The following is a 114,410-nucleotide window of genomic DNA, read 5'->3' as shown; positions in this document are numbered from 1 at the left end:
CCTATCCGCGTGGCATGTCGCCCGAGACACTGCGCGATGAGCCAGCGAAACTGAAAATGGCGCAGGAGCAGGTGAAAAAAGTGCCTCTGCCGACCCAGGATCCCTTCACCGGTAAAGAGGGCGCACTGACAGAAATCTGGCAGCCGATTGCCGCCATGCAGCCGCAGCCATAAGGGAAGGTGCATCAGACACGCTGCAGAATAACGATGCGCGAGCCCGTCTCGCGCTTTTCCCCCCTCTTCCCGGAATCCCGCTCTGCGCCTTAGGCGCGCGCGCTCGCCCCGATCGCGACACCATTGAACATTTGCTCACCGCTGCCGATAACTCCCCTGTTAAGATTAGTTATTCTTCTTAATACACTTGTCTTCACAGCCCATTTCCGCTGTAGTCTCCGCAGATGTATTAAGAACATTCCTAAGCCATGACCAGGCTACCGAGCAGCAGGCAAATAACAATGGATAATAACTCTGATGTCATCTATCGCATGCTGGTACAAAGCGTGATCGACTACGCGATCGCCATGCTCAAACCGGACGGAACCGTCGCCAGCTGGAATGAAGGCGGGCTGAACGTTCTGGGTTACAGGCCAGAAGAAATTATGGGTCAGCATGCCGCCGTGTTTTACAACGAAGAGGATCGTCGTCGCGGTCTGCCGCAGCGGGAACTCGATATTGCCGCCACCGTGGGACGTTATGATTACGAAGGCTGGCGCTGCCGTAAAGATGGCAGCACCTTCTGGGCGCATGTGGTGATCTATCCCATCCGCAATGATGTGGCGCAGCTGGTGGGCTTCGCTGTGGTCTGCCGCGACTGTACCCGGCAGCAGGAGCAGCAGCGCAAAGAGCGGGAACAGGAGGCGCGCTTCCGTCTGCTGGTGGAGGGCGTCACCGATTACGCCATCTATATGCTGGATATCGACGGCAACGTCGTGAACTGGAACGCCGGCGCCCAGCGCGCCAAAGGCTATGTAGCCGAAGAGATTGTCGGCCAGCATTTTTCCCGCTTCTACAGCGCGCAGGATCGTCTGAATCACGTTCCCAGCCAGAACCTGCAGATCGCCTATCGCACCGGCCGGTTTGAAGATGAGGGCTGGCGCTACCGCAAAGATGGCAGCGCCTTCTGGGCGCACGTGGTGATCGACACGATCCGTGACGATCAGGGTAAGCTGCTGGGTTACGCCAAGATCACCCGCGACTGTACCGAACAGCAGCGCGTACGCAATGAGCAGCGTGAGCAGGAGCGACGTTTCCGGCTGCTGGTGGAGGGCGTCACCGATTACGCCATCTATATGCTGGATATCGACGGCGTGGTGGTGAACTGGAACGCCGGTGCCGAGCGCGCCAAAGGTTACCGGGCGGAAGAGGTCGTGGGTCAGCACTTCTCGCTGTTTTACAGCGCTCAGGAGCGGCTGAACAGAACGCCGGAAGCCAACCTCGGCATTGCGCTGAAAACCGGCCGCTTCGAAGATGAGGGGTGGCGCTACCGCAAAGATGGCAGCGCCTTCTGGGCGCATGTGGTGATCGACGCGATCCACGACGATGACGGCAAGCTGATCGGCTTCGCCAAGATTACCCGCGACCGGACGGAACGTCGTGAGCAGGAGCAGCAGGTGCTGCGCGCCCGCGATCTGGCGGAAGCTCAGAGTACCCAGAAAACGGCGCTCTCCCGCTTTCTGGATAACATCATCGCCAACATCCCCTCCTGCGTGATTGTCGAAGATGCCATTACCCGCGAGATTCTGCTGGTCAACGACCGTACCCAGCAGCTGTTTGGCCTGTCGAAATCGCTGATCGTCAACAAACGGCCGCATGAATGCATGTCGCCTGAGTTAAGCGACTATTTCAACAATCTGGCGGATGTGGCGCTGCGCAGCGAGGGGATGCATGAGCGTGAACAGCTGATGATGACCGCCAGCGGTGAGCGCATCCTGCACACCCGCGCCACCGCGATTAATGGTCAGGATGCACGGCGAAACTATCTGATGCTGCTGGTGGAAGATGTGACCGACCAGCGCGCCGCAGATGCCCGCATTCACCACATGGCGCACCATGACAACCTCACCAGCCTGCCGAACCGTATCCTGTTCCGCCAGCGCCTGAGTGAAGCGCTGCGCAACGCCGGTCAGACGCCGCGTCAGACCGCCGCGCTCTGCCTCGATCTGGACAATTTCAAGAATGTGAACGATGCGCTGGGCCACCAGATAGGCGATGAGCTGCTGCGCAGTGTGGCGAAGCGTCTGCGCAACGTGCTGCGCGATCAGGATACCCTGGCGCGTATCGGCGGCGACGAGTTCGCCATCGTGCTGCCGTCGGTTGCCAGCGGTGACGAGGCGAGCGTGGTCGCACAGCGGCTGATCGAGGCCATTCGTCCGCCGGTCAACATCGAAGGTCATAACCTCTCGGTCGGGCTCAGCGTCGGTATTGCGCTCAGCACCACCATCACCAACACGCCGGAACAGCTGCTGCGCTGTGCCGACATGGCGCTGTATGAGGCCAAACGCAACGGCCGTAACCGCTTTGAGCACTTCACGCTGGAGATGGACGACGTGGCACGCAGCCGCCGCCTGATTGAAAATGACCTGCGCGATGCGATCAGCGGCGGGCATCTGCGGCTCTACTACCAGCCCATCACCAATGGCGACCACCACACCATCATTGGCTATGAAGCGCTGATGCGCTGGCATCATCCCATCCGTGGCCTGATCATGCCCAACGACTTCATTCCGATTGCGGAAGAGACCGGCCTGATTCATATGCTGGGCGCGTTTGCGCTCTATGAAGCCTGTCGTGAAGCGGCGAGCTGGGAAGGCAACCAGTCGGTGTCGGTTAACCTCTCACCGCTGCAGTTTAAAAACAGCTCGCTGGTGCCAGTGGTGGAGGGCGCACTGCAGGAGTCCGGGCTGGATCCGGCGCGGCTGGAGGTGGAGATCACCGAATCGGTGCTGCTGGATGATTCGCTGGGGAATATCCGTACCCTGCAGAATCTCAAGGCGCTGGGCGTGCAGATTGCGCTGGATGATTTTGGTACCGGCTATTCGTCGCTGAGCTATCTGCGATCCTTCCCGTTCGACAAAATCAAAATCGACAAATCCTTTATTAACGACATGGGGGACAGCCGTGAGGCGCTGGCGATTATCCGGGCCATTACCGGCATGAGTCGCAGTCTGGATATCCAGATCACCGCTGAGGGGGTGGAGAGCGATGAGCAGTTTATGAAGCTGCGCGATGAGGGCTGTACGCTGTTCCAGGGCTTCCTGTTCGGACGTCCTCAGCCGTCGGAACTGCGGCTGAAAACGCTGGGTCAGTCGTAAAGGCCATGCTGCTGAACCGGCGCATGGCTGAGGTTGTCGCGGATGCGGCGCACCGATTCGCGCACCACCAGCCGGCCATTCAGCAGCAGGGTGCCGGCCGGGGTGGCAGGATTAAGTCGCATCTCCTGCAGCACTTTCACGGCGGCGGCCCCCAGCTCATCACGCGGCACCTGCACTGAGGTCAGGGGAATATCGTGGATGGCGGCCAGGTTAAAGCCATCCATGCTCATGACCGAAATATCCTGCGGCACCCGCAGGCCCGCCTGCTCCAGCGCGCTGACCGCTCCTGCGGCAATGTAATCACCGCTGGCCAGAATGGCGGTCGGGCGCAGCACGTCCGGGCAGTGGCGCAGATATTCACCGAGCCGTTCCGCCGCTTCATTGCTGCTGAAGCTGTTCAGCGTCAGCAGATGCTGACGGCTGTCGAAGCGCAGATTCATCGCATGCCAGGCGTCACGCACGCCCTGCAGCCGCTGCTCCATGGTGTAGCGGCGCAGGCAGTGCAGCGACAGGATCTGCCGGTGCCCCTGCTCAAACAGGTAGCGGGCTGAAAACTCCCCAATCAGCTGATGATCCGGCGACACCGAAGGCAGCCGCATACGGCGATCGCGGGCGTTAATCAGCACGCAGGGTTTGTTCATCTCCGCCGCCAGCTGATGAATGTGCTCATCATCAATGCCGATCAGGATTGCCGCTTCGGTCTGCTGCATTTTGTCGATAAACAGCGCCGCGTCACTCTCCACCTCTTCCAGCGGAGAGTAGCGCAGCCGCACCTCGTGCGGCTCCACCGCCTGGCTGATCCCCTGAATCACTTTGTAGTAGAAGATGTCACTGCGCACGTCGAAGGCACGCGGTGGCGCGAAGACCATCAGATTATTCAGCAGCAGGCGACCGCTGTGCAGGTTATCCAGCACACCCTGCTGCTGCGCCACGGCCAGCACCTTGTCGCGGGTGGCGGGGCGGGTATTGGCTTTGCCCGCCAGTACCCGTGACACCGTGCTGATCGAAACGCCGCTCAGCGCCGCAATTTCGCTTACTTTCAGCCTTTGTTTCATTCTGTGATCGCCTTCAAATCTGCCAGTGAAAAATTTTTCATAACCTGCTGAATCGCGTCAGATGGGCGTTTCAGTGTCATTTCCTGCCGGTAATCAGCCTGCCATGAAAAGAGTTGCAAAAAAGAGGCTGTACCCACGTTTCGCACTTTTCTAAGTTCGCTAAAAGGACACGCGGTACGCCAGCAGGCGGTGTGATTTATCAATGGAAATCAGGAGTGGCACTATGAGCCTCGGATCGACAACCAAACCCGTCAGTGCTTCACGCACGGTGCGCGTGATTAAAAATTTACGCTGGTGGATGCTGGGGATGTTCCTGCTGGGTGTGACCGTTAACTACATCACCCGCAACTCACTCGGCATTCTGGCACCGGAACTCAAAACCAGCCTCAACATGAGTACCGAACAGTACTCCTGGGTGGTGGCGGCGTTCCAGCTGGCCTACACCCTGTTTCAGCCGGTCTGCGGCTGGCTGATCGATGTGATCGGCCTGAAAATGGGCTTCCTGATCTGTGCGCTGGTCTGGTCGGTCACCTGTCTGCTGCACGCCGGGGCCGGAAGCTGGCTGCATCTGGCGCTGCTGCGCTTTGTCATGGGGGCGTCTGAAGCGGCCGCCACGCCAGCCAACGCCAAAGCGATTGGTGACTGGTTCCCGAAAAAAGAGCGGCCGGTGGCAGCAGGCTGGGCGGGCGTCGGCTTCTCCATCGGGGCGATGCTGGCACCGCCCATCATCTACGTTTCCCACATCAACTTTGGCTGGCAGGGCGCCTTCCTGCTGACAGGCGGCCTGGGGCTGCTGTGGGTGCTCTTCTGGTGGTGGGGCTATCACGCTCCGCAGAGCCATCCGCGCCTTTCTGCTGAGGAGCGCGACTTTATCAATCAGGACAACGAAGCCATCGGCGAGAAGCTGCCGTTCTTCAAAGCGCTGAAAGTGATTGGTAAAGAGAAGAAGTTTTACGGTATTGCGATTCCGGCCTTTCTGGCTGAACCCGCCTGGGCGGTGCTGAGCTTCTGGGTGCCGCTCTACCTCGCCAATGAGCGCGGCATGGATCTGAAGCAGATCGTGATGTTTGCCTGGCTGCCGTTCCTCGCAGCTGACCTTGGCAGCGTCGCCAGCGGTTATCTCACCCGCATTTATGTGCGCTGGTTCGGTTTTACCCGCGTTAACTCGATTGTCGCCAGTTCGGTGACGGGCGCGCTGTTAATGGTTTCGCTGGCGCTGATGACGCTGGTGAAAGATCCCCTGCTGGCTATCGCGCTCATCTCCATCGGTGGCTTCGGGCATCAGGTCATCTCCTGCATGCTCAGTGCGCTGGTGGTGGAGCGTTTCGATCGCCGTCAGATGGCGACGGTCAACGGCATGCGCGGCTCCTGCGCCTGGATTGCCAGCTTTATCTTCTCGCTGATTATCGGCGTCACCGCCGACACCATCGGCTTTAATCCGCTGTTTGTGGCGATGGGCTTTTTTGACCTGATTGGTGCCGTTTTCCTGGTGATGCTGATCGCCGAACGCCGCCAGCGCCCGGCTAACCCATAAGGATATCGTGATGAAAACCCTGAAGAACTGGACGCTGCATCAGCAGGCCGACCACTTTGTTGAACTCAAGGTCGAAGAGCGGCATCACCTGCGGCTTTACGTGCTGGAGGAGAAGCTGATACGCGTTCTGCTGAAGCGCGATGGCGAGCTGGCGCTGGACCGCACCTGGAGCATTGCACCGGTCACGGATGTGCCCTGGCAGGGACGGGATCGTGAGGCGCTGGACGGCTTTACGCTGCCGCCCTTTCAGGTTGAGCACGATGCCCAGCAGCTGCGCCTCAGCACGTCACGGCTGCGGGTTACGGTGCATCAGCCGCTCTGCCTGAGCTGGGAGCAGTTTGATGGTGAGAGCTGGCAGCCGCTCACCGCCGACCGTCACACCGGCGCCTATCTGCTCAACGCGCACGGGGATGGGGTGGAGCACTATCAGCGTCGTCAGCCCCAGGATCGGGTTTACGGTCTGGGCGAGAAGAGCGGCGACCTGAACCGCGTCAACCGGCGCTTTGAGATGCGCAACCTCGACGCGATGGGCTACAACGCTGCCAGCACCGACCCGCTCTATAAACATATTCCCTTTACCCTGACGCAACGCGATGGCGTCAGCTTCGGTTTGTTTTATGACAACCTCAGCAGCAGCTGGCTGGATCTCGGTAACGAACTGGATAACTACCATCTGCCTTACCGCCGCTACCGCGCTGAGGCGGGCGACCTTGATTACTATATGATGCTGGGCCCGACGCTGCTCGACGTCACCAAAGCCTTTGTCCGCCTGACCGGACGGACACTGTTTCAGCCGAAATGGAGCCTGGGCTACAGCGGCTCGACCATGCACTACACCGACGCGCCGGATGCGCAGCAGCAGCTGCAATCCTTTATCCGCCTGTGTCACGAGCATGAGATCCCCTGCGACTCGTTCCAGCTCTCTTCCGGCTATACCTCGATCAATAACAAGCGCTACGTGTTCCACTGGAACTATGACAAAGTCCCGAATCCCGACGGCCTGAGCGCGGCGTTTCACGATGCCGGGATGAAGCTGGCGGCTAACATCAAGCCCTGTCTGTTGCAGGATCACCCGCGCTATCAGGAAGTGGCGGCCCGGGGGCTGTTTATTCGGGACTCTGAGCAGGATCGCCCTGAGCGCTCGGTGTTCTGGGATGATGAGGGCTCGCACCTCGATTTTACCCATCCGGAAGCGGTGCGCTGGTGGCAGGAGAACGTCACCCGGCAGCTGCTGGAAAAGGGTATCGACGCCACCTGGAACGACAATAACGAATATGAGGTGTGGGATGGCGAAGCACGCTGTCACGGCTTTGGTCAGCCGATCGCTATCAAGCATATCCGGCCGGTGATGCCGCTGCTGATGATGCGCGCCTCCATGGAAGCGCAGCAGCAGTTCGCCCCGAACAAGCGTCCCTATCTCATCTCGCGTTCCGGCTGCGCCGGGATGCAGCGTTACGTGCAGACCTGGAGCGGGGATAACCGCACCAGCTGGCAAACCCTGCGCTACAACATCCGCATGGGGCTGGGCATGAGCCTGTCGGGGCTGTTTAACGTCGGACACGATGTCGGCGGATTCTCGGGCGATAAACCCGATGCCGAGCTGTTTGTGCGCTGGGTTCAGAATGGCGTGATGCATCCGCGCTTTACCATTCACTCATGGAATGACGACCACACCGTGAACGAACCCTGGATGTACCCGGAGGTGACGCCGATGATCCGCGAGGCGATCCGGCTGCGCTATCGTCTGATGCCTTATCTCTACACGCTGGCCTGGCTGGCCAGTTCAGAAGATGAGCCGATGCTGCGTCCGACCTTCCTCGACCACGAGCAGGACCCGCGAACCTATGAGGAGTGTGATGATTTTATGCTGGGTCGCGATCTGCTGGTCGCCAGCGTGGTGGAGCAGGGCGCGCGCAGCCGTCAGGTCTATCTGCCCCGTCATGCCGGTGGCTGGTATGACTGGCACAGCGGCAGGGCGTTTGCGGGCGGCGAGACGATCACACTGGATGCGCCGCTCGATCGGCTGCCTTTGCTGGTGCGGGCCGGTGCGGTCATTCCGCTGGGTGAGTGTGAAAGCACGACCGATGCGCGGCGCGACACGGTGCGGCAGTGGCAGATATGGCCTGCACCTGAAGGGGTAACGACGCAGGGACAAACCTTTGACGATGATGGTGAGAGTCACGGCTGGCAGCAGGGGAACGCCCTGTGGCTCAGCTGGACGTTGTGCAGCAGCGCCACGCGCATCGATCTGACGGTGGAAAAACGCGGGGATTATCAGCCTGCCTGGCGGGAGATCGCGCTGTTACTGCCTGCGGGTGAAGATCGTGAGCTGTGGGTGAATGGCGAGAAAGCGGCGAGTTACCGGCTGCAGTAGCTGTGTTGAGGTGGCAAAGCCGAATCAATCAGTTTCCGGACAGCAACGCTTAAGTTCAGCTGGCAGGGAACAGGGTCAGAGGAGGAAAGCGTCCCGCGCCAGGGATGGCGCGGGCCGAGCGTGCCAGGGATGGCGGCTTTTGCGTCTTTCCGATCTGACCCTGTTCCCTGTGAAAGCACGATCTCACAGCGACCCGGTCTTCTGACTTCGTGGTCCCGACAGAGATTACTCTGCGTGGTTCTCGGTGCTCATGCGGCCCAGATCTTTGTCGACCAGGAAGAGACCGTTGCCGCTGTTGCTGACCAGCGCCAGTTTATCCAGCACGGTTTTAAACAGCTTCTCTTCTTCGTGCTGCTCGGCAACATACCACTGCAGAAAGTTGAAGGTGGAGTAATCCTGTGAGGTCATGGCGGCATGTGCCAGCTCATTGATTTTACGGGTGATAAGCTGCTCGTGCTCCAGCGCCTGCTCCAGAATCTCATTGAGTGAGTTAAAGGAAACCGGCGGTGCCGCGATGGTTCCCAGTACCGGCATTGCGCCGGTGTCGCTCAGGTAGTCAAACAGACGCTGCATGTGCTGCATCTCTTCACGTGAGTGCATTTTCAGGAAGGACGCGGCGCCTTCAAAGCCTTTGTCACAGCACCAGGCACTCATTTGCAGATAAAGATTGGCAGAGAAAAATTCCAGGTTCAGCTGGTCGTTTAAACGTCCAGTCATTTCAGCAGTCAGCATGGCCGAGTCCTTTTTACGAAGATGTTAATTAAACAGGCAGATGCGGCGAATTATGCATCAGACATGTTAGTAATGTGAAGCCTTTTTCGCAAAACAGGGCAATTCATCTGTTTGATTTAAATAGAATTATTCAGCAATTTGAATGCGACCAATTCTCATTTTGTATTACAGGTTATCGGCCTGAAAACAGAGGGGATGGCACCACGCTAGTGCACCTGTAGAGCATCCTGCTGGTGCAATCGCCCTGATGGCGGCATACGAGCGCGGCTACCGGATATGGCCAGCAGGCACGCATCCGCAGCGGACACAAAATAAATTTCCGTGCAGTCGCGCATATCGCGGGGATGGAGGAGCCGGAGAGGCGAAACAGGGCAGGAATAAAGGCTGACTGCGTCAGCACTGGCATAAATCCTGCTTAGAACTAAGTTCCATATATTGAAACTTGCCCCGACAGGGAACAGGGGCAGGTCAGGTGATCAGGAGAAAATCATGTCAGATGAAACCCGCGTTACACCGATGAAAATGACGGCGACCAGAGGCAGTTATGTCGCGTTAATTTTTGCCATTCTGTTTTTTTCCGGGCTCTTTTATAACGTCGACGGCCTGAAATGGCTTGGCGCGTTTGATTTCACCACGCTGGGCGGCAGTTTTGGCACCATGAAAGATCCCGCCAGTAACACCTTTCTCGGCGCAGGCGGGCTGAGTGCCAAAGCCGGCTTCCTGTTCGCCCTGTCGCTGACGCCTACCGTCATGCTGGCGCTGGGCGTGCTGGAGATCTTTACCCACTACGGTGCGATTCGGGCGGCGCATCGGCTGCTGACGCCCTTACTCAGACCTCTGATGGGTCTGCCGGGGCATTGCGGGCTGGCACTCATCACCGACCTGCAAAGCACCGACGCAGGTGCTGCGCTAACGAAAGAGATGGCCGATCAGAAGCAGATTGGTAAGAAAGAGGTGGTGGTCATGAGCGCCTGGCAATATTCCGGGGCCGGGTTAATCAATAACTACTTCGCCATCGGTTCCGCACTCTTTGCCTCAATGACGCTGCCGATCATCATTCCGCTGTTAGTCATGTTCGCGCTGAAATTTGTCGGTGCGGCCATCACGCGCGCTGTGCTAAACAGTGTTTATAAGAAGGATTTTATCGATGGAAAATAAAAGCGTTACTGCCAGCAGCAATCCGTTTGACGTATTTGTTACCGGCGCACGGAAAGGTTTTCATATCGCCATCCACAACCTGATGCCGAATGTGGTGATGGCCTATGTGCTGGCGGAGGTGCTGAATCTGCTGGGTATCATGCAGTTCCTTGGCCATGTTTTTGCGCCTGTGATGGGGCTGTTCGGCTTGCCGGGTGAAGCGATCACGGTGCTGCTGACGGCCTGGCTCTCGTCATCGGCGGGAACCGGCGTGGCGGTCAGCCTGCTGACCAAAGGGCTGCTGACCGGAGCAGATATCACCATCCTGGCGCCGGCGATTTTTCTGATGGGATCGCAACTGCAATATATGGGACGGCTGCTGGGTGTGGCCGATGTACCCAAAAAATACTGGCCGCTGCTGATGCTGGTCAGCATCATCAACGCGCTGATCGCCATGTCTGTTATGCGTCTGTTTATTCAGGAGTAACGTTTTGACTAAGGTACTGGAGCATTATCACACGCTGCATGAAATCCCGGAGCTCGGTTTTCAGGAGTTCAAAACCTCGGCCTATATCGCTGACCAGCTGGAGAAAGCGGGCCTGAAGGTGACGCGCAACATTAACAACACCACCGGTATCGTGGCGGAGATTGACAGCGGTGTCCCGGGGCCGGTGCTGGCGCTACGGGCGGATATGGATGCACTGGGACACGTGATCGACGGTGTCCCCTGTGCGCGGCACACCTGCGGTCACGATGGTCACTCGTCGGTGGTGCTGACGGCGGCCGCGGCTCTGCTGCAGGAGGGCACAGTGAAACGTGGCCGGCTGAAGATCCTGTTTCAGCCCGCCGAGGAGCTGGGCGCCGGTGCGCTGTCGATGATCGAGGGGGGCGCGCTGGATGATGTAGAGATGATTCTGGGCTTCCATCTGCGTCCGCTGGAGGAGTGTGTCGTGGGGCAGGCGGTGCCTGCGGTGCTTTACTCCGCCTGCAGCACGCTGGAAGCGACGATTAAAGGCCAGCCTGCCCACGCGGCGCGTCCGCATCTGGGCGTGAATGCGCTCGATGCCGCCGTTCAGGCGGTGCAGGCGGTCAACGCCCTGCATCTCTCTCCCGGCCTGACCTGGAGCGTTAAAGCGACCCGTTTCCTGTGTGACGCCGGGGTAACGAACTCGGTGCCGGATGAAGCCCGTGTGGTGTGGGATCTGCGCTCTCAGGAGAATGGACCGATGACCCAGCTGAAAGAGCAGGTGACGCGCGCCATTACCCACAGCGTGGCGGCGCTGGGGGCCAGCGCCGAGGTCCGCGTGCTGAAAGAGATGCCTGCGGCCGAGATCGATGATGAAGCCACGGCGGTGATCCGCGCCGCTATCGTTGAGGTACTGGGCGAAGCGGGTGCACTGCCAGCCCGCACAACGCCAGGCAGCGAGGACTTTTTCTACTATCCGGTGAAGCGTCCGGGAGTGAAAGCGGGGTTCTGGGGGCTGGGTACTAACCTGACGCCAGGACTGCACCATCCCGATATGCGATTTGACCTCAGCTCGCTGGAGATCGGCGTGCAGATCTTCAAAGCCTGCGTCAGAAAGGTGCTGGGATAACGAAAACAGGGCGGGCGCGGGTCAGCCCCGCCCTGAGCCACTCTTCACCGCGCTATCTCCGCTAAATCCCGCCGCTTCCCCTGTAGGCCGCGCGCGCAAAATATTGTATGCTATGCCGCCTTAAAGCTGACCAGGTAACCGGAATTCACGCCAATGTAACTTCGCGCTGACCCGCCAACGATAAAAGATCGTTCTGGCACCGTTTACCCGCCGGTAAGGTTCTGCCGGCCACCGTGATTTATCAGCAGCGCCTGTGACCCGCGCTGCTCCATTGAGAAGAATTCATGTCTAATCCCTTTTTAGAAGAGGTGGCACGCCGCCGCACCTTCGCGATTATTTCGCATCCGGATGCCGGTAAAACCACGATTACCGAAAAAGTGCTGCTGTTCGGACAGGCTATCCAGACCGCCGGTACGGTTAAAGGCCGCGGCTCTAACCAGCACGCTAAGTCGGACTGGATGGAGATGGAGAAACAGCGTGGTATCTCCATTACGACCTCGGTGATGCAGTTCCCTTACCGTGACAGCCTGGTGAACCTGCTGGATACCCCAGGTCACGAAGATTTCTCGGAAGACACCTACCGCACCCTGACCGCCGTGGACTGCTGTCTGATGGTGATCGATGCCGCGAAAGGCGTCGAGGATCGTACCCGTAAGCTGATGGAAGTCACCCGTCTGCGCGATACGCCGATCCTGACCTTTATGAACAAACTTGACCGTGACATCCGCGATCCGATGGAGCTGCTGGATGAGGTGGAAAGCGAGCTGAAAATCGCCTGCGCACCGATCACCTGGCCGATTGGCTGCGGCAAGCTGTTCAAAGGGGTTTATCACCTCTACAAAGATGAGACCTACCTCTACCAGTCCGGTAAAGGGCACACCATTCAGGACGTGCGCATCGTGAAGGGGCTGAATAACCCGGAACTTGACAGCGCCGTCGGTGAAGATCTGGCGACGCAGCTGCGTGAAGAGCTGGAGCTGGTGCAGGGTGCCTCGCACGAGTTTGAGCAGGAAGCGTTCCTGAGCGGCGAACTCTCGCCGGTCTTCTTCGGGACCGCGCTGGGTAACTTTGGCGTGGATCATATGCTGGATGGCCTGGTCTCCTGGGCGCCGCGTCCAATGCCACGTCAGACCGACACCCGCACTGTAGAAGCGCAGGAAGAGAAGTTCACCGGCTTTGTCTTTAAGATCCAGGCAAACATGGACCCGAAACACCGTGACCGCGTCGCCTTTATGCGCGTGGTTTCCGGGAAGTATGAAAAGGGGATGAAGCTGCGTCAGGTGCGCACCGGCAAAGATGTGATGATCTCCGATGCGCTGACCTTCATGGCGGGCGACCGTTCCCATGTGGAAGAAGCCTATCCTGGCGACATCATCGGCCTGCATAACCACGGCACCATTCAGATCGGCGACACCTTTACTCAGGGTGAAAATATGAAGTTCACCGGGATTCCGAACTTCGCGCCAGAACTGTTCCGCCGTATCCGTCTGCGCGATCCGCTGAAGCAGAAACAGCTGCTGAAAGGGCTGGTTCAGCTGTCGGAAGAGGGCGCCGTGCAGGTGTTCCGCCCGGTGCACAACAACGATCTGATCGTGGGTGCGGTCGGGGTGCTGCAGTTCGACGTGGTCGTCGCGCGCCTGAAGAGCGAATATAACGTCGAAGCGATCTACGAAGCGATCAACGTCTCTACGGCGCGCTGGGTTGAGTGCGACGACGTGAAAAAGTTTGATGACTTCCAGCGTAAAAACGAAGTTAACCTGGCGCTCGATGGCGGCGATAATCTGACCTATATCGCGCCTACCATGGTCAACCTCAATATTACCCAGGAACGTTATCCGGACGTTCGTTTCCGCAAAACGCGCGAGCACTGATCGCGCTGTTTCCGGGCCATTCCAGCAGGGAATGGCCCTGTTTTCCCCGCTACAGACTCCTCCTAAAAACCCTGTTTTTCTGCTGTTTTAACGTGCGATCAACCAGTTAGCCAGGCAAATCGCAAAATGCCGACTATGATTATTCTATCGGACGGCGAAAGAGACTTCTCTTGTCCTTACGTCCTGTAACGCAGCGGCACCTGTGCTGCTGTTTCGCCCACAGTTTTGGGTGAGTTAACTGATAGAAGGAAGATATCGATGAACAAGACTAAGATTGCTAAAACCCTGATGGCCGCCATGATTGGCTCAGCACTGATCAGCGGCAGCGCCCTGGCTGACGAATCACTTTCTCAGAAAGCGTCTCAGACTGCCGACAGCGCGGGTTCGAAAATCGATAGTTCTATGAAAAAAGTCGATGGTTATATGGATGACAGCGGCATCACCGCCAAAGCCAAAGCGGCACTGGTGGATGACGACGCCATTAAAAGCACGGATATCTCGGTAAAAACGCATCAGGGCGTCGTGACCTTAAGCGGTTTCGTCACCTCACAGGATCAGGCTGAAAAGGCTGTGGCTGTGGTGCAGAAAATCGAAGGTGTTAAATCCGTCAGCGACAAACTACACGTCAGAGACAGCAAAACCACTTCTGTGAAAGGTTATGCGGGCGATGCCGCAACGACCAGCGAAATTAAAGCTAAGCTATTAGCGGATGACATTGTTCCGTCGCGCAACGTTAAAGTTGAAACCACCGACGGCGTTGTTCAGCTTTCAGGGCACGTGGCGAGTAAGGCACAGTCAGACCGTGCTGAAAGCATCGCTAAAGCCATTGAAGGCGTGAAAAGCGTTAAGAATGACCTGACGGTTAAATCTTAATGGCTGCAGTGCGGTCACGGTTGTGGCCGCACGAATAAAAGAGACCCATCCGGGGATGAAATAAGCAGTTCGAATTTAAATAGGGTAAGGAGAGGCTTATGTTTCGTTGGGGCATTATTTTTCTGGTGATCGCACTGATTGCTGCAGCGTTAGGTTTTGGCGGTTTAGCGGGTACAGCAGCATGGGCAGCTAAAGTTGTCTTCGTTGTTGGTATTATCCTGTTCCTCATCAGCCTGTTTACCGGCCGTAAAAAGCTTTAGCCGATGAGTCCTGCAGTGTAATGCAACGCAAAGCATAGAGCGGAGACCAGTCATCGTCAGCGACAGACGTGAAGAGAGGGACACCTTCATATCGCGACGGTGGTAAGCCTGCCTGACAGGTTTACCGGTTAAAGGAGTAGAGGACTGGTTCTCCGGAATGCTGCCGCTGCAAGCGGATTGCTCCCCCAGCCTGCCCGGAGCCCTTCTGAGGTTCGCACAGTGGGTATACGCATTCCTGTCACGCTTGGTGCCATTGAACCTCTGGCACTGATCCCCTTTAAATCGCAGAAGATTGCCCTGGTGTGTGAAGGCGGCGGTCAGCGCGGTATTTTTACCGCCGGTGTCCTGGATGAGTTTCAGCGCGCCCGATTTAACCCGTTTCAGCTGATGCTTGGCACCTCTGCCGGTGCACAAAATCTCTCTGCCTATGTCTGTGGTCAGCCCGGCTATGCCCGGCGCGTCATTACCCGATATACCACCAGCAAACTCTTCTTCGATCCGCTGCGCTTTGTGCGCGGGGGAAACCTTATCGATCTCGACTGGCTGATTGAGATTACCCGCAGTGAATTTCCGCTGGCGATGAGCAGTGCAGAGCAGATGTTCTCCAGCGGCCGCGAATTTTATATGTGCGCCTGCCGCAGTGACGATTACACCCCTGGCTACTTCACGCCCACTGCCGACAACTGGCTGGATCTGATCAAAGCCTCCAGCGCCATCCCCGGCTTTTACCGGCTGGGGGTCAATCTGGAGGGGATCAGCTATCTCGACGGCGGCATCAGCGATGCCATTCCGGTGCGGGAGGCGGCCCGTCGCGGGGCTGACACCATCGTGGTGATCCGCACCGTGCCGTCGCAGATGTTCTACACGCCGAAATGGTTCAGGCGGATGGAGCGCTGGCTCAGCAACGGCGCGTTGCAGCCAATGGTGAATGTGGTCAACCGGCACGAGCAGAGCTATCGGGAAATTCAGCAGTTCATTGAGAATCCCCCCGATGATTTGCGTATCATCGAAATCTTTCCGCCGCATGCGCTGGCCAGCAGTGCGCTTGGCAGCCGCATCAGCTCACTGAATCAGGATTATCATCTGGGACGGCGCTGCGGCCGCTATTTTCTCGCGACGCTGGGGCAGTGGCTGAGCGATGCGGAACCGCTGACCTCGCCGCGCATCGTCACGCCCGCTGCCCCGGTGGCGAACGCGCCCGATACCCGCCAGATTATCACACCACCGCTGGCGGATAACGATGAGCATTACGACAAAGGATCGCTGGCATGAAGTTTATCGACACGCACTGCCACTTCGACTTTCCGCCGTTTGAGGGGGACATTCCCGCCAGCCTGGCGCGCGCCGCTGAGGCGGGCGTGGAGAAGATCATCGTTCCGGCGATTGATGCCAGCCGCTTTGAGCGGGTCTCTGCGCTGGCCGCGGCGCATCCGGCCTTATATGCCGCGCTGGGGCTGCATCCGATCGTGATTGAAGCGCATCAGGCCTCCCATCTCGACCAGCTTGAAACGCTGCTGCAACAGCGACCGCGTAAGCTGGTGGCGATCGGCGAGATCGGGCTGGATCTCTATCGCGACGATCCGCAGTTTGATAAGCAGCAGCGCTTTCTTGAGGCGCAGCTTAAGCTGGCGAAAACCTATCAGTTGCCGGTGATCCTGCATTCACGGCGCACGCATGACAAACTCGCGCAGATCCTGCGTCGTCACGATCTGCCGCGCCGTGGCGTGGTGCATGGCTTTGCTGGCAGCCTGCAGCAGGCGCAGGCTTTTATCCGGCTGGGCTATGCGATTGGCGTTGGCGGCACCATTACCTATGAGCGCGCCAGCAAAACCCGTCAGACCGTGGCGCAGCTGCCACTCTCTTCGCTGCTGCTGGAAACCGATGCCCCTGATATGCCGCTGCAGGGCTTTCAGGGCCAGCCCAATCGTCCTGAACGGGCGCGTCGGGTGTGGGAGGTGCTCTGCAGCCTGCGTGACGAGTCACCTGAAGAAATTGCCGATGCCTTGTGGCACAACAGCCAGCAGCTGTTCCGGCTCGATCCCGCCTTTCCGGCGCTGCGCCCTTAAATGTGATAATAGTAACATCGCATCGCGTGACGTATAATGGCCATTAATCCGCGTTATCTGCGATTTTTGTCACAGCCTGCGTGGTAATTTTGCACCAATTTCTTATTTCTATGTGACTGCTGGCACATATCAGGCCGCTTCAGAGTGTTATTATTATAACATTCCGCCGGCGAGCCGGTGGGTTGCACCCCGATTCTTTGGAGAGCCTCATGACCGATATCAAACACCTCGCCCTGCGCGCCCTGAAACTGATGGATTTGACTACCCTGAATGAGGACGACACCGATGCAAAAGTGATCGCCCTGTGCCATCAGGCCAAATCCCCGGCAGGCAACACCGCCGCAATCTGCATCTATCCGCGTTTTATTCCGATTGCGCGTAAAACGCTGCGCGAGCAGGGCACGCCGGAGATTCGTATCGCCACGGTGACGAACTTCCCGCACGGCAATGATGACATCGACATTGCGCTGGCCGAGACCCGTGCCGCAATCGCCTACGGTGCCGATGAAGTGGATGTGGTGTTCCCCTATCGCGCGCTGATCGCCGGGAACAGTCAGGTCGGCTTCGATCTGGTCAAAGCCTGTAAAACGGCCTGTGCGGAAGCGAATGTGCTGCTGAAAGTGATCATCGAAACCGGTGAGCTGAAGCAGGAAGCGCTGATTCGTCAGGCGTCAGAAATCGCCATCGACGCCGGTGCCGACTTTATCAAAACCTCTACCGGCAAAGTGCCGGTCAACGCGACGCCCGAAGTGGCGCAGATCATGATGAATGTGATCCGGGATAAAGGCGTCAGTGAGCAGGTTGGCTTCAAACCTGCGGGCGGCGTGCGCACCGCGGAAGATGCCGCACTCTATCTGCAAATGGCGGAAGAGACGCTGGGCGCCGACTGGGCCGATGCGCGCCATTTCCGCTTTGGTGCCTCCAGCCTGCTGGCGAGCCTGCTGAATACCCTGGGTCACGACAGCGACACCAGCAAAGCTGGTTACTGATCCTTCTGGCGGTCGCGGACCGCCTTTTCCCCACCGCATCTTTTCTGAACCAGGGGGCTTTCGTGTTCCTGCCACAAGAAATTATTCGTAAAAAACGTGACGGCCATGCGCTGACTGAAGAGGAGATTCGCTTCTTCATCAACGGCGTGCGCGATAACAGCGTTTCGGAAGGCCAGATTGCTGCGCTGGCGATGACCATCTATTTTCATGATATGACCCTGCCTGAGCGGGTGGCGCTGACGATGGCGATGCGCGACTCCGGTACGGTGCTCAACTGGCAATCACTCCATCTCAACGGCCCGGTGGTGGACAAGCACTCTACCGGCGGCGTTGGCGATGTGACGTCACTGATGTTAGGACCGATGGTGGCGGCGTGCGGCGGCTATGTGCCGATGATCTCCGGGCGCGGATTGGGCCACACCGGGGGCACGCTGGATAAGCTGGAGGCGATTCCGGGCTTCGACATCTTCCCCAGCGATGACCGTTTTCGCGAGATCATTAAGCAGGTGGGTGTGGCGATTATCGGCCAGACCAGCTCGCTGGCCCCGGCGGACAAGCGTTTCTACGCCACGCGTGACATCACCGCCACCGTTGATTCCATTCCACTGATTACCGCCTCGATTCTGGCGAAGAAGCTGGCCGAGGGACTGGATGCACTGGTGATGGATGTGAAAGTCGGCTCTGGCGCGTTTATGCCAACCTATGACGCCTCTGAGCAGCTGGCGCAGTCGATCGTGGGCGTCGCCAATGGCGCAGGCTGTCAGACCACAGCCCTGCTGACCGACATGAATCAGGTGCTTGCCTCCTCCGCAGGTAATGCGCTGGAAGTGCGTGAAGCGGTGCGTTTCCTTACCGGAGAGCAGCGCAATCCGCGCCTGCTGGAGGTGACGCTGGCGCTCTGCAGTGAAATGCTGATCTCCGGTAAACTGGCTGCCAGCGACGCCGAAGCGCGTCAGAAGCTGATGGCGGTGCTGGACAACGGCAGCGCGGCCGACTGCTTCGGGCGTATGGTTGCGGCTCAGCAGGGGCCGGCCGATTTTGTCGAACGCTACGACACCTATCTGCCACAGGCGATGCTGAGCAGACCGGTATATGCCGACCAGCCAGGCATCGTCAGCCGTATGGATACCCGTGCGCTGGGGCTGGCTGTGGTCGCGCTGGGCGGCGGACGTCAGCGTGCCAGCGACAGCATTGATTACAGCGTCGGCCTGAGCGACATGATCACCCTGGGCGAACGGGCCGACGCACAGCGTCCTCTGGCGATGATTCACGCCAGCAGCGAAGAGCAGTGGCTGCAGGCCGCCGCCGCGGTGAAAGCCGCGCTGGTGCTGGGTGACAGCGCCCCGGCTGAGACGCCGGTTGTCTATCGCCGTGTGAGCGATATCCGCTAACTGGCCCGTAACCCGTGCCAGCCGCGATGCATTCAGGTATACTGATCTGATCGCTTTTTTTTGACTTGTCACGCGCCAATGCGCAGGAGACTTGCATGAAACGTGCTTTTATTATGGTTCTCGATTCCTTTGGAATTGGCTCCAGTAAAGATGCCGATAAGTTCGGTGACGCAGGTTCAGATACCCTGGGTCACATCGCTGAAGCCTGTTTTAAAGGTGAAGCAGACAAGGGACGTAAAGGCCCTCTGCATCTGCCTAATCTTACCGCGCTGGGTCTGGGTAAAGCCGCGGAGCTGTCGACCGGTCGCTTCCCGGCCGGTCTGGACCCTGAGGCGACGATCACCGGCGCCTACGCCTACGCCAGTGAGCTGTCTTCGGGCAAAGATACGCCGTCAGGCCACTGGGAAATCGCCGGTGTGCCGGTACTGTTTGACTGGGGCTACTTCAGCGACAAAGAGAACAGCTTCCCGCAGGATTTGCTGGACAAGCTGGTGGAGCGCGCTGACCTGCCGGGCTACCTCGGAAACTGCCACTCATCAGGCACCGTGATCCTCGATCAGCTGGGCGAAGAGCATATGAAAACCGGCAAGCCGATTTTCTATACCTCGGCAGACTCGGTGTTCCAGATCGCCTGTCATGAAGAGACCTTTGGCCTCGACCGCCTCTATGCGCTGTGCGAAATCGCCCGTGAAGAGCTGACGGAAGGGGGCTATAACATCGGCCGCGTGATTGCCCGTCCGTTTGTGGGTGACAAAGCGGGGCAGTTTGAGCGCACCGGTAACCGTCACGACCTGGCGGTTGAGCCACCTTCAGCCACCATGCTGAAAAAGCTGGTGGATGAGAAAGGCGGGCATGTGATTTCAGTGGGCAAAATCGCCGATATCTATGCGGAGCAGGGCATTACCAAAAAGGTCAAAGCGACTGGTCTGGATGCGCTGTTTGACGCGACGATCCAGGAGATGAAAACGGCGCCGGATCAGGCGATTGTTTTCACCAACTTCGTGGATTTTGACTCCACCTGGGGGCATCGCCGCGATGTCGCCGGTTATGCTGGCGGCCTGGAGCTGTTTGACCGTCGCCTGCCTGAGCTGATGGAACTGGTCGGCGAAGATGACATTCTTATCCTCACCGCGGACCACGGCTGTGACCCGACCTGGCAAGGCACCGAGCATACGCGTGAGCACATTCCGATTCTGATCTACGGACCGAAGGTGGAGCCGGGCTCACTGGGCTACCGCGAGACGTTCGCCGATATTGGTCAGACAATTGCACACTACTTTGGCCTGTCCGACATGGACTATGGCAAGAACATGCTGTAAATCAGCACTTTAATAAGGATTTAAACCATGGCTACTCCTCACATCAATGCTGAAATGGGCGATTTTGCCGATGTTGTTCTGATGCCCGGCGATCCGCTGCGTGCAAAGCACATCGCAGAAACCTTCCTGGAAAACCCGGTTGAAGTGAACAATGTGCGTGGCATGCTGGGCTACACCGGCACTTACAAAGGCCGCAAAGTCTCTGTCATGGGTCACGGAATGGGTATCCCTTCCTGCTCCATCTACACCAAAGAGCTGATCACTGATTTCGGCGTGAAGAAGATCATCCGTGTTGGCTCCTGTGGTGCCGTGCGTCCTGACGTCAAACTGCGTGACATCGTGATTGGTATGGGTGCCTGCACCGATTCCAAAGTGAACCGTATGCGTTTCAAAGATCACGACTTCGCGGCGATTGCTGACTTCGACATGGTGCGCAACGCGGTGGATGCGGCGAAAAACCTGGGTGTTGAAGCACGCGTCGGTAATATCTTCTCTGCCGACCTTTTCTACACCCCGGATCCGCAGATGTTCGACGTGATGGAAAAATATGGCATCCTCGGCGTCGAGATGGAAGCGGCAGGCATCTACGGTGTGGCCGCTGAGTTTGGCGCTAAAGCGCTGACCATCTGCACGGTATCAGACCATATCCGCACGCATGAGCAGACCACAGCGGCTGAGCGTCAGACGACGTTCAACGACATGATTAAGATCGCACTGGAATCTGTCCTGCTGGGTGATTAATCCCTCTGGCGGGCGCTGTCGTCCGCCATCTGTTCAGATCCTCTTTAACCGGAGGATCTGCCTCACTCCCCCGCGCTGTCCCGTAACATTCACATCAAATGACACACTTTTGCTGAGGCTTGTGCATCTTCGTGCTGGCACCGCCGCGAACGCGCTTTATTATGGTGCGCAACAACAGATAATAATTAATCGCCTGATAATGCCCCCTGATGAATTTTCGTAACTTCGAAGCTGAAGAGAAGCTCTTTGCCCGCCGTGCTGCAGTTGCCTTTGCTCTGGTCTGTCTCTGTTTCACTATTCTTGGCGTAAACCTTTTCCGTCTGCAGGTGCGCGATCACGGCTATTACCAGACGCGCTCCAATCAGAACGACATCAAGATGATCCCCATCGCGCCGACGCGCGGGCTGATCTATGACCGCAACGGCATTCCGCTGGTGCGTAACGTCAGCTGGTACGCCATCACGCTGACGCCGTATAAAATCAGCGATATGGAAGCGACGCTGCGCGAGCTGACGCCGCTCGTGGATCTGACGCCCGATGAGATCGACACCTTCCGCCATGCGCTGAAGCAGACCAGCCGCTACAAGCCGGTGGTGCTGAAAGAGGAGCTGACCGAAGAGGAGGTCGCCCGCTTTGCGGTGAATCAGTTTCGCTTCACTGGTGCCAGTCTTGAGACCTATCAGGATCGGGAATATCCCTACGGGGCCGATCTGGCACATGTGGTCGGTTATGTTTCGAAAATCAACGACAGCGACTACAAGCGCCTGAATGAAGAGGGGATCGCCGAAAACTATGCGGCGGACCACAATATCGGCAAGCAGGGCATTGAGGGCTATTACGAAGCGCTGCTGCACGGCAAGCCGGGCTATCAGGAAGTGGAAGTGGATAACCACGGCCGCATTGTCCGGGTACTGAAAGAGGTGCCGCCGGTGGCAGGGAAGAACCTGACGCTGACGCTGGATCTCCATCTGCAGCAGTATGTGGAAAGCCGCCTGGCGGGGCAGCGTGCGGCGCTGCTGATTGAAGATCCGCACGACGGTTCGGTGCTGGCGATGGTCTCCAGCCCCAGCTATGACCCTAATCCGTTTGTCAAAGGCATCAGCTATCAGGCCTACAAAAAGCTGCTGCAGGATAAAAACCTGCCGCTGATTAACCGCGTCACGCAGGGACTCTATCCGCCCGCCTCGACGGTGAAACCTTACATGGCGATGTCGGCACTGCTGACCCATGTGATTACGCCGCAGACGCAGTTCTTTGGCGCGCCGACCTGGACGCTGCCGGGCACCGACCGGCGCTATCGCGACTGGAAAAAGACGGGCCACGGTATGCTGGATGTGACCCGCGCCATTGAAGAGTCTGCCGACACCTTTTTCTATCAGGTGGCGTTTATGATGGGCATCGATCGCATTCACACCATGCTCAGCCAGTTCGGCTATGGCAAATCGACCGGTATCGATCTGAATGAGGAGTATAACGGCCTGCTGCCGAGCCGCGAGTGGAAACAGAAGGTGCATAAAAAGCCGTGGTATCAGGGCGATACGGTCTCCGTCGGCATTGGCCAGGGCTACTGGATCGCGACGCCGATTCAGATGGTGAAAGCGATGGTGGCGCTGATCAACAACGGCAGGGTGATTGCGCCGCATCTGCTGGAGAAAACCCAGCGCGGCACCCTGGTAGAGAACTACCATCCACCGCTGCGCGAAACGCAGATTGGCGATCCCCATTCTCCCTACTGGGCGCTGGTGCGCCGTGCGATGTTTGGCATGGCGAACTCACCTAACGGCACCGGCTATAAATATTTCCACACGGCGCCTTATGGCATCGCCGCGAAAAGCGGCACCTCGCAGGTTTTCAGCCTGCGCCAGAACCAGACCTATAACGCGAAGATGATCCCGGTCCGGTTGCGTGACCATATCTTCTACACCGCCTTTGCCCCCTTTAACGACCCGAAGGTCGCGGTGGCCCTGATTCTGGAGAATGGCGGCGGGGAAGGGGTGACGGCTGCGCCGGTGATGCGGGATATTCTGGACCATATCTTTATCCCGCCCGCGCCAGAGGCGACGGCGTCCGCCACCCAGACCGCGCAGACCGCGCAGTAAAAGGGGGCCACAGCCCCCGCAGCCACTCAGGCCTTAAGCGTTCTGGCGACCTGGCCGATGGCACGCACCACATCGGTTGCGCCTTCGCGGATTTCAGCGATGACGCCGCCCGCCTCCTGAGCCAGCTGCACGCCCTGATCCGCGCGCTTCAGGTTCGATTCGATCCCCTTCAGCGCGCGGCTCGCCAGCACGTGGTTTTGCTGTATCCGGTTTTCGATGTCGGTAGTCGCGCGGTTGATGTTCGCCGCCAGCGTGCGCACTTCGTTTGCTACGACCGCAAAGCTGCGGCCATGGCTGCCCGCTCTTGCGGCCTCAATGGCGGCATTCAGTGCCAGCAGGTTGGTCTGATCGGCAATGCGCCGGATCCCTTCGACAATCGCGCCGATACGATCTGATGACTCGCTCAGGCCGGTAATATCGCCGGAGATGCCCTGCAGTTCCCCTGCCAGCGCATTCATGGTCTGAACGCTGCTGGCAATCACATCGGCACCCAGCCGTGTACTCTCATCCGTCTGCAGCGCGGTGTGATAAGCCTGCTGCGCCGCGTCATGCTCCTGCTGATTCTTTTCTACCTGAGCGGTGACATCCGTCGCGAATTTGACGATTTTGTAGAGCCGGCCCTGTTCGTCAAACACCGGGTTGTAGGTTGCGCGCAGCCAGATAGTCTCACCGGCTTTGTTGACGCGGGGAAACTGACCGGAGACAAATTCACCCCGGTTGAGCTGCTGCCAGAATTCGCTGTATTCCCGGCTGTCGCGCAGCGCCTGCGAGCAGAAGTGGCTGTGATGGATACCTTCGATCTCCTCCCGCCGGTAGCCCATAGTTTTCAGAAAGTTATCATTGGCTTTGAGCACCTCGCCCTTGAGGTTAAAGGCGATCACTGCCATAGAGCGCTCAATGGCGGTCGTGATGGCGCGCTGCTCCTGGGCGTCGTTGATATGGCCGGTAATGTCGGTGGCCAGCTTAACGATTTTGATCACCCGGCCATGTCGGTTCTGCACCGGGACATAGTTGGCTTCGAGCCACACAGGGCGGCTGTTTTTGGCTACGCGCAGAAACTTGTCGCTGAAGCTCTCTCCCCGGTTCAGTCGCAGCCAGAAATCCTGATAATCTTTCGACTGTAACTGCTCTGCGGTGCAGAACAGGCTGTGGTGCTGGCCTTCTATCTCTGCCAGCGTGTAGCCCATCCGCGCCAGAAACAGCGAGTTGGCGCTGAGAATGGTGCCGTCAGGCGAAAATTCGATCATGGCGATAGATCCGTTAAGCGAGCTCAGCGTGGCTGCTGAGTGTGCGCGTTTCTGCCAGCTGTGACGTGCAGCGATTCCTGATGTAATGGTGGAAAACATAGCGATCCTTATTATTAGTGTGGGATTCGCCTTATTTATCGGCATCCGTGCGGCACAATGGAGTCTTTACCGCTCCGCTGATGAAAATTTATCCTGACGTCCGTCACGTTTTTGGTCTCAGAACAGCCACAGCGGGCGGGTTGATGGAAAAGCGGGCAGTCGATCTGATTTTGGCGAAAAGCGTTTGACGCTGCCGGGCCGCTTTGGTTTAATGCGCCCCGTTGCCCGAATAGCTCAGTCGGTAGAGCAGGGGATTGAAAATCCCCGTGTCCCTGGTTCGATTCCGGGTTCGGGCACCATATTTAAAGAACCCGCCTCTGGCGGGTTTTTGCTTTTTAGCGCCACATCCCACCTCATAACCCTCCACTGATTTGCCCGCGTTCCCTCACTCATCCGGTCACCCGCCAGAAAGATTTCACGGCGAAATCAATTTACCGTCTCGCCTCTGTGCTGTGTTGCCAGACTGCCACCGCCTGATATGCTGCTCAGCCTGCAATTGGCCGCGACTAATCGTGTTTTATACGCCTCTCTTTACAGAATCACTCTGACAGGCACAATACCCCTTTCTCAATCCTGTCTTACGGTCATGTCAGAAGAAGCGCTGCGTCTGCAGATACAGAACCTGAAAAAGCATAATGCGCGGCTGAAGCGTATAGCGCATGACGCCCGGACAAAACTCAATGCGGCGCTGGATGGCACCGGGCTGTTTCTGTGGCAACTGGACATTCCCAGCGGCAAGCTGGTGATCTTCAACCGGCGCTGGGGGGCCATGCTGGGCTTCCAGCCGAAAGAGACTGACGCCACGTTTGAATCCTGGAAAGAGAGCCTGCATCCCGATGATGCCGCCGAGGTTTTACGCGCGTTTTACGACCACATTACCGGGAAAGCGCCCTACTACGAGGCCCTGCATCGCATGATCGCCAAAAATGGCAGTATCGCCTGGGTACTGGATCGTGGCCGGGTCAGCGAGTGGAATGAAGCGGGGCAGCCGGTCAAAGTAATCGGCACGCATATCGACATGACCAAAGAGAAGCAATATGAAGAGCAGCTCGCGCTGCTGGCGCTGCACGATCCCCTGACATTACTCAACAATCGTCATGCACTGCAAAGCGCCTTCTGCGACCTCAAAGCGCAGGGGCCGCTCTGTGTCGTCTTTATCGACCTGGATAACTTCAAGCACGTCAATGATACGCTGGGTCACCGCAGCGGTGACGAAGTACTCATTGAGCTGAGTCAGCGGCTGACGCAAAGCGTCCCGGAAGCGGTCATCACGGGCCGGCTCGGTGGGGATGAGTTTGTCCTGTTGCTGCCCTTTGCCATCATTCATCCGCAGGTCAGAGCGCTGGCCCATGCCTGCCTGGATGCCGTTCTGACTCCGTTTGAGATGGCAAACGGGCATGCCATGATCGGGGCTTCTGTGGGCGTATCCCAGGTGCAGGCCAGCGATGACTTCGACACCGCGCTGGCGCGCGCGGATGAAGCGATGTACCGCATCAAGAAAAACGGCAAACGCGGTGTGGCTTTTGATCCTGACATTACCCGATTACTGTGACCTGATATACCCGGCTGTGCGCGCTCTCCATCAGGCGTAACGGCACACCCCACCTGATCTTCTCTTTTCACACTTCATCACACTCCTGCCTGTGTCGCAGAGCGGCAGGGTTGATGCCAGCCTCCGCATAAAACACTTTTTAGTACTATTCCGAAAGCCTCACCTTCACTGTCCACATGCTTAAATTATACCGCTTCGCTTAGTCATTAATTTCAGGGCCGGAAATGGCCTATGATTTTAATTAAAATTCTCGTTAAACCATGATAATTGATCATTTATTGATCAAATTCACCATTTTAAACCTGATGCTCATAATGCCGTGCGCTTCGCTTAATTCTGATCCTGAAAAGACGCGGCCTGGATTTATTTCGCGCTTCGCTTAGGGAAATTGATCGTTTGTTGATCATCTTCACCACCTGATATTGAAGAAGTTATGTTGCAGCCGCTTCGCTTACGATTTTTTCAATTGGACATTTTTCGAAAAAGATCGATTAATAGGGCGCGGCGAATTTGGTTATAAAGTTTTGACACGCCGTTGCGCTTTTTTGAATAGGAAAAGGCGATAGTTGAAATGCGTTATCAATCCGGATGAGGGCAGAGCCACCAATAAACCAGAGCGATGACGGATTTTTATTTGGCTCGCTTGATCGGTCCGATTTTCTGTCTACATTTAGATTGCTGAATCGGCCTGATGAAGCATTAACTGTGCAAATTCTGATTTTTAATTCAAAGAGGAACACAGAATGACTCAATATCGTGGTGGGGCCGGAAACTTTGCGGCTGACAAAGAGCGTGCGGCTGAAGCCGGGCGCAAAGGCGGCCAGAAAAGCGGCGGGAACTTTAAGAATGACCCCGAGCGGGCTATTGAGGCAGGGCGCAAAGGAGGTAAGGTCAGTCGCCGCAGCTAAACCCTTAAGCGCTGTCATCACAGCAGGTTAACAGGTTAAGCGGGCCACAGAGATTCTCTTTAATTTTCCTTAAAGATAATTACCCCCTGAATTATGTCGCTGCTTAATGACTGGCAGCAACAGATATCCTTAATTAAACCGGATGGGTTTACCTGTCCGGTTTTTTTATTTCCGTTTCGTTAAAGCTATACGGTTTAATAAAAGTTTGTACAGATGAAGTTTTGCCTGGTGCATTTTTTATGCGCCGGATTCCGGAAATGTATACAGTGATTTATAACCTTGTACAAATTCCGATGTCGCGAGCGAAGCCGTAACGTGGAAAATGCTTTTCAGCTAACATGCTGCTGCAAAAAGGAAAATGCATTTTACATGCCACTTTTGTCTCAAATTCATACTACCGAAGCGTGCGATATTAAGAATCTCCACTAGACTTTCCATGTGTCAACGATATGACTGGCGTTGCGTTATTACCGACGCAGCTTTTTAATCAATGAGGCTATCTTATGACAGTGAAAACGTTAAACGATCTGTTCATCCATGACTTATCCGATGTATACAGCGCTGAGAAACAGATAACCCGTGCATTGCCTAAAATGGCGCGTGCTGCCAGTGACGAAACGCTTGTTGCTGCGTTTAATCAACACCTGGAAGAGACCCGGGTGCAGATTGAACGCCTCGACGAACTGGTAGAGGTAACACCTGAAGTTAAAATTAAACGTATGAAATGCCATGCGCTTGAAGGTCTGGTTGAGGAAGCGCAGGAGATCATCGACTCGGTCGAGAAGGGAGAAGTCCGCGATCAGGGGCTGATCGGGGCAGCGCAGAAAGTTGAGCACTATGAGATTGCGACTTACGGCACCCTGCATGCGCTGGCGTTAAAGCTGGGCTACACCAAAGCCGCCGAGCTGCTGGAAGCGACACTGAATGAAGAAAAACAAACGGATGAAAAGCTGACCTCGGTCGCTGAGTCGATTACCGTCTCTTAAGGAGTGACACATGACTGCAATTGAGCATTATCATGACTGGCTGCGCGATGCGCATGCCATGGAAAAACAAGCGGAAAGCATGCTGAGCAAAATGTCGGGCCGTCTTGAACATTATCCGGCGCTGGAACAGCGCCTGGCCCAGCATCTGGACGAGACAAAACATCAGCTGACATTGCTGGAACAGCTGCTCGACAGCCACGGTATCGATCATTCCGTGATGAAAGATGCGATGGGCAAAATGGCCGCCACCGGCCAGGCCGTGGGCGGCATGTTCAACTCTGATGAAGTGGTGAAAGGCGCCATCAGCGGCTATGTGTTTGAGAATGCCGAGATCGCCAGCTACACCAGCCTGATTGCGGCGGCAGAACAGGTAGGGGATACCCAGGGTGTACGGATCCTTAGCGAAATCCGTGACCAGGAAGTGGCAATGGCGGAGTGGCTGTTGCAGCATCTGCCTGAAGTGACGCAGCAGTTCCTGCAGCGGGCGTCACAGCCAGGCACGGAAGCGAAGAAATAGCGCAGAAACAGTCTGCATAAAAAAGCCGGGATGCCCCGGCTTTTTTGCGTCAATGCTGTTCTGTGTGTCAGTCTGCCATCAGATGACCATACATCGTCATCAACTTGCGGGTTACCCCGTTGGTCCAGCCAAAGCCATCCTGTAGCGGATATTCACCGCCGCCACCCGGACGGGCGCGATCGCCGCTGATGTCATATTTCTCAACCAGCTTATGGTGCAGCTGATAAAAGTTGTTGACCGTGTTGAGCCAGTTAACCGCCACTTCACTCGCCAGCGTCTCTTCGCCATAGTTATTCAGGCCAACCACGGCCATCCACTGCATCGGCGCCCAGCCGTTTGGACGGTCCCACTGCTCGCCGCTTTCAACCATAGAGGTCAGCAGACCGCCGTTGCTCAGCAGCAGATGGCGCAGCGAGATCGCCTGCAGATGTGCCTGATGCGGTGTAGCCAGCCCGACAAACAGTGGCACGACTGACGCCACCGTAAAGGCCCCGAAACGCTCACGCCGCCAGTCATAGTCGCGGAAAACGCCTGCGGTGCTGTCCCACAGGTAGCGGGTGATGGCGCGTTTACGCGCTTCCGCTTTTTTCTGCCACGCCAGCGCCGTCAGCTCTTCGCCTTTGGCATGCGAAAGCGTGGCGATCATCAGTTCCAGCTTGTAGAGAAACGCGTTGAGATCGATCGGGATGAACTGCGTCGTCCGGATGCTCGACAGCCGTTTCGGGTTACGCAGCCAGCGCGAGGAGTAATCCCAGCCCGATTCCGCCCCGGCGCGCAGGTCGCGATAGACCTCGCTGGCCGGACGTTTAGATTCACGCGCGGTTTCCACGTCTTCGCTCCAGGATTCGTCACGCGGCGTATCGCGGTCATCCCAGTAGCGGTTGAGCAGTGAGCCGTTTGGCATGCGCACCACATGACGATAGGCCTGGTTCGGCATCAGTGAACCGGCGCCGTCCATCCAGAACTGATACTCCTTCATCAGCTGTTCCTGATAGCGTTTGGCACCGCGCACGCCATCTTCTTCAAACAGCTCGACCATCAGGGCAAATACCGGCGGCTGAGAGCGGCTCAGGTAATAGGTGCGGTTGCCGTTAGGCACATGACCGTAGTTATCGATCAGCCACGCAAAGTTGTCCGCCATATGACGCAGCAGGTCATCGCGGCCCGATTCTGCCAGACCGAGCATCGTAAAGTAGGAGTCCCAGTAGTAGGTTTCACCAAAGCGTCCGCCGGGGACCACATAGGGTTTAGGCAGCGGCAGCAGTGATGAGTGCGGCATATGCTGCTGCGGCATTTTAGTCAGAACCGGCCACAGGTCATCGATATGCTCGTTGAGCGTTTTATCCGGGTTGGAGACATAGAAGCTTTCATTTACGCCAGGCAGATAAAAGTGATCGGCGACAAAACGCGACAGGTCGAAGTCACTGCTGCGTTTCTGCCGACGATAGCGCATCAGCACATCCAGCGGATCGTACTTTGGCGAACAGTCGGGGAAGGTTTTGCTGTCCTCGAAAATTCGCGACATCTGGACATGTTCAAACAGTTCCAGATAACGATCGGCAGGCGTCAGCGCATCCGGCGCCGGCAGGCCTTCGATCAGCTCCGGTTCCGGTTCAGAATCCTGCATGCGATCCAGTTTCAGTTCATGGGGATCGTATTGATACTCAACTTCCGCCCCGGCACGAACCTCTTCAAGTGCATTTTGTTGCTGGCGATAAGTATTAATAGCGGCCTCCTGAGCGGTCATGGTTGCACAAAGGACAAATTATAGACCTCTCAATCTGCGGAACAACAATGCAGATTGCCTATGAACGTAATAAAAATTGTCTATTAATTGAGGTTTTTGAATAAATTCCAGACAATTCAACCAAATATGCTGCTGTTCACAAAAAACGCATTTCAGATGAATCTCTTAGGTAACTAAAGAAAAAAATTTAAGCTGAAGAAAACAGGTGTCTGTTTACATTTTGTAAAGAAACCAGAGGCTCTGGCAGGGTGCAAAAAGTGGCATACCCAACGGAAGGAGGACGGAAACGGGCAGGGAGCGGACCGGGCTGTCCGCTCCCTGCCATCAACATCACTGTTTCGCCAGCGTCGCGGCAATCACCGCCTGCCAGGTGGTCGTCGGGCGACCGATTAGCTGACTCAGCTGGCGGGAATCATCAAACAGGCCGCCTTTCTCTGCGCCGGCGTCGGAATCCGCCAGCATCTCCGCCAGGCCGTCTGGCAGACCGGCGTTTTTCAGCGCTGCGGCGAAGTCACTCTGTGAGAGATTAACGTAATCGACCTTCTCGCCGCTCTGGGCGGCAATCTCCGCAGCGAACTGCGCCAGGGTGTAGCTCTCATCACCGGCCAGTTCGTATACCTTACCGGCCTGATCGTCACGGCTCATGACTTCTGCCGCCGCTTCCGCATAATCCTGACGGGCTGCCGAGGCGATACGGCCTTCGCCTGCCGCACCGATAAAAGCGTGGTGCGCCAGCGACGGAGGAATGCTGGCTGCATAGTTCTCGCTGTACCAGCCGTTGCGCAGCAGCGCAAAGGGGATGCCAGAGGCCTGCAGCAGCGCCTCGGTCGCGCGGTGCTCAATCGCTAACCCCAGCGGTGAGCTGTCGGCATGTAACAGACTGGTGTAAGCGATAAAACCCACACCCGCCGCCTGCGCCGCCTCAATAACGGCTTTGTGCTGCGCTTCACGCTGGCCCACTTCACTGCCGGAGATCAGCAGCAGCTTATCCACGCCCGAAAACGCGGCCCTGAGGGTCTCTGGCTTACTGTAGTCAGCCTCACGGACAGTGACACCCTGCGCCGCAAGATCCGCCGCTCTGGCGGGCGTACGCACCGCAGCGATGATCTCTTCGGCCGGGACTTTTTTCAGTAAGGCATCGATCACGAACCGGCCCAACTGGCCGGTAGCTCCTGTTACGGCAATCATGTTTTCTCTCCTGTGACGGTTGGTAAAAATCAGACTACGGGATAAACTAATTTTTAGTAAGTACTTACAGAATTGTTAGTTTGAACGGAGCGAAGTAAATGTCTGAAAAACTGAGTGAAAGATTTAGCCGGGGTGAGCTGCTTAACGTCAACTGCCCGTCCCGTGACGTGCTGAAGCGCGTGACCAGCCGCTGGAGTGTGCTGATCCTGTTAGCGCTGCAGGGCCAGACGCTGCGCTTCAGTGCGCTGCGCCGGACGGTGGGGGGCGTCAGTGAGCGGATGCTGGCGCAGAACCTGCGCTATCTGGAAGAGGATGGCTTCGTGCAGCGTATCGCCTATGACGTGGTGCCGCCGCATGTGGAATATTGCCTGACTCCGCTGGGTCGCGAAGTCGGTGAGCAGGTTGTCGGGCTGGCTGACTGGCTGGAGCTGAACGTGAGCCGGATTCTGGCGCAGCGCGAAAAATCCGCCGCAGAGTAGTTCCCCTCTGTTTTCCGGCCTCCGTCTCCACGCGACGACTCACTCTTCAGGCGTTCGCGCAGTTCTCCGGCTGCATCCGCTGTGACAGATTCTCTTCTGTGACAAAACGGCAGAGCGCAACGGCGGCACAAATAACCCCAGCGGCCCAATGCCGCTTATTAAACCGTTTTTTCTCGCGCGGGTCCGGAATAATCGTCGGCCTGCGTGTGACGTTTAATTCAGCTCTGCTTTTTGACTCATTTTATTAACATTTACAGCTGCGCTTAAATCGCTTTCCTGCCGGTTTTTCTATGCGGTTTTAATGGCGGTATTAGCAGGGTTATGCGAAAAAGCAAACAAAGCGGCAGAGATAAAAGCTTGCGGTTTTAACCTGTTAAAAAACCAAGCGATTTAATTTTCCCTCTCTCATTTTTGACCTTTCCCTGACTGAGGTTTTTAACAAAATAGTGTCTGAAAACAGGCTGTTGAAGACCTTTTTCATGCAGGCCTGACTCAGGCCAGTCTCTCTTTTTGAGGGGGGTGTTACCGTAACATTAGCGACACATAAGTGCGCTTAAATTAACCTTTAAGCCTTATTTTTAAATAAGTAATTCCTGCTAAAAACAATGATCAGAATCAACAAATACTGTTATAGTTTTCATTCATCCCACTGTTTCTGTTTCCGCGTCGCAAATAGTTTTAAATTTGCGGCGGGAATTTCAATAAGCGCAGAGAAACCCGCGCATCAGGCTTAAGTTGTTAATTATAAGTAAATACATGGTGTTCTATGTGGCAAAGAGGTAAGCAATGTTCGGATTAGATGCCTTTCATCTGGCCAGGATTCAGTTCGCATTTACTGTGTCCTTCCATATTATCTTTCCCGCCATCACCATCGGTCTCGCCAGTTTCCTGGCCGTACTCGAAGGTATGTGGCTCAAAACCCGCGATCAGTCTTATCGCGATCTCTACCATTTCTGGTCCAAAATCTTTGCCGTTAACTTCGGTATGGGTGTGGTCTCAGGGCTGGTTATGGCGTATCAGTTCGGGACTAACTGGAGTGGCTTCTCGGCTTTTGCCGGGAGTATCACCGGCCCGCTGCTGACCTATGAGGTGCTGACGGCGTTCTTCCTGGAAGCGGGTTTCCTGGGCGTGATGCTGTTTGGCTGGAATCGCGTGGGGCCGGGTCTGCACTTCTTTGCCACCTGTATGGTTGCCCTCGGAACACTGATTTCAACCTTCTGGATCCTCGCCTCTAACAGCTGGATGCATACGCCACAGGGCTACATCATTCAGAATGGCATCGTGGTTCCGCAGGACTGGTTCAAAATCGTCTTTAACCCATCTTTCCCTTACCGACTGTTCCATATGTCGGTGGCGGCATTCCTCGCGAGCGCGTTTTTCGTGGGATCGTCGGCGGCCTGGCATCTGCTGAAGGGCAACAATAATCCGGCTATCCGCCGTATGTTCTCGATGGCGCTGTGGATGGCACTGATTGTCGCGCCCATTCAGGCGATGATCGGTGATGCGCACGGCCTGAACACGCTGGAACACCAGCCTGCCAAAATTGCAGCGATTGAAGGGCACTGGGAAAACCCGCCGGGTGAAGCCACACCGCTGATCCTGTTCGGTATTCCCGATATGGAGCAGGAGCGGACGAAGTATGCGCTGGAGGTGCCGTACCTCGGCAGTCTGATCCTGACGCACAGCCTGGACAAGCAGGTTCCGGCGCTGAAGTCGTTCCCGAAAGAGGACCGTCCCAACTCAACCGTCATTTTCTGGTCCTTCCGCGTAATGGTGGCGCTGGGCCTGCTGATGATTACGCTGGGCGTGGTCAGCCTCTGGCTGCGTTTCAAAGGACGTCTCTATGAGTCGCGTCCTTTCCTGTGGTTTGCGCTGCTGATGGGGCCATCGGGTCTGATTGCGATCCTGGCTGGCTGGTTCACCACCGAAATTGGTCGTCAGCCGTGGGTGGTTTATGGCGTGCAGCGCACCATCGATGCGGTGTCGGCGCATGGTGACATTCACATGAGCATCAGTCTGCTGGCCTTTATTCTGGTCTACAGCTCGGTGTTCGGGGTGGGCTACCACTACATGATGCGTCTGATTAAGCAGGGACCGGTTACTGGCGAAGGTCATATCACCGAAGAGGGTGGACCTGGTCAGAAGAAAACGCCGGCGCGTCCGCTTTCGGCTGCCACCTTTAAGGATGGAGACCACTAAGATGATCGATTTTTCTATTATCTGGTTTGTGATTATCGTCTTCGCAACCCTGATGTATATCGTGATGGATGGCTTTGACCTGGGTATCGGTCTGCTCTTCCCGTTCAATAAAGATGCCGGTGAGCGTGACATGATGGTGAATACCGTCGCGCCGGTCTGGGATGGTAATGAAACCTGGCTGGTGCTGGGCGGGGCAGGCCTCTACGGCGCGTTCCCGCTGGCCTACGCGGTGATTGCCGATGCGCTGACCATCCCGCTGACCGCCATGCTGATTGGTCTGATATTCCGCGGCGTCGCCTTTGAATTCCGCTTCAAGGCGGTCGAAGGTCATCGCGCCTTCTGGGACAAATCATTTATTGCCGGTTCGATCATCGCTACCTTCAGTCAGGGTGTGGCCGTGGGCGCGTTGCTGGATGGCATTCCGGTTGAGGGACGCCGTTTCGCCGGTTCCGCCATGGACTGGCTGGCACCGTTCCCGCTGTTCTGCGGCGTCGGTCTGGTGGTGGCCTACGCGCTGCTGGGCTGCACCTGGCTCATCATGAAGACCGAAAATGAGCTGCACCGCAAAATGTCCGCGCTGGCGACACCGCTGGTCATCGCCCTGTTAGTGGTTATCGGGATTGTCAGCCTGTGGACGCCGTTTGCCCATGGCGACATCGCGCATCGCTGGTTCAGTACGCCAAACCTCTTCCTGTTCCTGCCGGTTCCGGTGCTGGTGCTGCTCTGCTCGTGGGGCATTGTGCGCGCCATCAAACGTGAAGCGCACTATTCGCCGTTCCTGCTGACGCTGGCGCTGATCTTCCTGGGCTTCTCCGGGCTGGGCATCAGCATCTGGCCAAATATTATTCCACCGTCAGTGACCATCTGGGCCGCCGCGGCACCGCCACAGAGTCAGGCCTTTATGCTGGTGGGTAGCCTGCTGATCATCCCGATGATCCTGGGCTACACCTTCTGGAGCTACTACGTGTTCCGTGGAAAAATCAAAGCAGACGCAGGATATCATTGATATGAAAAGTCTCAGCAGCATGAAAAACCACAACGAAACGAAAGCTGGCAATGACGCGAAAGCGCCCTGGTGGAAGCGCGTCATGTGGCTGGTGTTTATCTATGCCGCCAGCGTACTGGCGCTGGGTGTTGTTGCCTCTCTGTTCCGGATGATGATGACGGCGGCGGGGATGCGCAGCCATTAATTGTCCCGGTAACGGCGGTGGGTGCTGCTAACGCGCAGGCTCAGTGCGGCGCAGATTTTTTTTAATCATCAGGAGGCTGGCGCGAGCCAGCCTTTTTTAGTTAGTAACCTAAGCAATTAATGCGAAATCGCCCTGCACGGGCGTGTTCGCCTTACCCTTTCCTTACACCGATTCGCGATTTTTGTTATTCTTTTGTAACGAAATTCTCAGTCTTAACCCGCGTCGTAAATCGCCATCATGCTCAGCCAGGCCATCAAAAAACAGCACATTCACGACTTAGTCGAATGGATAGAAGCCAATCTTACCGACGACCTCAATATCGATCAGATCACCCTGAAATCGGGCTACTCCAAATGGCACATGCAGCGCATGTTCAAGGAGATGACCGGACAGACGCTGGCGGCCTATACCCGCAAACGGCGTCTGACAATGGCCGCCATGGCGCTCCGGCTGACGCGCATGACGCTCATTGATATCGCCGTTCGCTTTGGCTTTGATAACCAGCAAAACTTCACCCGCGTATTCAAAGGGCACTTCTCGCTGACGCCCGGCGCATTTCGCCGTTTTCCTCATCTGCCGGTTAAAAACTTTCACGGCCGTATACTGGCGCGTTCGCTGGATGAGCGCGCGACGCTGGTGGAGCGCGAGGAAGCACTGCCTCTCTGCGGCGAGACGCTGGAGTGGGAGTGTCAGTTCGGTAATTACATCGCCGACCGCGAACACCGGGTAGCCGACCAGGCGCGGCAGCTGGTGGCGCTGGCGGGCAGTCATGTGAAGCAGGGGTGGTTAGGCTTTCAGTACGGACCCGGCCACAGCTCGGCTGACCAGCAGAATATCAGCCTGTTTCAGGCGCTGGAGCCGCAGCATGCGGCGCTGCTGGGCGAGCATACCGTCAGCTGGCGCGAAGAGCGGGGCCTCTATGCGCGTATCCGCTGGAGCGGCAGGCCGGAGCAGCTGACGCGTTTTATTGAAGATATCTACTATCAGCATCTGCCCGGACTGGGCGTGTCACGCCGTCAGGGCAAAGATCTGCTGAGTCTCGATTTTACGCAATGTCAGCCCGACTGGCTGAGCGGCGTTTTTTCCATTCCGGTCACCCGGGCGTAGTCAGTGGAGCAGGGCACACTGCCAGCGGCGTGCCGGATGCATCTTTCGTGCGGTGAACCGTGATAAACCGCACGATTTTATAAAATAACTCTCCGTTCTGGCGTAAAATTCTCCTCCGAAACCCTGCCGTACTTTAATCATCGTGCATCTGTAGCAGGGCTGGAATAATCATCTGCATTTCAGGCCGTTCACGGCCAGAACACAAACGAAGACACCTATGCGACGCTTAATAATCTCACTGATTCTGGCATTGCCCGTTATGGCAATGGCACAACAGGCTGAACCCTTCTCACCGCCAGCCGGACTGCATCCGCACTCTCAGAGCGCCGGTCATGAAATTGTGGGTGATGGTGAGCTGCCGGAACAGAACAGCAGTAATCACTGCTTCTCCGGATTCGGCGATACCCTGTAACTGTGAATGCGCGGCCAGCCCCGGCGGCGCAGACGTTGCCCGGCTCATCAGGAGCCGGACAGCCTGACCCCTCTCTGTTCACACCCGCTCTTCTCTGATTTGCCGCTGCCGCGTCTGAGGCTTCGTTTTTGGGCCGTCTCTGCTGCGTGTCCGGCAAGGCCTGCTCTGCGGCTGACCTTTGTTCTTAACGCCTTCCTGCTCTCTGTTAAATCCAGGGCCTGCACTCTTCGCGTCGGTATAAAATATATCTTAAACCGTCGGATCGCATTTTTCGTCATTGTGCTCAAGATATATCATCGCTTATCTTCTGGCTTCAGATGAGAATGATTGTTATTAACCAATCATCGCCAACCCTTTGAATAACGGGTATCTGTCCCGTTCCAGGAGAGACATTTTGCCAGCATCAACGAATCCGCGCGTGCCGCAGCGCGTCCGAAACGAACTGCGTTTCCGTCATATTCAGGTCGAAAGTAAAACTCAGATTGCCGGGCACTTCTGGCGCATCCGCTTCAGTGGCAGCGATCTGGCGGGCTTTACCTCACCTGGCTTCGATGACCATATCAAGGTTTTCTTCCCGACGGCAGAAGGGGCCGAACTGGCGCTGCCGCAGATCACCGATGGAGCGATTGTCTGGCCCGAGGGCGAGCGTCCACCGGCCCGCGACTACACGCCGCTGGAATTTGATGGCGAGTCGTCACTGACGCTCGACTTCTATATTCATCAGCAGGGTGTCGCCAGTGACTGGGCAACCCAGGCGAAGCCGGGCGACCGCTTAGTGATCGGCGGGCCACGCGGTTCGCTGGTGGTGCCGACCGATTACGCCTTCCAGCTCTATGTCTGCGACGAAACCGGGCTGCCCGCCTTTTCACGTCGTCAGCGCGACGCCCGGGCGCAGGCCCTGCATCTTTACGCCTTTACCGATGAGGCAACGGGCCGTGACTACCTGCCGGACACCACCGGCGTGACGCTGAACTGGCTCGGTAGCGGTCAGATGCAGACCGCGCAGCTCAGCCAGCTGATTGCCCGGCTGGATCAGGTGACATTCCCGGCGGAGGATTACTTTATCTGGCTGACCGGTGAAGGTGAGTTTGTGAAGGCGCTCTGCGACTACTTCACGATGCAGCGCGGCATCAACAGTGACTTCGTGCGGGCGGTGGCCTACTGGCACCAGAAGTAACCGGCGCTGACAATTGAGTTTTGCCTGGCGGCAGACTACCATCAGGCTCCTTTTTTCGCAGGCCAGACTATGAAACAGCACCCCACGCCCTTTTCCGCTGACGACCCGAGTGCCCGCACAGGCGGTTGTGGCGGGCGGCGAAAACGCCGTGAAAAAATGCTGGAAGCGAGTGAGATTCGTCTGCTGATGCTGCATTTTCTGTCGCAGCATGCGGCACACGGATATGAGCTGATTAAGTCGGTTGAGGAGCTGTCAAAAGGGGAGTACACCCCCAGCCCGGGGATCATCTATCCCAACCTGACGCTGCTGGAGGAGATGGAGGCGATTGAGGTACTGGATGCTCAGGCCACGCGCAAAGCGTATCGCCTGACGGCGGCCGGTGAGGCGCTGCTGGCAGATAACCGCGAAACGGTCTCCCGCCTGATCACGCGTCTCTCCACGCTGGCGATTCTGGTCAACAATCGCAGCATTCCCGCCGTCGAGCAGGCGATTTACGGACTGAAAGTCGCCCTGAACCAGCGGCTGGCGCAGGAAGATATTTCTGATGCCGCGTTGCAGACGCTGATTGCGGCCCTGCACGACGCGGCAGAGAAAATCACTCACAGCTGAGCCGGTTAGCTTAGCCGATCTCCGTTTTGTTTTTATCAATGTGACCCAGCGTGCGATCCGGGAAACAGATGTCGCGCACCCGCTGTTTCAGCGTGGTCGCATCAGGAAAGCCGCCATCCCGCTTACGTTCCCACAGCAGATGCTCATCCAGCATGATCTCAAATACACCGCCGGTGCCGGGTTTCAGCGTCACCTCCGCCAGATCTTCAGCAAAGGTATGCAGAAGTTCCTGTGCCATCCACGCTGACCGCATCAGCCAGTTGCATTGCATACAGTAGTGAATAACTACCACAGGTTTTTGCGCCATAACTCTCTTCCTTACGTATTGATAAATGCCAGTGCATTCAGGTTAAAAAAGTGTGCGCTGTGGTTGTTTATGAGCTCATAAAGCTATTTAAAACAGTATCTTAATTCCACCTGCTCGGGTCAGAGTCTCGCTCAGTGTGCTGTTCTGCTTTTTTGCGGCTTTTATACAGCGCCGTCTTTGTCATGTCAGCAAGCAAGTGAATACTAACAAGTAATCAAAGGATTCGCTGCTCTGTTACCTCATTTTTGGCGAGGGGGTATAACGACGCAGGCGTAGCAGGTGCTCATCCGGGCCGCTATTTATCGCGGCTCGGAGAGACATCACGACAGGAATAAACACCGATTTATGAAGGCTGGCGGACTACTCTCATCCTGTTTCGCAGAAGGACGCTTTGATCAACTGAACGCCTGTTTTGCTGCCGGGCAATCTGACCGTTTCGCTTTAAAAACATTGCCTTGCGTCTATTTGTTCACGGATTTTGCGCTATACCTGGAGTTCCGGACTGACGATTAAGGAAACCATAATGGCAAAATCATTAGCGCAAACGGCTGAACAACTGGGCACACTTTTACTCTCTTCCGGACTGCATCTGGCGACCGCCGAATCCTGTACCGCCGGACTCATCAGCATGACGCTGGCGGCGGTGGAAAGCAGCGGTGACTTCTACACCAGCGGATTCGTGACCTACAGCGATAACGCCAAAATCCGTCTGCTGGGTGTGCATCCCGCCACGCTGAAACAGCACACGGCGGTGAGCGAACAGACGGCGCGTGAGATGGTTCAGGGGGCCTGCGCACGCTCGGGTGAGCCGGTGGGATTGTCGATTACCGGCTATGCCGGGCCGGATGGCGGTGAAGATGGCACCCCGGCAGGCACCATCTGGTTTGGCTGGGTCCTGCCCGACGGCCGGGATGAGGCGGAGTGCCACCAGTTTAGTGGCGATCCGAAATCGGTGATGGAGCAGGGCACGCAGTTCGCGCTGGAGGGGCTTATCAGACGGTTGCAGCAAAGCACGCTCTGAAGGCGCGAAGCGCGCCTTCAGAAGCCGTCAGCGGCAGTCGACAATCAGCCGGCCCTGCACTTTTCCGTCCAGCAGATCCTGCGCACCCTGTTTCGCCTCACTCAGCGGGATAACCCGGCTCAGCCGGCTGAGCCGTTCGCCATCCAGCAGCTCACCCAGCCGCTGCCACGCCTGCTGGCGAAGCGGTGTCGGGCAGAGCACGCTGTCCACACCGGCAAGCGTGACGCCGCGCAGAATAAAGGGGGCGACGCTGGCAGGCAGGTCGAGACCCTGCGCCATACCGCAGGCAGCTACCGCGCCGTCCCGCCGGGTGGCGGCCAGCACGTTCGCCAGGGTGTGGCTGCCCACGCTGTCTATCGCGGCAGCCCAGCGCTCTTTTGCCAGCGGCTTGCCTGGCTGCGACAGCTCATCACGATCGATGACTGAGGCCGCCCCCAGGGTGTCGATCAGGTAGGCATGGTCGCTGGCGCGTCCGCTGGAGGCGATAACCTCATATCCCAGCCGCGCCAGCAGGCTGACGCTGTAGCTGCCGACGCCGCCGCTGGCACCCGTCACCAGCACCGGCCCGTGGTCAGGCGTGATGCCCTGTTTCTCCAGCGCCATCACACAGAGCATCGCGGTCAGTCCCGCGGTGCCCATTGCCATCGTCTGTAGCGGAGTGAGAGAGGCGGGAACGCGCACCAGCCAGTCGCCGCTGACGCTGGCTTTCTGTGCCAGGCCGCCCCACTGTTTTTCGCCCACCCCCCAGCCTGTCAGCAGGGCCATATCTCCCTCTTTCCAGTCGGGATGGCGGCTGGCGGTGACCCGGCCCACAAAGTCGATACCCGGCACCATCGGGAACTGGCGCACAATCGGGCCTTTGTTGCAGATAGCCAGGGCATCTTTGTAGTTCAGCGATGAGTAGCTGACGTCGAGCGTGACATCGTGGTCGGGCAGTTGCGATTCGGGGAGATCTTTGAGCAGGGCGCGGTAACCCTGCTCGTCATTTTCAATGATCAGTGCCTTGAACATGCATCCTCCAGGAGTGTGACAGTGAGGATGAGTGTACGCCCGGCAGAGGCAATGCGGTAGGGCAAGGGTCAGGCCAGGGGGCAGTGAATCCCGCTCACGCGCATCGTCAGCCGTCGATCGCTCTGTGCATAAATCTGCATATATTTCATATAATTAGTCGTACTGTTAATTTTAAACTGTAAATTATTCATTAAAAACAGTGTGTTATCTTTTTTGTGGTCTGCCGGATAATTGCCTGGCTCGGGTTGTCCACGTAAAAAAAAGATGACATCATGACCGCCACTTTTTGGCCCTGTTTATACATCACAGAGGATGTCGCCATGTCCGGTTCACCGCGCACCCGCCCGGATTACCGTTCGCTCTTTCCGGCGCGCACCGGTTTTTCCTCTTTCCTGAACACGCTGCGGTTCTCCATGCGGTGAGGTCAGCCTGGCAGCGGCCGGTTATCTGCTCTTCAACGGCTGCACAATGCCTTCTGACGGTTTTCACTGACATTCTTCGCCGGGGCGCTGTCCCCATGATTGTGCCACGGGCACCTCCTCCCTGCCGTTAGGGACGCTTTATGACTCCACTGAAAATTGCTGCCAGCGCCGCTGTGGCGCCCAGTCTGACTCTGAACACCGCGCGCGACGTGGTGACGCTGGATAACACCGACTTTACCGATGTCGCGGCGGTTGTCGTCTCGCTGGCGGATACCCGCAGCGGCATACTGACACTGCTGCGTCATACCGGGTTCGACCTGCCGGTATTTGTCGCCAACGCCTTTGAAGAGGAGGTGATGCACCTGCCCGGCGTCAGCGGGGAGCTGAATGGCGATCCGCAGGAGTGGATTGCGCTGGAGGCGGCCGCGCAGGCCTATGAAGCGGCGCTGCTGCCGCCCTTTTTTGAGACGCTCTCCCGCTATGTTGATATGCAGAACAGTACCTTTGCCTGCCCCGGTCATCAGGGCGGCGCGTTCTTCAGGAAACATCCGGCGGGTAAACAGTTCTATGACTTCTATGGCGAAAATGTTTTCCGCTCGGATATGTGCAATGCCGACGTTAAACTGGGCGATCTGCTGATCCACGAAGGATCGGCTAAAGATGCACAAAAGTATGCGGCAAAGGTATTTAACGCCGACAAAACCTACTTTGTGCTCAACGGCACCTCAAGCGCCAATAAAGTGGTGACCAATGCGCTGCTGACCCGGGGCGATCTGGTGCTGTTTGATCGCAACAACCATAAGTCGAACCACCATGGCGCGCTGATCCAGGCGGGGGCCACGCCGGTTTATCTGGAGGCGGCACGCAATCCTTTCGGCTTTATTGGCGGAATTGATGCGCACTGCTTTGATGAGGCCTATCTGCGCGAGCAGATCGCGGCGGTTGCTCCGCAGCGCGCAGAAGAGGCGCGGCCTTTCCGTCTGGCGATCATCCAGCTGGGCACCTACGACGGCACGGTCTACAACGCGCGTCAGGTGGTGGATCGCATCGGTCATCTGTGTGATTACATCCTGTTTGATTCCGCATGGCTCGGCTATGAGCAGTTTATCCCGCTGATGGAAGGCTGCTCGCCGCTGACGTTAGAACTGAACGAGAACGATCCCGGCATTTTTGTCACGCAGTCGGTGCACAAGCAGCTGGCGGGTTTTTCACAGACCTCGCAGATCCACAAAAAAGATAATCACATTCGCGGACAGCGCCGCTTCTGTCCGCACAAACGGCTGAATAACGCCTTTATGCTGCACGCCTCAACCAGTCCGTTTTATCCGCTGTTTGCCGCGCTGGATATTAACGCCCGGATGCATCAGGGCGAGGCGGGGCGTCGCCTGTGGGATGAGTGCGTCACGCTGGGGATCGATGCGCGTAAAGCGATCCTGGAGCGTTGCGAAATGATCCTGCCATTTGTGCCGGAGCGCGTGGCCGGGCAGCGCTGGCAGGATGCGCCCACGGAGACGATCGCCCGCGATCTGCGCTACTTCAGCTTCGAACCACAGGAAAAGTGGCACGGTTTTGCCGGTTATGCGCGCGATCAGTATCGGGTCGATCCCTGCAAGCTGCTGCTGACCACGCCGGGGATCGATGCCGCCAGCGGGGAGTACAGTGATTTCGGGATCCCGGCCACGATTCTGGCGAACTATCTGCGCGAAAACGGCATTGTGCCGGAGAAGTGCGACCTCAACTCGATCCTGTTCCTGCTGACGCCAGCAGAGAGCCCGGAGAAGATGGCGAATCTGGTGGCGATGCTGGCGCAGTTCGAGCAGCACGTCAGGGATGATGCGCCGCTGGCCGAAGTGCTGCCGACGATCTACCGTAAAAATGCGCAACGCTATGCCGGTTACACTCTGCGTCGCCTCTGTCAGGAGATGCACGATCTTTACGTCAGTCACAATGTGAAGGATCTGCAGCGTCTGATGTTCCGCGCCGCGGAGTTCCCGCCGGTCAGGGTGAATCCGCAGGATGCCCATCAGGCGTATATTCGCGGTGAGGTCGAGCTGGTGCCGATAGCCGAGGCCGCAGGACGGATTGCCGCCGAGGGCGCGCTGCCTTATCCGCCGGGTGTGCTCTGCGTGGTGCCGGGAGAGATCTGGGGCGGCGCAGTGCAGCGCTACTTCCTGGCCCTGGAAGAGGGGCTGAACCTGCTGCCAGGCTTCTCGCCAGAGCTGCAGGGCGTTTACACCGAAGAGGATGAGCAGGGACGTAAATATCTGGTGGCCAATATGATGGTGAGGGGATAGTTTCGCTGCGCGAAGGGGCGATGAGATTCTTTCGCCTGCCAGGCGGTGGGCTGGCTCTGAGAAGGTTTCGCCCGCCAGGCGTGAGGGAGTTATCACCTGGCGGTGAGCTGCTCTGAGAGGGTTTCGCCCGCCAGGCGTGAGGGAGTTAGTACCTGGCGGTGGGCTGGCTCTGAGAAGGTTTCGCCCGCCAGGCGTGAGGGAGTTTCAGCCTGCCCGTGCAGGCGGACGCGTCAAGGGGCGGACGCCCGCCCCTTAACAATCCCGGCGTCCGGCAGCCTCCGCGCCCCGCGTTGCGGGGTGCCTTCGTCACGCCCTGCGGCCAACGGACCGTCCGGACTCGCCATCCCTGGCTCGTGCCGTCCTCTCGCCGACGTCCTGTCGGCTCATCCTGGCCTCCGGTTGCTCCTCAGCGCGCCGGATGCCTCTCCCACACCCCCGCCTTTGATATCTTCGTTTCTCCTGAATGGAGCGTTGTCTGTTTGCACCGAAGCCAAAGACATTCTTTAAAACTCACCGCAGTGAAGTCCTTAACAGTAAAAGAAGAGATAACAGCGGGGAGGGAGGCCGTCTGAGCCGCTGAGCGGATGAGGGATTTCAGGACGAGCGACAGGGATGTCGCGAAGAGGCGGGTTCGCGCCAGGGATGGCGCGTCCTGCCGGTCCGTGAGAAATCCGGAAGAAGCGAGGGGACCGCGGAGCGGCGGTGAGGCAGGCCGGAGCCCGGGGTCAAGGGGGCGCGGCGACTGGCGCCCCCTTGTCGGTCGCCTGCAGAGGCGAAACTGAAACTGCCCAACCCGTTGGGCGAACGAAACCTGCTCAGCGCCCCTTCGCGCAGCGAACACTCCCGCTTCAGCGGCTCCGATCAGAACCCCCGATAACTCCGCTGTGCGGTACTCACCTTATACAGATAACGGCGCGACTCCGCCGACGGATGCTGGCTGGTCAGGATCTGATAGACCCTGTTCGGCGGCAGGTCGTTAATCATCGCGAATGCCCGATCTTTATCGCTGGAGAAGACGCGCAGAACGCTGCCTGCACCACCGTTGTAGGCGGTGATCACCGCATAGCGGCGGGACAGCGGATCCTGAATGCCGCCCAGATAGCTGCGCTGCAACAGCGACAGATAGGCGGTGCCCGCATCGATATTGTTCTCCGGGTCCAGCAGATAGCTGCGGCTTGGCTTGCCCCATTTCCCCTTCATGCGGAACACGTCAACACCGGCGGTGTGCTGCACCACCTGCATCAGGCCCAGTGCATCGGAGTGGCTCACGGCGTAGGGGTTAAAGCTCGATTCGGTCTGCATAATCGCCAGAATCAGTGACGCATCCACACCATACTGTTCGGCGGCTTTGCGCACCATCGGCAGGTATTTGTGGGCACGTTTATCCAGGTGGTTCGGCACCATCGGAATTGTAATGGTGTAAATCACATGCAGACCCGACGTGCGGCGCTGCAGTTTGTGCTGGATCAGATAGTCAGCAAAGGCTTCAGCGCGGCCCTGCCAGCGGATCGGCTGCCCGGTGTTATCCAGCACCTGACCATAGAGCAGTGGCTCTTTACTGATCACGATATCGTTTGCATCGGAGTAGAGATCGACATTCCCCGGATCGTCGCCAATCAGCAGGGTGGTTACGATCGCCTGACGCAGGCTGGCCATGGGATCAGTGCCCGAAATCGTCTCGATAGTCAGCTTACCGCTTTCAAAGTTGATGTGGCTGCGGGTGTAATAGTTGTCGCTGTATTTGACGTAATCTTTGGGTCCGGCGATCAGGACCTCATTGATACCCCAGATATTCTCAATATTGTGAGCAAACTGCCCCATCAGAATATCAAAGCCGTTAGTGTCTTTTACCCACTCTTCGTGGAACTGCTGTTTTTTCGACCCGGAACAGGAAACCAAAAGTGGTGCTATCACCAGCAGGGCGATTAATTTTTTATTCATTGGGAATGCAAGCCTGACCTGGATAACCGGCCCCAGCGATGAGGCCCGAAAATTTACGCTTCTGGCGGTGTATAGCCTTCGATGTGAACGTCTTTGCCTTCGAACAGGAAGTTGACCATCTCCTTCTCCAGGACTTTACGATCCTCAGGATTCATCATGTTGAGCTTCTTCTCGTTGATCAACATGGTCTGCTTCGCCATCCACTTCTGCCAGGCTTCTTTCGAAATCTCGTTGTAAATGCGCTTACCCAAATCGCCCGGATAGAGCTGAAAATCCTGTCCTTCCGCGTCGCGCTGTAAAAACGTACAAAAGATGGTGCGGCTCATTCTTCTTCCTCATTAATCTCACAACTGTCCAAAGCCAGTTGTCGGGGATGGCGCAGCTCGTGCAGCAGGCGCTCAACGGGTGCAGCTAATCCCACAGATGGTGGCAGCGCTAAGTTATACCAGAGACCGCCTGCTTCATCCATCGCCGCCCCGACAGAAGGCCATGCCAGCCACATTGGCACAATATCGAGATGGAAATGGCTGAAGGTGTGACGAAAGGCCGTCATCTGCTGCGGTCTGGCGTGGATGCCGCGTGCCGCCAGCCAGTCGTTCAGCGCCGCTTCGGTGGTGAATTGCGGGAAGCAGAACAGCCCTCCCCATAAGCCCACGGGGGGACGCTGCTCCAGCCAGACATCATCGCCATCCTGAATCATCAGGAACCAGCCGCTGCGCTCCGGCAGTACCTGTTTAGGCTTCTTACCGGGATAGCTGGCCCAGCTGCTGCTGGCATAGGCTTCACAGCCGCTGTTCAGCGGGCAGATTTCACACTTCGGTTTCGAGCGGGTGCAGACCAGCGCGCCCAGATCCATCATCGCCTGGTTAAACTGGCTGACACCCTCAGCGGGGGTGACCTCTTCGCTGATCTGCCAGAGCCGCTTCTCGACCTCTTTTTTACCCGGCCAGCCGCTGACGGCATAACAGCGGGCCAGCACGCGCTTGACGTTGCCATCCAGAATCGGGAAGTGCTGTCCCAGTGACAGCGACAGGATCGCCCCCGCCGTCGAGCGGCCTACGCCGGGCAGGGCAGAGACATCATCGAAATTCACAGGGAACTCGCCCTGATGAACATCGACAATCTGTTTTGCCGCCTTATGCAGGTTACGCGCACGGGCGTAGTAGCCGAGGCCGGTCCAGAGATGCAGAACCTCATCCAGCGGTGCCGCCGCCAGATCGCTGACCGTGGGGAAGCGCGCCATAAAGCGTTCGAAGTAGGGAATAACCGTGGCAACCTGGGTTTGCTGTAACATCACTTCAGACAGCCACACCTTGTAAGGCGTTTTCTCCAGCTGCCAGGGCAGGGTTTTGCGGCCAAAGCGCTGATACCAGTCCAGCACCTGTTGCGCGAACTGCGGCGCTTGCATCATAAGAAGGAAAATTTCCGTGTTTACTCTACACTCAGGCAGGAATTCCAGCACATGCGCACCTGGGTGTAAACCGGAAGATTGCAAAGGCTTGCTTCTGCTTATGAACTTTGCATAATGCCCGTTTCCCGGAACAGGCTAACCAGCAGGCTTTTACATGATTAATGACGTCATCACCCCAGAATTTGATGAGAACGGGCGGCCATTGCGCCGGATCCGCAGCTTTGTGCGCCGCCAGGGTCGCTTAACCAAAGGCCAGCAGCAGGCGCTGGACACCCTGTGGCCGGTCATGGGGGTGGAATATCAGCCGGAGCCGATCGATTTAGTCGCGCTGTTTGGCCGCGAGGCACCGGTGACGCTGGAGATTGGCTTTGGTATGGGCGCGTCGCTGGTCACCATGGCGCAGAACACGCCGCATCAGAACTTCCTGGGTATTGAAGTGCATGCGCCAGGCGTGGGAGCCTGTCTGGCCGCCGCGAAAGAGGCGGATGTACAGAACCTGCGGGTGATGTGTCATGACGCGGTGGAAGTGCTGGAGAAGATGATCCCGGATAACTCGCTGCGCATGGTTCAGCTCTTTTTCCCCGATCCGTGGCACAAAGCGCGTCATAACAAACGCCGTATCGTCCAGGTGCCTTTCGCCGAACTGGTAATGCGTAAACTGAAGCTGGGCGGCGTTTTCCACATGGCGACCGACTGGGAAGCCTACGCGGAGCATATGCTGGAAGTGATGAACAGCATTGATGGTTACCGCAACCAGTCAGAACAACAGAATTATGTGCCGCGTCCTGAGACGCGTCCACTGACCAAGTTTGAGCAGCGCGGGCAGCGTTTAGGCCACGGCGTATGGGATTTAATGTTTGAGAGGGTGAAATAATGGCCACACAACGCAGCCGCCGTTTACGCAAAAAACTGCACATTGATGAGTTTCAGGAACTGGGGTTCTCGGTTGCCTGGCGCTTCCCGGAAGGCACCAGCGAAAGTGAAATTGATGAGACGCTCAACCAGTTCATCAACGAAGCGATCGATCCTAACGGTCTGGCTTTTGATGGCAGCGGTTACCTGGTGTGGGAAGGTCTGGTCTGCCTGCAGAAAACCGGCAAATGCACCGAGGAGCATCGCGCTCTGGTCCGCAAATGGCTGGAAGATCACAAGCTGCAGGATGTGCAGATGACGGAACTCTTCGACGTCTGGTGGGACTAAAGGTCAGGTCGGTCAGGCTGCTGGTCTGCCATCCCGGATGGGGCAGAACGCCAGGCCGCCGGCCCGGTTTTAAGAAACACGGTGTCGGGCTGAGGCCCGATCGCTGAACGGTTCCGCACCAGATGTTAGGGAGTAGATATGATGCGTAAAGCGCTTCTTGCTGTGCTGCTGGCAGCAGCGACCCAGGCTCAGGCAGCCTATGAATGCAGCGTTAAGCCGCAGGATGATGTGGTGATTAAGCCGCAGAGCGTGCAGGTGGTCGGTGCCAACGGCAATCTTGAGATCTCGCCGCAGGGCGACGTGCAGTTCAACGGGCAGAAGGTGTCGCTGAGCACAGCGGAACGCCAGAAAGCGATCGATTACCAGAACGCGCTGCGTCGCGATCTGCCGTGGATCGACAGCGGGGCGACCTCACGTCTGGAGAAAGGACGTGCGGCACTGGATCGGGTGATCGTGGAGAAACTGGGCACCGACAGCAACGTCCGCAATCGCCTGAGCACGCTGAATGGCCAGCTGAAACAGCAGATGAACCGCATCATCGAGCACCGTGACGACGGGCTGACGTTCCACCATCAGGCGATCGATAAGGTGCGCGCGGAAGGGGAGCGGCTGGTTCAGTCGACGCTGGGCGGCGTCATGCAGGATAGCCTGAATGAGATGGGCAGTAAGCAGGGCAGTGGCGGCAGCAATCCGCTGCAGGCGATTATGGGAAATCTTGGCGGTCTGCAGCAGTCGATTCAGGCTGAGTGGAGCAAGCAGGAGCAGGATTTCCAGAACTTCGGTCACGAGGTCTGTAATCGCGTCATTTCGCTGGAAGATCAGCGTAAGCAGCTTACGGGCGCCCTGAAAAAATAGTATCACGCCTCAGCCTGCCGGGCTGAGGCGCCTTTGTTACTCTTCCGCCAGAAACAGCTCCAGCAGCGAATTCAGAAACAGTTTTCCTTTCTCTGTAATCTGCCACTGATCCGCCGTTTCCGTCACATAACCTGCGGCGATCGCGGCATCCATCTGCGGACGGATCGCCTGCTCTGACAGACCGGTGTAGCGGCTGAACTCGTCGCGCGGTGCTGCTTCCAACAGGCGAAAGCGGTTCATGAAATATTCAAACGGCTTGTCGCTGTCGGCCACCTCATACTGCTTCTCGCGGTAATTTCCCTGCATGAATCCACGCGGATGACGGGTTTTCACCGTGCGTACAATGCGCCCATCCGGTTGCGTCAGCTTGCCGTGTGCGCCACAGCCGATCCCCAGATAGTCGCCGAAACGCCAGTAGTTAAGGTTGTGCTCACAGCGATAACCCGGCTTCGCGTAGGCGGAGGTTTCATACTGCTGATAACCGGCCTCCCGCAGCAGCTGATCGCCCTGTTCGAAAATATCCCACAGCGCATCATCATCCGGCAGCACCGGCGGACGGGAACCAAACAGGGTGTTGGGTTCGATGGTCAGCTGATACCAGGAGAGGTGAGGCGGATTGAGTGCAATCGCCTGACGCAAATCGTCGAGCGCCTCTTCCAGCGACTGGTCCGGCAGGCCGTGCATCAGGTCGAGGTTGAAGCTGCGCAGTGACAGCGACTGTGCCAGCCGGGCGGCACGGGTCGCCTCGTCAGGCCCGTGAATGCGGCCAAGGCGCTGCAGCTTCTGCGGACTGAAACTCTGAACCCCAATCGAAATACGGTTAATGCCGGCGCGCTGATAGGCGCTGAAGCGATCGGCTTCCACGGTGCCCGGGTTGGCCTCCATGGTCACCTCCGCATCGGGAGCCAGCGTCAGACGCGCCCGCACCCCATCCATCAGCATCTGCATCGCGCTGCTGCTCAGCAGGCTGGGGGTGCCGCCACCAATAAAGATGGTGCGCACTTCGCGGCCATGAATCAGCGGTAGATCGATCTCCAGATCGCGCAGCAGGTGCTGCACGTATTCAACGTGCGGCACCTCATCCTTCAGCGCATGGGAGTTAAAATCGCAGTAGGGACACTTCTGAACGCACCACGGAATATGGATATAGAGACTTAACGGCGGCAGATTAGGCATTACGCATCGCTTCCAGCAGCAGCGTCAATGCTTTACCCCGGTGAGAAACAGCACCTTTTTCCGCTTTGCTCAGTTCAGCGGCCGTTTTACCCAGCGCCGGAACAGAGAAAATCGGGTCATATCCAAAGCCACCGGCACCCGTAGCGGAACGGGTAATTTCACCCTCCCAGCTGCCGTGGAACACCAGCGGCGTAGGATCGTCCGCATGACGCAGATAGACCAGCACGCAGTGGAACTGCGCCTGACGCTGACCGTCCGGCACGTTTTCCAGCGCCTGCAGCAGCTTCTCCAGATTCTGCTGATCGCTGGCATCTTCTCCGGCGTAACGCGCCGAATAGATACCAGGCGCGCCACCCAGCGCATCCACGGCCAGGCCGGAGTCGTCGGCAATCGCCGGCAGTCCGGTGATCTGCGCCGCGTGACGCGCTTTGAGAATGGCATTCTCGATAAAGGTCAGGCCGGTCTCTTCCGCCGACTCAACCCCCAGGTCACTCTGAGCGACGATATCCAGACCAAAGGCGGAGAGCAGCTCCGCCAGTTCACGCACTTTGCCGGGATTACCGGTGGCGAGCACAACTTTTTGCATAACAGTTCCAGTTTGATTCATTTACAGCAGGTACCAGAGACCCGGGAACAGGTCCATGCCGAGAAAGTTCAGGGCATACAGCACCAGAATGACGATCATCGCGGAGAAATCGATACCGCCCATGGCAGGCAGAATACGGCGAATCGGTGCCATCATCGGTTCGGTCAGCTGCACCAGCAGGTAGTCGACCGGGCCGCGACCCTGGCTGATCCAGCTCATCAGTGAGCGAATGATGATCACCCAGAAGACCAGATAACCGGCCGATTTAATCAGCGACAGCAGGCCGACCAGCAGGTTGGTCGGATCAACCGAGAACACGCCCACCTGAATCAGCAGTAAAATCGGGTATTTCAGCGTGGTCAGGACAAAGGCCAGCAGCAGCGAGGCGGTATCAATCGGCCCCAGTGCCGGAATGATGCGGCGCAGCGGCTTAACAATCGGCTGCGTGACTTTGACGACGAACTGCGCCACGGGATTATAAAAATCGCAGCGTGACCACTGCATCCAGATGCGCAGCAGCAGCACCATGACGTAGAGATCGATCAGCGTTTTTACTAAAAACGTCAGTGTTAACATGAAGTTCCTCTGTTATTGTTGTGAGTTGTGCGCATAATCGCGTGCGCCAAAAATGGCGGTGCCGATGCGCACCATCGTACTGCCTGCGGCGATGGCCGCCTCCATGTCATCGCTCATTCCCAGCGAAAGCGTATCAATATGCGGATAGTGCTGCTGCAGCTGACGGAATGCTTCCGCCATCTGCTGACACACCGCCAGCTGCTTCGTGTAGTCACTTTCCGCCGCCGGAATCGCCATTAATCCCCGCAGTCGCAGCTGCGGCAGGGCCGCTATCGCCTCTGCCAGCCCGGAAACGGCCTCCAGCATGATGCCAGATTTACTCGTCTCGTCACTGATATTTACCTGAATTAACACATTCAGCGGTGGCAGTGAGGCGGGACGCTGATCGTTGAGCCGCTGGGCAATGCGCAAACGGTCAAGGGTGTGGCACCAGGCAAAATTTTCCGCCACCAGTCGGCTCTTATTTGACTGCAACGGACCGATGAAGTGCCACTCCAGTTCCGGATGTGCGGCCAGCGCCTGAACCTTTTCAACCCCTTCCTGCACGTAATTTTCGCCAAAGGCAATCTGACCCGCGGTAAAGGCTTCTTCGACTGCGCTCGCAGGTTTGGTTTTACTGACGGCAAGCAGGGTAATTTCTTCTGGTGCGCGGCCGCAACGCGCGGCAGCGGCCGCAATGCGCTGCCGGACTTGCTGTAGGTTGTGCTGGATTGAGGTCATAGTCAGGAGACATTATGAATCTGGATGAAATGGTGGCGCTTAGTGTAAAGCATAATGCGGCCGATCTGCACCTTTGCAGCGGACATTTGCCCTACTGGCGGCGGCAGGGGAGGCTGGAGGCGATTCCGCAGCAGAGCCCGCTCTCGGCCGCCTGGATGACGGAGTTTATGGCCCGCTGGCTCAGTGAAGCCCAGCGCCAGCAGCTGGCGCGTGACGGGCAGATCGATTTCGCCCTGAGCCTCGCCGACGGTCAGCGTCTGCGCGCCAGTCTGTTTATGCAGCGCAATGGCCTGTCGCTGGCGCTGCGCCTTATCTTTGCGGTCTGTCCCACGCTGGAGAGCCTGCAGCTTCCCGCCGTGGTGCCGACGCTGCTGGAGCAGCAGGATGGATTGATTCTGGTCACCGGGGCGACCGGAAGCGGCAAATCCACCACGCTGGCGGCGCTGGTGGATGCGCTGAATCGCCAGCATGCCCGTCATATCATCACGCTGGAAGATCCCATTGAATTTATCCACCACAGCCAGCAGTCGCTGATACAGCAGCGTGAAATCGGCCTGCACTGCCCCTCTTTCTCACTGGGCATCACAGCGGCGCTGCGGGAAGATCCCGATGTGATTCTGCTGGGCGAGCTGCGCGACAGCGACACCATCCGTCAGGCGCTGACGGCGGCGGAAACGGGGCATCTGGTGCTGGCAACCCTGCACACCCGTGGCGCGGCGCAGGCGGTGGACAGGCTGGTGGATGTCTTTCCGGCGGAGGAGAAACCGCTGGTGCGAACGCAGCTGGCGGGCAGCCTGAAAGCGGTCATTGCGCAGCGGCTGGTGCCTGCCGTTGCCGGATCGCGCATCGGGCTGTTCGAGATCCTGGTTGCGACACCGGGCATCACTCATCTGATTCGGGAGGGCAAGATGCACCAGATCCCTGCTCTGTTGCAGACCGGCGCACAGGCCGGTATGCAAACCTTTGAGCAGAGCAGGCTGGCACGTGAAGCTGCCGGACTGATCGCGTCAGGTCAGTAGTGGTTCTCGAACCAGTCCTGCAAAATGATGGCGGCCGACTGTGAATCCACCGACCCTTTACTGAGCGCACGGTAACCGCCACGTTCGAAGAGACCCGCACGCGCTTCAACGGTGCTGAGGCGCTCATCCTGCAGCTCGACCCGGATGCCAAACCGACCGTGCAGGCGATTGGCAAATTTTCGCGCCCGGGCCGTTAACGGCTGTTCAGTGCCATCCATATTGAGGGGTAAACCCACCACCACGAAATCGGGCTGCCACTCTTTCAGCAGCTTTTCAATGAGCAGCCAGTCTGGCGTGCCATCCTGGGCTTTCAGCGCCGCCAGGGGGCGGGCGCTGCCGGTGAGTTGCTGACCGACGGCGACACCAATGCTTTTGGTGCCGAAGTCGAAACCTAACAGTGTTTGCGTTGACATCAGGCGTGTCCGGCGTCGCTGGCCATGTTGTGAATATCGACGCCGATGCTGCGCGCCGCTTCGCGCCAGCGCTCTGCGATAGGCGTCTGGAACAGGATATTGCTGTTGGCTGGGGTCGTGAGCCAGGCATTTTCCATCAGCTCATTCTCCAGCTGATCTTTTTCCCAGGCGCAGTACCCCAGCGCCACCAGCACATTTGTGGGCTGAGAGGCGGTGCCAATCGACTCCAGCACGTCACGGGATGTGGTGATGACGGTGTTGTCGGAGACACGAATGCTGGAGGTAAAAGTCCTTTGCGCTGAGTGCAGAATAAAGCCGCGATCTTCCGCCAGCGGGCCACCGGTGAAGACCGGCTTATCCAGCCTGATGGCCGGGTCGCGATCGTCAGCAGAGATTTTCAGCTTCTTCAGAATGCCTTCAACCGTCAGGTTTTCCATGGGTTTATTGATGATCAGTCCCATTGCACCTTCTTCGTTATGTTCGCAGAGATAGACCACGGAACGCTTGAAGAAAGGGTCCTGCAATGAAGGCATGGCAATCAAAAAGTGATGTTGTAAATTCATTCTCACACGATGTACCAAAAAAATAACCGGCACGCGACGGCCGCACCGGTATTGGGTTGATCACGGAGCCTCGCCCCGGCGTCTTGCTCAGCCCAGGCGTTTCTCAATGGCATCCATCAACATGCCGGTGATGGAGATCGGGAACGCAGCCTCAATTTCACGAATGCAGGTCGGGCTGGTCACGTTAACTTCAGTCAGTTTATCACCGATGATGTCGAGACCGACAAAAATCAGTCCTTTTGCTTTCAGCGTCGGGCCAACACGGCGCGCAATTTCCCAGTCGCTTTCGCTCAGTGGACGGGCTTCACCGCGCCCACCGGCGGCGAGATTGCCGCGCGTTTCACCGCCCTGCGGGATACGCGCCAGGCAGTAAGGAACCGGCTCGCCATCCACGACCAGCACACGCTTGTCACCCTCTTTGATAGCCGGGATATAGTTCTGCGCCATGCAGAAGCGGCTTTCGTGCTCGGTCAGGGTTTCCGTGATGACGCCAAAGTTAGGATCGTCCTGCTTCACGCGGAAGATAGAGGCGCCGCCCATGCCATCCAGCGGTTTCATGATGATGTCGCCATGCTCCTGCCAGAACGCGCGCAGCTGCTCTTTGCGGCGGGTCACGAGGGTCTCAGGCGTGAACTCCGCAAACCAGGCGGTGTAGAGCTTTTCGTTACAGTCACGCAGGCTCTGCGGTTTATTCACGATCAGCGTTCCCAGCTCTTCTGCGCGCTCCAGAATGTAGGTCGCATAGATGAACTCGGTGTCGAAAGGGGGATCTTTACGCATCAGGATCACATTCAGGTCAGCCAGCGGGATCTCCTGCTCGCTGCCGAACTGATACCAGCTATCCGCATTCTGCTCAACGCTCAGCAGGCGGGTGCGGGCAGAGGCGACGCCACCGCGCATCGAGAGATCGTGCATCTCCATGTAGTGAATTTCATAACCACGGCGCTGTGCTTCCAGCAACATGGCGAAGCTGGAGTCTTTTTTAATATTGATGGACGAAATAGGGTCCATCACGATGCCAAGCTTAATCATTATTATCTCCTCGGTAAGGCGTTGATCGCCTCGTTCGGTTCGGTCTGCAGTGGGCCGAACAGTCAGGACACTATGCCTGCTCTCTCACCGCCGAAAGTATCGCTTAACCCAGGTCGCCAAACCTCACCTGAAGTGCCGTAATGGCGGTCAGCGCGGTGGTTTCGGTTCGCAGAACCCGTGGGCCAAGCAGGATGTCCGTAAAATCGTGCTGCGCCGTCATCGCAATCTCGTCCGCTGACAGGCCGCCTTCCGGGCCAATCAGCAGCCGGACCCGCTCCACAGGCTGTGGCAGCGTGTTAATACTCTGGCTGGCACGCGGATGCAGGTTGAGCTTCAGACCGCTGTCCGCTTCCGCACACCAGGCTTCCAGCGTCATCGCTTCACGAATTTCCGGCACGCGATTGCGGCCACACTGCTCGCAGGCGGCAATCGCAATTTTCTGCCACTGCTGGATCTTCTTCGCCAGACGCTCAGCATCAAGCTTTACGCCACAGCGCTCGGAAAACAAGGGTGTAATGACGTTCACGCCCAGTTCAATTGATTTCTGGATAGTGAATTCCATTTTTTCACCGCGCGACATCACCTGACCTAAATGCAGATGCAGGGGTGACTCGCGATCGTCCGGCTGGCTCTCTGTGACCGATACTTTTACACGCTTTTTATCAACATGCGTGATCTCTGCTGCAAAAGTCAGATTAGTGCCATCAAAGAGTTCCAGACGCTGGCCTGCTGTCATCCGCAGGACCCGGCCCACATGGTTGGATGCATCTTCATCCAGAGTAATTTCACTGCCGATGTTCAGAGGCGCGGCGTGATAGATGCGAGGTATGCGCATAAGGTTCCTGAGACCGGACGCCGCGCTGCAGCGGCGTCATGGGAAAAGAGCTAGTGTAGGGCAGGGATTTTAGCGCTGGCAAGCCTGCTGCACATAAGGATTGTGATTGCCCTGCACCCTGGCAATCCGCTGGTCGCGTTCGCACTCCCACGGCGTGACAGGATAGAGCTTATCCCAGGCGGTAAACAGCTGCGTCTGCTGGCGCGAAATGCGCAGATGGTACTGGTCGCGCATATAGAAATAAGTGCGGGCAATCGCGCCCCGCGCCCGCGCAGGCGGCTCCGCCTGCTTCAGTTTAAAGTCTATCTTCATCTCACACTGACCATACTGCTTCTCGCTGCCGTTCCACTGACTGTAAGCGAAGTTGCCGCGGTCGCCATTCACTTCACCCACCGCAGGCTGCAGGTTGTGCAGATCGGTTTCGATGCGGCGATAGTCGGGGTCTTTGTTGCAGTTTTTGCGGCCACCGTCCTGCCAGCACTGGCGCTGATGTCCAAACTCCCACGCAGGCATCACATGTTCCCACTCAATGCGTGCGGCGCGATTCGCATTTTTGCGCACCTGATAGCCACAGCTGTTGAGATCGGGAATGCCCTTTTTTCCCTGCCATGTAATTTTACAGCCACAGTAAAAGGAGCCCGGTGCATCGGCGTTAATCGCCGCAGCAAAGGTTTTAGCCTGCTGAAAGTTATTCTGATGATAGTTATTCAGGTTGATAGCGTCAGCGGCAGGGGCAAACAGCAACGCCACCGCCAGACTTAAAATGCGAGACATATTCCAGCTTCTGTTCAGTACAAAAAAGGGCGGCAGGTTAACAGAATGTCCAATAGGGCGGAATGGGGATTAGTCTCAGGCTGGCACAAACTCGCCCGCGGTCAGCAGGCTTCCGCAGTGCACGCAGCGATACTCACTCTCTTTGCGCACCACCCGATTGTGGCGCCGCACCGTAAGCTGGTGCTGCTGGCACTGACAGCGATAGGCAAAGGTCTTGCTGCGCACGGAAGCGATCTCAAACTGATGGGTGCGCCGCGCCGGCACGCCCAGCACCTGCTCCATCATCCACTTCCACTCTTTGCCGTGCGGCGCAACGCGACCAAACTGTTTCCAGACCAGCAGATGCGCCAGCTCATGCGGCACCACTTCATCAATAAACGCCTGCTGATTTTCCAGCAGCAGCACCGGATTAATGCGGATTTCCCAGGCGGCCAGCCAGGCCGTGCCCGCCGCCGTGCCGCGCTGCTGGTAGAGCAGGGCAGGTTCCGGGTAGTCCGTTTTCAGGGCCTGATTGGCACGCGCAAGCGACTGGCGCAGCGAGCGCATCACCGCCTGCTGCAGGGCAATAGGGAGACGAGGTGTTTTCATGGCGTTCAGGATAATCATCGCTGTCCGGGAACTCAACATAACCCGCGAAAATGGCAGCAGCGTGGCTATAATCTGCCGCCCCGTTTCCGGCACGGCAGGCGGCGGCCACAGGGTGGTCAGACGAGGCGCGGCAGCGGCGGAAATTTCCGGATTCAATATGGTTATCGGCGTTTTTAGAATATCCTATTGATAAGGTTCACTGCAGCGTGAACCGATGAGATGCGACAGGCACAGTGTACGGACAACGCAATGAAAAATAATAACATCAGGAAGCAGCGCATTGTGCTGGTGACCGATTTGATGGCAGGTCGCGGCGGTATGGAGAATGTGACCGGTCAGCTGATTACCGCGCTGAATGCAGAGGCCGGAACGGAAGCGGGGCTGTTTATTATCAACAGCGGCGAAGAGAGCCACTCCCGTGCCTGGACCGCCAACGCTGTTTTAGCCGAGAGCGTCTGCACGCTGCGCAACAAAAAGATAAAAAATCTGATTCATACGCTGCGAATGGCCGCCTTTTTTCGCCGCTATCAGCCCGATCATGTCCTGACCCTGAATACGATTCCCTGCCTGATGACGCGCCGCGCCATCAGCCTCTCCGGCCGTAAAATCATGCTGTCGAGCTGGATGCATCTGCCCCCGCGTGAACGTTACCGTCCTCACTATCTGCTGCGGGCCGATCACCATTTCGCCATCAGCCAGCAGATTAAACAGCAGCTGGTGGATCTGGGCGCGCGCGATACAGACGTTGATGTGATCTATAACCCGGTAAAGCGCACTGAGGTGGTCATTGGCCGCCCTCAGGGGCTGAAGTTTCTCTATATCGGGCGCATCCACTTCCAGCGGCAGAAACAGCTGAAAGATCTGTTTGATGCCCTGCAGCAGGTCAGCGTCCCCTGGACGCTGGAGATGGTGGGAGATGGCGAGGATCTGGCGCAGTGCCAGCACTACGCGGCGCAGCTTGGGATTGCGGATCGCATCACCTGGCATGGCTGGCAGGAGAACGCCTGGGAGTATGTCCTCCACCACATCAGACAGGTCAGCTGTCTGCTCATGACCTCCAACTTTGAGGGGTTCCCGCTGATCCTGCTGGAGGCGATGTCGCGCGGCGTCTACTGCGTCTCATCCGACTGCATCAGCGGTCCGGCGGAAATTATTCAGAACGGTCACAATGGTCAGCTCTACCCTGTCAATGACAGCATGGCGCTGGCCGCTATTCTCAACGCCATGAGCGGGGATTTCCGTTTCCCTGACCATCAGGTTATTAAAGCGAGCATCACCGGTTTTTATGAGGAAAATTATATGAAGCACCTGATGACCGTGCTTAATCGCCTTACTGAGGTTAAGCATGACGAATAAAACCGAACGCAATGGATTAACGTTACTGGTTAATTTCTCCGTGATTGCGCTCTGCCTGGCACTCTCACTGAATATGTTTGTTACCGGTCTGCCGCAAAAAATATTCTACTTCGTCTCCTATCTCTCCGTTGCCTCCATACTCTATGGCCTGGTGCGCAGACGGAGCGACTTCAGGGGAGCGGGTTTTTATATTGCGCTGTTCGCTGTTCTGGTTGTCTTTGCCCTGATCCGTCTGTTCTGGGCCCTTCACGTTAAGGGGATTGAAACTGCCCCCTCAACCGATGCGATAACCAATATCGGCAACTACCTGCTGGGCGCGAAGCGGCTGTTGCTGGGCGCGTTTATTCTCCTCAGCCTGGCTATTTATGGCGATCGGGTTTCCCTGACCACGCTGCGTATCGGGAAAGTGCTCATTCTGATCGGACTGCTGATTACGCTGGGCTTCGGTATTCATGAGCATCTCTACACCGCGAACATCCGCATCAAACTCACGACTGAAGCGGCGTCGATGTCCTCCTACATGATTCTGTTTATCTACTGCGCCTGGCTGTGGCTGAGTCGTTTTGAGACGCATCGCTACTGGAAGGTTGCCGATGTGGTGGTGCTGGCTGTCACCTTCGCGCTGCTCTACCTGTGTGCGACCCGCGTGACCCTGATTGCGCTGATCGCCACAGGCCTGCTGTTTGTGGTGCAGAGTTACCGGCTGTCGCTGCTCACTAACTGGCGCGTCGGCACGCTGGCGGTAGGCGTCGTGGCGCTGCTGATCCTGATGACCAGTAACCGCTGGGTGGAAGGGGTGCAGGATATTGAGAACTTTGGCTCCAACAGCTCGACCTCGCTGGGTGCGCGCGTCGCGATCTGGGGCGGAGCGATGAACTTTATTGAGCATCATGGCGGCTTCGCGACGCCGGATGCGCGCACCACGGAGGCGCGTCAGTTCATCATCAAACACTATCCGCTCAATGTGGAAGGCTACACCAACGTCAAATACAACATGCACAACGAGTTTCTCGAAGTGACGACGTTACAGGGATGGCTGGGGACGCTGTCGCTGGCGCTGCTCTATCTGACGATGCTGGCGGGCTGGCTGAAGAAGTGCGATCTGCGCGGGGCGGCGCTGCCGATGCTGGCGCTGTTTATCACCGGGCTGACCGATTCGGTGCTGCCCTATAACCAGACTGCCACCATCTTTATCATGGCGCTGGCGCTCTGCTGCCTGCCGCGGCCTCGGCCGGACGTGCGGGTCACCCCGGTATGATAAGGGGCTGAACCAATAAAAAGGGCGGGGTTTCCTGAGAAACCCCGCCCTTTTTTTAGTGCTTAACGGTTAGTCGCGTGCACCGATGTCGCGCAGTTTTTTACCGGCCATCAGGTTACGTTCGATGTGTTCCAGCGAGACGTTTTTGGTCTCCGGAATCAGCATCAGCGTCAGCAGAATGAAGAACAGGTTAAGCAGCGCGTAGACCCAGAAGGTGTTGGCGTTGCCCAGGGTATTCAGCATCGTCAGGAAGGTCGCACCCACGATCATGTTGGCGATCCAGTTGGTGGTGGTCGAGACGGTGATACCGAAATCGCGGCCTTTCAGCGGCTGAATTTCAGAACAGAGTACCCAGATCAGCGGACCGGCTGACATCGCGAAGCCAACGATGAACATCAGCAGCATGCCTACCGCGAAGTACTGTGCGCCCGGCGAGGTAATGCCAAAGTGCAGCATCGTTCCCAGCACGCCCATACCGGCAGCCATCACCATAAAGCCCAGAATCAGGGTCGGTTTACGGCCCCAGCGATCCACCAGGCCAATGGCAATAAAGGTCGCCAGCACGTTGACCAGACCGACGATGACCGTACCCCACATCTGCTGCGTGGTGTTGGCGAAGCCGGCAATTTCAAAGATTTTAGGTGCGTAGTACATGATGACGTTCATACCGGTAAACTGCTGCATAACCTGCAACAGAATGCCGAGGTAGACGGCACGACGGAAGTGGCTGCTGCTGGTGAACAGACCCCAGCCAGACTGCTTGATCTTCAGGCTTTCACGAATCTCATCCAGCTCACGTTTTGCCTGCTCACTGGTGTCGCGCAGACGGTCCAGTACGCGTTGCGCATCGCGGAAGTTGCCACGCGCCGCCAGCCAGCGTGGGCTGTTTGGCAGGAAGAAGACACCGATCAGCAGCAGCAGGGCAGGGATGGTGATGACGCCCAGCATCCAGCGCCAGTTGCCGGTAAAGCTGAAGGCGGTATCAGACAGGTAAGCACCCAGAATCCCGATGGTGATCATCAGCTGATAGAGCGAAATCATACTGCCGCGAATTTTTTCTGGAGCGATTTCAGAAAGATAAAGCGGGGCGGTATAAGAGGCGACACCGACTGCCAGACCCAGCAATACGCGGGCGCTGATCAGCATTTCCGGGTTTGGCGCCATCGCCGACCAGAGAGAACCGATGACGAACAGAATCGCACCGGCCATCAGGCTCTTTTTACGGCCCAGGCGGGAGGACATCCAGCCGCTGCCGATAGCCCCCACCGCAGCACCAAACATCATGGAACTGACGATCCACTCCTGCTGATGAGCGGTAACGTTGAAGTCCTTTGCGATAAATGGCAGGGCACCGGCAATCACGCCGATATCCAGACCGAACAGCAGACCCGCAAGGGCTGCCAGAAAGCAGACAAATAAGGTCATCGCCTTATTTGAAGTTCTGCTTTTGTGTGTATTGCCAGGCATTTTAGCCTCCAGGTTTATCCATCATTGTTTTTATCAATGTTAAAAAACCTTTTACGGGAAAAAAGTGAGTCTGATCACATCAGTGTAATCGCTTACACACGCTGAAACCCTGAAATTCAGCATATTTTACCCGTAAAGATTAATTAACCAGTGAGGTATAGCACTCATTAAGTTTCTGACAATGCTCTATTTATTGGCTATCAGACGACGCTGAAAATAACGCATTTTGAACAGAATAACCACGTGCGTTAAATCTTAAATGTCAGATAAACAAAGCATTTCAATTTGTAATCGTTAACATTTTGTTGTCAGAAAAAGCGCAATGAAGTGTAGCTGAGATTAGGAAACCTGCTGAGGGGCGGCGAGAAGGTCGGGCAGAAGCGTTTTATCCGGTCAGAAGGGGGCAGGCCGGGAATGCAAAACAGAGCGCAATCTGCCCGTGCTGCACGAAGGCAAAGCCACTGAAAAAGCAATAAAAAACCCTGCCGGCGTGGCAGGGTTTCATGATCAGCCGGAAAACTTACAGGCCAGCCGCTTCACGCAGCAGGGCGGCTTTATCGGTTTTTTCCCATGGGAAATGTTCGCGACCAAAGTGACCGTAAGCGGCGGTCTCTTTGTAGATAGGGTGCAGCAGATCCAGCATCTGAATCAGACCATATGGACGCAGGTCGAAGAATTCACGCACCAGCAGCGTCAGCTGTTCGGTCGCAATTTTCTCGGTGCCAAAGGTTTCCACCATGATGGAGGTCGGTTCAGCAACGCCGATCGCATAAGAGACCTGAATTTCACAACGGTCAGCCAGACCGGCTGCGACGATGTTTTTCGCGACATAACGCGCTGCATAGGCCGCAGAGCGGTCAACTTTTGACGGATCTTTACCGGAAAACGCACCGCCACCGTGACGCGCCATGCCGCCGTAGGTGTCGACGATGATTTTACGACCGGTCAGACCGCAATCGCCCATCGGGCCGCCGATCACAAAGCGGCCGGTCGGGTTGATGTGATATTTGGTTGAGGCATTCAGCCACTCGGCAGGCAGAACCGGCTTGATGATCTCTTCCATCACCGCTTCCTGCAGATCTTTCTGGCTGATGGACTCCGCGTGCTGCGTTGACAGCACGACCGCGTCGATGCCGACAATTTTGCCATCGTCATACTGGAAAGTGACCTGGCTCTTGGCATCCGGACGCAGCCACGGCAGGGCGCCGTTTTTACGCACTTCTGCCTGACGCTGAACCAGACGGTGTGCATAGGTCACCGGTGCAGGCATCAGAACGTCGGTTTCGTTGGTCGCATAACCGAACATCAGGCCCTGGTCGCCCGCGCCCTGTTCCAGCGGATCGGTGCGGTCAACACCCTGATTGATATCCTGAGACTGTTTGCCAATCGCGCTCAATACGGCGCAGGAGTTGGCATCAAAGCCCATATCGGAATGAACATAGCCGATTTCGCGAACGGTGTTACGGGTGATCTCTTCGATATCGACCCAGGCGCTGGTGGTGATTTCACCACCAACCAGTACCATACCGGTTTTAACGTAGGTTTCGCAGGCCACACGCGCTTTTGGATCCTGTTCCAGGATCGCATCCAGCACGGCATCGGAAATCTGGTCGGCGATTTTATCGGGATGTCCTTCTGATACGGACTCGGACGTAAAAAGGTGTTTAGCCATTCTGTTCTTTACCTTAAATATGGTTTGAATTCGACTGCATAGCGCCAGTGAGGTTATCTGACCTGACGCCCCTTCAGGCAAAGCCGCGAGCAGTGAGGTTGTGTCAGCACAGCAGGCCAACACCGCCTGGATATTAACCTGTTTAGATGGAAAACCATCTGGACGGCTATTTTAGGATAGAGGATAAACCAATTACCAGCCCTTTTTCTGTTTCGGCATTTTACCTGTCAGCTTTATCGGCATAATTTGCTGACACTCCACGGAATTACCCGATAATCTTTTTGCTTTTTAGCGCCGTAAACGGTATAAAACGCCGCTGCTTCGCTAGCCGCAGCAAGGATGACGCCACTGTGTGCGTCGCGCCCGTCAGACACCGGTCTGGCTTTCACCCTGGTTGTTCTCCATGTGCCCCCGGCATATGCGGAGGTGATACAAGTAATGAACCACGCTTTTTCTTCTCCCGGTTCTCTGCGCTCTGGCGCAACACTGGCGCGCTCCTGCCTCCCCTCTGTTTCTCTTTCCAGCCGACAATATCTGCGATGCGGTAATTTTACCGACACGAGCGCTGGCTAATCTTTACCTCTGTTCTCAGGGCTTTGTCTCTTCTCTGCGTCCACGCAGTGGAACGAGACCGGTTATCTATGGTCAATAAAGATCGGGTAAATGTTCTCTGTTTAAACGGATCTGGCCAGGGTGTTTTACACTTAACTCATATGCGTGAAGCGCGCTGACGGCAACGTCAGGTGAACAGGACATGACGTTTAATGGGGTATCTGCGTTTCAGATTAGCGGCCATAAAGCCGGTTAACAGTTTCATCTTTCAACGGAAAATTGAGGTTCGCGATGTCTGACGACATGAAGAATATCAAAGGTTCGTCAGCTGGCGAACAGGGTGCACTCCGCTCCATGCAGGAGGTTGCAATGAACGATCAGGACGCGAGCAAAATGTTGCGGACGTACAACATCGCCTGGTGGGGCAACAACTATTACGACGTCAACGAACTGGGCCACATCAGTGTCTGCCCGGATCCGGATCGCCCGGATGTGCGCGTCGATTTAGCCCGGCTGGTGAAAGAGCGCGAAGCACAGGGTCAGCGTCTGCCCGCGCTGTTCTGCTTCCCGCAGATCCTGCAACATCGTCTGCGCTCTATTAATGGCGCGTTCAAACGTGCGCGTGAATCCTACGGCTATACCGGTGACTACTTCCTGGTTTACCCGATTAAAGTCAACCAGCATAAACGCGTCATTGAATCCCTGACCCAGTGCGGTGAACCGCTGGGCCTGGAGGCTGGCTCGAAAGCGGAGCTGATGGCGGTGCTGGCACATGCGGGTCAGACCCGCACGGTGATCGTCTGTAACGGTTATAAAGACCGGGAATATATTCGTCTGGCGCTGATTGGCGAGAAGATGGGCCACAAGGTCTATCTGGTGCTGGAAAAAATGACCGAGGTGCGGCTGGTGCTGGAAGAGGCGGAGCGTCTGAACGTGGTGCCGCGTCTGGGTATCCGTGCTCGCCTGGCGTCACAGGGCTCCGGCAAGTGGCAGTCGAGCGGCGGCGAAAAGTCGAAGTTTGGCCTGTCAGCGACGCAGGTGCTGAAGCTGGTTGAGATTATGCGCGAAGCGGGCCGCATCGACAGCCTGCAGCTGCTGCATTTCCATCTTGGTTCACAGATGTCCAATATCCGCGATATCGCCACCGGTGTGCGTGAGTCGGCGCGTTTCTATGTCGAACTGGCGAAGCTGGGCGTAAACATCAAATGTTTCGACGTCGGCGGCGGTCTGGGTGTCGATTATGAAGGCACGCGCTCGCAGTCTGACTGTTCGGTCAACTATGGCCTCAACGAGTACGCTAACAACGTGATCTGGGGCATCGGGGCCGCCTGTGATGAGCACGGCCTGGAGCACCCGACGGTGATCACCGAGTCCGGTCGCGCCGTGACCGCACACCATACGGTGCTGGTTTCTAACATCATCGGCGTGGAGCGCAACGAGTTCAGCGAACCTGAAACGCCGGATGCCGATGCGCCGCGCCCGATTCTCAGCATGTGGGAAACCTGGCAGGAGATGCACGAGCCGGATACCCGCCGTTCGCTGCGTGAGTGGCTGCACGACAGCCAGATGGACCTGTTCGATATCCACACCGGCTACTCCTCCGGCACTTACGATCTTAAGCAGCGTTCATGGGCTGAGCAGCTCTATCTGAGCATCTGTCACTATATTCAGCAGCATCTCGATCCGAGCAACCGTGCGCATCGTCCGATCATCGACGAACTGCAGGAGCGAATGGCGGATAAGATCTACGTTAACTTCTCGCTGTTCCAGTCGATGCCGGATGCATGGGGTATCGATCAGCTCTTCCCGGTTCTGCCGCTGGAAGGGCTGAATAAGAAGCCGGAACGCCGCGCTGTGCTGCTCGACATCACCTGTGACTCTGACGGTACCATCGATCACTATGTGGATGGCGACGGTATCGCCACCACCATGCCGATGCCGGAATATGACCTGGATAACCCGCCGATGCTGGGCTTCTTCATGGTCGGGGCTTATCAGGAAATTCTGGGCAACATGCACAACCTGTTCGGTGACACCGAGGCGGTGGATGTCTACGCACGCGAAAATGGCGAAGTGGAAGTGCAGCTGTCGGATGAGGGTGACACCGTGGCAGACATGCTGCGTTATGTGCAGCTTGATCCTAACCAGCTGATGTCGCTGTTCCGCAATCAGGTGCAGGCGTCCGATCTCGACGAAGAGCTTCGTGCCCAGTTCCTGGAAGAGTTTGAGAGCGGCCTCTACGGATACACCTATTTAGAAGATGAGTAATCGCATCGTTCAGCCCGCAATCGTATATTGCAGTTGCCGCTGACTATGCCGATAATCTGACCCACTCAATCCCTTCCTCGTCGGGCCTAACGACGCGGAGGGGATTTTTTTTATCTCAACCTTAACGGCTTGCGGGCCTGGCCCGACTTACGCATAGAGAGAGCAATTATGTATAACACGCTTGGCAATCAGTACGACAACTCCCTGGTCTCTAACGCCTTCGGCTTCATGCGCTTTCCGCTGAACTTCCAGCCTTATGACAGCGACGCGGAGTGGGTGATTACCGGTGTACCGTTTGATGCTGCCACCTCTGGTCGTCCGGGCAGCCGCCTGGGGCCGGGCGCCATCCGCCAGATCTCCACCAACCTGGCCTGGGAAGGCTGCCGCTGGCCGTGGGATTTCGATCTGCGTCAGCGTCTGAACGTTGTCGACTGCGGCGATCTGGTTTACGCCTTCGGTGACTCACAGGATCTCTCCGATAAATTACAGGCGCACGCCGAAAAACTGCTGGCCAGTGGCAAGCGCATGATGACTTTTGGCGGCGACCACTACGTGACGCTGCCGCTGCTGCGCGCGCATGCGAAACATTTCGGCAAGATGGCGCTGGTGCACTTTGATGCCCACACCGACACCTACTCCAACGGCCCGACCTTTGACCACGGCACCATGTTCTTTACCGCGCCGAAAGAGGGGCTGATCGATCCTCAGCACTCGGTGCAGATTGGTATCCGTACTGAATTTGACCGGAGCCTGGGCTTCAACGTGCTGGATGCGGCGCAGGTCAATGACCGCAGCGTTGACGATATCCTTGCTGAAGTAAAACGCACCGTCGGCGATCTGCCGGTCTATCTCACCTTCGACATCGACTGTCTGGACCCGGCTCATGCACCTGGCACCGGCACGCCGGTCATTGGCGGCCTGACCACCGATAAAGCGACCAAACTGATCCGTGGCCTGCAGGGCATGAACATCGTGGGTATGGATCTGGTGGAAGTGGCACCGGGCTATGACCATGCAGATTTAACTGCGCTGGCCGCGGCGACGCTGGCCCTGGATATGCTGCATGTTCAGGCGGCCAACAAGGGCTGATTTGCCGCACCCCTCTGATAAGTCTGCCGGTATAATCCGGCAGGCTTTGCTGCCGTCTCCCGCCATTCCCCCTCTGCGTTTTCCCCACGAATACCCTGTCTGACCGGCTGCTGGCCTCGGCCATGCGGTTCAGGCGCAACTGCACATCAGCAACTAAACTTAGTGACATCAATTTTCGACGTGGAGGCAATCATGGGCTTTCTTGATGAACTGGCGGGCTCACTGCAGGGCAGTCAGAGTGACGGGCACCTGCCCGGCCAGCTGCAGGCGGTGTGGCACTGGGTACAGGAGCAGGGCGGCATTGAAGTGCTGCTGCAAAAATTTCAGCAGGGCGGGCTGGGTGAAGTCTTTAGCTCGTGGATTGGCACCGGCAGCAATCAGCCGGTCGCGCACAGCGATATCCACTCGGCGTTTGGTCAGGCGGAACTGCAGTCACTGGCGGATAAGCTGGGAACCGACGTTAAGGGCGCAGCAGGCACGCTGGCGGTGATTCTGCCGCAGCTGATCGACAGGATGTCACCGCAGGGGCGAATGGATGAGGCGTCACTGCATGAGAATAAACTCGATTTAGGCTCAATGGTGGATCAGATATTTAAGCGCTGAATCAGCCAGAGCCGGAAGGTATCAGGCGCATCGCCCTGAAGGATGATGCGCCTGATTGTCTCTTATTTCGCGTCGGCAGCAATGCGATCGCGGATATGCTGAGCGCGCGCTTCTGAAGCCGGGTGGGAGTCAAACATTGAACTCTGACGGCCCTGTTCCAGCTTCGCCAGTTTCTCAAAGCTGGTGACCAGCCCCATCGGGTTAATGTTGCGTTTCTTCATCAGGTCATAGGAGTAGTCATCCGCCTGTGACTCCTGCGACTGGGAGAACTGCGCGTTGACCAGTTTCTCACCCAGTTCGCCCAGCTGCGACTGCGACAGCGAACCGATCACCCCGCCAACCGACGCGGCAGCCGTGCGGGCCGCAGTGGTGGCATACGCCAGCTGCATCGCTTTACGGGTGTGGCCCAGCGCAACGTGCCCCATCTCATGGCCCAGTACCCCTTCGACTTCATTGTCGGTCATCATATCCATCAGTCCGCTGTAGACACGGATACAGCCGTTTGCCATTGCCCAGGCGTTGACATCTTTCGTCTGGTAAACCTTGTAGTTAGCCGGGACGCCATTGATGTTATCGCCCAGCGCGGCGGCAATCTTGTTCAGACGCTGCTGATATTGGCTGTCAGCCGGCGCGATCTGATTCTCTTTGTCCATCTGCTCACAGGACTTATCGCTCAGCTGCTTAACCTGATCGTCGCTCAGCGTGTAAGCCTGATAAGCCTGTGCGCCTGACTGCATCAGCGCGTTATTGTCCAGCCCCTGACAGCCGCTCAGCAGCGTCGCCAGTCCAAGCGCTAATACCGTTTTCTGGATTTTCATGCTCTATCCCATTCATAACAAGGTAAGAAAAACAAACACCTGAAACCGTGCCAGGTGAATAAACGTTTTGGTTATAGCCTGCCAGTCTGCACTTTGCTAGCAGAGTTGGCCGGAAAAGCCATACGAAGCGGTGACATTTAGCGTTTTACAGCATGTACTTTTGCCCCGATTTTCATGTACATTGATGGGCAACTTTTTCCTTGTTTTGCCCGGTAACTCATTAATAACAATAAGTTAAGGCGCGAAGCATTAATCCGACCTGGAGTAGAAAATGCCCTCTCGTAAAGAGCTTGCCAACGCCATTCGTGCGTTAAGTATGGATGCAGTACAGAAAGCGAAATCGGGACATCCGGGTGCCCCAATGGGTATGGCGGACATCGCTGAAGTACTCTGGCGCGGTTACCTGAACCACAACCCGACCAACCCGCAGTGGGCTGACCGCGACCGTTTCGTGCTTTCCAACGGTCACGGCTCCATGCTGATCTATAGCCTGCTGCACCTCACCGGCTACGATCTGCCGATGAGCGAACTGGAAAACTTCCGCCAGCTGCACTCAAAAACTCCAGGTCACCCGGAATATGGCTACACCGCCGGCGTTGAAACCACCACCGGTCCGCTGGGGCAGGGCATCGCTAATGCGGTCGGTTTCGCTATCGCTGAGCGCACCCTGGCCGCGCAGTTCAACCGTCCGGGTCATGACATCGTAGACCACAATACCTATGTCTTCATGGGTGATGGCTGCATGATGGAAGGCATCTCGCACGAAGTCTGCTCACTGGCGGGTACGCTGAAGCTGGGCAAACTGGTGGCCTTCTATGATGACAACGGTATCTCTATCGACGGTCACATTGATGGCTGGTTCACCGATGACACCGCTAAGCGCTTTGAAGCTTACGGCTGGCACGTTGTGCGCGGCGTTGATGGTCACGATGCGGATGCGATTGCTAAAGCGATCGACGAAGCGAAAAGCGTCAGCGACAAGCCATCATTGCTGATGTGCAAAACCGTCATCGGCTTCGGTTCGCCGAACAAAGCGGGCACCCATGATTCACACGGCGCACCGCTGGGTGATGACGAAGTGGCGCTGACCCGTAAACAGCTGGGCTGGAACCACGCACCGTTCGTTATCCCGTCAGAGATCTACGCTGAGTGGGACGCGAAAGAAGCGGGTCAGGCGAAAGAGTCCGCCTGGGATGAGAAATTCGCGGCTTACGCGCAGGCTCACCCGGAACTGGCCGCTGAGTTTAAGCGTCGCATCAGCAATGAGCTGCCTGCTAACTGGCAGGAAGAGTCTCAGAAATTTGTTGAGCAGCTGCAGGCGAACCCGGCGAAGATCGCCAGCCGTAAAGCCTCACAGAATGCGATTGAAGCCTTCGGTAAAATTCTGCCGGAATACCTGGGCGGTTCAGCTGACCTGGCGCCGAGCAACCTGACTGTCTGGTCGGGCTCTAAGCCGATCAATGAAGATGCGGCAGGTAACTACATCCATTACGGCGTGCGTGAATTCGGTATGACCGCTATCGCTAATGGACTGGCGCTGCACGGCGGCTTCCTGCCTTACACGGCCACCTTCCTGATGTTCGTTGAGTATGCGCGTAACGCTGCGCGTATGGCGGCACTGATGAAGATCCGTCAGATCATGGTCTACACCCACGACTCCATCGGTCTGGGCGAAGATGGCCCGACGCACCAGCCGGTTGAGCAGATGGCCAGCCTGCGCACCACGCCAAACATGAGCCTGTGGCGTCCGTGTGACCAGGTTGAATCTGCCGTGGCGTGGAAATACGCGATTGAACGTCAGGATGGCCCGACGGCACTGATCTTCTCCCGTCAGAACCTCGCGCAGCAGTCGCGTGACGCTGAGCAGCTGGCTAACGTGGCGCGCGGCGGCTATGTGCTGAAAGATTGCGACGGCACGCCTGAGCTGATCCTGATCGCCACCGGTTCAGAAGTTGAACTGGCTGTCGGTGCGTGGGACAAACTCACCAGCGAAGGTCGTAAGGTGCGTGTCGTCTCTATGCCTTCAACGGATGCCTTCGACAAGCAGAGCGATGCGTATCGCGAAGCCGTTCTGCCAAAAGCGGTCAGCGCGCGCGTGGCTATCGAAGCGGGCATCGCAGATTACTGGTTCAAATACACCGGTCTGAATGGGGCTATCGTCGGCATGACCAGCTTCGGCGAATCAGCGCCTGCGGATCAGCTGTTTGAACTGTTTGGCTTTACCGTCGACAATGTTGTGGCGAAAGCCAAAGCGCTGCTGGCGTAAAAAACCGGTCAGGCGGGCCTGAACCCGCCTGGCGCTAAACTCAGAGGGACGACTTTTTCGTCCCTCTCGCTCTTTTATTCCTGCAGTAATAACCTGTTTTCGCCTCAATTTGTGACGCAGATCTAAATATAAGCAGTCAGATTGATCACAGTCATTCCCGTTATTCCTTCCTTCTATTATTGTAGCTGAACCGTTTCAGTCGCCAGGCATCTTGCCCTGGTTTCGGACAATGCCGGGTAAGAATCTCCTGTACAAAATGCAGTGAAACGCTCAGGCTAACGGCACGTTTTTTTCAGTCTGACGTGGCAGGAGAGAAATGACGGTACGGGTAGCAATAAATGGTTTTGGCCGGATTGGACGCAACGTTCTGCGCGCGTTATATGAAACGGGCCGGCGGGCGGAGATTACGGTGGTGGCGATCAACGAGCTGGCGGAAGCCACCGGGATGGCGCACCTGCTGAAATATGACACCAGCCATGGCCGTTTTGCTTTTGATGTGCGGCAGGAGCGCGATGTGATGTGGGTGGGGGGCGATACCCTGCGCATTCTGCACCGTGCAGAGATTGCCGATCTGCCGTGGCGTGAACTCGATGTTGATGTGGTACTGGACTGCACCGGCGTTTACGGTTCGCGCGCGGATGGCGAAGCGCATCTTCAGGCGGGTGCCAAAAAAGTGCTGTTCTCTCATCCCGGCGGAAACGATCTCGACGCGACCGTGGTGTATGGCGTTAATCAGCAGGATCTGAGCGCCAGCGACCGCATCGTCTCCAATGCCTCCTGTACCACCAACTGCATTATTCCGGTAATTAAACTGCTGGATGATGCGTTTGGCATCGAATCCGGCACCGTCACCACGATTCACTCGGCGATGCACGATCAGCAGGTGATCGACGCTTATCACAGCGATCTGCGCCGCACCCGAGCAGCCAGCCAGTCGATCATTCCGGTCGACACCCGGCTGGCGGCGGGCATCACCCGCATTTTTCCGAAATTCAACGATCGCTTTGAGGCGATAGCGGTTCGCGTCCCGACGATCAACGTGACGGCTATTGATCTCAGCGTTTCTGTTCGTCAGGCAGTGAAGGCGTGCGAGGTTAACACCCTGTTGCAAAGCGCGGCAGAGGGGGCATTTCGTGGTATAGTTGACTATACGGAATTACCGTTAGTCTCAGTAGATTTTAACCATGATCCGCACAGCGCCATTGTGGACGGAACGCAAACGCGGGTCAGCGGTCAACACCTTATCAAGACCCTGGTCTGGTGTGACAACGAATGGGGCTTTGCTAACCGAATGCTCGACACGACGTTAGCCATGGCCGCAAGCGGTTTCAGGTAAGACGCGGTTTGCGTCTGGCAAAACTTATGAGAATCAACGAGAGGGTTCACCATGTCTGTAATTAAGATGACCGATCTGGATCTGGCTGGCAAACGCGTGCTGATCCGTGCCGATCTCAACGTACCGGTTAAAGAAGGTAAAGTGACGTCTGATGCACGTATCCGTGCTTCTCTGCCCACCATTGAAGCGGCGTTGAAACAGGGCGCGAAAGTAATGGTTACCTCTCACCTGGGTCGTCCGACCGAAGGTGAATACAACGAAGAGTTCTCGCTGCTGCCGGTCGTGAACTACCTGAAAGAGAAGCTGAGCGGCACCAATGTGACCCTGGCAAAAGATTACCTCGACGGCGTGGAAGTGGGCGCTGGCGAACTGGTGGTGCTGGAAAACGTTCGCTTTAACAAAGGCGAGAAGAAAGATGACGAAGCGCTGTCTAAAAAATATGCTGCCCTGTGCGACGTTTTCGTGATGGACGCGTTTGGTACTGCACACCGCGCGCAGGCCTCTACTCACGGCGTCGGCAAATTTGCGCCTGTTGCCTGTGCCGGTCCGCTGCTCTCCGCTGAACTGGAAGCGCTGGGCAAGGTGATGACCAACCCTGAGCGTCCGCTGGTCGCTGTCGTGGGCGGTTCTAAAGTCTCAACCAAATTTGATGTGCTGCAGTCGCTGGTCAAAATCGCGGACACCGTGATTGTCGGCGGCGGCATCGCGAACACCTTCGTGGCTATCGACAATAAAGTCGGTAAATCCCTGTATGAGCCAGACTTCGTTGAAGCAGCGAAAGGCCTGCGCGATCAGCACGGTATTCCGGTGCCGACTGACTCACGTATCGGCACGGAATTCTCCGAAACTGCACCAGCAACCGTGAAAAAGGTTTCGGAAGTGGCGGATAACGAAGAGATTATGGACTTCGGTGACGAAACCGCACAGGCGATGGCTGCCATCCTGAAGGATGCGAAAACCATCCTGTGGAACGGTCCGGTGGGCGTATTCGAGTTCCCTAACTTCCGTAAAGGCACCGAAATCGTGGCAAACGCCATTGCAGACAGTGAGGCGTTCTCTGTGGCTGGCGGCGGCGACACCTTAGCGGCGATCGACCTGTTCGGTATCGAAGACAAAATTTCCTACATCTCTACCGGTGGCGGCGCGTTCCTTGAGTTCGTGGAAGGCAAGAAACTGCCTGCCGTCGCCATGCTGGAAGAGCGTGCGAAGCAGTAAACCTTTGGGGGTGATGCCCTGCGGCATCGCCTGAAGTCTTGCCCGTCTGGGCGTTTAAATCGACGTTCCTTAAGGGGAACAACGGTCACGAAACAGGACACAATCATGTCTAAAATTTTTGATTTCGTAAAACCCGGCGTTGTCACTGGTGATGACGTACAGAAGATCTTCAAAGTCGCGAAAGAGAACAAATTCGCACTGCCAGCCGTGAACTGCGTCGGCACCGACTCTATCAATGCCGCACTGGAAGCTGCTGCGAAAGTTAAAGCGCCAATCATCATTCAGTTCTCTAACGGTGGTGCGGCTTTCATCGCGGGTAAAGGTTTCAAGACTGACAAACCACAGGGCGCCGCTATTTTCGGTGCAATCTCGGGTGCACACCATGTTCATCTGATGGCTGAGCAGTATGGCGTGCCGGTAATTCTGCACACTGACCACTGTGCCAAGAAACTGCTGCCGTGGATCGACGGTCTGCTGGACGCGGGTGAAGAGTACTACCAGAAAAACGGTAAACCTCTGTTCTCTTCTCACATGATTGACCTGTCAGAAGAGTCTCTGGAAGAGAACATCGAAATCAGCAGCAAATACCTGGCGCGCATGGCGAAACTCGACATGACCCTGGAGATTGAACTGGGCTGCACCGGCGGTGAAGAAGATGGCGTTGATAACAGCCACATGGACGCATCTGCACTCTACACCCAGCCAGAAGATGTGAACTACGCGTACGAAAAACTGCATGCGATCAGCCCGCGCTTCACCATTGCGGCGTCATTCGGTAACGTTCACGGCGTGTACAAGCCAGGCAACGTGAAACTGACCCCGACCATTCTGCGTGATTCGCAGAAGTTTGTGTGTGAAAAACATGGCCTGCCGCACAACGCGCTGGACTTCGTTTTCCACGGCGGTTCAGGTTCTTCAGCAGCAGAGATCGAAGAGTCTATCAGCTACGGCGTGATCAAGATGAACATCGATACCGATACCCAGTGGGCAACCTGGGACGGCATTCTGCAGTACTACAAAAAGAACGAAGGCTATCTGCAGTCGCAGCTGGGTAACCCGGAAGGCGACGACAAGCCAAACAAAAAATATTACGACCCACGCGTCTGGCTGCGTTCTGCCCAGGCGTCTATGGTGGTCCGTCTGGAGCAGGCTTTCAAAGAGCTTAACGCTGTCGACGTACTGTAACACCCTGGTGGTTACCGTATAAAAAAGGCCCGAAAGGGCCTTTTTTTTGCCTTTTTTTCAGCAGATTTATGTCAAAGGTCATGCAGGTTTGGCACACCGGCATTTATTGTTTACCCTTTTGTCAGGGATTGTCAGAGCGGTTCTGACAATGTGGTCTCATTCCCTTTGGGATTTAATTACAGGATGGTTACATGCAGGATACGGGCATGATCGATGAAATCAACAACGCGGGAAACTGGATTATACGAAATCAGGAACTCCTGATTAGCTATGCGGTAAACATTGTCGCCGCGATTGCGATTATCGTGGTAGGGCTGATGATTGCGCGCATCATCGCCAATGCGGTCAATCGTCTGCTGCGTGCGCGTCACATTGATACCACGGTCGCTGACTTCCTGTCTGCGCTGGTACGCTATGGCATTATCGCGTTCACGCTTATCGCCGCACTGGGGCGTATCGGCGTCCAGACCACCTCGGTCATTGCTATTCTGGGTGCAGCCGGTCTGGCTGTGGGCCTGGCATTAAAAGATTCCCTGTCAAACCTGGCGGCGGGTGTGCTGCTGGTGATTTTCCGCCACTTCCGGGCCGGTGAGTTTGTCGATCTGGGCGGCATCATGGGTACGGTCATGAACGTACAGATCTTCTCCACGACCCTCAAATCGGCTGACGGCAAGCTGGTGGTCGTGCCTAACGGTAAAATCATCACCGGTAACATCGTTAACTTCTCGCGCGAGCCGGTACGCCGCAATGAATTTATCATTGGTGTCTCTTACGATGCGGATGTTGATCAGGTGCTGACGCTGCTGCGCGAAGTAGTTGATGCTGATAGCCGTGTTCTGCAGGAGAAAGGCGTGCAGGTGGGTCTGAATGAGCTGGCGGCCTCCTCAATGAACTTTGTGGTGCGCTGCTGGAGCAACAGCGGAGACCTGCAGGATGTTTACTGGGATCTGCTGAAGAACTTTAAGCGTGCGCTGGATGGAAAAGGGATTGGCATTCCTTATCCTCAGATGGATGTGCATCTGCACCGTGTTAAAAAGCCGGAGACCGCCGCGCCAGAGACAATCGCGCCACAGGCCCAGCAGGAGTAATCGTTTTATGGGCGACCCCGGTCGCCCATTCATTTTGCTAATCGCAGATTAATTCTTTCAATTTCCGCTAATCATCGCCCCCTCTTATACTGCTTCACATCTGACGATGTGAGGACATAATTCTGTGATATCTCTCTACTTTCAGGGGCTTGCCCTGGGTGCCGCACTGATTCTGCCGCTGGGTCCGCAGAACGCCTTTGTCATGAATCAGGGGGTAAAGCGGCAGTATCACCTGATGACAGCGGCGCTCTGCTCGCTGAGCGATATTCTGCTGATTTGCGGCGGTATTTTCGGCGGAAGTGCACTCCTCAGTCACTCTCCGCTGCTGCTGGGGGCAATCACCTGGGCGGGCGTAGCCTTTCTGCTCTGGTACGGCTGGGGCGCGCTGCGTCACGCCTTTCGCGGCGATGTCGATCTGGCAGAGGGGACGTCGCGCAGGCAGAGCAGGGGACGCATCGTGGCGACGCTGCTGGCGGTGACCTGGCTCAACCCGCACGTCTATCTTGATACCTTTGTGGTGCTGGGCAGCCTTGGCGGTCAGTTGCCGACCACCGCGGCGCGTCAGTGGTTCGCGCTGGGAACCATCAGCGCCTCTGTCCTGTGGTTTTTCGGCCTGGCCCTGCTGGCCGCGTGGCTCTCGCCGCGTCTGCGCACTGCGACGGCACAGCGGATCATTAACCTGCTGGTCGGCGCAGTGATGTGGTTTATTGCCCTGCAACTGGCGCGCCAGGGTATCGCCGCTTTCTGAACAGAACGCGAACAGCCTGCGGTTATTGCCGCACCGCTGGCGAACTTTTGCCATAATGACCACTCAAAGCATGGCGCATCCCGATGCGCTGCTGGGCTTCGCCGGTTAGAAGCCGTCATAGTGACCTTTTCAAGGAGGACTTTCATGAAACTGAAAGCATTGGCTCTGGCCGCAATCATGAGCGCCGGAGCACTGGCTGGCGTACACGCTGATGAGTTACCAAATGGGCCGCACGTGGTGACCTCAGGCAAGGCAACAGTCGATGCCCGTCCCGATATCGCCACGCTCTCTATCGTGGTGAATGTCTCATCCAAAGATGCCGCCGATGCGAAAAAGCAGGCGGACAGCCGGGTTGAACAATATTTCGATTTTCTGCAGAAAAACGGCATTGAGAAGAAAGATATCGATGCGGCTAACCTGAGTACCCAGCCAGAGTACGATTACACCAAAGAGGGTAAATCTGTCCTGAAAGGCTATCGCGCGGTGCGTCAGGTTCAGGTCACTCTGCGTCAGCTGGACAAGCTGAACGATCTGCTGGATGGCGCACTGAAATCGGGTCTGAACGAGGTGCGCAGCGTCGAGTTAGGCGTAGCAAACCCGGAGAGCTACAAAGAGCAGGCACGTAAAGCGGCAATTAAGAATGCGACTCAGCAGGCCTCACAGCTGGCTGAAGGCTTTAACGCGAAGCTGGGCCCGATCTACAGCATCCGCTATCAGGTCGCTAACTATCAGCCGATGCCGATGAACCGCATGTATAAAGCGGCGGCAGCAGCCGATACCTCAGCCCAGGAAACCTACGATCAGCAGAGCATTAACTTTGACGATCAGGTCGATGTGGTGTTTGAACTCAAGCCCAACGCGCCATAATGCAAAACGGGGCTGATGTCCCGTTTGAAATTGTTGACAAAACCTGGCCCGGTTCGCTGTGAGACGGTGCCTGCACAGGAAACAGGGTCAGATCGGAAAGTCGCTAAGGCCAATCCCTGGCCGCTCGGCCCGCACCATCCCTGGCGTGGGACGCTTTCCTCTTCTGACCCTGCTCCCTGCGCGTTTAACTTTTCTGTTGTTGTAAGAGTCTTCTTTATCCCGATTTGTCAGCAACAAAAACGGGGCTTTCGCCCCGTTTTTGTTTTCAGGCTGCCACGTCGTCCTGACGCAGCACCCGATGTCCATGCGCTATCAGCGCGTCGGTGACCCGACGCATCAGACGGCTCTCCGGCGCAAAACGATGCCAGTAGAGCATCCGGCGCTGATACAGGCCAGGCGTCAAATCGATTAACTCCCCGCTTGCCAGCTCGCGCTCAATCTGCAGATGCGGAATCATACAGCAGGTCGACCCCTGTCGCGCCATCTGCACAAAGGCTTCCGATGAGTTGACGATGTGGCAGGGCACGCTCCCGGGTGAGAGGTCGAAATTCTGCTGCAGAAAGGCCTGATGCATATCATCAAGGTGGTCGAACGCGACCGCAGGCGCCTTCAGCAGGGCAGAGCGGGTCACCCCGTTGGGGAAGAAGCGATCGGCAAAGTCGCGCGACGCCACAAACAGATAGTCGAGCGCGCCGAGCTGGTCCACCAGGCAGCTGGGCAGCGGCTGCGGCTGAATACTGACCGCGCCCACCACCTCACCGCGGCGCAGACGCTCCTGGGTGCGGGTTTCATCTTCCACCTGCAGATTCAGGCGCACGGGCGAGTCGGCCAGCACATCTTTCAGGGCGGGCAGCAGCCAGGTCGCCAGACTGTCGGCGTTGACCGCCAGCGACAGCAGCAGCGGCGTGGTTCCACTGTTCTCATCACCCAGCCACTCCTCTTCCAGCAGCTCGACCTGATGCAGTAACGCCAGTAGTTTCTGGCCCTGTTCGGTCGGACGCGGCGGCACGGTGCGCACCAGCAGCGGCTGACCAAACAGGTTCTCCAGCTGCTTGATACGCTGAGACACCGCCGACTGGGTGATGCAGAGTTTCTGTGCGGCTCGCTCAAATCCGCGTTCGCGGATCACTGAATCCAGCGCCTGAAGCGTTCGATAATCCGGGCGTTTCATTATTCTTCTCTCTCCTTCAGGGTGGACGTCACTATGCCACAAAAGTGCCGCCTGTGATGGCTCACCTGTTTTTTGTGGGCTGGCTTCCAAAGCGTTAAATCCACGTCGGTCAGCCGAGCATTTTCAGCCAGCCTTGTTTTATACTACGCGCACTTCGTTGTCGCACAGGTTTTAAACATACCATGACCCAGGATGAACTGAAAAAAGCCGTTGGCTGGGCTGCACTTGAGTACGTGCAGCCCGGGACGGTTGTTGGCGTAGGCACCGGATCCACCGCTGCCCACTTTATCGATGCGCTTGCCACAGTCAGGCATCAGATCGAAGGTGCCGTCTCCAGCTCGGATGCCTCGACTCTGAAACTGAAAAGCCTGGGCATTCCGGTGTTTGACCTGAACGAGATCGATCTGCTGTCGGTTTACGTCGATGGTGCGGATGAGATCAACCCGCAGATGCAGATGATCAAAGGCGGTGGCGCGGCGCTGACGCGTGAAAAGATCGTAGCCGCGGTGGCGCAGACCTTTATCTGTATCGCCGACGCCTCTAAAGAGGTCGATGTGCTGGGCCGCTTCCCGCTGCCGATCGAGGTGATCCCGATGGCGCGCAGTTACGTTGCGCGTGAGCTGGTTAAAATGGGCGGCCTGCCGGAGTATCGCCAGAATGTCATCACCGATAACGGCAACATCATTCTCGACGTGCATAATCTGACTATTCTCGATCCGATTGCGCTGGAAAAGAGCATCAACGCTTTGCCTGGCGTGGTCACCGTGGGCCTGTTTGCCGCACGCGGCGCCGATATTGCGCTGATTGGCGGTCCGGATGGCGTGAAAACCATCAAAAAATGATCTGTCCGGCGTCGATACGGCGCCGCTTATTTCTGCCTGCAAATCATCTTTTCTCGCCCGGGTGAAATTTGGTGACTTATGTCACATAACCGTTATCCGCAACGGTTTCATTCTCTCTTCAACCCTGACCCCGTGATTTTGTCTGGCATTGTGGTGCTGCCAGCCGTTGCCGTGCTGGCTCCCGGGCAATCGTTTGTATTGCCCGACGCGATTTTTTTGATATTTTGACAGAAGGCTGGCTTATGGTACTCCTCATTGAATGCTGAATAGGATCGGGAAATGGCAAAGGTATCACTGGATAAAGATAAGATTAAGTTCCTGCTGGTGGAGGGTGTGCATCAGAGCGCGCTGGACAACCTGCGGGCTGCAGGCTACACCAACATCGAATTTCACAAGGGCGCGCTGGACGCTGACGCATTAAAAGCCTCCATCCGTGATGCGCACTTCATTGGTATCCGTTCCCGCTCCCAGCTTACTGAAGAGATTTTTGCGGCAGCTGAAAAGCTGGTCGCTGTCGGTTGTTTCTGTATCGGTACCAACCAGGTTGACCTGCAGGCCGCCGCCAGCCGCGGGATTCCGGTCTTCAATGCGCCATTCTCCAATACCCGCTCGGTCGCTGAACTGGTGATTGGTGAAATGCTGCTGATGCTGCGTGGCATCCCGGAAGCGAATGCCAAAGCGCACCGTGGTATCTGGAACAAGAATGCCAAAGGCTCATTCGAAGCGCGTGGGAAAAAACTCGGCATCATCGGTTACGGCCATATCGGGATGCAGCTGGGCGTGCTGGCAGAGAGCCTGGGCATGCACGTTTTCTTCTACGACATTGAAAACAAGCTGCCGCTGGGTAATGCCACTCAGGTTCGCCATCTGGCGGAACTGCTCAACATGAGCGACGTTGTGAGCCTGCACGTACCGGAAACCGTGTCGACACAGGATATGATCGGGGCGGAGCAGCTGGCGCAGATGAAGCCTGGCGCGCTGCTGATTAACGCCTCTCGCGGTACAGTTGTGGATATCCCGGCGCTGTGCGAGGCACTGGCCAGCAAGCATGTGGGAGGCGCGGCCATCGACGTCTTCCCGGTCGAGCCAGCCACCAACAGCGATCCCTTTATCTCTCCGCTGAGTGAGTTCGACAACGTGATCCTGACGCCGCACATTGGCGGTTCGACAGAAGAAGCGCAGGAGAACATCGGTATTGAAGTTGCGGGCAAGCTGGCGAAATACTCCGATAACGGCTCCACCCTGTCGGCGGTCAACTTCCCGGAAGTCTCACTGCCGATCCACGGCATCAGCGCCAGCCGTCTGCTGCACATCCACGAGAACCGTCCGGGCGTGCTGACGGCGATCAACCAGATTTTCGCCGAGCAGGGCATTAACATCGCCGCTCAGTATCTGCAGACGTCGCCATTTATGGGCTATGTGGTCATCGATATCGATGCTGAGCCGGAAGTGGCGGAGAAAGCTCTGCAGCTGATGAAGGCTATTCCGGGGACTATCCGCGCGCGTTTACTTTACTAAGCGCTACCCGCCTGGAGAGGCGCTTAATCGCGTCTCTTCAGGTTTCATTGCAGCCAGGTGCGCCCGGACAGGGGATTAAGCCATCTGAAAGTGTCGTAAGATCACTTCCTCTACTCCCACTGCCACAGCTTTGACGGCGTCATTACGGCCGGTAAAGGCACATCCCATTCTGCCACCGGCAGGCTGTCAACCTGCTGACAATCGTGGGCCAGACCCACGGGCAAAAAGCCGTGCTGCCGCCAGTTCTGCAGCGTGCGATCGTAGAAGCCTCCGCCCATCCCCAGACGCTGACCGGCGTGATCAAACGCCACCAGCGGCACCATCATCAGATCCAGCTGATCCAGGGTGATTAACTGCCGGATATCCAGCGGCGGTTCGGGAATACGCAGCTTATTGGTCTGCAAAGGGGTGTCGGGCGAATAGCGCAGAAACAGTAAATTACCGGGAGAGAAGGGGTGCAAAACCGGCAGACAGACCGTTTTTTTCAGATGCCACAACCGGGCAATCAGCGGACGGGTGTTGAGCTCCCCATCCACCGACAGAAACAGGGCAATGTTTTGTGCGGTAGTAAGCGGGGCGTAGTTCAGGGCCAGCTCCGCAAGCTGTTCGGCCGCCTGGGCCTGCTGCTCGTCCGTCAGCGCCCGGCGCAGATGACGCACCTGCTGGCGAATTTCCTGACGCTGTAACATGGAAGGTGCAGAGATGGAAGGTTCAGACATGATTTCCCCGCCGGATAAGTCGCTGTTCAGCGACTATAACATGTCGGTCGGGGGAAAAAAGCAGAAGTGCTGAAAGGGAGATCTCCGAGATGCCGCCGTAGGCTGTAACCCTTGAACCCTTGGTTCAAGGTGAACATGCCGTCGTAACCATCAGGCTTCTCGGACGGACCGAGCATGCACACAGGTTACAGAGCGTCACATTCTGTTTTTTCGAAATATCGGCTCAGGGGACTGGCCCACTTGCAAACATCTCAGAGAAAATTTACCTCACCGTTACTGTAGCACAGCAACCATGAAGTTTTATTCGAACTTCGCATCCTGGCGGTCGGTTATGCGACCCTGCTCAACTAACGCCTGCTCAATCGTCTGCTGCAGCATACGGATACGCTGTTCCATATTAGCAGCATAATCGCGCGTTTTCACTTTCTCTTGCGCCAGTTCATGGCAGACGTTTAACGCGGCGATGAACACCAGTTGCTCTGTATTTGTGACTCTAGTGCGAACTTTTAAATCTTGCAACCGCTGATTGAGATCGTCAGCCGCACTATTGAGCGCATCTTGCTGCTCTGGCGGACAATTCACTCTTAACGAACGACCAAAAATTTGTAAATCTACCGGTTGTGCAGACATGCCACCTTCCTGACTGATTACTTCGCTCGCAACTCCCTTAGCAGTCAATGGCTTGGGAGGCGGGCAACTATATAGACCCACGAAATAAGATACAACCCCTTTTCTGGAAACCTTGAGGCAGCTAGTGGTAGCATAACACGAACTTATTCTGCCAACGACGATGAAAACTTATGTCCTTACAGAACGCAACCCCCGATTACAACGCGCTTGCGGCGGTGCTCTCACAGCAGGGTGTTGGAATGACGCCCGCAGAAATGCACGGCCTGCTGAGTGGGATCCTCTGCGGCGGTAACCAGGACACCAGCTGGAAGACGCTGGTCCACGATCTGGCTAACGAAGGCATGGCGTTTTCTCACTCTCTCGCAGTGCCACTGACAGAACTGCACGCGCACACGGCGACCACGCTGGAAGATGAAGGCTTTCTGTTTCAGCTGCTGCTGCCCGCTGATGATGACATCACCGTCTTTGACCGTGCCGATGCGCTGGCGGGCTGGGTGAACCATTTTCTGCTCGGCCTGGGCGTAACACAGCCTAAACTGGATAAGGTCACCGGGGAAACCGGCGAAGCCATTGATGACCTGCGCACCATCGCTCAGCTCGGTTATGAAGAGGATGAAGACCAGGAAGAGCTGGAGCAGTCGCTGGAAGAGGTGATTGAGTATGTGCGCGTGGCAGCCCTGCTGTGTCATGACACCTTTACCCGCCCACAGCCCACTGCGCCAGAAGTGCAAAAGCCGACGCTGCATTAAGTCAGGCGTTTCAGGTCAACGAGTTTAACCGGTCAGTTTACAGGGAGTGCAGAGATGATTTCACTGGAACGATTCCTGCAGCGCCGTCAGGCGCTGTTAGCGAAGATGGCGCCAGGCAGCGCCGCGTTAATTTTTGCTGCGCCTGAAGTGACGCGCAGTAATGACACCGAGTATCCGTTTCGTCAGAGCAGCGATTTCAGCTATTTCACCGGTTTTAACGAGCCACAGGCGCTGCTGGTCCTGATCAAAAGCGATGAGAATCACAACCACAGCGTGCTGTTTAACCGCGTGCGTGACCTCACGGCAGAGATCTGGTCTGGCCGTCGGCTGGGTCAGGAGGCGGCTCCTGCGAAACTGGGCGTGGATCGCGCGTTGCCCTGGGACGACATTGGCGAACAGCTGCACCTGCTGCTCAACGGCCTGGATGTGATCTACCACGCACAGGGTGACTACAGCCATGCCGATGCCCTGGTGTTCAGCGCTCTGGAAAAACTGCGTCGTGGGTTCCGCCAGAACCTCAGCGCGCCTGCCACCCTGACCGACTGGCGTCCCTGGGTGCATGAGATGCGCCTGTTCAAGGATGCGGATGAAATCGAGCTGATGCGCCGCGCCGGGAAGATCAGTGCTCTGGCCCATACCCGTGCCATGCTGGCCTGCCAGCCAGGCATGTTTGAGTATCAGCTGGAGGGAGAGATTCATCACGAATTTGCCCGTCATGGCGCGCGCTTCCCGGCCTACAACACCATTGTCGGTGCCGGAGAAAACGGCTGCATTCTGCACTACACCGAAAATGAAAGTGAAATGCGCGACGGCGATCTGGTGCTGATCGATGCCGGCTGCGAGTTCCACGGCTATGCCGGTGATATCACCCGCACCTTCCCGGTTAACGGCAAATTCAGCCCGGCGCAGCGCGCGATTTATGACATCGTTCTGGCTTCACTGAACCGGGCGCTGGAGATGTTCCGGCCTGGCATCAGCATTCGCGAAGTCAACGATGAAGTCGTACGCATTATGATCACCGGTCTGGTTGAGCTGGGCATTCTCGACGGTGACGTCGATACGCTGATTGCCGAAGAGGCGCATCGTCAGTTCTACATGCATGGTCTGGGCCACTGGCTGGGGCTGGATGTTCACGATGTTGGCCACTACGGCACGCCGAGCCGCGACCGGATACTGGAACCGGGCATGGTGTTAACGGTTGAACCGGGCCTCTACATCGCGCCGGATGCGGATGTTCCTGTGGCGTATCGCGGCATCGGTATCCGTATCGAAGATGACATCGTGATCACCGAAGAGGGCATTGAAAATCTCACCGACAGCGTCGTGAAAGAGGCCGATGAGATTGAGGCGCTGATGGCGGCGGCTAAACAGGCATGACGATTCTGATTGCCGGTGGCGGCATGACCGGGGCGACGCTGGCGCTGGCGATCTCCCATCTCACTCAGGGCAAACTGCCGGTGACGCTGATCGAGCGCAGCGAGCCTGCCAGCCGGGCGCACCCCGGTTTTGATGGCCGGGCGATTGCGCTCTCAGCCGGCACCTGCCAGCAGCTGGCGGCGATTAACCTCTGGCAGCGCATCGCCAGCTGTGCCACGCCGATTACTGATATCCATGTCTCCGACCGCGGCCACGCAGGCTTTGTCTCGATGGCGGCGGCTGACTATGAGATTCCGGCGCTGGGGCAGGTTGTCGAGCTGTTTGACGTCGGTCAGCGGCTGTTTGCTGAACTGAAAAAAGCGCCGGGCGTGACGTTGCGCTGTCCGGCTCGTGTGACCCAGGCAATCCGCAGTGATGAGCAGGTTGAGGTGACGCTGGACAACGGCGAGCAACTCAGCGGAAAAGTGCTGGTGGCGGCAGACGGCACACGCTCTGCACTGGCGGCATCCTGTGGCATCCAGTGGCAGACTGAGGCGTATCAGCAGCTGGCGGTTATCGCCAACGTCTCCACCGCGCTGCCTCATCAGGGCCGGGCATTTGAACGTTTCACCGAGCATGGCCCGCTGGCGCTGTTGCCGATGTCCGGGAACCGTCTGTCGCTGGTCTGGTGCCATCCGGCGTCGCAGCGCGAAAAAATAGTGCAGTGGAGTGATGCTGAATTCCTCAGCGAGTTGCAGCGCGCCTTTGGCTGGCGGCTGGGGAGATTCACCCACACCGGTCAGCGCGAATGCTACCCGCTGGCGCTGCACCAGGCGGTGCAGACGGTAACGCATCGCGTGGCGGTGGTAGGCAATGCGGCACAGACGCTGCATCCGATTGCCGGGCAGGGCTTTAACCTGGGCCTGCGCGACGTGATGTCGCTGGCGGAAACGCTGGCCGCTGCCCATCGGCAACAGCAGGACCCTGGCAGCTATGCGGTCCTGAATCACTATCAGCAACGCCGGCAGTCGGACCGTGCCGCCACCATTGGCATCACAGACGGGCTGGTTCGCGTCTTTGCCAATCGTTACGCCCCGATGGTGGCGGGACGTAACCTGGGCCTGCTGGCGATGGACCATCTGCCGTGGCTACGAAATCAACTGGCTGAGCGCACGCTTGGCTGGGTTAAGCGTTAATAAAGAGGCTCAGATGCAAACTTTTGATGTGGTGATTGCCGGTGGCGGAATGGTGGGGCTGGCTGTTGCCTGCGGCTTGCAGGGCAGTGGACTGCGCATCGCCGTACTGGAAAAATCGCCGGAGCCGCCCCTGGCGCTGAGTGCGTCACCCTCCGTCCGTGTTTCGGCAATTAATGCCGCCAGTGAGCGTCTGCTGCAGAAGCTGGATGTCTGGTCGACAATCCTTTCCCTGCGCGCCAGTCCCTATCACGGTATGGAAGTGTGGGAGAAGGACAGTTTTGGAGCCATCGCGTTTGATGATGAGCAGCAGGGCCTGTCGCATCTTGGCCACATCATCGAGAATCCGGTGATCCAGAGCGCGCTCTGGCAACGTGCCAGCACCTGCAGTGACGTCACGCTGATGGCGCCCTCGCAGTTGCAGCAGGTGGCATTTGGTGACAACGAAGCCTTTATCACGTTGCAGGATGGCAGCATGCTAAGCGCGCGCTTAATGATTGCTGCTGATGGCGCAAACTCCTGGCTGCGCAACAAAGCGGATATTCCACTGACCTTCTGGGATTACGACCACCACGCGTTAGTGGCTAACGTTCGCACCGAACAACCTCACGACGCGGTGGCGCGTCAGGTTTTCCACGGCGACGGCATACTGGCGTTCCTGCCGATGCAGGACCCACACCTCAGCTCTATCGTCTGGTCGCTGTCGCCTCAGGAAGCCAGCCGCCTGGAAACCATGCCGGACGCGCTGTTCAACCAGCAGCTCTCCGTGGCGTTTGATATGCGCCTCGGCCTCTGCCAGCTGGAAAGCGAGCGCAAAACGTTTCCGCTGGTGGCGCGCTACGCCCGCAACTTCGCGGCGCACCGTCTGGCGCTGGTCGGGGATGCGGCTCACACCATCCATCCGCTGGCAGGACAGGGGGTTAACCTGGGCTTCATGGACGCCGCAGAGCTGATCGGAGAGATCCGGCGTCTCCATCAGCAGGGCAAAGATATCGGTCAGCACCTCTATCTGCGCCGCTATGAGCGCAGCCGTAAACACAGCGCCGCCATGATGCTGGCGGGCATGCAGGGCTTCCGCGAAATGTTTGCAGGCAACAACCCGGCGAAAAAACTGCTGCGTGATGTCGGTCTGAAGCTGGCGGACCGTTTACCGGGCGTCAAACCGATGATGCTGAAACAGGCGATGGGCCTGACCGATTTGCCCGCCTGGCTTCGCTGAATCTGCCGCTCTGCTAAGCCAGCTTCTGCTGGCTTTTTTTATTTCTCAAACCCCTCTGCACCACAAAAAGGCAACGCTGCACCAGCAGGGTTCCTCGTTTGATTTATTCTAATTTTGCGTGAGATTTCGCATTACTTTTTTTTATCCGGAAGCGCGCGGAAGGCGGGATCTTTTTAACAACCTGGACGCCGTGCCGCATAAATTTGCTGCGTATATTTAAATAGCCTGCATTTATTGCGCGATTAATCACAAAAATGCAGTTTATTATCCTGTCGCCTCCGATTCCTGGTTAGTCTGTGCCTCTGCTTTCGACCCCGATTTGCTTATGGTTAATCGCCAGATTCGGTGGTAACGTCAGCCTCAGGAGAACGTTTGCGTCGGCACAGTATGACGGCGCGCTTTTGTACTCATTCGCTTCTGCACAGGATGGTTATGACTCAGCAAACACCTCTGTTTGAACAGCATCAGGCCTGCGGTGCCCGCATGGTGGACTTTCATGGCTGGATGATGCCTTTACACTACGGCTCCCAGATGGATGAACATCATGTCGTGCGCAGTGACGCCGGCATGTTTGATGTCTCCCACATGACCATTGTCGATCTGACCGGTCCGCGTACCCGCGAGTTTCTGCGCTACCTGCTGGCGAACGATGTGGCAAAACTGACCCAGCCCGGCAAGGCGCTCTACACCGGGATGCTCAATGCCTCGGGTGGCGTCATTGACGATTTAATTGTTTACTTTATGAGCGAGACGTTCTTCCGCCTGGTCGTGAACTCCGCGACCCGTGAGAAAGATCTCGCCTGGATAGCGCAGCACGCGCAGAACTACGGCATTACGCTGACCGAACGCGATGATCTGGCGCTGATTGCCGTGCAGGGTCCGCAGGCACAGCAGAAAGCGCAGACGCTGTTCAGCGAAGAGCAGCGTCAGGCCGTCGCAGGCATGAAGCCCTTTTTCGGCGTACAGGCGGGCGATCTGTTTATCGCTACAACGGGTTACACCGGCGAAGCGGGATATGAGATTGCGCTGCCCGCAGGCGAGGCGGCGGGGTTCTGGCAGCGCCTGCTGGCTGCAGGGGTGAAACCGGCCGGACTGGGCGCGCGCGACACCCTGCGTCTGGAAGCGGGGATGAACCTCTATGGTCAGGAGATGGATGAAGGTGTCTCACCGCTGGCCGCCAACATGGGCTGGACCGTCTGCTGGGAGCCAGCAGACCGCGATTTCATCGGCCGGGAAGCCCTGGAGCTTCAGCGTGAACGCGGAACGGAAAAGCTGGTGGGACTGATCATGACGGAAAAAGGGGTGCTGCGTCACGGGCAGCCGGTGCGTTTCACGGATGAGCAGGGACAGCAGCAGGAAGGGATCATTACCAGCGGTTCTTTCTCACCGACCCTGGGTTACAGCATCGCCCTGGCGCGCGTCCCCGCTTCCGTCGGCAGCGCAGCCATCGTTGAGATCCGTAACCGCCAGATGCCGGTACAGGTCACCCGTCCCATTTTTGTCCGCGCCGGTAAGCCGGTCGCTCAGTAAATTTTATTCAGGAGAAATGGCCAATGAGCAATGTGCCGAATACGTTGAAATACCGCGACAGCCACGAATGGGTGCGCAAAGAAGAGGATGGCAGCTACACCGTGGGGATTACTGAACATGCGCAGGAGTTACTGGGCGACATGGTGTTTGTCGATCTGCCGGAAGTGGGCGCGACGTTCGCAGCCGGTGAAGAGTGTGCGGTAGCGGAATCCGTTAAAGCGGCTTCAGATATTTATGCGCCCCTCAGCGGTGAAATTGTGGCGGTCAACGACGCGCTGACCGACTCACCGGAGCAGGTTAACAGCGAGCCTTATGCCGGCGGCTGGTTATTCAAAATGAAAGCCAGCGACGCGTCCGAACTTGACTCGCTGCTGGATGCGGATGCCTATAAAGCTTCCATCGACGAGTAATCGTCAGGCGGCCTCCTGCAGAGGCCGCTGACTTCTGTTTGATCCCCGGTTCCCCAGCCCGATTCAGGATTTACTGCTAATGACTCAGACTCTCAGCCAGCTTGAACACAACGGTGCCTTTATTGAGCGCCATATCGGTCCTTCACCTGAGCAGCAGGCGCAGATGCTTGACGCGATTGGTGCCCGTTCGCTGGACGCGTTAATCGGCACCATTGTGCCTGCCGACATTCAACTGCCAGGCCCGCCTGCGGTAGGCGAAGCCGCCACTGAACAGCAGGCGCTGGCGGAACTGAAAGCCATCGCCAGCCAGAATCTGCGTTACAAATCCTGGATCGGCATGGGATACAGTGCGGTGATCACCCCGCCGGTGATCCTGCGTAACATGCTGGAGAATCCCGGCTGGTACACCGCTTACACCCCTTATCAGCCTGAGGTGTCGCAGGGCCGTCTGGAAGCACTGCTGAACTTCCAGCAGCTGACGCTGGATCTCACCGGCATGGATATCGCCTCCGCCTCACTGCTGGATGAAGCGACCGCCGCCGCCGAAGCGATGGCGATGGCAAAACGCGTCAGCAAGCTCAAAAACGCGAATAAATTTTTCATTGCCGATGATATTCATCCGCAGACGCTGGATGTGGTGCGAACCCGTGCAGAAACGTTCGGCTTTGAACTGATTATCGACCGTGCAGAGAAAGCGCCTGAGCATGACGATCTGTTTGGCGTGCTGCTGCAACAGGTGGGCACCACCGGTGAAGCGCACGACTACCGCGCTCTGATTGCCGCACTTAAAGCGCGCAAAGTGGTCGTCAGCGTGGCCGCCGACTTTATGTCGTTAGTCCTGCTGGAAGCGCCTGGTAAGCAGGGCGCGGACATCGTGTTTGGTTCGGCTCAGCGCTTCGGCGTACCCATGGGTTACGGCGGGCCTCACGCGGCGTTCTTCGCCAGCCGTGACGAGCATAAACGCTCTATGCCGGGCCGCATCATTGGTGTCTCGCGCGATGCCGCAGGCAACACGGCGCTGCGCATGGCGATGCAGACCCGCGAGCAGCATATCCGCCGCGAAAAGGCCAACTCCAACATCTGTACTTCACAGGTGCTGCTGGCCAACATTGCCGGTCTCTACGCGGTGTTCCACGGCCCGGCCGGACTTAAACGTATCGCCTCACGCATTCACCGCTTCACCACGATTCTGGCAGCCGGCCTGCAGCAGGGCGGCCTGACGCTGCGCTATCAGCACTGGTTCGATACGCTGACGGTCGAGGTGGCGGATAAAGCCGCCGTGCTGAACCGCGCCCTGAGCTTTGGCGTTAACCTGCGCAGCGATATTCACAACGCGGTCGGCATCACGCTGGATGAAACCACCTGCCGCGAAGATATTCTGACGCTGTTCGCTATTCTGCTGGGTGACGATCAGCGTCCGGACCTGGACAAACTCGACAGCGAAGTCGCCAGCGAAGGCCACGCTATTCCAGCCGGTCTGCTGCGCCAGAGCGACATTCTGACTCATCCGGTCTTCAACCGTCATCACAGCGAAACTGAGATGATGCGCTACATGCACAGCCTGGAGAAAAAAGATCTGGCGCTGAACCAGGCGATGATCCCGCTCGGCTCCTGCACGATGAAGCTCAATGCCGCGGCGGAGATGATCCCGATCACCTGGCCGGAGTTTGCTGAGCTGCATCCTTTCTGCCCGGCTGAACAGGCCGCCGGTTATCTGCAGATGATCGGTCAGCTTTCACAGTGGCTGGTGCAACTCACCGGCTATGATGCGCTCTGTATGCAGCCTAACTCCGGGGCGCAGGGGGAGTACGCCGGACTGCTGGCGATCCGCCGCTATCATGAAAGTCGCGGCGAGGGGGATCGCCATCTCTGCCTGATCCCCAGCTCGGCCCACGGCACTAACCCGGCCTCTGCTCAGATGGCGGGTATGGATGTGGTGGTGGTGGCCTGTGATAAACAGGGCAACATCGATCTGGGTGACCTGCGCGAAAAAGCCGCTCAGGCAGGTGATAAACTCTCCTGCATCATGGTGACTTATCCCTCTACCCATGGCGTCTACGAAGAGACCATCCGCGAAGTGTGCCAGATTGTTCATCAGTATGGTGGTCAGGTCTACCTGGATGGCGCAAACATGAATGCGCAGGTCGGCATCACCACGCCGGGATATATCGGCGCGGATGTGTCGCATCTCAATCTGCACAAAACCTTCTGCATCCCGCACGGCGGTGGCGGTCCGGGTATGGGACCGATTGGCGTCAAGGCGCATCTGGCTCCGTTTGTGCCGGGTCACAGCGTGGTGCAGATTGACGGTGTGCTGACGCAGCAGGGCGCGGTTTCCGCTGCACCGTTTGGCAGCGCCTCCATCCTGCCTATCAGCTGGATGTACATTCGCATGATGGGAGCCGAGGGACTGAAACAGGCCAGCTCGGTCGCTATCCTCAATGCTAACTACATCGCCAGCCGCCTGCAGTCCGCCTATCCGGTGCTCTATACCGGCCGCGACGGCCGCGTGGCGCACGAATGTATTCTCGACATTCGTCCGCTGAAAGAGCAGACCGGCATCAGCGAGCTGGATATTGCCAAGCGCCTGATCGATTACGGCTTCCACGCGCCGACCATGTCCTTCCCGGTCGCGGGCACCCTGATGGTGGAGCCAACCGAGTCGGAGAGTAAAATCGAACTGGATCGCTTTATTGATGCGATGCTGGCGATCCGCATCGAGATTGACCGGGTGGCGGCCGGTGAATGGCCGCTGGACGATAACCCGCTGGTGAATGCACCGCACACCCAGCTGGAAATTGTCGGTGAGTGGTCTCACCCTTACAGCCGTGAACTGGCGGTCTTTCCGGCGGGCAGCCACAACAAGTACTGGCCGACGGTTAAGCGTCTTGACGATGTCTTTGGCGACCGCAATCTGTTCTGCTCCTGCGTACCGATCAGCGACTATCAGTAAATCGCGGCAGCAGAATCTCATCCCCAGGGGCCGGTTTCCGGCCCTTTTTTATGGAGAAACAGTATGAAACTGGCACTGGTTACGGGAGGCAGCCGCGGCATCGGACGGGCAACGTCGCGACTGCTGGCCGCTCGCGGTTATCGGGTCGCGGTGAACTATCGCCAGCGCGAGGCAGAAGCGCAGGAGGTGGTCAGCCAAATCCGGCAGCAGGGCGGGGAAGCCTTTGCGATTCAGGCTGATATTGCGGATGAAGAGGCGGTGAAGGCGATGTTTGCGCAGCTCGATCAGCAGGCGGAACCGCTGGTGCTGCTGGTGAACAACGCCGGTATTCTGTTTCAGCAGTGCCGCACCGAACAGCTGGATGCGGCGCGTCTGCAAAAAGTGTTTGCCACCAATGTTATCGGCACCTTTCTCTGCTGCCGGGAGGCGGTTAAGCGGATGGGTACCCATCATGGCGGCCAGGGCGGGGCGATCGTGAACGTTTCATCGGCGGCGTCCCGCACCGGTGCACCGGGTGAATATGTCGATTACGCCGCTTCAAAAGGGGCGATGGATACCCTGACCAGAGGATTGTCGCTGGAAGTGGCGCAGCAGGGCATCCGGGTAAACTGTGTCCGGCCGGGCTTCATCTATACAGAGATGCATGCTGACGGCGGCGAGCCGGGCAGAGTAGACCGGCTTGCCAGTGCGATTCCGATGGGACGTGGCGGAGAAGCGGAGGAGGTTGCGGAAGCGATCGTCTGGCTGGCCAGTGAAGCGGCCTCATACGTGACCGGCAGCATCATTGACGCTGCCGGTGGGCGCTGAGGCGTTTCGCCTCCGCGGCGGCGGGGCGCGTCAGAGGTTTTCGCCGTTGCTGGCGATAACCTGCTGATACCAGCCGAAGCTCTTCTTCTTCGCACGGGAAAAGTCGCCGCTGCCATCATCGTTTTTATTCACATGAATAAAGCCGTAACGCTTGTCGTACTGTCCGGTGGTGAACGAGACGCAGTCCAGGCAGCCCCACGGGGTGTAGCCCATTAACTCGACGCCATCATAGCTGACGGCTTTCTTCATCTCTTCGATGTGCGCGCGCAGATAGTCGATGCGGTAATCATCGTTAATCATCCCGTCGGCACCCGGCTTATCGATCGCGCCAAACCCATTTTCCACAATAAACAGCGGCTTCTGATAACGTTCATAAAGGTCGTTCAGGGCATAGCGCAGGCCAACCGGATCGATCTGCCAGCCCCAGTCGGAGGCTTTCACATGCGGGTTTTTCACTACGCCTTCAAAGCCGGTAATCGGATCGTCAACGCCGCTGGCATCGGTCTTCACGGCGTTGCTCATATAGTAGCTGAAGCCAACGTAGTCTGCGCAGCCCTGACGCAGCGTTTCGGCATCGTCAGCGTCCATCTGAATGTCATACCCTTTGCGTGCCCACTCTTTCAGGGTATAGGCCGGATAGTATCCGCGCATCTGCACATCACTGAACACGTAGCGCTGATGCATCGCTTCCTGCGCCAGGGCCACATCATCCGGATGGCAGGAGAACGGGTAGACCGGCACCATGGCGATCATGCAGCCAATCTGAAAGTCCGGATTGATGTCGTGCCCGAGTTTCACCACTTTTGCGCTGGCAACAAACTGATGATGCATCACCTGATACATCGCCTCTTCAGGCTTCTCATGTTCAGTGAAGATCACCCCTGAGCAGCAGTATCCAAACAGCGGATAACGCCAGTTGCGCTGGTTGTTGATCTCGTTGAAGGTCATCCAGTATTTCACTTTGTTTTTATAGCGCTTCAGCACCACTTCACTGAAGCGCACAAAGAAGTCGACCACTTTACGGTTATGCCAGCCGCCATACTCTTTAACCAGGTGATAAGGCATTTCGAAGTGAGAGAGGGTGATGACGGGTTCAATGCCATACTTCAGCAGTTCATCAAACAGGTCGTCATAGAATTGCAGGCCCGCTTCGTTGGGCTGCTGCTCATCCCCGTTCGGGAAGATGCGGGTCCAGGCAATGGAGGTGCGGAAACATCTGAAGCCCATCTCGGCAAACAGCGCGACATCCTCTTTATAGTGAGAGTAGAACTCCACGCCCTGATGGTTCGGATAGAAATGGCCGGGCTGCACGCCATCGGTGATGACCCGATCAACACCATGTGAGCCGCCGGTCAGCACGTCTGCAATGCTGACTCCTTTGCCGCCCTGATCCCAGCCACCTTCAACCTGATGCGCTGCCACCGCGCCACCCCAGAGAAAGTCTTTGGGTAACTGCAATTCTGCACTCATGTTTCACTCCGTTCCGGATAAAGAAATTGCGATGAGTGTAGCAAGGCAATAATCAAAGTCACGATATAACACCGCGCGAGAAATGGCGTTTGTTACCTGTGAAAAACAGGCTGTTTTATTTTCGCAGCTGGCGGCCGATCGCCTCAATAATATAGGTTACCGGTACCTGTGTCGTAATATCCGTATTGTCAGCCAGACGAATAATCGGCACATGGTAGCAGAGGGTAAAATCGCCGATTTTCGCCAGCGAGCTGCTCTCCGTATTCGTTATCGCAATGATTCTGCACTTGTTCAGGCTGAACTGGCTGGCAATACGCAGGATCTCTTCGGTTTCACCGGAGACGGATAAAATAATCGCAATCGCGTTCTGATAGAGGTCGGGACTGATCGGATAATAGGGATCATCAATTGCGTGGCTGAATTTACCGAGGTTAGAGAAAAAGCGGGCGCCATATTTCGCCAGGCTGCCTGATGTGCCGACGCCAATAAAGAAAACCTGCTCAGCCTGAGCAATTTTCTGTGCGGCCTGAGCGATGAGCTGTTCAAACGCCGGATTGTTAATGCTGTTAAAGAAACTCAGCATCTCGCTCACCCCGGCGGTATTCAGCTGAGGCGTATGCTGCTGTTCGGCTAAGCGCAGACGAATGCGAAATTCTGACCAGCCTTCACAGTGCATCTTACGGCAGAAGCGCAGCACGGTGGTTGTGGAGACCCCCGCCTGCTCAGCCAGTTCGCGGATGGTCATATAACTGACGCCTTCACGATGTTTAATGATGAACTGATAGACCTGCATTTCCAGATCGTTAAGACGGGCGAGATCGCGGTGCGAAAACATGGATGACTCGTTGAACGGTTGACCTGGGGTCAGTTTATCAGATTCAGCAGCCGGTTTAACGGTTACAGAATTTCATAAGATAATTTTAGCGTACAGGTGTACACTGAAATCGTTATCAACCCGGCTGGAGAATATTATCACTGCGATTACGCTGTTCAGGACACACTTATGACCCCCACACTTTCTCACAAACCACGACCCGCAACGGACGACTGGTTCGGCGAAGAAATTGCCAACAGTATCAGTCATGGTCTGGGCTGTCTGTCAGGCATCGCTGGCCTGGTGCTGATGCTTCATCAGGCCATCGAACGCCAGGCGGATACCCTGACCTTTGTCAGCTACAGCCTTTATGGCGGCAGTATGATCCTGCTGTTTCTGGCCTCGACGCTCTATCACGCCATTCCCGATGGCCCGGTCCGGCCCTGGCTGAAAACGTTTGACCACTGCGCGATCTATCTGCTGATCGCCGGAACCTATACGCCGTTTCTGCTGGTGGGACTCAGGACGCCGCTGGCGTATGGATTAATGGCGGTAATCTGGGGGCTGGCGCTGGCCGGTATTCTGTTTAAGCTTACCATTGCCCATCGCTTTAAAGTGCTGTCGCTGGTGACCTATCTCTGTATGGGGTGGCTGTCGCTGATCGTGGTTTATCAGCTGGCCATGATTATGCCGCCAGCCTGTATCTGGCTGCTGGCTGCAGGCGGGATAATCTACTCGCTGGGGGTGATTTTCTATGTGGCACGCCGCATTCCCTACAATCATGCCATCTGGCATGGATTCGTACTGGGCGGCTCACTCTGTCATTTCTGCGCCATCTACTTCTATGTACGCTGACGCTTCGCGAATCTGGCCCTGACGTGACGTCAGGGCCAGAGGATGACTCAGCTCTCATCCAGCGAATAGGGCAGGGGCTGCACCGTCAGATGGCCACCTTCATCGCCTTCAACCCGCAGCACGCTGTCCGGCTCCAGATCGTTGTTCAGCACCACCTGAATCCAGCTGGTGCCATCATCCAGCTGCACAGCCGCCAGCACGCTGCCGGTACGACGCCAGCGCTCACCCATCTGCAGCTCCAGCGGCGCGTTGGCTTCAGGCAGATGGCTTGCCTTACCCGCCAGCCAGTAAAGGGCGCGTTTGTTAGCACCGCGATATTTCGCCCGGGCCACCATCTCCTGTCCGGCATAGCACCCTTTTTTAAAGCTGATGGCATCCAGCGCCTGCAGGTTGGTGGCCTGCGGAATAAACTGCACGCTGGTGGCGGGAACGATCACCGGAATACCGGCTTCGATATCCAGCGCCAGCCACTGCTGGCTGTCGTTGAACTGTGCATCCTCGCTGAGTTTCTGCTTCAGCACGTCGGCCTGGGCCGGTGATGTCACAATCAGAAAACGTTCGGCCGGATGCGCAAACCACAGCAGGGTAGTTTCACCCTGATGCACCACCGGCTTCTCGCTGTCAGGCAACGCCTCAAACAGGTTAGCCAGGGCAGCACGCGCCTGGAAACCAGCCACACCCAGCAGAAGTGCTTCATCGTCGGGCGTCATGGTGACTTTTGAAAACACCGCATATTTCTTCAGCTCGGCCAGCTGGGTGTCGCGCAGCTCGCGCCGGATCAGGTAGGCATACCCTTCACCGCGATGAAACAGACGCAGATTGCTCCACATTTTGCCTTTGGCGTCGCAGTGCGCGGCGGGGGAGTGATGATCGGCATCCAGCGCCGCGACATCCAGCGTTAACTGACCCTGCAGGTAGGCAGTGCTGTCCGCACCGGTAATCGAAACCAGTGCCCAGCTGTCCAGTGACATCAGGGTTAACGGCAGACGGGACGACGCGGCAGGCTGGCGCGGCGGTAAAGTAAAAGTGGGCATGGAGATATCCTGTGTAAGAAGGTTCATCCGGAACAATGTCTTCAATGTTAAAAGAGCCGCCTGGCAATGCAACCTGTTTACGGAAAACGGCGCACAAAAGGCGTGATAACCCTGCAAAGAGGCCGCCTGAAATGTGGCAGGTTGCACAGCATGCGACGCAGCGCCTGCGAGCCGTAGTAAACCAGGTTACACTAGGCGCCACGTTGTGAACTGTGGAAACTGATGCATGGATATTAATGATAAATCACGTATTCAGTGGGCCTGCCGTCGCGGCATGCTGGAACTGGATGTGGCGATTATGCCGTTCTTCAAATTTGAGTATGACACGCTGAGCGACACCGATAAGCAGGTCTTTGTCGCGCTGCTGAAGAGTGACGATCCCGATCTGTTCAACTGGCTGATGAATCACGGCGAGCCAAAGGATCCTGAGCTTAAGCGGATGGTCAATCTCATCCAGCAGCGCAACCATGAGCGCGGCCCGGTGGCAATGTAAGCTGCGGCCCTCCCGGCTGGCGTGCGGGGTGCTGTGCGTCTGGCTGGTGGCTGCCGTCTCGGGCGTGCTGCTGATGGCGCTGCCCGTGGGTGGAGGGCTGATGCGGGGCGGAATGATCCTGCTGTTGCTGGCGGAGGGCGGTCGTGTCTGCCGGCGGCTGAGGCTGCGGCGCGGGACGCTGGAGCGGGAAAGTGTCCATTGCTGGATCTGGCAGGGAAAACGCTGGCGTCCCACTCAGCCACTGCGCTGGTTACCAGCGGGCGTGCTGCTGGTGGCGAAGAGCGAAGAGGGTGACAGGCTGCGCTGGTGGCTGATGCAGGACGCTATGCAGCCTGACGAATGGCGGGCGTTGCGCGCCTGCTGCTTCAGCAGGGCGCGACATTAACGGCGAAGAGGCATAAGCGCGCATGTCGACTGACCCGCGGCCGGTCAGGTTCTGCCGGGCATTCCGCGCCGTCTCCGTATGTGGCTGGCGGCCGCAACGGCTGAAGAGGGTTACAGCAGTCCGGCAGTCTCGGTTAACACCTGCTCGCACCACTGCTCAACGCGCTCATCCGTCACCTCAAACTGATTCACGTCATCCAGCGCCAGACCGACAAACTGTGTGCCATCGGCAGTGAGCGGTCGGGGACTGGTGAACTCATAGCCCTCCAGCGGCCAGTAGCCTACGAAACGTACCCCCATCGGCTGCAGCAAATCGTGCAGCATGCCGAGCGCATCCAGAAACCATTCACCGTAGCCAATCTGATCGCCCATACCATACAGCGCCACAATCTTATTCTGCAGATTCAGCGCGGGCAGCTGCGTCCAGATCGCCTCCCAGTCCTCCTGCAACTCACCAAAATCCCAGGTGGGGATGCCCATGATCAGCAAATCGTACTGCTCCATCAGGCGCGGGTCATCATCCTTAACGTTATGCAGCGTGACCAGCTCGTCGCCGATGAAATCGCGAATTTTCTCCGCCACGATTTCGGTGTAACAGGTACTGGAACCGTAAAACAGACCGATTTTCATGCAGATAACACTCTGTAAATACTGACTTTGGCGCAATTGTACCAGAAGCGCTGCTGAATCAGGCATAATGAGCATGATTTTACACCAGACGGCGGAGATAACGTGCAGGACAGCGAACTGACAGAACAGTTTCTTGATGCGCTCTGGATTGAGCGCAATCTGGCGCAGAACACGCTCTCCTCCTATCGCCAGGATCTCCAGACGCTGACCGGCTGGCTGGCGCATCACCAGCTGACGCTGCTCAGCGTAACGCCAGCCGATCTGCAGCAGTTTCTGGCTGAACGGCTGGAAGGAGGCTACAAGGCGACCAGCTCAGCGCGGCTGCTCAGCGCCATGCGTCGCCTGTTCCAGTATCTGTACCGTGAAAAAGTGCGCCCCGACGATCCCAGTGCGCTGCTCTCGGCACCCAAACTGCCACAGCGACTGCCGAAAGATCTCACTGAGGCGCAGGTCGAGCGGCTGTTGCAGGCACCCAATACCGATATCCCACTGGAGCTGCGCGATAAGGCGATGCTGGAGCTGCTCTATGCCACCGGCCTGCGCGTCTCCGAACTGACGGGGCTGACGCTCAGCGACATCAGCCTGCGTCAGGGCGTCGTCCGGGTAATCGGTAAAGGCGATAAAGAGCGGCTGGTGCCATTAGGTGAAGAAGCGGTTTACTGGCTGGAGCAATATATGGAACATGGTCGCCCGTGGCTGCTTAATGGTCAGACGCTGGACGTAATGTTTCCCAGTAATCGGGCGCAGCAGATGACGCGCCAGACCTTCTGGCATCGTATTAAGCATTACGCCACGCTGGCGGGCATCGACGCCGAAAAGTTATCACCCCATGTGATGCGCCATGCCTTTGCCACGCATCTGCTGAACCACGGCGCTGATTTGCGTGTCGTACAGATGTTGCTGGGGCACAGCGATCTCTCCACTACGCAAATTTATACGCATGTCGCCACCGAGCGCCTGCGTCAGTTGCATCAACAACACCATCCGCGAGCCTGAACCGCGGCCATAAGGACAACGATGAACAAGCATTTTGCCATGCTGGCCCTGTTAGCCAGCGCTTTTTCCGGTCTTGCTCAGGCCGATGACAGCGCTATCCAGCAATCCCTGAAAAAGCTCGGGCTGAATCAGACAGAGATCAGCCCGTCCCCGCTGCCAGGGTTCAAAACCGTGCTGTCAGAGAGCGGCGTGCTCTACGTGACCGACGACGGTAAACATATGATTCAGGGTCCGCTGTATGACGTCAGCGGCACTCAGCCGGTTAACGTCACCAATAAGCTGCTCGACAAAAAGGTCGAGGCGCTGGTGCCGGAGATGATCGTCTACAAAGCGCCTAAAGAGCAGCATGTCGTGACCGTCTTTACCGACATTACCTGCGGCTACTGTCACAAGCTGCACGAGCAGATGGCGGACTACAACGCACTGGGTATCACCGTGCGCTACCTGGCGTTTCCGCGGGAAGGGCTGAATGGTCAGATCGCACCGGCGATGAAAGCGATCTGGTGCAGCGCCGACCGCAACAAAGCCTTTGACGAGGCTATGAAAGGCAATGCGCCGAAGATGGCTGCGCCCGACAGCTGCAAAATTGATATTGCTCAGCACTACAAACTGGGCGTGCTGTTCGGCATTCAGGGCACCCCGGCCATGCTCACCGACAGCGGCATGATGATCCCCGGTTATCAGACGCCGCAGGAGCTGAAGCAGGTGCTGGACAATCAGAAGCGTGGTGGTTAATCGGTGGTAAAACAGGATGTGGAACTCCGTCGCCGTGAGGTGACGGTAGACGATGCGCTGCCGGCGACCCTGCCGCCGCTGCTGAAGCGACTCTATCTGCACCGCGGTGTGCGCGATGCCGCAGAGCTGGAGCGCGGTGCAAAAAATCTGCTGCCGTTTCAGTCCTTAAGCGGGATTGAGAGCGCCGTTGCGCTGCTGCATCAGGCGCTGCTGGATGGCCGTCGTATCATGGTGGTCGGCGACTTTGATGCCGATGGCGCGACCAGTACCGCGCTGACGGTGATGGCGCTGCGCAGTATGGGCGGCAATAACGTGCAGTATCTGGTGCCGAATCGCTTTGAAGATGGGTATGGCCTCAGCCCGGAAGTGGTAGAGCAGGCGCGTGCACGGGGCGCCGCCATGATCCTGACGGTCGATAACGGCATCTCCTCCCACGCCGGGGTGGAGTACGCGCATCAGCACGGCATTCCGGTGCTGATCACCGACCATCACCTGCCGGGCGAGACCTTACCGGCCGCTGAGGCGATCGTGAATCCTAACCTGCCCGATTGCGACTTTCCTTCACGGGCGCTGGCGGGCGTTGGCGTTGCGTTCTATCTGATGCTGGCGCTGCGCGCCCATCTGCGCACCCAGGGCTGGTTCGGCGTTACCCGCGCTGAGCCAAATCTGGCCGGGATGCTGGACCTGGTGGCGCTCGGCACGGTCGCCGATGTGGTGCCGCTCGACGTTAACAACCGTATTCTGGTATGGCAGGGGCTGAGCCGTATCCGGGCCGGAAAATGCCGGCCAGGCATCCGGGCGCTGCTGGAGATTGCGAATCGCGATGCGCGTCAGCTGGCGGCCAGCGATCTCGGTTTTGCGCTGGGGCCACGGCTTAATGCCGCGGGGCGGCTCGACGACATGTCGGTGGGCGTGGCGCTGCTGATGACTGATGACCTGAGTCAGGCGCGGATGTTAGCCAGTGAGCTGGACGCACTCAACCAGACGCGAAAAGAGATCGAGCAGGGCATGCAGAGCGAGGCGCTGGCGCTGTGTCAGGCGCTGGAGCGTGAGCAGCGCGATCTGCCGCTGGGACTGGCCTTCTATCATCCCGAGTGGCATCAGGGCGTCGTCGGCATTCTGGCCTCACGACTGAAAGAGCGTTTTCATCGTCCGGTCATTGCCTTCGCCCCCGCGGGCGATGGCACGCTGAAAGGCTCGGGACGTTCGATTGCCGGTCTGCATCTGCGTGATGCGCTGGAGCGGCTGGATACCCTGAACCCCGGCCTGATGCTGAAGTTTGGTGGCCACGCGATGGCGGCAGGCTTATCGCTGGAAACGGACCGCTACGAGGAGTTTCGTCAGCGCTTTGCCTACCTGGTCGGTGAGTGGCTGGACGGCGAATCGCTGCAGGGCATCATCTGGTCTGACGGTGCGCTGCAACCGCAGGATTTTTCGCTGCAGACGGCTGAGATGCTGCGTGAGGCGGGCCCCTGGGGCCAGGCGTTCCCGGAACCGGCCTTCGACGGCCGGTTTAAGCTGCTGCAACAGCGGCTGGTGGGCGAGCGGCATCTGAAAGTAATGGTCGAACCGCTCGACGGCGGTCCGCTGATCGACGGTATCGCCTTTAATGTCGATACCACACTGTGGCCCGACAGCAGCGTGCGTCAGGTCGAACTGGCTTATAAGCTGGATATCAACGAGTATCGCGGTAACCGCTCGGTACAGCTGATCATCGACCATCTCTGGCCGCTGAACTAGGTTCTGTCAGGTTTGCGCCTCTGCGATGATGGCAGGCGCGCATGCCTGACTGCCTCCCGTCGTCTCCTCTGACGGGGCTGCAGCGCCATCAGCCGGGAAGAAAATGCGGCGCGTCACGCCGTTCCCGCATCCCCCCTGTCTCAACGCTACAAACTGCCGCCAGTTTCGGGTAAACTTGTGCGTTAAATTTCCTGTCCCATCGAACATAAGAAAGACGCTAAAGCCATGTTTGAAATCAACCCGGTCAAAAACCGTATTCAGGACCTCAGTGAGCGCAGCGACGTTCTTCGGGGGTATCTTTGACTACGATGCCAAGAAAGAACGCCTCGAAGAAGTAAACGCCGAGCTGGAACAGCCCGATGTCTGGAACGAACCTGAGCGTGCTCAGGCGCTGGGCAAAGAGCGCGCCTCGCTGGAAGCGATCGTGCAGACGCTGGATCAGATGGCGCAGGGCCTTGAGGATGTGCAGGGTCTGCTGGAGCTGGCCGTCGAAGCGGAAGACGAAGAGACTTTCAACGAAGCGGTTGCCGAGCTGGACGTGCTTGAGGGCAAGCTGGGCGAACTGGAGTTCCGCCGCATGTTCTCCGGCGAGTATGACAGCGCTGACTGCTACATCGATCTGCAGGCCGGTTCCGGCGGCACCGAAGCGCAGGACTGGGCCAGCATGCTGATGCGTATGTATCTGCGTTGGGCCGAAGCAAAAGGCTTCAAAACCGAAATTATCGAAGAGTCTGAAGGTGAAGTCGCGGGCATCAAATCCGTGACCATTCGCGTGTCAGGCGACTACGCCTTCGGCTGGCTGCGCACGGAAACCGGTGTCCATCGCCTGGTGCGTAAGAGCCCGTTCGACTCCGGCGGCCGTCGTCACACCTCATTCAGCTCCGCCTTTATTTACCCGGAAGTGGATGACGATATTGATATCGACATCAACCCGGCGGATCTGCGTATTGACGTCTATCGCGCATCGGGCGCGGGCGGTCAGCACGTTAACCGGACGGAATCTGCGGTGCGTATTACCCACATTCCGACCGGAACGGTGACTCAGTGTCAGAACGACCGTTCTCAGCACAAGAACAAAGATCAGGCGATGAAGCAGATGAAGGCGAAGCTGTACGAGCTTGAGATGCAGAAGAAAAATGCTGAGAAACAGGCGCTGGAAGACAACAAGTCTGACATCGGCTGGGGAAGTCAGATCCGTTCTTACGTGCTTGATGATGCCCGCATCAAAGATCTGCGCACCGGCGTAGAGACGCGTAACACCCAGGCGGTACTGGACGGCGATCTGGATCGATTCATTGAAGCTAGTTTAAAAGCAGGGTTATAAGGAACCGACATGTCTGAACAACAACCGCAGAGCGCTGACGCCGCCGTTGAGTTAAATAACGAACTGAAAACGCGTCGCGAAAAGCTGAGCGTGCTGCGTGCAAATGGCGTGGCGTTTCCTAACGATTTCCGTCGTGACAGCCTCTCTGACCAGCTGCACGCCAGCTATGGCGAGAAGAGCAACGAAGAGCTTGAAGATCTCGGCATCGAAGTGAGTGTTGCGGGTCGTATGATGACCCGTCGCATCATGGGTAAAGCCTCTTTCGTGACCCTGCAGGATGTGGGTGGCCGCATTCAGCTGTACGTTTCGCGTGATGACCTGGCGGAAGGGATCTACAACGAGCAGTTCAAAAAGTGGGATCTCGGCGATATCCTCGGCGCGCGCGGCAAGCTGTTTAAAACCAAAACCGGCGAACTGTCGATTCACTGTTCTGAACTGCGCCTGCTGACCAAAGCCCTGCGTCCATTGCCGGACAAGTTCCACGGCCTGGCCGACCAGGAAACCCGTTACCGTCAGCGCTATCTCGACCTCATCGCCAACGATGAGTCGCGCAATACCTTCCGCATTCGTTCGCAGATCATGGCCGGCATTCGTCAGTTCATGGTGAGCCGCGACTTTATGGAAGTAGAAACGCCGATGATGCAGGTGATCCCGGGCGGCGCGTCTGCGCGTCCTTTCATCACCCATCACAATGCGCTGGATATCGACATGTATCTGCGTATTGCCCCGGAGCTTTACCTGAAGCGTCTGGTAGTGGGCGGGTTCGATCGCGTGTTCGAGATCAACCGTAACTTCCGTAACGAAGGGATTTCGCCACGTCATAACCCAGAGTTCACCATGATGGAACTCTATATGGCCTACGCGGATTACAAAGATCTGATCGAGCTGACCGAGAGCCTGTTCCGCACGCTGGCGCAGGATGTGCTGGGCAGCACGGTGGTGCCTTACGGTGAGCAGGAGTTTGATTTCGGTAAGCCGTTTGAAAAACTGACCATGCGCGAAGCGATCAAAAAGTATCGTCCGGAAACCGATCTGGCCGATCTGGAAGACTTTGATAAAGCGGTGGCGATTGCGCAATCACTGCACATCAAAGTTGAGAAGAGCTGGGGTCTGGGCCGCGTCGTAACGGAGATTTTCGAAGAGACGGCAGAGGCGAATCTGATTCAGCCAACCTTCATCACCGAATACCCGGCAGAAGTGTCGCCGCTGGCCCGTCGTAACGACGAGAACCCGGAAATCACGGATCGCTTTGAGTTCTTCATTGGTGGTCGTGAAATCGGTAACGGCTTCTCGGAGCTGAACGATGCGGAAGATCAGGCTGAGCGTTTCCTGCAGCAGGTGAATGCCAAAGATGCCGGTGACGACGAAGCGATGTTCTATGACGAAGACTACGTTACCGCACTGGAACATGGTCTGCCGCCAACCGCCGGTCTGGGTATCGGTATCGACCGTATGGTGATGCTGTTTACCAACAGCCACACCATCCGTGACGTCATCCTGTTCCCGGCACTGCGTCCAGGCAGCAAGTAAGTCTGACTGTTAACAGAAAAGGCCGGGATATCCCGGCCTTTTTTATACCTATGCCAGAATCAGACACTGCTGTTCGCCTCGCGATGCTTGAGCCGTGCTGCTCCCTATGCCAGGCTGAATACCTTAACCAGGAGCAAACATGATGCAACGTCCCGACTGCATTCGCCACTGGCAAGCGCTGGAAGGTGAAGATAACGAACATTATGCCGACAGCGATGAGCGCATGTCGATTGGTGCTCCACTGGGTAGGTTGCTGGGATTAACCCGCCTTGGCATTCATCATGAAAGGCTGTTGCCCGGACGTCGCATGTCTTATCCCCACGCAGAAAGCGCAGAAGAAGAGTTCATTTTTGTGCTTGAAGGTCATCCTGATGCCTGGATCAACGGTGAGCTTTACCCGTTGTCGCCAGGTGATGCCGTGGCTTTTCCGGCGGGCACTGGTATTTGCCACACCTTTATAAACAACAGTGAGCATGAGGCACGCTTTTTAGTGGTGGGGGAGACCAGTAAGCCTGAAAATCGTATTGCTTACCCTCTTAACCCGGACTACGAAGCAACCCGTGAAGACAGATGGCTCAATCCGCCCGAACATCCTATGGGCAACCATCCTGGTTTGCCCGACAAAAAATCTTAGGATTTAATCGCCTGATCCAGCCAGGTCTGAAAGCGGGAATAGGGCACATAGAGCGCAACGTTCTTGTAGAGCGTCTTACCGGTGACATTGTCATCGATGTTATTGCTGTAGCCCACAATCACCCCCGCCAGCGTATCGTCAGAGGCGTTATAAACCGCACCGCCTGACATGCCTTTTACCACTCCTGCATTCGCCGCTACCACGACGCAGTCTGGCTTGTTCCAGCTGTTCGCCAGCGTGGTATTGATCAGGTTCTGCCCGCTGGAACTGACCGGCATCGCCGAAATAAAGCTGTAGCCGTAGAGGTTCACCTTGTCGCCGATATGGCTGTTGCGGAAACTGGGAGGCAGGTTTGCTTCGCTGTTTTTGTGGTAGACCACCGCCAGGTCGCATTGCGGATGCCAGGCTTTGACCCGATAAAGCGAAAACTTCGCCACATGGGCGGCGGTCAGGCTGTACTCCGGCGTCAGCGGGATGGTGGTGCCGAGCGTGCCGATACCCAGTATGGTCGGAATGCCGGTCACGGTCATATCAACCCGCTTTTCAGCTTCTTTACTGTACTCATAATGACCAACCGAGCAGCCGGTCAGAGCAAAGACCATCAAGGCTATGAGTCGTTGCATTCTCTCTCCCTGCGTCAGAAGTTGATAACTACACCTGGCAATTGATTAGGGATATATCGGCAACGTTGCGGAATAATTAATGAATCACATATAAAAAAGGTAACCGGTTAACGGGAAATGGCAACCTGACGCGATGCAGACAGGGCATCCGCTGCCCCTCAGATAGCGAGAGAGAGCATCAGGAGGCGAGGATTATTGCGGCAACGGCAATAATCCTTTGCGCTACGCAGGCTATGTCGCTTATCCGGGCTGTGCTGTAATACTCACTGTGACGCAGATCAAATTTTAATAAGCGTCGAGGGGCTACGTGTCCGCGTGGTTCACCTGCAAATAAGACTGGGAGAGTGTTATGCCTGTTGCATTACTGGCGCTGGCGTTGAGTGCGTTCGCCATCGGAACCACCGAATTTGTCATCATGGGATTGCTGCCTGACGTGGCGCGCGACCTTCAGGTTTCTATTCCGTCGGCGGGCTGGCTGATCAGCGGCTATGCGCTGGGCGTGGCGATCGGTGCGCCGATTATGGCGCTGCTCACCGCCAGACTGCCGCGTAAAAAAACGCTGATTCTGCTGATGGTGATCTTCATTGTCGGCAACCTGCTCTGCGCGCTGGCGTACAACTACAACCTGCTGATGCTGGCACGTATCGTCACCGCGCTCTGTCACGGGGCCTTCTTCGGTATCGGTGCGGTCGTCGCCGCCAGTCTGGTGCCAGCCGGACGTCAGGCCTCCGCTGTCGCCCTGATGTTTACCGGACTGACCCTGGCTAACGTGCTGGGCGTGCCGCTGGGCACCAGCTTCGGTCAGATGTTTGGCTGGCGGGCCACGTTCTGGGGTGTGGCGGTGATCGGTGTGCTGGCCTTTATCGCCCTGATTGTCAGCCTGCCGACAAACAAGCAGGAGAAGCCGGTTCATCTGGCGAGTGAAATTGGCGCGCTGGCTAACGGAAAACTGTGGCTCTCTCTGCTGATGACGGTCTGCTTCGCGGCGGCGATGTTTGCGCTGTTCAGCTACATCGCGCCTCTGCTGTTAGAGATCACCGGGATCAGCGACCGCGGCGTCAGCTGGACGCTGTTCCTGATTGGTGCGGGCCTGACGGTGGGGAATATCCTTGGCGGCAAACTGGCCGACTGGAAAGTCTCATTCAGCCTGATCCTCAGTTTTTCGCTGATCGCCATCTTCTCTCTGCTCTTCAGCTGGACCAGCCACGCGCTGTGGCTGGCGGAGATTACCCTGTTCCTCTGGGCGATGGCCACCTTCGCCACGGTACCGGGCCTGCAGATCAACGTGGTCCGTCACGGTAAAGAGGCTCCTAATCTGGTCTCCACCCTGAACATTGCGGCCTTTAACGTGGGCAATGCGCTGGGTGCCTGGGTCGGCGGTGCGGTCATCGGTCGCGGTTATGGCCTGACGGCGGTGCCGGTCGCGGCGGCTGCGCTGGCGCTCATCGGCCTGCTGGTCTGCCTGATGACCTTCCGCAAACCAGGCCGCCCGGCTGCCAGCGTCCGCGCCTAAGCCAGGCGGGCGGCGATACGTGCCGGAAAGGCGGTCACCTGCTCCTGCAGATGGCTGACAAAGGCATCGACCAGCGCTGAGGCGGGTCGGTGCTGCGGCCTGACCAGGCTGACGGTAAACGGCACTGCCACGCTGAACTTACGCATCACCAATCCGCTGTCGGCGTAATCCAGCGCCGTCAGCGGATTAACAATCGAAATGCCTGTACCCGCCCTGACCATGGCGCACACCGAGGCTGCGCTGTGCGTCTCTATCACCAGCCGCCGTTCAACCCCCTGCTCCTGAAACAGCGCATCCAGCAGCTGACGATAGCTGTCGCTGCGCGAGAGGCTGACATACCGCTCGCCAGCGAAATCATACGGCGTCAGTACGGCACGCTGACTCAGGGGATGGTGCTGTGGCAGAACGCACACTTCATCACAGGTCAGCAGGGCGAGACGATCGGTACCGGCCGGGGCGTGCTGGGTTTCGGTTAAACCGATATCGTAGCGCTGTGCTGAGAGCCACTCCTCCAGCAGCGGCGACTCCTGCGGGATCACATTGAGGCTCACGTCGGGGTAACGTGCTAAAAAGGGCTGGCACAGCGGCGGCAGCAGCGACTGAGAAAAAACCGGCAGGCAGGCAATCGACAGCTCGCCCTGACGAAACTGGCGAAGCCCCTCTGCGGCTTCCCGGATGCGATCCAGACCGTACCAGGAGCGCTGCACCTCTTCAAACAGGCGCAATCCCTGCACCGTCGGCTGCAGCCGGCCGCGTACCCGTTCAAACAGCTGTAGTCCCAGCTGCTGCTCCAGCCGCGCCAGCTCCCGGCTCACCGTCGGCTGAGAGGTGTGCAGCAGCGTGGCGGCCTGAGTCAGATTGCCACTGGTCATCACCGCATGAAAAATTTCAATATGCCGCCAGTTGATGTTCGCCATGTCGCCACCCTATATCCATTCTGCATAGATGCTATTAAAACAGATATTTTTCGCTATGGCATGATTCTGGCTTAATGGAACTATCGCCACAGGAGAATTGTCATGCCACGTTCCTTACAGAGTACCGAAACCGCCCTCAACGCCGCTCATCTGCTGCCGCTGGCCCGCCGTTACGCCGGGCCTTTCTGGGCCTATGACGCGCAGATTATTCAGGCGCGCATTGCGCAGCTGCAGGCGTTTGACGTCATACGTTTTGCGCAGAAAGCCTGCTCAAATATTCATATCCTGCGCCTGATGCGAGCGGCGGGGGTCAAAGTGGATTCGGTTTCGCTGGGTGAAATCGAACGTGCGCTGGCGGCGGGCTACCAGCCGGGTGGCGATGAGATTGTTTTTACCGCCGATCTGTTTGACCAGCCGACGCTGGAGCGGGTTGCGGCGCTGAAGGTTCCGGTGAACGCGGGTTCAATCGATATGCTGCATCAGCTTGGCGCAGTGTCACCCGGTCACGCAGTGTGGCTGCGGGTCAATCCTGGCTTTGGTCATGGTCACAGCCAGAAAACCAATACCGGCGGCGAAAACAGCAAGCACGGTATCTGGCACGGTGATTTAGCCGCGGCGCTGGCCGCCATTGAGCAGCACGGCCTGCAGCTGGTGGGCATCCATATGCATATCGGTTCGGGCGTCGATTATGCGCACCTGCAGCAGGTCTGCGATGCGATGGTCGGACTGGTTATGGCGTCCGGTCAGGATTTGACGGCAATCTCTGCGGGCGGCGGCCTCTCTATCCCTTATCGCTTTGGCGAAGAGGCGATCGACACCGATCACTATTTCGGCCTGTGGGATGCGGCCCGGCAGCGGATTGCTCAGCATCTGGGGCACGCGGTCAAGCTGGAGATTGAACCGGGCCGTTTCCTGGTGGCTGAGTCAGGTGTGCTGGTCTCTCAGGTGAGGGCGGTCAAGTCGATGGGCAGCCGTCACTTTGTGCTGGTCGATGCCGGTTTCAGTGACCTGATGCGTCCTTCCATGTATGGCAGCTATCACCACATCTCGCTGATGGCGGGTGATGATCGCGCGATTGATGATCGGCAGACGATCAACACGGTCGTCGCGGGGCCGCTGTGTGAGTCGGGCGATGTCTTTACCCAGCTGGAAGGCGGTATGGTAGAACCGCGTGCGATCCCGGCGGCCAGCGTCGGCGACTACCTCGTGTTTCACGACACGGGCGCTTATGGTGCCTCGATGTCCTCAAACTACAACAGCCGTCCGTTAATCCCGGAAGTGCTGTTTGAACAGGGCCAGCCGCGCGAAATCCGCCGTGCGCAGACCATTCAGTCGTTGCTGGCACTGGAGATTGGCGAATAAGCGATACAGTACGACCGGACGGCCTGTACGCGGGCTTACCGCATCAGCGTTTTTCAGAGGAGAGCGGGAGATGGAGATTGTCTTGCTCAGCGACGCGCCCCACTTTGCCGATCAGGTTACTGACTGGCAGTGGCGGGCATTCGGTGAGGCCAGCAGCCGGGCGTTCTTCGCCAGCGTGGTTAACAGCAGCCTGACGGGGGCAGAGTTTCCCATCACCTTTGTGGCCGTGGAAGCGGGCAGGGCGATCGGTACAGTGGGATTCTGGCGCTGCGATCTGATCAGTCGTCAGGATCTCTTCCCCTGGCTGGCGGCGCTCTATGTGGATGAATCGGCGCGCGGTAGAGGAGTCAGCGAGGCGCTGCAGCAGCACGTTATCGGCTATGCAAAGGCGCGGGGCTTTCCACGCTTGTGGCTCTGGTCGGCGTTCAGAGGGTATTACGAACGGTTTGGCTGGCAGGCGGCGGGGGAGGCGCTGGAGTATCCTGACAAGCCTGTCTCGCTCTACTGCCGCGCGCTGTGAGAGAAGCCAGCCGCCTCTGCGGCAGCTGGCAGTCGCACTCAGGGAGCCGGGTAGGTAAAACGACGGTGAATCGCCTCAATCCCTTCCAGAATCTCGGCATTCAGGGTCAGATTGAAGCTGTCGATATTTGTCTGCAGCTGCTCAAGGGTGGTGGCACCCAGCAGCGTGCTGGCGACAAACGGCTGCTGACGCACATAGGCGAGGGCCATCTGCGACGGGTCAATCTGATGCTGTCGGGCCAGCGCCACATACTCAGCAATCGCCTGCTGTGACTGCTCACCGCTGTAGCGGGTGAAGCGGCTGAACAGGGTGTTGCGTGCGCCCGCAGGCTGCGCGCCATTCAGATATTTACCGCTCAGCGTACCAAACGCCAGGCTCGAATAGGCGAGCAGTTCAACGCCCTCATGCTGGCTGATTTCGGCCAGACCCACTTCAAAACTGCGGTTCAGCAGACTGTAGGGGTTCTGAATGCTGACGATGCGCGGCAGCTCATGCTTCTCCGCCAGTTGCAGATAGCGCATCACCCCCCACGCCGTTTCGTTCGAGACCCCGATATAGCGAATCTTTCCTGCCCGCACCTGTTCGGTCAGCGCCTCCAGCGTCTCCAGCAGGGTTACCTGCGCGGTGGTTTCGCTGTACTGATAGCCGAGCTTGCCAAAAAAGTTAGTCTGGCGCTGCGGCCAGTGCAGCTGGTAGAGATCCAGATAGTCGGTGTTCAGCCGTTTCAGGCTGGCGTCGAGGGCGGCACGGATGTTTTTACGGTCCAGCGCCATGTCCGGACGGATTGAGGCGTCGTTGCCACGGGAAGGGCCAGCGACTTTACTGGCCAGAATGATTTTGTCGCGGCTGCCGCGCTGTTTAAGCCAGCTGCCAATATATTGTTCGGTCAGACCCTGGGTTTCCGGGCGCGGTGGCACCGGATACATCTCGGCAGTATCAATAAAGTTGATGCCGGAACGGATAGCCAAATCCAGTTGAGCATGCGCGTCAGCTTCGCTGTTCTGTTCGCCGAACGTCATGGTGCCCAACCCCAGCTGACTCACTTCCAGCGTGCTGTGGGGAATACGATGATAGTGCATTGCCAGCTTCCTTTTCTTTATCGGGAATAGAGCGAATGGAATGTTGTGTCCTGAGGGACTATAGCGCGAGCCATGGCGAGGAAGGAAGGGGGAAAAATCGGGGAAATCATCTGCCAGCGCAGAATGGGTGGCAGATGATTAAATCAGGCACTTAACGTTCAATGATCGTTGAAACCTCATCGCTGTTAATCTGCACTGCGTGACCTGACTGATCGGTGTATTCCACCAGGCCGGTCTCTTTATCAATGCTCGGCTTGCCTTCGGTCATAATCATGCGGCCATCTTTGGTCGCCATCACATAATCTGAACTGCATCCGCTTAATAACGCTGCGGTTATCACTACCGCTGCTAATCCTGCCAGCCCTTTCATCACGCCTTCCCCTCACAAATCGTCAAGTGCAAAAAGTGTAGTAATAAATGGTTTTGCCGGCAGGATTAATCGCAGAATTCTGAAAATATCCGGGCGAGCAGGCTCGCCCTTGACTTTATCAGGCGGGCTTTTTCTTACTGCGCATCAGGTTAAGGCACTCAACCGCCATTGAGAAGAACATGGCGAAATAGATGTAACCTTTTGGTACGTGGACCGCAAAACTCTCCAGAATCAGGGTAAAACCGACCAGAATCAGGAAAGAGAGGGCCAGCATTTTCACTGACGGATGGCGATCGACAAATTCACCGATAACCCGCGCCGCGAACATCATCAGCAGCACCGCAATCACGACTGCCGCCATCATAATGAAGAGATGATCGGAGAGGCCGATGGCGGTGATAACAGAGTCCAGGCTGAAAATAATGTCGAGCATCATGATCTGCACAATCGCGCCAAGGAAGGAGTGAACGCGGGTATTGTGTTCCCCTTCGCCGCCTTCAATCGTTTCATGGATCTCCATGCTCGATTTCCACAGCAGGAAAAGGCCACCGAACAGCAGGATCAGATCGCGCGCCGAGAAGGGGTGATCCAGCAGCGTAAACAGCGGATTAGTCAGACGGGCAACCCACGCGATTGAGGCCAGTAAGGCCAGACGCATCAGCATTGCGCCCATCAGGCCAATGCGACGGGCGCTGGCCTGCTGGTGCTTAGGCAGTTTCGCGACCACCAGTGACAGGAAAATGATGTTATCAATACCCAGCACCACCTCAAGGATGGTCAGGGTGCCCAGCGCCAGCCAGGCGTTGGGATCGGAAATCCACTCAAACATACCGACATTCAATCCTAAACGAAAAGTAAACGGCGATTATACGCAATGGCTGCACCGATCACCCACAAAATTGCGACATTTCCGCCAGGGCGGGGAAGTTCAGAGAGGAAAATGACGCGCCAGCAGGGGGCCGGTGAAACTTTTCTTCAGATAGAAACCGCGCGGCAGGGTCATGATCGGCTGGCCCTGATCGCCAATGCCCTCCGTCAGCGCTTTACTGTTGGCGGCCTTGGGTCGAATCTGCAGCCAGGCGCCATGCCGGGCGGTGATCTGCTCAACGCGACCCAGCACGATCATATCCATCAGCTCCTCCCAGTCCTGACGCAGCATCTCCTCCTCTTCTGCATCCGGGCTCCACAACAGCGGCGCGCCGACACGGCGATGCCGCAGTGGAATCTCACGCTCGCCTTCCACCGGGATCCATAACACCCGCGCCAGCTTGTGCCGCACGTGGCTGTTCGACCAGGTCACGCCGCTGTTACCGGTCAGGGGGGCGACGCAGACAAAGGTGGTTTCCAGCGGTTTGCCCTGTGCATCAATCGGAATGGTTTTCAGTTCGATACCCAGATGGGCAAAGTCCTGCTCCGCTTTGCTGCCTGCGCTGGCGCCCAGATGCCACTCCAGCAGCATCCCGACCCAGCCTTTATCGCGTTTAAGATCGGCAGGCATAGGCAGCCCGGCGCGAGCGGCCAGCGTTTCCAGTGTTAATCCGGCTAACTCCTGCGCCCGGGCCAGCAGGCTGGCTTCATTTTCAGGCGGGCCTGGTGGGTGACTCATGTTGATAACTCTTGCTGGTTAAAATGTGAACAATAAAAAGAGGGTAACCTGTGCGGCTGAAATAAACCCTATCGGGCTTCGATAATAACATGATAGATCGTGCTTTTTTTAGTGGATTCGCAGGATGTCACCCTCAGGCTGCCAGGGTTATCCCGGCTTACCCGCAACAATGAACAGGATCTCCAGCCCGGTTATCCACAGAAAAATGGGATAACCCCCTTACCGATGCGGTACTGGTTCCATTTACAGCCTTGACTTTTCACGATCTGACCATAATTTCGTCGCTCTGGCCTAACCCTGAGCGATTCTCTGTGGATAAAAAGCGGTGTGGTGATATTTTAACCGATTGTCAGCGGGCGTGAATTTATCCGCCTGCCAGGAAACGCATTAACGTGGCGAAATTAAAGTTATTATGTTTTAAATCAACGACATAAAATGCGGCCTCTTTTCAGCGGTTCAGAGTGCGCTGAAAAGGTTATTCAGTTAACTCCCGTGTTCTGCACAAAGCTATCCACAGAAAAGGTGAATAAGATCGATCATTTTTCTGATTACTGTTCATAACTTTACCATTTTCTGTGAGTTATCCCGACAGAGACGGCGCAACCCCCCATGAATCCAGTGGTTTACCGCCTGTAAGGAGTGTGAAACAATCAGCTTATTCAAATTTTGCTTTGAGGTAGTCCGGTGATCGATGATGATGGCTACCGCCCGAATGTTGGTATCGTAATCTGTAACCGGCAGGGACAAGTGTTATGGGCCAGGCGCTTTGGACAGCACTCCTGGCAATTTCCTCAGGGAGGCATCAATCCCGGTGAAACCGCAGAACAGGCGATGTATCGCGAACTGTTTGAAGAGGTCGGATTGCACCGGAAAGATGTCCGAATACTTGCCTCTACCCGTAACTGGCTGCGTTACAAGTTGCCAAAACGTTTGGTGCGTTGGGACACAAAGCCGGTATGTATCGGCCAGAAACAAAAGTGGTTTCTTCTGCAGTTAATGTGTAATGACGCGGATATCAATGTGCAGCACAGCAGCACGCCGGAGTTCGATGGCTGGCGCTGGGTCAGTTTCTGGTATCCGGTGCGTCAGGTTGTCTCCTTTAAACGCGACGTCTACCGCCGGGTGATGAAGGAATTCGCTGGCGTGGTGATGTCTATGCAGGAGAGTGCGGGGCAGCGAAACAATCCTGCCCATCGACGTAAGAGAGGATAGGCCACGCCCTTTATGCTCACTCAGTTGCGCGAAATTGTAGAAAAAGTGGCGAGTGCGCCGCGTCTCAATGAAGCACTCGACATTCTGGTCAATGAGATCTGTCTGGCGATGGAAACGGAAGTCTGTTCCGTTTACCTCGCCGACCACGATCGTCGCTGCTATTACCTGATGGCGACG

The 114,410-nt window shown here is 57.1% G+C and carries 107 protein-coding genes, 1 tRNA gene and 1 other RNA gene (2 of these 109 cut by a window edge); 72 read left to right on the top strand and 37 right to left on the bottom strand.

Annotated elements, in window-relative coordinates; genetic code table 11:
- Both OXR04_RS11525 and OXR04_RS11520 read left to right on the top strand, forming a co-directional pair.
- A protein-coding gene (locus tag OXR04_RS11525) for a cupin domain-containing protein (protein ID WP_009087226.1) crosses the window boundary here: on the top strand, positions 1–173 show its final stretch. The gene continues 427 nt to the left of window position 1, outside the view; the window shows 173 of its 600 coding nt (coding positions 428–600); the start codon falls outside the window, past its left edge; the stop codon is at positions 171–173.
- A 281-nt stretch (positions 174–454) separates the two neighbouring features.
- On the top strand, positions 455–3,310 hold the full coding sequence (locus OXR04_RS11520; protein WP_267369990.1) for a bifunctional diguanylate cyclase/phosphodiesterase: 2,856 nt from the start codon (positions 455–457) through the stop codon (positions 3,308–3,310).
- Here OXR04_RS11520 and OXR04_RS11515 read toward each other — a convergent pair.
- Entirely contained in the window at positions 3,301–4,365 is a 1,065-nt protein-coding gene (locus tag OXR04_RS11515) for a LacI family DNA-binding transcriptional regulator (RefSeq protein ID WP_058958356.1), read from the bottom strand. The two genes, OXR04_RS11520 and OXR04_RS11515, sit on opposite strands and share 10 nt — an antisense overlap.
- A gap of 223 nt (positions 4,366–4,588) precedes the next feature.
- Between OXR04_RS11515 and OXR04_RS11510 the strand changes: the two genes are divergently transcribed.
- A complete protein-coding gene (locus tag OXR04_RS11510) occupies positions 4,589–5,899 on the top strand; it encodes an MFS transporter (RefSeq protein WP_267369992.1) in 1,311 nt (436 codons plus the stop codon).
- A 10-nt stretch (positions 5,900–5,909) separates the two neighbouring features.
- Positions 5,910–8,273 (top strand): glycoside hydrolase family 31 protein, encoded by a 2,364-nt coding sequence (locus OXR04_RS11505; protein ID WP_267369993.1) that lies wholly within the window; start codon positions 5,910–5,912, stop codon positions 8,271–8,273.
- A gap of 225 nt (positions 8,274–8,498) precedes the next feature.
- Here OXR04_RS11505 and ftnA read toward each other — a convergent pair whose 3' ends face one another.
- A complete protein-coding gene (ftnA, locus tag OXR04_RS11500; protein ID WP_009087216.1) occupies positions 8,499–9,005 on the bottom strand; it encodes a non-heme ferritin in 507 nt (168 codons plus the stop codon).
- A 489-nt stretch (positions 9,006–9,494) separates the two neighbouring features.
- Between ftnA and OXR04_RS11495 the strand changes: the two genes are divergently transcribed.
- From OXR04_RS11495 to mrdA, 13 genes are all read left to right on the top strand, one after another.
- Positions 9,495–10,163, top strand: a complete 669-nt coding sequence (locus OXR04_RS11495; protein ID WP_009087213.1) for a nucleoside recognition domain-containing protein — start codon at positions 9,495–9,497, stop codon at positions 10,161–10,163.
- Positions 10,153–10,629, top strand: a complete 477-nt coding sequence (locus OXR04_RS11490) for a YjiG family protein (RefSeq protein ID WP_009087211.1) — start codon at positions 10,153–10,155, stop codon at positions 10,627–10,629. Before OXR04_RS11495 ends, OXR04_RS11490 begins: the two co-directional genes overlap by 11 nt.
- 4 nt (positions 10,630–10,633) lie before the next feature.
- Entirely contained in the window at positions 10,634–11,737 is a 1,104-nt protein-coding gene (locus OXR04_RS11485; RefSeq protein ID WP_009087209.1) for a M20 peptidase aminoacylase family protein, read from the top strand.
- A gap of 284 nt (positions 11,738–12,021) precedes the next feature.
- Positions 12,022–13,608 (top strand): peptide chain release factor 3, encoded by a 1,587-nt coding sequence (gene prfC, locus OXR04_RS11480; protein ID WP_009087207.1) that lies wholly within the window; start codon positions 12,022–12,024, stop codon positions 13,606–13,608.
- A 258-nt stretch (positions 13,609–13,866) separates the two neighbouring features.
- A complete protein-coding gene (osmY, locus tag OXR04_RS11475; protein WP_046102542.1) occupies positions 13,867–14,481 on the top strand; it encodes a molecular chaperone OsmY in 615 nt (204 codons plus the stop codon).
- Between the two features lie 98 nt (positions 14,482–14,579).
- Positions 14,580–14,741: a DUF1328 domain-containing protein gene (locus tag OXR04_RS11470; protein ID WP_003848537.1), complete on the top strand. Its 162-nt coding sequence runs from the start codon at positions 14,580–14,582 to the stop codon at positions 14,739–14,741.
- 219 nt (positions 14,742–14,960) lie between these two features.
- Positions 14,961–16,013, top strand: coding sequence for a patatin family protein (locus tag OXR04_RS11465; protein WP_267369995.1), 1,053 nt, complete (start codon positions 14,961–14,963; stop codon positions 16,011–16,013).
- A complete protein-coding gene (locus OXR04_RS11460) occupies positions 16,010–16,807 on the top strand; it encodes a TatD family hydrolase (protein WP_111208152.1) in 798 nt (265 codons plus the stop codon). The genes OXR04_RS11465 and OXR04_RS11460 overlap by 4 nt, the downstream gene beginning before the upstream one ends.
- A 209-nt stretch (positions 16,808–17,016) precedes the next feature.
- Positions 17,017–17,796: a deoxyribose-phosphate aldolase gene (gene deoC, locus OXR04_RS11455; protein ID WP_140924952.1), complete on the top strand. Its 780-nt coding sequence runs from the start codon at positions 17,017–17,019 to the stop codon at positions 17,794–17,796.
- A 62-nt stretch (positions 17,797–17,858) separates the two neighbouring features.
- Positions 17,859–19,187: a thymidine phosphorylase gene (deoA, locus tag OXR04_RS11450; RefSeq protein WP_265138271.1), complete on the top strand. Its 1,329-nt coding sequence runs from the start codon at positions 17,859–17,861 to the stop codon at positions 19,185–19,187.
- A gap of 95 nt (positions 19,188–19,282) precedes the next feature.
- Positions 19,283–20,506, top strand: coding sequence for a phosphopentomutase (gene deoB, locus OXR04_RS11445; protein ID WP_009087193.1), 1,224 nt, complete (start codon positions 19,283–19,285; stop codon positions 20,504–20,506).
- Positions 20,507–20,533: 27 nt separating this feature from the next.
- The gene (deoD, locus tag OXR04_RS11440; RefSeq protein ID WP_009087192.1) at positions 20,534–21,247 is read left to right on the top strand and encodes a purine-nucleoside phosphorylase; all 714 of its coding nucleotides are present in this window, start codon (positions 20,534–20,536) and stop codon (positions 21,245–21,247) included.
- Between the two features lie 209 nt (positions 21,248–21,456).
- Positions 21,457–23,346 (top strand): penicillin-binding protein 2, encoded by a 1,890-nt coding sequence (gene mrdA / locus OXR04_RS11435; protein WP_046102538.1) that lies wholly within the window; start codon positions 21,457–21,459, stop codon positions 23,344–23,346.
- A gap of 26 nt (positions 23,347–23,372) precedes the next feature.
- Here the strand turns inward: mrdA and OXR04_RS11430 are convergent, their stop codons facing one another.
- Positions 23,373–24,692 (bottom strand): PAS domain-containing methyl-accepting chemotaxis protein, encoded by a 1,320-nt coding sequence (locus OXR04_RS11430; protein ID WP_140924959.1) that lies wholly within the window; start codon positions 24,690–24,692, stop codon positions 23,373–23,375.
- Between the two features lie 223 nt (positions 24,693–24,915).
- Between OXR04_RS11430 and OXR04_RS11425 the strand changes: the two genes are divergently transcribed.
- The 5 genes from OXR04_RS11425 (at position 24,916) to OXR04_RS11405 (ending at position 28,655) form a co-directional block, all read left to right on the top strand.
- Positions 24,916–24,991: transfer RNA gene (locus OXR04_RS11425), tRNA-Phe, on the top strand.
- Between the two features lie 287 nt (positions 24,992–25,278).
- The gene (locus OXR04_RS11420; RefSeq protein WP_267369997.1) at positions 25,279–26,244 is read left to right on the top strand and encodes a sensor domain-containing diguanylate cyclase; all 966 of its coding nucleotides are present in this window, start codon (positions 25,279–25,281) and stop codon (positions 26,242–26,244) included.
- A gap of 743 nt (positions 26,245–26,987) precedes the next feature.
- Positions 26,988–27,152, top strand: a complete 165-nt coding sequence (locus OXR04_RS11415; RefSeq protein WP_004571242.1) for a general stress protein — start codon at positions 26,988–26,990, stop codon at positions 27,150–27,152.
- Positions 27,153–27,655: 503 nt separating this feature from the next.
- A complete protein-coding gene (locus OXR04_RS11410) occupies positions 27,656–28,138 on the top strand; it encodes a DUF892 family protein (RefSeq protein WP_009087186.1) in 483 nt (160 codons plus the stop codon).
- Between the two features lie 10 nt (positions 28,139–28,148).
- Positions 28,149–28,655 (top strand): DUF892 family protein, encoded by a 507-nt coding sequence (locus tag OXR04_RS11405; protein WP_009087185.1) that lies wholly within the window; start codon positions 28,149–28,151, stop codon positions 28,653–28,655.
- A 67-nt stretch (positions 28,656–28,722) separates the two neighbouring features.
- On the opposite strand, the gene treF is transcribed toward OXR04_RS11405, so the two are convergent.
- The gene (gene treF, locus OXR04_RS11400; RefSeq protein WP_009087184.1) at positions 28,723–30,402 is read right to left on the bottom strand and encodes an alpha,alpha-trehalase TreF; all 1,680 of its coding nucleotides are present in this window, start codon (positions 30,400–30,402) and stop codon (positions 28,723–28,725) included.
- A 330-nt stretch (positions 30,403–30,732) separates the two neighbouring features.
- On the bottom strand, positions 30,733–31,590 hold the full coding sequence (locus OXR04_RS11395; protein WP_154929142.1) for an SDR family oxidoreductase: 858 nt from the start codon (positions 31,588–31,590) through the stop codon (positions 30,733–30,735).
- A 98-nt stretch (positions 31,591–31,688) separates the two neighbouring features.
- On the opposite strand from OXR04_RS11395, the gene OXR04_RS11390 reads away from it, so the two are divergent.
- From OXR04_RS11390 to OXR04_RS11355, 8 genes are all read left to right on the top strand, one after another.
- Positions 31,689–32,069 (top strand): helix-turn-helix domain-containing protein, encoded by a 381-nt coding sequence (locus OXR04_RS11390; RefSeq protein ID WP_009087181.1) that lies wholly within the window; start codon positions 31,689–31,691, stop codon positions 32,067–32,069.
- 786 nt (positions 32,070–32,855) lie between these two features.
- Positions 32,856–34,268 carry a cytochrome ubiquinol oxidase subunit I gene (locus tag OXR04_RS11385; protein ID WP_009087179.1) on the top strand — a complete coding sequence of 471 codons (1,413 nt, stop codon included), beginning with the start codon at positions 32,856–32,858 and terminating at the stop codon, positions 34,266–34,268.
- A gap of 1 nt (position 34,269) precedes the next feature.
- The gene (cydB, locus tag OXR04_RS11380; protein ID WP_009087177.1) at positions 34,270–35,274 is read left to right on the top strand and encodes a cytochrome d ubiquinol oxidase subunit II; all 1,005 of its coding nucleotides are present in this window, start codon (positions 34,270–34,272) and stop codon (positions 35,272–35,274) included.
- 1 nt (position 35,275) lies between these two features.
- Positions 35,276–35,458 (top strand): DUF2474 domain-containing protein, encoded by a 183-nt coding sequence (locus OXR04_RS11375; RefSeq protein ID WP_267370003.1) that lies wholly within the window; start codon positions 35,276–35,278, stop codon positions 35,456–35,458.
- A 237-nt stretch (positions 35,459–35,695) separates the two neighbouring features.
- Complete coding sequence (locus OXR04_RS11370; protein ID WP_058958113.1) at positions 35,696–36,565, top strand: helix-turn-helix domain-containing protein; 870 nt, start codon at positions 35,696–35,698, stop codon at positions 36,563–36,565.
- A 217-nt stretch (positions 36,566–36,782) separates the two neighbouring features.
- Positions 36,783–36,977 carry a hypothetical protein gene (locus OXR04_RS11365; RefSeq protein WP_033736052.1) on the top strand — a complete coding sequence of 65 codons (195 nt, stop codon included), beginning with the start codon at positions 36,783–36,785 and terminating at the stop codon, positions 36,975–36,977.
- A 394-nt stretch (positions 36,978–37,371) separates the two neighbouring features.
- On the top strand, positions 37,372–38,154 hold the full coding sequence (locus tag OXR04_RS11360) for a siderophore-interacting protein (protein ID WP_058958114.1): 783 nt from the start codon (positions 37,372–37,374) through the stop codon (positions 38,152–38,154).
- A 69-nt stretch (positions 38,155–38,223) separates the two neighbouring features.
- A complete protein-coding gene (locus OXR04_RS11355) occupies positions 38,224–38,763 on the top strand; it encodes a PadR family transcriptional regulator (protein ID WP_267370005.1) in 540 nt (179 codons plus the stop codon).
- Positions 38,764–38,773: 10 nt separating this feature from the next.
- Here the strand turns inward: OXR04_RS11355 and OXR04_RS11350 are convergent, their stop codons facing one another.
- Positions 38,774–39,070 (bottom strand): SelT/SelW/SelH family protein, encoded by a 297-nt coding sequence (locus OXR04_RS11350; RefSeq protein WP_009087166.1) that lies wholly within the window; start codon positions 39,068–39,070, stop codon positions 38,774–38,776.
- Positions 39,071–39,593: 523 nt separating this feature from the next.
- Between OXR04_RS11350 and OXR04_RS11345 the strand changes: the two genes are divergently transcribed.
- Positions 39,594–40,091 carry a CinA family protein gene (locus OXR04_RS11345; protein ID WP_009087165.1) on the top strand — a complete coding sequence of 166 codons (498 nt, stop codon included), beginning with the start codon at positions 39,594–39,596 and terminating at the stop codon, positions 40,089–40,091.
- A gap of 27 nt (positions 40,092–40,118) precedes the next feature.
- Here the strand turns inward: OXR04_RS11345 and OXR04_RS11340 are convergent, their stop codons facing one another.
- Positions 40,119–41,102, bottom strand: coding sequence for an MDR family oxidoreductase (locus OXR04_RS11340; protein ID WP_154929140.1), 984 nt, complete (start codon positions 41,100–41,102; stop codon positions 40,119–40,121).
- A 562-nt stretch (positions 41,103–41,664) separates the two neighbouring features.
- Between OXR04_RS11340 and OXR04_RS11335 the strand changes: the two genes are divergently transcribed.
- Positions 41,665–43,818 carry an ornithine decarboxylase gene (locus OXR04_RS11335; protein ID WP_046102516.1) on the top strand — a complete coding sequence of 718 codons (2,154 nt, stop codon included), beginning with the start codon at positions 41,665–41,667 and terminating at the stop codon, positions 43,816–43,818.
- A gap of 861 nt (positions 43,819–44,679) precedes the next feature.
- Here OXR04_RS11335 and mltC read toward each other — a convergent pair.
- Genes mltC through mutY form a run of 3 tightly spaced genes read right to left on the bottom strand, consistent with a single transcriptional unit; the run spans position 44,680 to position 47,170 of the window.
- The gene (gene mltC / locus OXR04_RS11330) at positions 44,680–45,759 is read right to left on the bottom strand and encodes a membrane-bound lytic murein transglycosylase MltC (protein ID WP_009087159.1); all 1,080 of its coding nucleotides are present in this window, start codon (positions 45,757–45,759) and stop codon (positions 44,680–44,682) included.
- A gap of 53 nt (positions 45,760–45,812) precedes the next feature.
- A complete protein-coding gene (locus OXR04_RS11325; RefSeq protein ID WP_009087157.1) occupies positions 45,813–46,085 on the bottom strand; it encodes an oxidative damage protection protein in 273 nt (90 codons plus the stop codon).
- Positions 46,082–47,170 carry an A/G-specific adenine glycosylase gene (mutY, locus tag OXR04_RS11320; protein ID WP_058958117.1) on the bottom strand — a complete coding sequence of 363 codons (1,089 nt, stop codon included), beginning with the start codon at positions 47,168–47,170 and terminating at the stop codon, positions 46,082–46,084. The genes OXR04_RS11325 and mutY overlap by 4 nt, the downstream gene beginning before the upstream one ends.
- Positions 47,171–47,324: 154 nt before the next feature.
- Between mutY and trmB the strand changes: the two genes are divergently transcribed.
- The 3 genes from trmB to OXR04_RS11305 all read left to right on the top strand — a co-directional run bounded on the left by trmB (position 47,325) and on the right by OXR04_RS11305 (position 49,225).
- Complete coding sequence (gene trmB / locus OXR04_RS11315; protein ID WP_046102515.1) at positions 47,325–48,044, top strand: tRNA (guanosine(46)-N7)-methyltransferase TrmB; 720 nt, start codon at positions 47,325–47,327, stop codon at positions 48,042–48,044.
- A complete protein-coding gene (locus tag OXR04_RS11310; protein WP_009087152.1) occupies positions 48,044–48,370 on the top strand; it encodes a YggL family protein in 327 nt (108 codons plus the stop codon). Before trmB ends, OXR04_RS11310 begins: the two co-directional genes overlap by 1 nt.
- A 138-nt stretch (positions 48,371–48,508) precedes the next feature.
- The gene (locus tag OXR04_RS11305; RefSeq protein WP_009087151.1) at positions 48,509–49,225 is read left to right on the top strand and encodes a DUF2884 domain-containing protein; all 717 of its coding nucleotides are present in this window, start codon (positions 48,509–48,511) and stop codon (positions 49,223–49,225) included.
- Positions 49,226–49,261: 36 nt separating this feature from the next.
- Here the strand turns inward: OXR04_RS11305 and hemW are convergent, their stop codons facing one another.
- From hemW to OXR04_RS11285, 4 genes are read right to left on the bottom strand one after another with little or no spacing between them, the layout of a single operon-like run.
- On the bottom strand, positions 49,262–50,401 hold the full coding sequence (hemW, locus tag OXR04_RS11300) for a radical SAM family heme chaperone HemW (protein WP_140029515.1): 1,140 nt from the start codon (positions 50,399–50,401) through the stop codon (positions 49,262–49,264).
- Entirely contained in the window at positions 50,394–50,987 is a 594-nt protein-coding gene (locus OXR04_RS11295) for an XTP/dITP diphosphatase (RefSeq protein WP_267370007.1), read from the bottom strand. The genes hemW and OXR04_RS11295 overlap by 8 nt, the downstream gene beginning before the upstream one ends.
- A 21-nt stretch (positions 50,988–51,008) precedes the next feature.
- Positions 51,009–51,563: a YggT family protein gene (locus OXR04_RS11290; RefSeq protein WP_009087146.1), complete on the bottom strand. Its 555-nt coding sequence runs from the start codon at positions 51,561–51,563 to the stop codon at positions 51,009–51,011.
- A gap of 12 nt (positions 51,564–51,575) precedes the next feature.
- Positions 51,576–52,283 (bottom strand): YggS family pyridoxal phosphate-dependent enzyme, encoded by a 708-nt coding sequence (locus tag OXR04_RS11285; protein ID WP_009087144.1) that lies wholly within the window; start codon positions 52,281–52,283, stop codon positions 51,576–51,578.
- Between the two features lie 14 nt (positions 52,284–52,297).
- Between OXR04_RS11285 and OXR04_RS11280 the strand changes: the two genes are divergently transcribed.
- The gene (locus tag OXR04_RS11280) at positions 52,298–53,302 is read left to right on the top strand and encodes a type IV pilus twitching motility protein PilT (RefSeq protein WP_267370009.1); all 1,005 of its coding nucleotides are present in this window, start codon (positions 52,298–52,300) and stop codon (positions 53,300–53,302) included.
- Here OXR04_RS11280 and ruvX read toward each other — a convergent pair.
- The 6 genes from ruvX to OXR04_RS11250 form a co-directional block, all read right to left on the bottom strand.
- A complete protein-coding gene (gene ruvX / locus OXR04_RS11275; protein WP_009087141.1) occupies positions 53,296–53,715 on the bottom strand; it encodes a Holliday junction resolvase RuvX in 420 nt (139 codons plus the stop codon). The genes OXR04_RS11280 and ruvX overlap by 7 nt on opposite strands.
- On the bottom strand, positions 53,715–54,278 hold the full coding sequence (locus OXR04_RS11270; protein ID WP_009087140.1) for a YqgE/AlgH family protein: 564 nt from the start codon (positions 54,276–54,278) through the stop codon (positions 53,715–53,717). Before OXR04_RS11270 ends, ruvX begins: the two co-directional genes overlap by 1 nt.
- A gap of 87 nt (positions 54,279–54,365) precedes the next feature.
- Positions 54,366–55,310 carry a glutathione synthase gene (gene gshB, locus OXR04_RS11265; protein ID WP_046102511.1) on the bottom strand — a complete coding sequence of 315 codons (945 nt, stop codon included), beginning with the start codon at positions 55,308–55,310 and terminating at the stop codon, positions 54,366–54,368.
- A gap of 103 nt (positions 55,311–55,413) precedes the next feature.
- Positions 55,414–56,145 (bottom strand): 16S rRNA (uracil(1498)-N(3))-methyltransferase, encoded by a 732-nt coding sequence (rsmE, locus tag OXR04_RS11260; protein WP_009087137.1) that lies wholly within the window; start codon positions 56,143–56,145, stop codon positions 55,414–55,416.
- 69 nt (positions 56,146–56,214) lie between these two features.
- Complete coding sequence (gene endA / locus OXR04_RS11255) at positions 56,215–56,919, bottom strand: deoxyribonuclease I (protein ID WP_009087136.1); 705 nt, start codon at positions 56,917–56,919, stop codon at positions 56,215–56,217.
- Between the two features lie 75 nt (positions 56,920–56,994).
- Complete coding sequence (locus tag OXR04_RS11250; RefSeq protein ID WP_009087135.1) at positions 56,995–57,507, bottom strand: SprT family zinc-dependent metalloprotease; 513 nt, start codon at positions 57,505–57,507, stop codon at positions 56,995–56,997.
- Between the two features lie 249 nt (positions 57,508–57,756).
- Between OXR04_RS11250 and OXR04_RS11245 the strand changes: the two genes are divergently transcribed.
- Both OXR04_RS11245 and OXR04_RS11240 read left to right on the top strand, forming a co-directional pair.
- Entirely contained in the window at positions 57,757–58,863 is a 1,107-nt protein-coding gene (locus OXR04_RS11245; RefSeq protein ID WP_009087134.1) for a glycosyltransferase, read from the top strand.
- Complete coding sequence (locus tag OXR04_RS11240) at positions 58,853–60,121, top strand: O-antigen ligase family protein (RefSeq protein ID WP_267370013.1); 1,269 nt, start codon at positions 58,853–58,855, stop codon at positions 60,119–60,121. The genes OXR04_RS11245 and OXR04_RS11240 overlap by 11 nt, the downstream gene beginning before the upstream one ends.
- A 69-nt stretch (positions 60,122–60,190) precedes the next feature.
- Here OXR04_RS11240 and OXR04_RS11235 read toward each other — a convergent pair whose 3' ends face one another.
- Positions 60,191–61,588 carry a sugar porter family MFS transporter gene (locus tag OXR04_RS11235; protein WP_009087132.1) on the bottom strand — a complete coding sequence of 466 codons (1,398 nt, stop codon included), beginning with the start codon at positions 61,586–61,588 and terminating at the stop codon, positions 60,191–60,193.
- 520 nt (positions 61,589–62,108) lie between these two features.
- On the bottom strand, positions 62,109–63,260 hold the full coding sequence (gene metK / locus OXR04_RS11230) for a methionine adenosyltransferase (protein ID WP_009087131.1): 1,152 nt from the start codon (positions 63,258–63,260) through the stop codon (positions 62,109–62,111).
- Positions 63,261–64,103: 843 nt separating this feature from the next.
- On the opposite strand from metK, the gene speA reads away from it, so the two are divergent.
- The 3 genes from speA to OXR04_RS11215 all read left to right on the top strand — a co-directional run bounded on the left by speA (position 64,104) and on the right by OXR04_RS11215 (position 67,772).
- Positions 64,104–66,080, top strand: coding sequence for a biosynthetic arginine decarboxylase (gene speA, locus OXR04_RS11225; RefSeq protein ID WP_009087130.1), 1,977 nt, complete (start codon positions 64,104–64,106; stop codon positions 66,078–66,080).
- Positions 66,081–66,248: 168 nt separating this feature from the next.
- Positions 66,249–67,169 carry an agmatinase gene (speB, locus tag OXR04_RS11220; RefSeq protein WP_009087129.1) on the top strand — a complete coding sequence of 307 codons (921 nt, stop codon included), beginning with the start codon at positions 66,249–66,251 and terminating at the stop codon, positions 67,167–67,169.
- Between the two features lie 192 nt (positions 67,170–67,361).
- Positions 67,362–67,772: a YidB family protein gene (locus OXR04_RS11215; RefSeq protein ID WP_009087128.1), complete on the top strand. Its 411-nt coding sequence runs from the start codon at positions 67,362–67,364 to the stop codon at positions 67,770–67,772.
- Positions 67,773–67,834: 62 nt separating this feature from the next.
- On the opposite strand, the gene OXR04_RS11210 is transcribed toward OXR04_RS11215, so the two are convergent.
- On the bottom strand, positions 67,835–68,590 hold the full coding sequence (locus OXR04_RS11210; RefSeq protein WP_058958125.1) for a M48 family metallopeptidase: 756 nt from the start codon (positions 68,588–68,590) through the stop codon (positions 67,835–67,837).
- Between the two features lie 271 nt (positions 68,591–68,861).
- Here OXR04_RS11210 and tkt point away from each other — a divergent pair, with 271 nt between their 5' ends.
- From tkt to OXR04_RS11175, 7 genes are all read left to right on the top strand, one after another.
- Positions 68,862–70,856: a transketolase gene (gene tkt, locus OXR04_RS11205; RefSeq protein WP_046102506.1), complete on the top strand. Its 1,995-nt coding sequence runs from the start codon at positions 68,862–68,864 to the stop codon at positions 70,854–70,856.
- A gap of 316 nt (positions 70,857–71,172) precedes the next feature.
- A complete protein-coding gene (epd, locus tag OXR04_RS11200; RefSeq protein WP_009087123.1) occupies positions 71,173–72,192 on the top strand; it encodes an erythrose-4-phosphate dehydrogenase in 1,020 nt (339 codons plus the stop codon).
- 51 nt (positions 72,193–72,243) lie between these two features.
- Positions 72,244–73,407 (top strand): phosphoglycerate kinase, encoded by a 1,164-nt coding sequence (gene pgk / locus OXR04_RS11195; RefSeq protein WP_267370016.1) that lies wholly within the window; start codon positions 72,244–72,246, stop codon positions 73,405–73,407.
- Between the two features lie 105 nt (positions 73,408–73,512).
- The gene (fbaA, locus tag OXR04_RS11190; protein ID WP_009087119.1) at positions 73,513–74,592 is read left to right on the top strand and encodes a class II fructose-bisphosphate aldolase; all 1,080 of its coding nucleotides are present in this window, start codon (positions 73,513–73,515) and stop codon (positions 74,590–74,592) included.
- A gap of 191 nt (positions 74,593–74,783) precedes the next feature.
- Positions 74,784–75,680, top strand: a complete 897-nt coding sequence (gene mscS, locus OXR04_RS11185) for a small-conductance mechanosensitive channel MscS (RefSeq protein WP_267370019.1) — start codon at positions 74,784–74,786, stop codon at positions 75,678–75,680.
- A 124-nt stretch (positions 75,681–75,804) separates the two neighbouring features.
- A complete protein-coding gene (argO, locus tag OXR04_RS11180) occupies positions 75,805–76,428 on the top strand; it encodes an arginine exporter ArgO (protein WP_058958469.1) in 624 nt (207 codons plus the stop codon).
- A gap of 144 nt (positions 76,429–76,572) precedes the next feature.
- Positions 76,573–77,295, top strand: coding sequence for an oxidative stress defense protein (locus OXR04_RS11175; RefSeq protein WP_267370021.1), 723 nt, complete (start codon positions 76,573–76,575; stop codon positions 77,293–77,295).
- A gap of 265 nt (positions 77,296–77,560) precedes the next feature.
- Here the strand turns inward: OXR04_RS11175 and OXR04_RS11170 are convergent, their stop codons facing one another.
- A complete protein-coding gene (locus OXR04_RS11170; protein WP_009087111.1) occupies positions 77,561–78,466 on the bottom strand; it encodes a LysR family transcriptional regulator ArgP in 906 nt (301 codons plus the stop codon).
- Positions 78,467–78,648: 182 nt separating this feature from the next.
- Here OXR04_RS11170 and rpiA point away from each other — a divergent pair, with 182 nt between their 5' ends.
- Both rpiA and serA read left to right on the top strand, forming a co-directional pair.
- Positions 78,649–79,308 (top strand): ribose-5-phosphate isomerase RpiA, encoded by a 660-nt coding sequence (gene rpiA, locus OXR04_RS11165; RefSeq protein ID WP_046102502.1) that lies wholly within the window; start codon positions 78,649–78,651, stop codon positions 79,306–79,308.
- Positions 79,309–79,587: 279 nt separating this feature from the next.
- Positions 79,588–80,826 carry a phosphoglycerate dehydrogenase gene (gene serA / locus OXR04_RS11160; protein WP_009087106.1) on the top strand — a complete coding sequence of 413 codons (1,239 nt, stop codon included), beginning with the start codon at positions 79,588–79,590 and terminating at the stop codon, positions 80,824–80,826.
- 110 nt (positions 80,827–80,936) lie between these two features.
- Here serA and OXR04_RS11155 read toward each other — a convergent pair whose 3' ends face one another.
- The 3 genes from OXR04_RS11155 to zapA all read right to left on the bottom strand — a co-directional run bounded on the left by OXR04_RS11155 (position 80,937) and on the right by zapA (position 82,175).
- Complete coding sequence (locus OXR04_RS11155; protein WP_267370024.1) at positions 80,937–81,545, bottom strand: 5-formyltetrahydrofolate cyclo-ligase; 609 nt, start codon at positions 81,543–81,545, stop codon at positions 80,937–80,939.
- A 77-nt stretch (positions 81,546–81,622) separates the two neighbouring features.
- Positions 81,623–81,806, bottom strand: a non-coding RNA gene (ssrS, locus tag OXR04_RS11150) — 6S RNA.
- 39 nt (positions 81,807–81,845) lie between these two features.
- Positions 81,846–82,175 (bottom strand): cell division protein ZapA, encoded by a 330-nt coding sequence (zapA, locus tag OXR04_RS11145; RefSeq protein ID WP_009087102.1) that lies wholly within the window; start codon positions 82,173–82,175, stop codon positions 81,846–81,848.
- 170 nt (positions 82,176–82,345) lie between these two features.
- On the opposite strand from zapA, the gene OXR04_RS11140 reads away from it, so the two are divergent.
- The 8 genes from OXR04_RS11140 (at position 82,346) to OXR04_RS11105 (ending at position 92,392) form a co-directional block, all read left to right on the top strand.
- Positions 82,346–82,924 carry a YecA family protein gene (locus OXR04_RS11140; protein WP_009087101.1) on the top strand — a complete coding sequence of 193 codons (579 nt, stop codon included), beginning with the start codon at positions 82,346–82,348 and terminating at the stop codon, positions 82,922–82,924.
- Between the two features lie 54 nt (positions 82,925–82,978).
- The gene (pepP, locus tag OXR04_RS11135) at positions 82,979–84,301 is read left to right on the top strand and encodes a Xaa-Pro aminopeptidase (RefSeq protein WP_084690459.1); all 1,323 of its coding nucleotides are present in this window, start codon (positions 82,979–82,981) and stop codon (positions 84,299–84,301) included.
- Complete coding sequence (ubiH, locus tag OXR04_RS11130) at positions 84,298–85,476, top strand: 2-octaprenyl-6-methoxyphenyl hydroxylase (RefSeq protein WP_046102501.1); 1,179 nt, start codon at positions 84,298–84,300, stop codon at positions 85,474–85,476. The genes pepP and ubiH overlap by 4 nt, the downstream gene beginning before the upstream one ends.
- Positions 85,477–85,489: 13 nt before the next feature.
- Entirely contained in the window at positions 85,490–86,692 is a 1,203-nt protein-coding gene (ubiI, locus tag OXR04_RS11125; protein ID WP_058958034.1) for an FAD-dependent 2-octaprenylphenol hydroxylase, read from the top strand.
- Between the two features lie 432 nt (positions 86,693–87,124).
- The gene (gene gcvT, locus OXR04_RS11120) at positions 87,125–88,222 is read left to right on the top strand and encodes a glycine cleavage system aminomethyltransferase GcvT (protein ID WP_267370028.1); all 1,098 of its coding nucleotides are present in this window, start codon (positions 87,125–87,127) and stop codon (positions 88,220–88,222) included.
- Between the two features lie 23 nt (positions 88,223–88,245).
- Complete coding sequence (gene gcvH / locus OXR04_RS11115) at positions 88,246–88,632, top strand: glycine cleavage system protein GcvH (RefSeq protein ID WP_009087090.1); 387 nt, start codon at positions 88,246–88,248, stop codon at positions 88,630–88,632.
- A 79-nt stretch (positions 88,633–88,711) separates the two neighbouring features.
- The gene (gene gcvP, locus OXR04_RS11110; protein ID WP_267370030.1) at positions 88,712–91,585 is read left to right on the top strand and encodes an aminomethyl-transferring glycine dehydrogenase; all 2,874 of its coding nucleotides are present in this window, start codon (positions 88,712–88,714) and stop codon (positions 91,583–91,585) included.
- A 63-nt stretch (positions 91,586–91,648) separates the two neighbouring features.
- Positions 91,649–92,392, top strand: coding sequence for an SDR family oxidoreductase (locus OXR04_RS11105; protein ID WP_267370031.1), 744 nt, complete (start codon positions 91,649–91,651; stop codon positions 92,390–92,392).
- Between the two features lie 30 nt (positions 92,393–92,422).
- Here the strand turns inward: OXR04_RS11105 and OXR04_RS11100 are convergent, their stop codons facing one another.
- Complete coding sequence (locus OXR04_RS11100; protein WP_058958029.1) at positions 92,423–93,862, bottom strand: 6-phospho-beta-glucosidase; 1,440 nt, start codon at positions 93,860–93,862, stop codon at positions 92,423–92,425.
- A 115-nt stretch (positions 93,863–93,977) separates the two neighbouring features.
- The gene (locus OXR04_RS11095; RefSeq protein ID WP_009087083.1) at positions 93,978–94,697 is read right to left on the bottom strand and encodes a MurR/RpiR family transcriptional regulator; all 720 of its coding nucleotides are present in this window, start codon (positions 94,695–94,697) and stop codon (positions 93,978–93,980) included.
- A gap of 168 nt (positions 94,698–94,865) precedes the next feature.
- Here OXR04_RS11095 and OXR04_RS11090 point away from each other — a divergent pair, with 168 nt between their 5' ends.
- Positions 94,866–95,531, top strand: a complete 666-nt coding sequence (locus OXR04_RS11090; protein WP_267370033.1) for a hemolysin III family protein — start codon at positions 94,866–94,868, stop codon at positions 95,529–95,531.
- 47 nt (positions 95,532–95,578) lie between these two features.
- Here the strand turns inward: OXR04_RS11090 and ygfZ are convergent, their stop codons facing one another.
- Positions 95,579–96,565 (bottom strand): tRNA-modifying protein YgfZ, encoded by a 987-nt coding sequence (gene ygfZ, locus OXR04_RS11085; protein WP_009087079.1) that lies wholly within the window; start codon positions 96,563–96,565, stop codon positions 95,579–95,581.
- A 226-nt stretch (positions 96,566–96,791) separates the two neighbouring features.
- Here ygfZ and sdhE point away from each other — a divergent pair, with 226 nt between their 5' ends.
- The gene (gene sdhE, locus OXR04_RS11080; protein WP_009087078.1) at positions 96,792–97,058 is read left to right on the top strand and encodes an FAD assembly factor SdhE; all 267 of its coding nucleotides are present in this window, start codon (positions 96,792–96,794) and stop codon (positions 97,056–97,058) included.
- Positions 97,033–97,443: a protein YgfX gene (locus tag OXR04_RS11075; RefSeq protein ID WP_267370036.1), complete on the top strand. Its 411-nt coding sequence runs from the start codon at positions 97,033–97,035 to the stop codon at positions 97,441–97,443. Before sdhE ends, OXR04_RS11075 begins: the two co-directional genes overlap by 26 nt.
- 110 nt (positions 97,444–97,553) lie before the next feature.
- On the opposite strand, the gene fldB is transcribed toward OXR04_RS11075, so the two are convergent.
- The gene (fldB, locus tag OXR04_RS11070) at positions 97,554–98,072 is read right to left on the bottom strand and encodes a flavodoxin FldB (protein WP_046102492.1); all 519 of its coding nucleotides are present in this window, start codon (positions 98,070–98,072) and stop codon (positions 97,554–97,556) included.
- Positions 98,073–98,174: 102 nt separating this feature from the next.
- On the opposite strand from fldB, the gene xerD reads away from it, so the two are divergent.
- From xerD to OXR04_RS11040, 6 genes are all read left to right on the top strand, one after another.
- Positions 98,175–99,068, top strand: a complete 894-nt coding sequence (xerD, locus tag OXR04_RS11065; protein ID WP_009087070.1) for a site-specific tyrosine recombinase XerD — start codon at positions 98,175–98,177, stop codon at positions 99,066–99,068.
- Between the two features lie 21 nt (positions 99,069–99,089).
- Positions 99,090–99,803, top strand: coding sequence for a bifunctional protein-disulfide isomerase/oxidoreductase DsbC (gene dsbC, locus OXR04_RS11060; protein WP_009087068.1), 714 nt, complete (start codon positions 99,090–99,092; stop codon positions 99,801–99,803).
- Between the two features lie 3 nt (positions 99,804–99,806).
- The gene (gene recJ / locus OXR04_RS11055) at positions 99,807–101,543 is read left to right on the top strand and encodes a single-stranded-DNA-specific exonuclease RecJ (protein ID WP_267370039.1); all 1,737 of its coding nucleotides are present in this window, start codon (positions 99,807–99,809) and stop codon (positions 101,541–101,543) included.
- A 225-nt stretch (positions 101,544–101,768) separates the two neighbouring features.
- A protein-coding gene (prfB, locus tag OXR04_RS11050; RefSeq protein WP_111208374.1) for a peptide chain release factor 2 occupies positions 101,769–102,867 on the top strand; the annotation gives its coding sequence in 2 pieces (ribosomal slippage) (positions 101,769–101,843 and positions 101,845–102,867; 1,098 coding nt in all).
- Positions 102,868–102,876: 9 nt separating this feature from the next.
- Entirely contained in the window at positions 102,877–104,397 is a 1,521-nt protein-coding gene (gene lysS, locus OXR04_RS11045; RefSeq protein WP_009087062.1) for a lysine--tRNA ligase, read from the top strand.
- Between the two features lie 139 nt (positions 104,398–104,536).
- Complete coding sequence (locus OXR04_RS11040; RefSeq protein ID WP_033736044.1) at positions 104,537–105,031, top strand: cupin domain-containing protein; 495 nt, start codon at positions 104,537–104,539, stop codon at positions 105,029–105,031.
- On the opposite strand, the gene OXR04_RS11035 is transcribed toward OXR04_RS11040, so the two are convergent.
- Positions 105,028–105,654, bottom strand: a complete 627-nt coding sequence (locus tag OXR04_RS11035) for a serine protease (RefSeq protein ID WP_033736042.1) — start codon at positions 105,652–105,654, stop codon at positions 105,028–105,030. The genes OXR04_RS11040 and OXR04_RS11035 overlap by 4 nt on opposite strands.
- Positions 105,655–106,003: 349 nt before the next feature.
- On the opposite strand from OXR04_RS11035, the gene OXR04_RS11030 reads away from it, so the two are divergent.
- Entirely contained in the window at positions 106,004–107,167 is a 1,164-nt protein-coding gene (locus OXR04_RS11030; RefSeq protein ID WP_111208376.1) for an MFS transporter, read from the top strand.
- On the opposite strand, the gene OXR04_RS11025 is transcribed toward OXR04_RS11030, so the two are convergent.
- Entirely contained in the window at positions 107,164–108,084 is a 921-nt protein-coding gene (locus tag OXR04_RS11025; protein WP_267370043.1) for a LysR family transcriptional regulator, read from the bottom strand. The genes OXR04_RS11030 and OXR04_RS11025 overlap by 4 nt on opposite strands.
- Positions 108,085–108,186: 102 nt before the next feature.
- Between OXR04_RS11025 and lysA the strand changes: the two genes are divergently transcribed.
- Together lysA and OXR04_RS11015 are read left to right on the top strand one after the other, a co-directional pair.
- The gene (gene lysA / locus OXR04_RS11020) at positions 108,187–109,446 is read left to right on the top strand and encodes a diaminopimelate decarboxylase (protein WP_267370044.1); all 1,260 of its coding nucleotides are present in this window, start codon (positions 108,187–108,189) and stop codon (positions 109,444–109,446) included.
- A 70-nt stretch (positions 109,447–109,516) separates the two neighbouring features.
- On the top strand, positions 109,517–109,966 hold the full coding sequence (locus OXR04_RS11015) for a GNAT family N-acetyltransferase (RefSeq protein ID WP_140029497.1): 450 nt from the start codon (positions 109,517–109,519) through the stop codon (positions 109,964–109,966).
- A gap of 38 nt (positions 109,967–110,004) precedes the next feature.
- On the opposite strand, the gene OXR04_RS11010 is transcribed toward OXR04_RS11015, so the two are convergent.
- The 4 genes from OXR04_RS11010 to mutH all read right to left on the bottom strand — a co-directional run bounded on the left by OXR04_RS11010 (position 110,005) and on the right by mutH (position 113,021).
- Positions 110,005–111,045 carry an NADP(H)-dependent aldo-keto reductase gene (locus OXR04_RS11010; RefSeq protein ID WP_009087049.1) on the bottom strand — a complete coding sequence of 347 codons (1,041 nt, stop codon included), beginning with the start codon at positions 111,043–111,045 and terminating at the stop codon, positions 110,005–110,007.
- A gap of 151 nt (positions 111,046–111,196) precedes the next feature.
- The gene (locus OXR04_RS11005) at positions 111,197–111,415 is read right to left on the bottom strand and encodes a YgdI/YgdR family lipoprotein (RefSeq protein WP_009087047.1); all 219 of its coding nucleotides are present in this window, start codon (positions 111,413–111,415) and stop codon (positions 111,197–111,199) included.
- Positions 111,416–111,533: 118 nt separating this feature from the next.
- Positions 111,534–112,244 carry a TerC family protein gene (locus OXR04_RS11000; protein ID WP_046102486.1) on the bottom strand — a complete coding sequence of 237 codons (711 nt, stop codon included), beginning with the start codon at positions 112,242–112,244 and terminating at the stop codon, positions 111,534–111,536.
- Positions 112,245–112,343: 99 nt separating this feature from the next.
- Positions 112,344–113,021, bottom strand: coding sequence for a DNA mismatch repair endonuclease MutH (gene mutH / locus OXR04_RS10995; protein WP_267370047.1), 678 nt, complete (start codon positions 113,019–113,021; stop codon positions 112,344–112,346).
- 684 nt (positions 113,022–113,705) lie between these two features.
- Between mutH and rppH the strand changes: the two genes are divergently transcribed.
- Complete coding sequence (rppH, locus tag OXR04_RS10990) at positions 113,706–114,233, top strand: RNA pyrophosphohydrolase (protein WP_009087042.1); 528 nt, start codon at positions 113,706–113,708, stop codon at positions 114,231–114,233.
- 12 nt (positions 114,234–114,245) lie between these two features.
- A protein-coding gene (ptsP, locus tag OXR04_RS10985; protein WP_058958021.1) for a phosphoenolpyruvate--protein phosphotransferase crosses the window boundary here: on the top strand, positions 114,246–114,410 show its 5' portion. It continues 2,082 nt past the right edge of the window; the window shows 165 of its 2,247 coding nt (coding positions 1–165); the start codon lies at positions 114,246–114,248; the stop codon falls past the right edge of the window.

This window comes from Pantoea sp. GM_Pan_3 (assembly GCF_026541045.1).
Lineage (GTDB): Bacteria > Pseudomonadota > Gammaproteobacteria > Enterobacterales > Enterobacteriaceae > Pantoea > Pantoea anthophila.
Note: the sequence above shows the minus strand (reverse complement) of the source record. Positions and strands in the feature narration are given on the sequence as shown.

What these genes read in the sequence shown, in the direction of transcription:
- OXR04_RS11520 (WP_267369990.1), top strand. Translation starts at nt 455, where the DNA reads ATGGATAATAACTCTGATGTCATCTATCGCATGCTGGTACAAAGCGTG.
- OXR04_RS11515 (WP_058958356.1), bottom strand. Translation starts at nt 4,365, where the DNA reads ATGAAACAAAGGCTGAAAGTAAGCGAAATTGCGGCGCTGAGCGGCGTT.
- OXR04_RS11510 (WP_267369992.1), top strand. Translation starts at nt 4,589, where the DNA reads ATGAGCCTCGGATCGACAACCAAACCCGTCAGTGCTTCACGCACGGTG.
- OXR04_RS11505 (WP_267369993.1), top strand. Translation starts at nt 5,910, where the DNA reads ATGAAAACCCTGAAGAACTGGACGCTGCATCAGCAGGCCGACCACTTT.
- ftnA (WP_009087216.1), bottom strand. Translation starts at nt 9,005, where the DNA reads ATGCTGACTGCTGAAATGACTGGACGTTTAAACGACCAGCTGAACCTG.
- OXR04_RS11495 (WP_009087213.1), top strand. Translation starts at nt 9,495, where the DNA reads ATGTCAGATGAAACCCGCGTTACACCGATGAAAATGACGGCGACCAGA.
- OXR04_RS11490 (WP_009087211.1), top strand. Translation starts at nt 10,153, where the DNA reads ATGGAAAATAAAAGCGTTACTGCCAGCAGCAATCCGTTTGACGTATTT.
- prfC (WP_009087207.1), top strand. Translation starts at nt 12,022, where the DNA reads ATGTCTAATCCCTTTTTAGAAGAGGTGGCACGCCGCCGCACCTTCGCG.
- osmY (WP_046102542.1), top strand. Translation starts at nt 13,867, where the DNA reads ATGAACAAGACTAAGATTGCTAAAACCCTGATGGCCGCCATGATTGGC.
- OXR04_RS11470 (WP_003848537.1), top strand. Translation starts at nt 14,580, where the DNA reads ATGTTTCGTTGGGGCATTATTTTTCTGGTGATCGCACTGATTGCTGCA.
- OXR04_RS11460 (WP_111208152.1), top strand. Translation starts at nt 16,010, where the DNA reads ATGAAGTTTATCGACACGCACTGCCACTTCGACTTTCCGCCGTTTGAG.
- deoC (WP_140924952.1), top strand. Translation starts at nt 17,017, where the DNA reads ATGACCGATATCAAACACCTCGCCCTGCGCGCCCTGAAACTGATGGAT.
- deoB (WP_009087193.1), top strand. Translation starts at nt 19,283, where the DNA reads ATGAAACGTGCTTTTATTATGGTTCTCGATTCCTTTGGAATTGGCTCC.
- deoD (WP_009087192.1), top strand. Translation starts at nt 20,534, where the DNA reads ATGGCTACTCCTCACATCAATGCTGAAATGGGCGATTTTGCCGATGTT.
- mrdA (WP_046102538.1), top strand. Translation starts at nt 21,457, where the DNA reads ATGAATTTTCGTAACTTCGAAGCTGAAGAGAAGCTCTTTGCCCGCCGT.
- OXR04_RS11430 (WP_140924959.1), bottom strand. Translation starts at nt 24,692, where the DNA reads ATGTTTTCCACCATTACATCAGGAATCGCTGCACGTCACAGCTGGCAG.
- OXR04_RS11420 (WP_267369997.1), top strand. Translation starts at nt 25,279, where the DNA reads ATGTCAGAAGAAGCGCTGCGTCTGCAGATACAGAACCTGAAAAAGCAT.
- OXR04_RS11415 (WP_004571242.1), top strand. Translation starts at nt 26,988, where the DNA reads ATGACTCAATATCGTGGTGGGGCCGGAAACTTTGCGGCTGACAAAGAG.
- OXR04_RS11410 (WP_009087186.1), top strand. Translation starts at nt 27,656, where the DNA reads ATGACAGTGAAAACGTTAAACGATCTGTTCATCCATGACTTATCCGAT.
- OXR04_RS11405 (WP_009087185.1), top strand. Translation starts at nt 28,149, where the DNA reads ATGACTGCAATTGAGCATTATCATGACTGGCTGCGCGATGCGCATGCC.
- treF (WP_009087184.1), bottom strand. Translation starts at nt 30,402, where the DNA reads ATGACCGCTCAGGAGGCCGCTATTAATACTTATCGCCAGCAACAAAAT.
- OXR04_RS11395 (WP_154929142.1), bottom strand. Translation starts at nt 31,590, where the DNA reads ATGATTGCCGTAACAGGAGCTACCGGCCAGTTGGGCCGGTTCGTGATC.
- OXR04_RS11390 (WP_009087181.1), top strand. Translation starts at nt 31,689, where the DNA reads ATGTCTGAAAAACTGAGTGAAAGATTTAGCCGGGGTGAGCTGCTTAAC.
- OXR04_RS11385 (WP_009087179.1), top strand. Translation starts at nt 32,856, where the DNA reads ATGTTCGGATTAGATGCCTTTCATCTGGCCAGGATTCAGTTCGCATTT.
- cydB (WP_009087177.1), top strand. Translation starts at nt 34,270, where the DNA reads ATGATCGATTTTTCTATTATCTGGTTTGTGATTATCGTCTTCGCAACC.
- OXR04_RS11375 (WP_267370003.1), top strand. Translation starts at nt 35,276, where the DNA reads ATGAAAAGTCTCAGCAGCATGAAAAACCACAACGAAACGAAAGCTGGC.
- OXR04_RS11370 (WP_058958113.1), top strand. Translation starts at nt 35,696, where the DNA reads ATGCTCAGCCAGGCCATCAAAAAACAGCACATTCACGACTTAGTCGAA.
- OXR04_RS11365 (WP_033736052.1), top strand. Translation starts at nt 36,783, where the DNA reads ATGCGACGCTTAATAATCTCACTGATTCTGGCATTGCCCGTTATGGCA.
- OXR04_RS11355 (WP_267370005.1), top strand. Translation starts at nt 38,224, where the DNA reads ATGAAACAGCACCCCACGCCCTTTTCCGCTGACGACCCGAGTGCCCGC.
- OXR04_RS11350 (WP_009087166.1), bottom strand. Translation starts at nt 39,070, where the DNA reads ATGGCGCAAAAACCTGTGGTAGTTATTCACTACTGTATGCAATGCAAC.
- OXR04_RS11345 (WP_009087165.1), top strand. Translation starts at nt 39,594, where the DNA reads ATGGCAAAATCATTAGCGCAAACGGCTGAACAACTGGGCACACTTTTA.
- OXR04_RS11340 (WP_154929140.1), bottom strand. Translation starts at nt 41,102, where the DNA reads ATGTTCAAGGCACTGATCATTGAAAATGACGAGCAGGGTTACCGCGCC.
- OXR04_RS11335 (WP_046102516.1), top strand. Translation starts at nt 41,665, where the DNA reads ATGACTCCACTGAAAATTGCTGCCAGCGCCGCTGTGGCGCCCAGTCTG.
- mltC (WP_009087159.1), bottom strand. Translation starts at nt 45,759, where the DNA reads ATGAATAAAAAATTAATCGCCCTGCTGGTGATAGCACCACTTTTGGTT.
- OXR04_RS11325 (WP_009087157.1), bottom strand. Translation starts at nt 46,085, where the DNA reads ATGAGCCGCACCATCTTTTGTACGTTTTTACAGCGCGACGCGGAAGGA.
- mutY (WP_058958117.1), bottom strand. Translation starts at nt 47,170, where the DNA reads ATGATGCAAGCGCCGCAGTTCGCGCAACAGGTGCTGGACTGGTATCAG.
- trmB (WP_046102515.1), top strand. Translation starts at nt 47,325, where the DNA reads ATGATTAATGACGTCATCACCCCAGAATTTGATGAGAACGGGCGGCCA.
- OXR04_RS11310 (WP_009087152.1), top strand. Translation starts at nt 48,044, where the DNA reads ATGGCCACACAACGCAGCCGCCGTTTACGCAAAAAACTGCACATTGAT.
- OXR04_RS11305 (WP_009087151.1), top strand. Translation starts at nt 48,509, where the DNA reads ATGATGCGTAAAGCGCTTCTTGCTGTGCTGCTGGCAGCAGCGACCCAG.
- hemW (WP_140029515.1), bottom strand. Translation starts at nt 50,401, where the DNA reads ATGCCTAATCTGCCGCCGTTAAGTCTCTATATCCATATTCCGTGGTGC.
- OXR04_RS11295 (WP_267370007.1), bottom strand. Translation starts at nt 50,987, where the DNA reads ATGCAAAAAGTTGTGCTCGCCACCGGTAATCCCGGCAAAGTGCGTGAA.
- OXR04_RS11290 (WP_009087146.1), bottom strand. Translation starts at nt 51,563, where the DNA reads ATGTTAACACTGACGTTTTTAGTAAAAACGCTGATCGATCTCTACGTC.
- OXR04_RS11285 (WP_009087144.1), bottom strand. Translation starts at nt 52,283, where the DNA reads ATGACCTCAATCCAGCACAACCTACAGCAAGTCCGGCAGCGCATTGCG.
- OXR04_RS11280 (WP_267370009.1), top strand. Translation starts at nt 52,298, where the DNA reads ATGAATCTGGATGAAATGGTGGCGCTTAGTGTAAAGCATAATGCGGCC.
- ruvX (WP_009087141.1), bottom strand. Translation starts at nt 53,715, where the DNA reads ATGTCAACGCAAACACTGTTAGGTTTCGACTTCGGCACCAAAAGCATT.
- OXR04_RS11270 (WP_009087140.1), bottom strand. Translation starts at nt 54,278, where the DNA reads ATGAATTTACAACATCACTTTTTGATTGCCATGCCTTCATTGCAGGAC.
- gshB (WP_046102511.1), bottom strand. Translation starts at nt 55,310, where the DNA reads ATGATTAAGCTTGGCATCGTGATGGACCCTATTTCGTCCATCAATATT.
- rsmE (WP_009087137.1), bottom strand. Translation starts at nt 56,145, where the DNA reads ATGCGCATACCTCGCATCTATCACGCCGCGCCTCTGAACATCGGCAGT.
- endA (WP_009087136.1), bottom strand. Translation starts at nt 56,919, where the DNA reads ATGTCTCGCATTTTAAGTCTGGCGGTGGCGTTGCTGTTTGCCCCTGCC.
- OXR04_RS11250 (WP_009087135.1), bottom strand. Translation starts at nt 57,507, where the DNA reads ATGAAAACACCTCGTCTCCCTATTGCCCTGCAGCAGGCGGTGATGCGC.
- OXR04_RS11245 (WP_009087134.1), top strand. Translation starts at nt 57,757, where the DNA reads ATGAAAAATAATAACATCAGGAAGCAGCGCATTGTGCTGGTGACCGAT.
- OXR04_RS11240 (WP_267370013.1), top strand. Translation starts at nt 58,853, where the DNA reads ATGACGAATAAAACCGAACGCAATGGATTAACGTTACTGGTTAATTTC.
- OXR04_RS11235 (WP_009087132.1), bottom strand. Translation starts at nt 61,588, where the DNA reads ATGCCTGGCAATACACACAAAAGCAGAACTTCAAATAAGGCGATGACC.
- metK (WP_009087131.1), bottom strand. Translation starts at nt 63,260, where the DNA reads ATGGCTAAACACCTTTTTACGTCCGAGTCCGTATCAGAAGGACATCCC.
- speA (WP_009087130.1), top strand. Translation starts at nt 64,104, where the DNA reads ATGTCTGACGACATGAAGAATATCAAAGGTTCGTCAGCTGGCGAACAG.
- speB (WP_009087129.1), top strand. Translation starts at nt 66,249, where the DNA reads ATGTATAACACGCTTGGCAATCAGTACGACAACTCCCTGGTCTCTAAC.
- OXR04_RS11215 (WP_009087128.1), top strand. Translation starts at nt 67,362, where the DNA reads ATGGGCTTTCTTGATGAACTGGCGGGCTCACTGCAGGGCAGTCAGAGT.
- OXR04_RS11210 (WP_058958125.1), bottom strand. Translation starts at nt 68,590, where the DNA reads ATGAAAATCCAGAAAACGGTATTAGCGCTTGGACTGGCGACGCTGCTG.
- tkt (WP_046102506.1), top strand. Translation starts at nt 68,862, where the DNA reads ATGCCCTCTCGTAAAGAGCTTGCCAACGCCATTCGTGCGTTAAGTATG.
- epd (WP_009087123.1), top strand. Translation starts at nt 71,173, where the DNA reads ATGACGGTACGGGTAGCAATAAATGGTTTTGGCCGGATTGGACGCAAC.
- pgk (WP_267370016.1), top strand. Translation starts at nt 72,244, where the DNA reads ATGTCTGTAATTAAGATGACCGATCTGGATCTGGCTGGCAAACGCGTG.
- fbaA (WP_009087119.1), top strand. Translation starts at nt 73,513, where the DNA reads ATGTCTAAAATTTTTGATTTCGTAAAACCCGGCGTTGTCACTGGTGAT.
- mscS (WP_267370019.1), top strand. Translation starts at nt 74,784, where the DNA reads ATGCAGGATACGGGCATGATCGATGAAATCAACAACGCGGGAAACTGG.
- OXR04_RS11175 (WP_267370021.1), top strand. Translation starts at nt 76,573, where the DNA reads ATGAAACTGAAAGCATTGGCTCTGGCCGCAATCATGAGCGCCGGAGCA.
- OXR04_RS11170 (WP_009087111.1), bottom strand. Translation starts at nt 78,466, where the DNA reads ATGAAACGCCCGGATTATCGAACGCTTCAGGCGCTGGATTCAGTGATC.
- rpiA (WP_046102502.1), top strand. Translation starts at nt 78,649, where the DNA reads ATGACCCAGGATGAACTGAAAAAAGCCGTTGGCTGGGCTGCACTTGAG.
- serA (WP_009087106.1), top strand. Translation starts at nt 79,588, where the DNA reads ATGGCAAAGGTATCACTGGATAAAGATAAGATTAAGTTCCTGCTGGTG.
- OXR04_RS11155 (WP_267370024.1), bottom strand. Translation starts at nt 81,545, where the DNA reads ATGTCTGAACCTTCCATCTCTGCACCTTCCATGTTACAGCGTCAGGAA.
- zapA (WP_009087102.1), bottom strand. Translation starts at nt 82,175, where the DNA reads ATGTCTGCACAACCGGTAGATTTACAAATTTTTGGTCGTTCGTTAAGA.
- OXR04_RS11140 (WP_009087101.1), top strand. Translation starts at nt 82,346, where the DNA reads ATGTCCTTACAGAACGCAACCCCCGATTACAACGCGCTTGCGGCGGTG.
- pepP (WP_084690459.1), top strand. Translation starts at nt 82,979, where the DNA reads ATGATTTCACTGGAACGATTCCTGCAGCGCCGTCAGGCGCTGTTAGCG.
- ubiH (WP_046102501.1), top strand. Translation starts at nt 84,298, where the DNA reads ATGACGATTCTGATTGCCGGTGGCGGCATGACCGGGGCGACGCTGGCG.
- ubiI (WP_058958034.1), top strand. Translation starts at nt 85,490, where the DNA reads ATGCAAACTTTTGATGTGGTGATTGCCGGTGGCGGAATGGTGGGGCTG.
- gcvT (WP_267370028.1), top strand. Translation starts at nt 87,125, where the DNA reads ATGACTCAGCAAACACCTCTGTTTGAACAGCATCAGGCCTGCGGTGCC.
- gcvH (WP_009087090.1), top strand. Translation starts at nt 88,246, where the DNA reads ATGAGCAATGTGCCGAATACGTTGAAATACCGCGACAGCCACGAATGG.
- gcvP (WP_267370030.1), top strand. Translation starts at nt 88,712, where the DNA reads ATGACTCAGACTCTCAGCCAGCTTGAACACAACGGTGCCTTTATTGAG.
- OXR04_RS11105 (WP_267370031.1), top strand. Translation starts at nt 91,649, where the DNA reads ATGAAACTGGCACTGGTTACGGGAGGCAGCCGCGGCATCGGACGGGCA.
- OXR04_RS11100 (WP_058958029.1), bottom strand. Translation starts at nt 93,862, where the DNA reads ATGAGTGCAGAATTGCAGTTACCCAAAGACTTTCTCTGGGGTGGCGCG.
- OXR04_RS11095 (WP_009087083.1), bottom strand. Translation starts at nt 94,697, where the DNA reads ATGTTTTCGCACCGCGATCTCGCCCGTCTTAACGATCTGGAAATGCAG.
- OXR04_RS11090 (WP_267370033.1), top strand. Translation starts at nt 94,866, where the DNA reads ATGACCCCCACACTTTCTCACAAACCACGACCCGCAACGGACGACTGG.
- ygfZ (WP_009087079.1), bottom strand. Translation starts at nt 96,565, where the DNA reads ATGCCCACTTTTACTTTACCGCCGCGCCAGCCTGCCGCGTCGTCCCGT.
- sdhE (WP_009087078.1), top strand. Translation starts at nt 96,792, where the DNA reads ATGGATATTAATGATAAATCACGTATTCAGTGGGCCTGCCGTCGCGGC.
- OXR04_RS11075 (WP_267370036.1), top strand. Translation starts at nt 97,033, where the DNA reads ATGAGCGCGGCCCGGTGGCAATGTAAGCTGCGGCCCTCCCGGCTGGCG.
- fldB (WP_046102492.1), bottom strand. Translation starts at nt 98,072, where the DNA reads ATGAAAATCGGTCTGTTTTACGGTTCCAGTACCTGTTACACCGAAATC.
- dsbC (WP_009087068.1), top strand. Translation starts at nt 99,090, where the DNA reads ATGAACAAGCATTTTGCCATGCTGGCCCTGTTAGCCAGCGCTTTTTCC.
- lysS (WP_009087062.1), top strand. Translation starts at nt 102,877, where the DNA reads ATGTCTGAACAACAACCGCAGAGCGCTGACGCCGCCGTTGAGTTAAAT.
- OXR04_RS11040 (WP_033736044.1), top strand. Translation starts at nt 104,537, where the DNA reads ATGATGCAACGTCCCGACTGCATTCGCCACTGGCAAGCGCTGGAAGGT.
- OXR04_RS11035 (WP_033736042.1), bottom strand. Translation starts at nt 105,654, where the DNA reads ATGCAACGACTCATAGCCTTGATGGTCTTTGCTCTGACCGGCTGCTCG.
- OXR04_RS11030 (WP_111208376.1), top strand. Translation starts at nt 106,004, where the DNA reads ATGCCTGTTGCATTACTGGCGCTGGCGTTGAGTGCGTTCGCCATCGGA.
- OXR04_RS11025 (WP_267370043.1), bottom strand. Translation starts at nt 108,084, where the DNA reads ATGGCGAACATCAACTGGCGGCATATTGAAATTTTTCATGCGGTGATG.
- lysA (WP_267370044.1), top strand. Translation starts at nt 108,187, where the DNA reads ATGCCACGTTCCTTACAGAGTACCGAAACCGCCCTCAACGCCGCTCAT.
- OXR04_RS11015 (WP_140029497.1), top strand. Translation starts at nt 109,517, where the DNA reads ATGGAGATTGTCTTGCTCAGCGACGCGCCCCACTTTGCCGATCAGGTT.
- OXR04_RS11010 (WP_009087049.1), bottom strand. Translation starts at nt 111,045, where the DNA reads ATGCACTATCATCGTATTCCCCACAGCACGCTGGAAGTGAGTCAGCTG.
- OXR04_RS11005 (WP_009087047.1), bottom strand. Translation starts at nt 111,415, where the DNA reads ATGAAAGGGCTGGCAGGATTAGCAGCGGTAGTGATAACCGCAGCGTTA.
- OXR04_RS11000 (WP_046102486.1), bottom strand. Translation starts at nt 112,244, where the DNA reads ATGTTTGAGTGGATTTCCGATCCCAACGCCTGGCTGGCGCTGGGCACC.
- mutH (WP_267370047.1), bottom strand. Translation starts at nt 113,021, where the DNA reads ATGAGTCACCCACCAGGCCCGCCTGAAAATGAAGCCAGCCTGCTGGCC.